Raw genomic sequence first — 112,667 nt, 5'->3', positions numbered from 1 at the left:
GATGTAGAGTTCCATCACCCCGCGCCGCACATCCTTCAGCCGGGGCGTCTGGGTGGAGACCTCGATGCCGGCCGCAACCGGCGTCGTGCAAGAGGCCGGCATGCCGTTGCGCCCCTTGATCTCGACGAGACAGAGCCGGCAGGAGCCGAAGGCATCCATCATGTCCGACGCGCAGAGCTTCGGCACCTCGATGCCAGCATCCATCGCCGCCCGCATGATCGAAGTACCCTCGGGCACCGTGACCTCGCGGCCGTCGATCGTCAGCGTCACCAGCTTTTCGGACTTGGAAGCAGGAGTGCCGTAGTCGATTTCATGAATGAGAGACATGGTCTTCCTCCTCACTCCGCCGCTTCAACGCGCGGTGCCGGCTGAAAATCATCCGGGAAATGGGTCATCGCGCTCATGACGGGATAGGGCGTGAAACCGCCCAGCGCACAGAGCGAACCGAACTTCATCGTGTTGCAGAGATCGGCGAGCAACTCGCGGTTCTTCTCCGGCTCGATGCCGGCGGCGATCTTGTCGGCGACCTCGACACCGCGGGTCGAACCGATGCGGCAGGGCGTGCACTTGCCGCAGCTTTCAACCGCACAGAACTCCATCGCGAAACGGGCCTGGTTGAGCATGTCGACCGTATCGTCGAAAACGACGATGCCGGCATGGCCAATGAGGCCGTCGCGCGCGGCAAAAGCCTCGTAGTCGAACGGCGTATCGAACAGCGCACGGGGAAAATAGGCGCCGAGCGGGCCGCCGACCTGGACCGCCTTCACCGGCCGGCCGCTCGCCGTGCCGCCGCCGATATGATCGATGATCTCGCCAAGCGCCAAGCCGAAGGCGGTCTCATAGAGGCCGGCATGCTTGACGTTGCCGGCGATCTGGATCGGGATCGTGCCGCGCGACCGGCCCATGCCGAAGTCGCGGTAATAGGCAGCGCCCTTGTCCATGATGACGGGGACGGAGGCGAGCGAGATCACGTTGTTGATCACGGTCGGACAGTCGAACAGCCCCTTGTGGGCCGGAAGCGGCGGCTTGGCGCGCACGATGCCGCGCTTGCCTTCGAGGCTGTTCAGAAGCGCCGTTTCCTCGCCGCAGACATAGGCGCCGGCGCCCTCGCGCACTTCCATATCGAAAGCCCTGCCGGAGCCGAGCACCGAAGGCCCGAGCACACCGGCCTTGCGGGCGATCTCGATCGCCGCGGCCATCGCCGCGATCGCATGCGGGTATTCCGAGCGGGTATAGATGAAGCCCTTGGTGGCGCCGGTCGCGATGCCGGCGATCGCCATGCCCTCGATCAAGACGAAGGGATCGCCTTCCATGATCATCCGGTCGGCGAAGGTGCCGCTGTCGCCCTCGTCGGCGTTGCAGACGATGTACTTGCGCGCACCCACCGCATCGAGAACGGTCTTCCACTTGATGCCGGTCGGAAAGCCCGCGCCGCCGCGACCGCGAAGGCCGCTTTCGGTCACCTGGGCGACGATGTCCTGCGGCGCCATGGCAATGGCGTTGCGCAGCCCAGCGAGCCCGTCATGGGCCTGGTAATCGTCGAGCGACAGCGGATCGATGATGCCGCAGCGAGCAAAGGTCAGACGCGTCTGCTGCTTGAGGAAGGGGATCTCCTCGGTCTTTCCGAGACAGAGTGCGTGATCGCCGCCCTCGAGTAGGCCGGCATCGAGCAGCGAGGTCACGTCACGCGCCTTGACCGGGCCATAGGCCACGCGGCCGCCGGCGGTTTCCACCTCGACCAGGGGTTCCAGCCAATGCATGCCACGCGAGCCGTTGCGCACGATCACGGCGTCGAGGCCGCGGGCTGCGACCGCCTCGCTCATCGCCTTTACGACCTTCTCGGCACCGAGCGCGATCGCTGCCGCATCGCGCGGGATGTAGATCTTCACCGTCATCGCCGCGCCTCCTGAACGAGTGCTTCGAGGTCAGTGGCGTCGACGCGGGCATGCACCTCTCCGTCCAGCATGGCGGAGGGTGCGCAGGAACAGAGCCCGAGACAGTAGACCGGCTCCAGCGTCACGGCTCCGTCAGGCGTCGTCTGGTGAAAATCGATACCGAGCAGTCGCTTGGCGCGTTCGGCAAGCGCGTCGCCGCCCATCGACTGGCAAGCTTCGGCGCGACAGAGCTTCAGCACGTGACGCCCGGCCGGGTGCTCGCGGAAATCATGGTAGAAGCTCATGACTCCGTAAACTTCGGCGCGCGAGAGGTTGAGTTCGCGGGCAATCACCGGAAGACATTCCTGCGGCACGTAGCCGAACTCTTCCTGCAGCTCGTGCAGGATCGGCAGCAAGGGCCCTTCGAGCCTCTTCAGCTCCTCGACGATGGCGAGCGTGGTCTCCGCGATATCGGCACGCGGCTGATGGATGTTCAACGGGAGCCCTCCCGGCTCGTGGGCGAGGCGGCAGCACCCGAAACGGGCGACCGGCACAGCCGACATTTCACTTCTGGCGAAGGCCGTTCCTCGGCGGTCTCCGGCCATGATCAAAAAAGCTTCGCGCTTATGGCCGCATGGGTCAATAAGGCTGTTCCGTCGGTCGATAGAAAAAATCTATTGAACTTGATTTCGCTCGCCGAGAATGCGTGCTTCGTGCAGCAAGGCCGAGACCAGCGGCGTAAACGGCTCACGATGCGTCGCAACCAGACCGACGGTGTGACGGGCGTCCGGATCGACGATCGGGATCATCCGGATATCTTCGTGAAAACCGAATGATTTCGCGACGTTAAATGGCATGATGCTGGCCCAGCGGCCGGTGCGCACATGGGAAAAAAGCACGATCATCGAGTTCGATTCGAGCGTCGGCTTGGCCACGGCGCCCGCTTCGGAGAAATGCTGGTTGATGATACGGCGATTCTGCATATCGGCAGTCAATAGACAAAGCCGAACGTCGCTAACCTCTTTCCACGTCACGCTTTCCCGCTCCGAAAGCGGCGTTCCGGCGGCGGTGACGAGGTGATAGCGCTCGACTTGGAGCGGAACGCTGGTCACCCGGCCGAGCGGTTCGTTCTCCAGATAGGTGAGCCCCGCATCGATCTCGAGATTTTCGAGCAAAGCCAGAATCTGCACCGATGTCGTCGACAGCACGGAAAAGGTGACGTCAGGGTGCTTCTCCTGGAACGGCGCGGTGATCATTGGCACCATGGCAAGTGTCGTCGGCACCGCGGCCAGTCGGATATGGCCGGAAAGACCCTTGCGCGCCGCGCGCATCTCCTCGCGCATGGTGCGGGTGTCGCCGACGATCCGGCGCGCCCATTCGAGCACGCGCTGCCCCTCGGGCGTCAGCCCCTGAAAACGCGAACCGCGGCTGACGAGCATGACACCGAGCTGATCCTCGAGCTGACGAATGGCCGCCGACAACGTCGGCTGCGTCACGCCGCACTCCTCCGCCGCCCTGCCAAAGTGCCGTTCGCGTGCAAGAACGAGGAACATTTCCAGCTTGTCGATCATGGCTACCCTTTGAGGACTGGTCTGGCCCGCACCCTGCGGTCAAGGTCGAATGAATACGGTGCGGCTTGTCCCTTCTGTCCGCCTGTAAGAGCCTGCAAGAGAAGGTGACGGCAGGTGGATGCGGGGCAAATGCTGATCCCCTGTTCACACGATCAATTGCCCGCCATTCACTTCCAGCACCTGGCCGGTGATGTAGCCCGACAAGGCATGCGAGGCGAGGAAGAGATAGGCCGGTGCGCAGTCTTCCGCCGTCCCGAGCCGCCCGAGCGGAATGGTCTTGCGCGTCGCCTCCAGCTTCTCCGGCGACGAGTAGCGCTCGTGGAAGTCGGTGGTGATCGTGCCGGGCGAAACGCAGTTGACCCGGATGCCCTCAGGCGCAAGTTCCCGCGCCAAGGCCTTGGAATAGGTGGAGACGAAGGCCTTCGTCGCCGAATAGATCGACGACCCGGCGCTGCCGCCGGTCAGCGCCGAGATCGAGACGGTGTTGACGATCGCCGGGTGCGTGCCCTTGCGCAACAGCGGCAGCATCGCCCGCGTCATCTCGACGACGGCCGTCTGGTTGAGCTGAACGACGGTCTGGTACTGCTCGTCGGTCAGTTCAGCCGCCGGAAAGCGGCCAACCATGGTTCCGGCATTGTTGATCAGGATATCGACACTCTCGAAGCGGCTGCGCACGACATCGGCCAGCCCCTCGACACCATCCGGCGCGAGAAAGTCCGCTGTCGCCACATAGGCCCGGCCTTCCGTCGCCGCCGTTTCGAGAAAATCGGGCAGGTCGCCGATCGACCGGCCGGCATGGACGAGCACATGCGCGCCGCAATCCAGGAACTGGCGGGCAACCTCCAGCCCGATGCCGCGCCCGGCACCGGTGATCACGACGGTCATGCCCTTGAACAAGGCCGGATGAAACATGTCTTTCCCCTCTTCACTCCTAAGGCAGGGTCGCCTATCGCCGTAGCGAATGCAACGCGCGCCGACACCCTGGCCTCGCTGCGAAAGCGATTTCGCCGCAAACGCCGATTCTGAAATTGCGCGGCTTTCGTTTTTGCATATTATGAAACAAAACGAAAATGGGGAGGACGGAATGTATTTGACCGGTCGGCAGGAGGAGATCCTGGAACTGGCAAAAAGCGAGGGGCGGGTGCTGGTCGAGGAGCTGGCGCAGCGCTTTTCCGTCACGCCGCAAACCATCCGAAAGGACCTGAACGACCTCTGCGACGCCAAGATCCTGAACCGCATTCATGGTGGTGCGATCTTCCCGAGCGGCAAGGAAAACGTCAAATACGACGCCCGCCGCCAGATCGCGGCACCGGAGAAGCAGGCGATCGGGAAGGCCGCCGCCGAACTCATCCCCGACAACGCGTCGCTTTTCATCAATATCGGCACGACGACCGAAGCCGTGGGCGAGGCTCTGCTCGACCACAAGGAACTGATGGTCATCACCAACAACATCAATGTCGCCAACCGCTTACGCGTCTTCCCCTCGATCGAGGTGGTGATCACCGGCGGCGTCGTGCGCGGATCGGACGGCGGCATCGTCGGCGAAGCCGCCGTCGACTTCATCAAGCAGTTCAAGGTCGACTTCGCCGTCATCGGCGCCTCGGCGATCGACCATGACGGTGCGCTTCTCGATTTCGATTTTCGCGAAGTGAAAGTCGCCCAGGCGATCATCGCCAATGCCCGCCATGTCATCCTGGTTTCCGACTCGACCAAGTTCGAAAGAACCGCGCCTGTTCGCATCGGCCATATCTCGCAGGTTCAGACCTTCATCACCGATCGCTGTACGCTCGAAAATGTCAGGAAAATCTGTGTCGAACAGGATGTTCGCCTGATCGAAACCGACGCCTGAAACGGGAGATTTAGCCACCCCTTAAGATTCGCAGTGCATTCGTTTGACATTCGATATGTTTTCGTTTTAACTGATTTCACTTTCGCTGATGCATCAATTTGTGCATCGCGAAATGTGGAGGGGAAACAGCAGTGTCAGAGCAGGCAATCTACGACGTCTTCGTCATCGGCGGCGGCATCAACGGATGCGGCATCGCGCGCGACGCGGTCGGCCGTGGGTACTCGGTCGCCTTGGCCGAAATGAACGATTTCGCCTCCGGCACGTCCTCCGGCTCCACCAAGCTCATTCACGGCGGCTTGCGCTACCTCGAACATTACGAATTCCGCCTCGTGCGCGAAGCGCTGATGGAGCGGGAAGTGCTCTGGGCGATGGCGCCGCACGTCATCTGGCCGATGCGCTTCGTGCTGCCCTATCACAAGGGCGGCCTGCGCCCGGCCTGGCTCATCCGCCTCGGCCTCTTCCTTTATGATCATATCGGCGGCCGCAAGCTGCTGCCGGCAACGGCGACGCTGGACATGAACCGCGATCCCGCCGGCAAGCCGCTGAAGCGCCTGTTCAACAAGGCGTTCGAATATTCCGACGGCTGGGTCAACGACGCCCGCCTGGTGGTGCTCAACGCCCGCGACGCTGCCGACCGCGGCGCCGTCATCATGGCGCGCACCCGCGTCGTCTCGGCACGGCGCGACGGCGCCCTCTGGACGATCGAAACCGAAAACCAGGCAACCGGCGAACGCAAGACGCTCAAGGCCCGCATGCTCATCAATGCCGCCGGCCCCTGGGTCGACGCGGTTCTCTCGGGCGCACTCGGCAAGAACGACGTGCACAATGTCCGCCTCGTGCAGGGCAGCCATATCGTCGTGAAGAAGAAGTTTGACGATCCGCGCGCCTACTTCTTCCAGAACCCGGATGGCCGCATCATGTTCGCCATCCCTTACGAAGAAGACTTCACGCTGATCGGCACCACCGACCGCGACTATACCGGCAACCCGGCCGATGTCCGCATCAGCGACACCGAGGTCGATTATCTCTGCCAGGCAGCGAGCGAATATTTCCTCGAGCCGGTGACGAAGGACGATATCGTCTGGACCTATTCGGCCGTTCGCCCGCTCTACGACGACGGCGCCAGCAAGGCGCAGGAAGCAACGCGCGACTACGTGCTGCGGGTCGAGGGCGACAAGGGAGCGGCACCGCTGCTCAACGTCTTCGGTGGCAAGCTCACGACCTACCGCCGTCTCGGCGAGTCCGCACTCGAAAAGATCGGCGAGGCGATCGGCGTCAAGGGTCCGAAATGGACGGCCGGCTCCAGGCTTCCGGGCGGCGATTTTCCTGCCCAGGGCTACGGCGACGAAGTTGCAAGACTGCAGAAGCAATATCCCTTCCTTGCGCGCCAGCATGCGCGTCGCCTCGTGCGCCTCTATGGCACGCGCGCCGCCGCGCTGCTCGGTTCGGCGTCGAACGAGGCCGCTCTTGGCCACCATTTCGGCGCCGATCTCTACGAGGCCGAGGTCAAGTGGCTGATGACGCAGGAATGGGCACGGCACGCCGAGGACGTGCTGTGGCGGCGCACGAAACTGGGATTGAAGCTGACGCCGGGCGAGGCGTTAGCGCTGGAGGAATACATGCGGGGCGCGGCCAACGCAGCCGCCTGAGAACGCTCGCATGCAATGCATTTCCAGAACGGGCGCGCGCGTCCGGGAATGCAGAAGACCGATGAGACAGAGCGTTTCCGCGCTGGGGTGGAAAACGCTCGGACTGCCTTAGGGCTGGGTGGAGAATTCAATGCTTGAAATGAAGAAGATATCCAAGGTCGTGGGCGGGGAGACGCACATCTACCCGACCGACCTGGTGCTGGAGAGGGGGTCGCTGAACGTTCTGCTCGGCCCGACCCTTTCCGGCAAGACGTCGCTGATGCGGCTGATGGCCGGCCTCGACAAGCCCGCCTCCGGTTCGCTCATTTTCGACGGCGCCGACGTCACCGGCCTGCCGGTGCAGAAGCGCTCGGTCGCCATGGTCTACCAGCAGTTCATCAACTATCCGGCGATGACGGTCTATGAGAACATCGCCTCGCCGATGCGCATCAGCGGCGCCGACGCCGCCACCATCGACCGCGAGGTGCGCAAGGCCGCCGATCTCTTGAAGCTGACACCCTATCTCGACCGCACGCCCCTGAACCTCTCGGGCGGCCAGCAGCAGCGCACCGCGCTTGCGCGCGCCATCGTCAAGAATGCCGATCTCGTGCTGCTCGACGAACCGCTCGCCAACCTCGATTACAAGCTGCGCGAGGAACTGCGTGAAGAACTGCCGAAGATCTTCGCCGCCTCCGGCGCGATCTTCGTCTACGCGACCACCGAGCCCTCGGAAGCGCTGTTGCTCGGCGGCAATACGGCTGCCATGAGCCAGGGCCGCATTACCCAGTTCGGCAGGACGATCGACGTCTATCGCCGCCCGGTCGACCTGATCACCGCCCGCACCTTTGCCGATCCGCCGCTGAACTGCATCGAGCTGGTCAAGTCGGGCGCGGCCTTCACGCTCGACGGCAAGCCGGTGCTGACGGTGCCCACGCATCTGGCTGGCATCGCCGACGGTCCCTGCACGGTCGCGTTCCAGCCGCACCACATTTCATTCGACCGCCCGCACGGCGGCGGCGATGCGCTCACCGTCAAGACGGCGATCTCCGAGATCGCCGGCTCGGAAAGCTTCATTCACGTCGGCTTTGCCAATGCGCGCTGGGTGATGCTGGCGCCGGGCATCCACGACATCGAACCCGACGCGACCCTGGATGTCTTCGTCGATACCCGCCACCTGATGGCCTTCGGGCCGGACGGACGCGCCATCGGCGGCGCGGCCTAAAAGGGGGCGCTGGGAGGAAAACATGGCACGCATCAATCTCAACCATATCCGCCACGCCTATGGCGCCAAGCCGAAGTCGGAAAACGACTACGCGCTGAAGGAAGTGCACCACGAGTGGAACGACGGCGGCGCCTATGCGCTGCTCGGGCCCTCCGGCTGCGGCAAGACCACGCTGCTCAACATCATCTCGGGCCTGATCAACCCGTCCGAAGGCGAGATCCTCTTCGACGGCAAGGACGTGACGCATCTGTCGACCCAGGAACGCAACATCGCCCAGGTGTTTCAGTTCCCGGTCATCTACGACACGATGACGGTCTACGACAATCTCGCCTTCCCCTTGCGCAACCGGCATGTGCCGGAGGCCGAGGTCGACCGCCGCGTCAAGGAAACGATCGAAATGATCGGCCTTGGCGGCTGGGCGAAGAAGACGGCCCGGGGGCTTACCGCCGACCAGAAGCAGAAGATCTCGCTCGGCCGCGGCCTCGTACGCAACGACGTCAGCGCCATCCTCTTCGACGAGCCACTGACGGTCATCGATCCGGAAATGAAGTGGGTGCTGCGCTCGCAGATCAAGCGCCTGCACAAGCAGTTCGGCTTCACCATGGTCTACGTCACCCACGACCAGACCGAGGCGCTGACTTTCGCCGACAAGGTCGTCGTCATGTATGACGGCCAGATCGTCCAGATCGGCACGCCGGCGGAACTCTTCGAGCGGCCGCGCCACACCTTCGTCGGCTACTTCATCGGCTCGCCGGGCATGAACGTGCTGCCGGTCAAGCTCGACGGCAGCACCGCGACGGTCGGCGGCGAGCAGTTGGGTCTCACCTTCCAGCCCACGGTCAAGGCCGGCGCCAAGACCGAGCTCGGCATCCGTCCGGAATTCGTCTCGCTCGGCCGCGAGGGCATGCCGGTCGCGATCACCAAGGTCGAGGATATCGGTCGCCACAAGATCGTGCGCGCCCGTTTCGCCGACCAGCCGATCTCGATCATCGTCGACGAGGACGGCGAGATCCCCGCCGAACCGCGCGTCACCTTCGATCCGAAAGCCATCAACATCTACGCCGATTCCTGGCGCGTCGGCGAGGAGGCCTGACCATGGAGAAAACCTGGAACAACAAGGCCTGGTTCATGGTGCTGCCGGTCCTCGTGCTGGTCGCCTTCTCGGCCGTCATCCCGCTGATGACCGTCGTCAACTATTCGGTCCAGGACACCTTCGGCAACAACCAGTTCTTCTGGGCCGGCACCGACTGGTACGTCCAGGTGCTGACGTCCGACCGCTTCTGGGACGCGCTCAGCCGCAACCTGATCTTCTCGGCGATCATTCTCGCCATCGAAATCCCGCTCGGCATCATCATCGCGCTCAACATGCCGAAGAAGGGCCTCGGCGTGCCGGTCTGCCTTGTCCTGATGGCTCTGCCGCTCTTGATCCCGTGGAACGTCGTCGGCACCATCTGGCAGGTCTTCGGCCGCGTCGATATCGGCCTTCTCGGCCGCACGCTCGAAGCGATCGGCATCAACTACAATTACGTCCAGAACCCCGTTGCCGCCTGGGTCACGCTGATCGTCATGGACGTCTGGCACTGGACGAGCCTCGTCGTGCTGCTCTGCTATGCCGGCCTCGTCTCGATCCCCGACGCCTATTACCAGGCGGCCAAGATCGACGGCGCCTCGCGCTGGTCGGTGTTCCGCTACATCCAGCTGCCGAAGATGAAGCGCGTTCTGCTGATCGCCTTCCTGCTGCGGTTCATGGATAGCTTCATGATCTACACCGAGCCCTTCGTCGTCACCGGCGGCGGCCCGGGCAACTCGACCACCTTCCTGTCGATTGACCTCGTCAAGACGGCCATCGGCCAGTTCGACCTCGGTCCGGCGGCAGCGCTATCGATCATCTACTTCCTCATCATCCTGCTGCTCTCGTGGATCTTCTACACCGTGATGACCACGAGCGACGCGCAGGGCTGACAAAGGCGGGAGGAGAAACAAAATGCAAAAACAACCGCTTACCGAACGCCTCTCCTGGCTGGTGCCGACGATCTACATCGTCTTCCTGCTCCTGCCGATCTACTGGCTCGTCAACATGAGCTTCAAGGAAACGAGCGAGATCCTCAGCACCTTCTCGCTCTGGCCGGTCAATCCGACGCTCCGGAACTATGAGGTAATCTTCACCGATCCCTCCTGGTACAACGGCTATATCAACTCGATCATTTACGTCGTCATGAACACGGTGATCTCGGTGACGGCGGCGCTGCCGGCGGCCTACGCCTTCTCGCGCTACCGCTTCCTCGGCGACAAGCACCTGTTCTTCTGGCTATTGACCAACCGCATGGCGCCGCCGGCGGTCTTCGCGCTGCCCTTCTTCCAGCTCTATTCGGCCTTCGGCCTGATCGACACGCACATCGCAGTGGCGCTTGCACACTGCCTGTTCAACGTGCCGCTCGCCGTCTGGATCCTGGAAGGCTTCATGTCGGGCGTGCCGAAGGAGATCGACGAAACCGCCTATATCGACGGTTACTCGTTCCCGCGCTTCTTCGTGAAGATCTTCATGCCGCTGATCGCGTCCGGCATCGGTGTCGCCGCCTTCTTCTGCTTCATGTTCTCGTGGGTCGAACTCTTGCTTGCCCGCACGCTGACGACCACGGACGCCAAGCCGATCGCCGCCACCATGACCCGCACGGTTTCCGCCTCCGGTCTCGACTGGGGCGTGCTCGCCGCTGCCGGCGTGCTCACCATCATTCCGGGCGCGCTGGTGATCTATTTCGTTCGCAACTACATCGCCAAGGGCTTTGCCCTGGGGAGGGTATGATGACCGCTCAACCCATTCGCAAGGCGCGTTGGCAACTGCCGTTTGCCGCCGTTCTCGTCGTCTACGCCGCCGTTGCGGGGCTGCTCTTCAGCATGCTGCCGATCAAGGACGGCGCGCGCGACTGGTTCGCGCCGCTCATCCCCGGTGGCTGGATGGCCTGGTCGTTTCCGTCGGCCATGTTCTTCCTCACCATCTTCGCGCTGCTGTCGATGATGGCGGTCTGGGAATATGCCTCGCCCGGTGGCAACCCGCGCGTCGGCATCCTGCGCTTCGAGACGACACGGGGCGATCGCCTCTTCGTGTCACTGCTCGGCAGCGCCTTCATTCACCTCGCATGGCTCGGCTTCGTCGGCGGGCAGAACCTGTGGTGGGCGCTCGCGCTCTCCCTGGTCTATGCCGTCGGCGTCTTCCGCTACGTCTGAGGCGAACCGATTTGAGGGGCCGCTAAACCAGCGACCCCTCGAAAGCCAAAGAACCGCATTCGCAAACCTAAGGGAGGGAATTATGCGACGGCATCTTTTGACTACGACGGCAGCTATGCTGCTGGCATTCACCGGCACCGCATTCGCCGGCATGGACGAAGCCAAGAAGTTCCTCGACAGCGAGATCGGCGACATGTCCTCGCTCGACCGCGCGGCCCAGGAAGCCGAAATGCAGTGGTTCGTCGATGCGGCGAAGCCCTTTGCCGGCATGGAAATCAAGGTCGTTTCCGAAACGATCACCACCCATGAATACGAATCGAAGACGCTGGCCAAGGCCTTCTCCGACATCACCGGCATCAAGATCACCCACGACCTGATCGGCGAAGGCGACGTCGTCGAAAAGCTGCAGACGCAGATGCAGTCGGGCGAAAACGTCTATGACGCCTACATCAACGACTCGGATCTGATCGGTACCCATTGGCGCTACCAGCAGGCCCGCAGCCTGACCGACTTCATGGCCAATGAAGGCAAGGACGTCACCAACCCGAACCTCGACATCGACGACTTCATCGGCAAGTCCTTCACGACAGCACCTGACGGCAAGCTCTACCAGCTGCCCGACCAGCAGTTCGCGAACCTCTACTGGTTCCGCTACGACTGGTTCAACGACGAGAAGAACAAGGCGGACTTCAAGGCGAAGTACGGCTACGACCTCGGCGTTCCGGTCAACTGGTCCGCTTACGAAGACATCGCCGAGTTCTTCACCGGCCGCGAAGTCGACGGCAAGAAAGTCTATGGCCACATGGACTACGGCAAGAAGGACCCGTCGCTCGGCTGGCGCTTCACCGACGCCTGGCTGTCGATGGCCGGCAACGGCGACAAGGGCATTCCGAACGGCAAGCCGGTCGACGAATGGGGCATCAAGGTCGACGAGAATTCGCGTCCGGTCGGCTCCTGCGTTGCCCGCGGCGGCGACACCAACGGCCCGGCTGCCGTCTACTCCATCCAGAAGTACCTCGACTGGATGAAGGCCTATGCACCGGCAGCTGCCCAGGGCATGACCTTCTCGGAATCCGGCCCGGTCCCGTCGCAGGGCGAAGTCGCCCAGCAGATGTTCACCTACACGGCGTTCACCGCCGACTTCGTGAAGCCCGGTCTGCCGGTTGTCAACGAGGACGGCACGCCGAAGTGGCGTTTTGCTCCGAGCCCGCATGGCGTCTACTGGAAGGACGGCATGAAGCTCGGTTACCAGGACGCCGGTTCCTGGACGCTTCTGAAGTCCACGCCTGACGATCGCGCCAAGGCCGCCTGGCTCTACGCGCAGTTCGTGACCTCGAAGACCGTCGACGTGAAGAAGAGCCATGTCGGCCTCACCTTCATTCGCCAGTCGACGCTGGACCACAAGAGCTTCACGGACCGCGCTCCGAAGCTCGGCGGTCTGATCGAGTTCTACCGTTCGCCGGCCCGCCTGCAGTGGTCGCCGACCGGTACGAACGTTCCTGACTATCCGAAGCTGGCTCAGCTGTGGTGGCAGGCGATCGGCGATGCATCCTCGGGTGCCAAGACCGCTCAGGAAGCCATGGACTCGCTCTGCGCCGAGCAGGAGAAGGTTCTCTCCCGTCTCGAACGCTCGGGCGTTCAGGGCGACATCGGCCCGAAGCTCGCCGAAGAGCACGATCTCGAGTACTGGAACAAGGACGCCGTATCCAAGGGCAACCTCGCTCCGCAGCTGAAGATCGAGAACGAGAAGGAAAAGCCGCAGACCGTCAACTACGACGATCTGGTCAAGAGCTGGCAGAAGTAACAGGAAGGCCGCCCCAAAGCGGGCGGCCTTTTCTTTTCAGGAGATGCGGCACCGGGGTCGGCAACGGCCCCGGTATTTCTTTGCCGGCTGCCGCGGGACGCCGACCACGCCTACATGTGGGCAAGCCGCAGGCGCCCGGACTTCTCTAACCGGCGCTTGTCGAAGATTGCTCTGATCGCCTGCGTCGAGCCGTCATCCATCCGCACGCTCATGTCCATGTAGAGATGCTCGTCGACGATCGTGATGCGGATGTCGAAAGGCTTGCCGCGATAACGGCTGGCGCCATCCTCGTTCCAGCGACCGATGCCTTCGGCACTCGAACCCTCGACCCGGCCGAGATGGGTCACCGCGAACCATCCGTCCCTGCCCGTCACCTTCAGCACGGGGCCGTTCCGCCGGATCTCGACCGAGCAGCTCTCGCAGTCACCGGCACCGGAGACGACCTGCTGCCATTGCCCCTGGAAGCTCACGCCGCTCGCCCCGGCAACCGCAGGCCAGAGAACGATCAGCAGCGCGAGAAGCACACGACCGGGAGACGAAAAGGCCAATCTGCAAGATTTCATCGACATGATCCCAAACGAACCGTGGCGGAACCGTCGCACCCGGCGCGACGAACCATCGTCGTTTCGCATTGCAGCAACGTTGCATCGTTGCTAGGATCACCTCGTTCTTTGCCATGCCTTGGGTCTTTCTTCGGCAAGACGTGCCCGGTCAGAGCCGTTCGACGGTCAAATCCGGACCTTTTCCGCCCCGATCACCCCTCGACAACTCCCCCCGGAATCCGGAAAGTGTTTTCGTTCCGGCAAGACTTGCGACATTCTGTCTCGACAACCGAAGATAGCGTTTCCCCTGTTGGAGGACGGGGGGGCCGGACTGGTCGATGCAATGGGAGGAGGAACCATGAGCGACGTTTCCAGCATACACCCGGTGGACGAAAGGCTGCCCGTGGGCAGGCTTGCGACCCTCGGGTTACAGCATGTCCTTGTCATGTACGGCGGTGCCGTCGCGGTGCCCTTGATCGTCGGCCGCGCCTTGCAGCTCAGCCCTGAGGACGTCGCTTTTCTGATTTCGGCCGATCTTTTCGTTTGCGGCCTCGTCACCATCATCCAGTCGCTGGGCGTCGGCCGCAGCATCGGCATCCGGCTTCCGGTCATGATGGGCGTTACCTTCGCCTCGGTCGGCCCGATGGTCTCGATGGCAGCCATGACGCCCGGACAGGAGGGTGCCCGGATGATCTTCGGCGCGATCATCGGCGCCGGCCTCGTCGCGCTGCTGCTTGCGCCGGTCATGGGCCGGCTCCTGAGGTTCTTCCCCCCCCTGTGGTCACCGGCACGATCATTCTCGTCATCGGCGTTTCGCTGATGCGCGTCGGCGTGAACTGGATCTTCGGCAACCCCTTCGGCCCGACCGCACCCAAGCTCGTCGATCCAACCCATGCAGAATGGCTGGCGGAGCTCAAGAAGGCCGCAGCCACCGGAGGCCCGGCGGTTCCGGATGGCCTGGTGCTTGGCGCCAGCGTACCAAACCCGCTCTACGCCGAGCCGAGCCACATTGCGCTTGCCGGCTTCGTGCTCCTCTCCATTCTCGTGATTGCCCGCTTCGGCCGCGGATTGATCAGCAACATCGCGGTACTGACCGGCGTCGTCGTCGGCTGCGTCGTCGCCGCAGCACTCGGCATGATGCATTTCGACCGGGTGGCGGATGCCGGCTGGTTTGCCGTCGTCACACCGCTGCGCTTCGGCATGCCGATCTTCGATCCGGTGCTGATCGCCACCATGTCGCTGGTCATGATCGTTGTGATGATCGAATCGACCGGCATGTTCCTGGCACTCGGCGAAATCACCAACCGCGAAGTCTCAAGGCAGCAGTTGACGGCCGGCCTTAGGGTCGATGGTCTCGGCACCATGATCGGCGGCCTGTTCAACACCTTCCCCTATACGAGCTTCTCGCAGAATGTCGGCCTTGTCGGCGTCACCGGCGTCAAGAGCCGCTACGTCTGCGTGATGGGGGGCGTCATCATGATCGCGCTCGGCCTGATCCCCAAGATGGGCGCTCTGGTCGAAGCGGTTCCGACCTTCGTGCTCGGCGGCGCCGGCCTTGTCATGTTCGGCATGGTTGCTGCGACCGGCGTACGCATCCTGTCGAGCGTCGATTTCAAGTCGTCGCGCAACAACCTGTTCGTGGTCGCCGTCTCGGTCGGCTTCGGCCTGATCCCGCTGATCGCGCCGAACTTCCTGATCTGGCTGCCACATGCGATCCACCCGATCATCGAGTCCGGCATCGTGCTTGCTTCGATCTCGGCGGTCGTGCTCAACGCCTTCTTCAACGGTCTCAGCTTCGAAAGCACAGCCAGCGTCAATGCTGCCAAACTTGCCGATAGCCATTGAGCCAACCGCAATCGCGAAACCCCGGCTTTCCCGCGAAAGCCGGGGTTTCGCTTTTCACACGGCAAGATCCCGATACTTCGACCACCAACGAAGCATCCGCCGCCAGCGTCGCGCTAGAACGATGGCAACAATGACGACGCAAGGATGCGACCCCGATGGCCAAGACCAACCTCTCCCTCGAACTCCTGTTGCTGCTGGCGCTCGCAACGCTCTGGGGCGCCTCCTACACCTTCATCAAAATCGGCATCGAGACCATTCCGCCGGTGACGCTGATTGCCGCCCGCACCTTGATCGCCGGCACGCTTCTTCTTGCCGTTCTGCGCTGGCGCGGCCTCAGCCTGCCACGTGACGCGGCAACCTGGCGGCGCTTCCTGTTCCAGGCCTGCCTCAACAGCGTCGTGCCCTTCACGATGATCGCCTGGGCCGAGCAGACGATCGATGCCGGCATCGCCTCGATCCTCAATGCGACGACGCCGATCTTTGCCTTCCTGATGACGGCGCTGATCACCCGCCACGAAGCCGTCACGGCCCGCAAGCTGGTCGGCATCGTTGCCGGCATGACCGGCATCAGCCTGATCATCGGCATGGAGGCCTTCGGCGGTCTCGGCGAACAGTTGCTGCCGCAGCTCGCCGTCGTGCTCGCCACCGTCTGCTACGCGGGCGCCGCCATCTTCGGTCGCGGCTTCAAGGGGCTCGACCCGATGATGCCCGCCGCCGGATCTTTGATTGCAGGCGCTGCGCTGTTGATCCCGGTAAGCCTTGTCGTCGACAGGCCCTGGACGCTGTCACCATCGGCGGAGTCGTTGCTGGCGCTCGTCGGCCTCGCCGTCTTCTCGACCGCCCTTGCCTTTGCCATCTACTTCCGGCTGATTCAGACGCTGGGCTCGGTCGGCGCCACGGCCCAGGCCTATCTGCGCGTGCCGATCGGCGTTGCCATCGGTGCGCTCTTTCTCGGCGAACGGCTGTCCGACACCGCCTGGATCGGCCTTGGCTGCGTCATCGTCGGGGTCGCGGCCATGACCATCCCGGCACGGCGAAGCGCCGCCGCGATCGCCGACCGCCGCTGAGCCCACTCACGGATAAAGAGAAGAGATCGCGCGCCGTCTGGCGCACCGTTGCCGACGCCTCAGTCCTTGCGCTTGCGGCAGTAGAGTTCCAGCCGGTGACGTACGAGGTCATAGCCGAGTTCCGCGGCGATTTCCGCCTGAAGCTGCTCGATCTTGTCGGAGCGGAACTCGATCACCGCGCCGGTGTCGATATCGATCAGGTGGTCATGATGCGGCGCATCGGCAGTCTCGAAGCGAGCAGTCGCACTCTCGAAGGCATGGCGCTGCACCACGCCCTGTTGCTCAAGCGCAGACAACGTCCGGTAGACCGTCGACAGCGAGACGGTGGCGTCGATTTCCTTCGCCCGGCGATGCAGTTCGTTTGCATCCGGATGGTCTTCTGCGGTGGCGAGGATCTTCAGGATTGCGGCACGCTGGCGCGTCACGCGCACGCCGCCATCCCGCAACACGCCTTCCAGTTCTTCGACACGATTCTTGTTCTGTTTCATGGCCGTACACTAGCCAAGGGCACGGCCTTTGAAAATAGCCAGTTGCGAATGCTTCTCATTTGCATTGACTTATGCAAATCATTCCCCTACTCCTGTGAGCATCAACATCTGGGAGTAGAGAATGATCGATCAGACGAGGCGCGCGATCCTGGCGGCAATGACGGCCGTCGCAGCCATTGCGCTCGTTCCAGGCGCCGCTTACGCGCAGGAGAAATTCAAGGCCGTGACGACCTTCACGGTCATTGCCGACATGGCAAAGAATGTCGCAGGCGACGCAGCCATCGTCGAATCAATCACCAAGCCGGGCGCCGAGATCCACAACTACCAGCCGACGCCGCGCGATATCCTGAAGGCGCATGACGCCAAGCTGATCCTCTGGAACGGCCTGAACCTGGAGCGCTGGTTCGAAAAGTTCTTCCAGAACTTCGACGATGTTCCCGGCGTCGTCGTCTCGACCGGCATCGACCCCATGGGCATTGCCGAGGGGCCCTATTCCGGCAAGCCCAATCCGCATGCCTGGATGTCGCCGTCGGCCGCGTTGATCTATGTCGACAATATCCGCGACGCCTTCGTGAAGTACGACCCTGATAATGCCGAAACCTACAAGGCCAACGCAGAGGCCTACAAGCAGAAGATCGAAGCGACCATCGCGCCGATCCGCGCCGAGATCGCCAAGATCCCCGAGGACAAGCGCTGGCTGGTCTCGAGCGAAGGCGCCTTCAGCTACCTGATCCGCGATTTCGGCATGAAGGAACTCTATCTGTGGCCGATCAACGCCGACCAGCAGGGCACCCCGCAGCAGGTCCGCAAGGTGATCGACGCCGTCCGCGCCAATCATATCCCGGTCGTCTTCTCCGAAAGCACGATTTCGCCTGATCCGGCAGAGCAAGTGGCACGCGAGACCGGTGCAAAATACGGCGGCGTGCTTTACGTTGATTCCCTGAGCGAAGCGGACGGCCCGGTTCCAACCTATGTCGACCTGCTGCGCGTCACATCGGAAACCATCGCCAAGGGTCTTGCACAATGAACCTTCAGGTGAAGACGCGCTCCGGCCCGGCACCTACTTCCGGCGAGCAAGGAAGCGGCATCCGCGTTGCCGGCGCCACCGTCACCTACCGCAACGGCCTGCGGGCGCTGCGCGACGCCAGCTTCGAGATCCCGACCGGCACGATCACCGCACTCGTCGGCGTCAACGGCAGCGGCAAGTCGACACTGTTCAAGGCGATCATGGGCTTTGCCCGCCTGTCGCGCGGCGAGATCGCGATCCTCGGTCTTTCCGTACCGGAGGCGCTGAAGAAAAACCTCGTCGCCTATGTGCCCCAGGCCGAAGAAGTCGACTGGAACTTCCCGGTGCTGGTCGAAGACGTGGTCATGATGGGCCGCTATGGCCACATGAACATGCTGCGCATCCCGAAGAAGATCGATCACGAGGCGGTCGAGGCAGCCCTTGCCCGCGTCGGCATGAGCGACTACCGCAAGCGCCAGATCGGCGAACTCTCCGGCGGCCAGAAGAAGCGCGTCTTTCTCGCGCGCGCCCTTGCCCAGGACGGCAAGGTCATCCTGCTCGACGAGCCCTTCACCGGTGTCGACGTCAAGACCGAGGACGCGATCATCCGTCTGCTCATCGGGCTTCGCGACGAGGGCCGGGTCATGCTGGTCTCGACCCACAATCTCGGCAGCGTGCCGGAGTTCTGCGACCGCACCGTGCTTCTGAAAAACACCGTGCTTGCCTACGGCCCGACCGAAACCACCTTCACCCGCGAAAACCTCGAGCTCGCCTTTGGCGGCGTGCTCCGGCACTTCGTGCTCGGCGGTGAAAACCTGCACGACGACGCCGATCCCCGCCAGCTTGCCGTCATCACCGACGACGAGCGTCCGCTCGTCATGTATGGCGACAAGGACCGCATGGTGGCACAGCCGGCAAAGCCCGAAGCGAACACGGAGCCGAACGGCAAATGACCGCCACGCTTCTCGAACCCTTCACCTACGGCTACATGCTCAACGCCATGTGGGTGAGCGCGCTGGTCGGCGGCGTCTGCGCCTTCCTGTCTTCCTATCTGATGCTTAAGGGCTGGTCGCTGATCGGGGACGCACTCTCGCATTCGATCGTGCCCGGCGTTGCCGGCGCCTACATGCTCGGCCTGCCCTTCTCGCTCGGCGCCTTCTTCTCCGGCGCGCTTGCCGCCGGCGCCATGCTCTTCCTCAACCAGCGCACAAGGCTCAAGGAAGACACGATCATCGGCCTCATCTTCACCTCCTTCTTCGGCCTCGGCCTCTTCATGGTGTCGCTGTCGCCGACATCAGTGAACATCCAGACGATCGTGCTCGGCAACATCCTGGCGATCACGCCGGCCGACACGCTGCAGCTGGCGATCATCGGCATCGTCTCGCTGATCATCCTGACGGCCAAGTGGAAGGACCTGATGGTTACCTTCTTCGACGAGAGCCATGCCCGCTCGATCGGCATCCCGACGACCTTCCTCAAGGTCCTGTTCTTCACACTGCTTTCGGCCTGCACGGTCGCGGCGCTGCAGACCGTCGGCGCCTTCCTCGTCATCGCCATGGTGGTGACGCCGGGGGCCACCGCCTATCTGCTGACCGATCGTTTTCCACGGCTGATCCTGATCAGCGTCGCCATCGGCACGCTGACGAGCTTCTTCGGCGCCTATTTCAGCTACTTCCTCGATGGCGCGACCGGCGGCATCATCATCGTGCTGCAGACGCTGATCTTCCTGACGGCCTTCGTCTTTGCCCCGAAACACGGGCTTCTCGCCGCGCGCCGGCGTGGCGCCGAACCGGCGGAGGCTGGCCGATGATCTCGCTCGACATGATGCTTGCCGTGTTCGAATTCGAGTTCATGCGTAACGCGCTTCTGATCTCGGTATTGGTGGCGATCCCAACCGCGATGCTCTCCTGCTTCCTGGTGCTGAAGGGCTGGTCGCTGATGGGCGATGCGATCTCGCACGCCGTCTTTCCCGGCGTGGTGATCTCCTACATCGTCGGCCTGCCGCTCGCCGTCGGCGCCTTTGCCGCCGGCATGTCCTGCGCGCTTCTGACCGGCTATCTCAAGGAGAACAGCCGCATCAAGCAGGATACGGTCATGGGCGTGGTCTTTTCCGGCATGTTCGGTTTCGGCCTGGTGCTCTACACCAAGATCCAGAGCGACGTGCACCTCGATCACATACTCTTCGGCGACATGCTCGGCATTGGTTGGCCCGACATTGTAGAGACCGGCCTGATTGGGCTGGTGGCCGCCGGCATCCTTGCGGTCAAGTGGCGGGATTTCCTGCTGCATGCCTTCGACCCGGCCCAGGCCAAGGCCGTCGGCCTGCCGGTCAACTGGCTGCACTATGGGCTGCTGGCGATCCTGTCGCTGACAATCGTCGGCGCGCTGAAGGCGGTGGGGCTGATCCTCGCCATCGCCATGCTGATCGCGCCGGGCGCCATCGCCTTCCTGATCACCCGGACAATGGGCATGATGCTTATCGTCGCCGTGCTGGTCGCGATGACGGCGTCGTTTACCGGCGTCTACCTGTCCTTCTTCATCGACAGCGCGCCGGCGCCAACCATCGTGCTCCTGATGACCGCGATGTTCCTGATGGCCTTCGGCTGGTCGTCCTGGCGGACCTACCGCAACGAAGCCCGGCGCGTCGCGGCCGAATGAAAAGGAGGCTCCCGTTGCGGGGGCCTCCTTGCCTTTTCCCACTGGCTCGTCTCAGTGGCTCGGATGCAGCGCGTCGTTGAGATACATGCAGGTCAGCATGGTGAAGATATAGGCCTGGATGAGGGCCATCAGCAGTTCCAGCCCGGTCAGCGCCACCGTCATCAGAAGCGGCATGATCGCCGCGAGAATGCCGAGCGCGCCGAAGCCGCTCAGGCCCACGACGAAGCCCGCGAAAACCTTGAGCGTGATGTGGCCGGCGAGCATGACCGCGAACAGACGCACCGAGTGGCTGACCGGGCGCGAGAGGTAGGAGACCACCTCGATCGGGATGATGATCGGCGCCAGGATCAGCGGCACGCCTGAGGGCATGAACAGCCTGAGAAAGCCGAGACCGTGCCGGTAGAGGCCGTAGAGCGTGACCGTCAGGAACACCAGCATCGCCAGTGCGAAGGTGACGGCGATATGGCTCGTCACCGTGAAGGCATAGGGGAACATGCCGATCAGGTTGGCGGTGAGGATGAACATGAACAGCGAGAATACCAGCGGAAAGAAGCGCATGCCCTTCTCGCCGGCATTGTCGCGCAATGTCTTTGCCGCAAACTCATAGAGGATTTCGGCCGCCGACTGCGCCCGATTCGGCACGAGGCCCCGTCTCCTGGTCGACAGGATCAGGAAGAGGCTGGCGATCGCGATCGTCAGCACCATATAGCCGGCCGAGTTGGTAAAGCTGATCTGGTGGCCGCCGACTTCGGCGATCGGGAAGAGCGACTTGATCTCAAATTGTTCGATGGGTCCGGCCATCATCAACCTCGTGCGTTGGTGACGAAACGTCGGCGGCGCGCGCGGGCGGCCACCCGCGCTTCAATATGTTGGGAAAGCGATCGGCGTCCGGGATCGTTCCACGAAACGATGGCTTCGGGCGGGGTGATCGGGCTGCTCGATGAAGGAAATGGTCACGCGGGCGTGCCGCGGGCTACGGGGCTGCATGGTACGATCGTCTCCAATATCTCGGTCGAGATAATGGGGCCGTCCCCAGGCGAAACACCGACGCGGGTCGTCCCGCGTGCGCCTGACCTAGAGGCAATTTGCGCCGGGGTCAAGTCGGCGCCTGGCCGGCGCGCAACCGGTCTCAGCCGTAGCGACGGTGATCCGCAAGCACCTCGTCGATCACCACGCGCTGCTTGGCCTTTTCGCTCGCCGGCGCGCCAGCCATGCCGGCAATTACGATCAGCGCCTTCCACAGCGTCCAGCCGCGGCCCCGCGCCCAGGCGCCGTGATCGTGAGCCATGCCGTCGCGGAAGACCTCGCGGCTTTCGCCATCGAAGAACGTCCAGGCGATCGCCAGATCGCAGGCGGGATCCCCGACGCCGGAGGTTCCGAAGTCGATGACGCCGCTGAGGCTGCCGTTCTCGACCAGCAGGTTGCCCCAGGCGATATCACCGTGAAACCAGACGGGCGCTCCCTCGAAGGGTGCGGCAAGTGCGGCCTCCCAGACCTCTGCTGCCGCCATCGTGTCGACATCGCCCGCAAGCAGCGTAAGCGCCTGGCGCGTCTGCGCGTCGTAGAAGGCGGATGGTCCGCCGCGATGAAAGTTGTGATCGCCGGGCATGGGCCCGCCAGCGGCATCTGCTTGCATCAGCGCGCGCAGGAACCGCGTCAGGTCCTTCGCCACCTGCCCGACATCATCGACCCGCTCCACAGCCAGTGTGTCCCCGGTAAGATATCGATAGACCGACCAGGGCCAGGGAAAACCCTCTCCCGGCACGCCCTTTCCGAGAGGCACCGGAATGGGCAGCGGCAGTTGCGGCGCCAGCAGCGGCAGCCAGCGATGTTCCTTCTCCACCTGCAGAACGTAGTGTTCGGCGCTCGGCAACCGGACGGTCATCCGGTCGCCGAGGCGAAACGTCCTGTTGTCCCAGCCGCCCGGTTCGATCGGCCTTATGTCGAGTTCCGACCATTGCGGAAACTGCGCCGCGAGTAGCCGGCGCACCAGTGCTGCGTCGATCGACGGCGTTGCGGATGTCGGCTCTGTCATGACGGACATGCGCTCCGGTTTGAATGTCTGCGGACGCTAGTTAGGCAGTCACTTCCGGATTTCAACTTTTTAGTTCACGCCGGCGATGCTTCACCGGCGCGTTGTGCCGGGATGCAACAGTCGCCACGCGGTTATCGGTGGTTGCATATTGCCGCCGCGACGGATTTCGAGGATGAAGAAGGCTTGGACATCTTGCTAGCCTGAGATCATGGAAACCCGGCAGACCGACCGCCCTTCGCTGGAGGCTCCGCAACTCATCGCCCATCATCGGGCGAGCGAGGCTGCATGAGCACGGCCAAAGGCAAGACGCCCGCCGGCAAGCCGACCCGAAGCACCGGTCTGCGCTTCTTCATCGTGGCCCTGCTGCTGATCGTCACCGCCATCGTCGCGACGGCCCTGCTCGCCAACGAGCAACGCAATCTGAAGAAGGTTCTGCTCGCACTCGGCCTGCCGACGACCTTTCTCGAAAGAGGGAGACCAGACGAGACGACGGGCACGAAGCGCGAGAGGCGCGTGCCGCCGCGCGTCGTCCTGCCCGCCTGGACCTTCCAGGACCTAGAGACACCGGAGCAGCAGTTCCTGCGCGTCATCCGCAGCGACCCAAAGGCGCTTTGCGACGAGTTGCGCGATGCCGGATTTCGGGAACTCGAATGGAGATCGAGCGCCGGCGAACGGGCCCAGTGGGAATGCTCCTCGCTGATTTCCTTGCCCCGGCCGGGCGAGGACAAACCCTCGTCGATCTTCATCTTCGTCAAGGGCAGCGGCGAGGAGGAGATCTCGTCGTTCCGCGTCAAGCTCAACATCGAGCGCCAGGAGGACAGCCAGGCGGTGACGACGGCAGCAGCGCGGGCGGCATCCGTCTTCCTCGATCACGTGCGCTGGGCGGATGCGGCCAGCGTCACCTTGCAGATCCAGGCGCTGAGGGAATTCGACCTCAAGCGCTTTGGCAGCCGCATCCAGCTCAAGCGTGAATCCGACGAGGAGACACAGCGCTACAATTTCCTCGCCAACCAGTCCGCCCGTGCCCGCCCGAAGAGCATTGCCGAGCAATATTTCGACCGCAGCAAGTGGCTCGCCTATGGCGATGGCAGCCTGCGCAGTTTCGTTCGGGGACCGAGTGCCTGGAACGCCCCGGCCAAGGTGCCGGACGGAACGGGCACGGGCAAAGAGGAATCCGAACCGGCCGCCAGCCCGCCCTGATGATCGCGCCGCCTGTCGCTCGAACCGAAGGACGGTCTAGCGATCGATCCGCGTCGAGAGAATGATCGACGACAGCGTCCGGTCGACGCCGTCGATCTCGCCGATGCGATCGATCAGCAGGTCGAGTTCGCTGATCGACGTCGCGGCAACGACGGCAATCAGGTCGAAGCTGCCGCTGACCGAATGCAGCGTCTGGATTTCCCGGATGGCGCTCAGCTCCGGGGTCACGCGCGAAAGCGCCCGCGGCGCAATGGTGATCAGCACATGCGCCTTGACAAGCCCCTTCTCGTAGCTTTCCGACAGGCGCACGCCATAGCCGGCGATGATGCCTTCGCGCTCCAGCCGCTCGATGCGAGCCTGCACCGTCGTGCGCGACAGGCCGAGCCTTCGGGCAATCGTCGCCGTCGGCATGCGGGCGTTTTCGCTCAAGATGGCGAGGAGCTCGCGATCCTTGTCCGTAATCTGCATTTCGTCGGTCCAGTTGGGCAATCTGCCGAATTTAGATAGGCGATTTAGTCACATCAGCGCTTCAAATCAACAGCCCCTCCCACAACAATAGAGACACAAACAGTTCTCATGCCCTGGGGGAAAGAATGAAGAATATCGTCGTCATCGGAGCAGGCAAGATCGGCTCCACCATCGCTCGCATGCTGGCACACACCGGCGACTACAGCGTCTGCGTCGCCGACCGCGCCGCCGAGCAGTTGGAGCAGGTCGAAAAGCATGCCGCGATCACGACGGCGACCGTCGACATCGGCGACAAGAACGCGCTCGTCGCGCTTCTCTCCGGCAAGTTCGCGGTTCTGAGCGCGGCTCCGTTCCACCTGACGGTCGCCATCGCCGAAGCCGCTGCCGAAGCCGGCATCCACTACCTGGATCTTACCGAAGACGTCGAATCCACCCGCCAGGTCAAGGCGATCGCCGCCAAGGCAAACACCGCCTTCATTCCGCAGTGCGGCCTCGCACCGGGCTTCATCTCGATCGTCGCCAACGACCTCGCCAGCCGCTTCCAGACGCTGGAAAGCGTGCGCATGCGCGTCGGCGCCCTGCCGCAGTACCCGTCGAACGCGCTCAACTACAACCTCACCTGGAGCACCGACGGCGTCATCAACGAATACATCGAGCCCTGCGAAGCGATCGTTGAGAGCAACCTGATCGAAGTGCCGGCCATGGAAGAGCGCGAAGAGTTCTCGCTCGACGGCGTTACCTACGAAGCCTTCAACACCTCGGGCGGCCTCGGCACGCTGTGCGAAACGCTGAAGGGCAAGGTCCGCACGCTGAACTACAAGACGATCCGCTACCCGGGTCACGCCGCCATCATGAAGGCGCTCCTCAACGACCTCGGCCTGCGTCACCGCCGCGAAGTCCTCAAGGACATCTTCGAAAATTCGCTGCCGACCACCACCCAGGACGTCGTCGTGATCTTCGTCACCGTTTCGGGCTTCCGCGACGGTCGCCTGATCCAGGAAACCTACGCCAACAAGGTCTATAGCGGCGTAGTTGCCGGTCGCATGCAGAGCGGCATCCAGATCACCACCGCCGGCAGCATCTGCGCCGTGCTCGATCTGCTTGCCGAAGGCAAGATCGCGCAGAAGGGTTTCGTTCGCCAGGAAGACATCGGCCTCGACACCTTCCTCGCAAACCGCTTCGGCCATTACTACGCCCAGAAGGGCGAGAGCGCGCGCGTCGCCGGCTGAGCCAATCAGTCCTGAAGCGCCGACTTCAATGCCCGGGTTTCGCCCGGGCATTTTTCGTTTCGCCGTAGGACAACGATGCGATGCGCCTATTCGCGGCCGAATTCGTCCTCGATGCGGACGGTGTCGTCGTCGCCGAGATAGGAACCGGTCTGCACCTCGATCAGTTCCAGCGGGATTTTGCCCGGATTGTGCAGCCGGTGCACCGTGCCCTGCGGAATGAACACCGACTCGTTCTCGTGGAGCAGCCGCGTCTCGCCACCCATGGTGATCTCCGCCGTGCCGCGCACGACGACCCAGTGCTCCGCACGGTGATGGTGCTTCTGCAGCGAGATCTTCTTGCCGGGCGTCACGTGTAGGCGTTTCACCGAGAAGCGCTCACCGTCGGACAGTGCGGCCACCGCGCCCCAGGGACGATAGGAGGTCGGATGCACTTCCGTCAGCGCCGCGGTTTTGGGAGAGCGGGCGAGCGCCTTGACGATATGGCCGACGCTCTGGCTGTCATCCAGCCGCCCGACGTAGACGGCGTCCTCGCCGGCAATGACAGCCACGTCTTCCAGCCCCTGGACCGCCAGGTGAATGTCGCGCGACAGAACCAGCGAGTTGCGGGTGTTCGAGACCGTCGCCCTCTCCGTCACGACATTGCCATCGGCGTCCTTGAGCCCGGTCTTCCACACCGCGTCCCAGCTTCCGAGATCCGACCAGGGGAAGGATGACGGCACGACGGTGGCATGCTCGGTCCTTTCGAACACCGCATAATCGACGGAAATATCCGGTGCTGCAGCAAAGCTCTCGCTATGCAGCCGGATGAAGTCGAGATCCCTGTAGGCGCCTTCGACCGCAGCCTTCGTTGCGTCGAAAACCTCCGGCGCAAACTGTTTCAACTCGTCGAGAAAGAGCGTCACCGGCAGCATGAACAGGCCGGAGTTCCAGAGATAGCGCCCGGTCGCGATCATCGCCTCGGCTTTCACCCGATCCGGCTTCTCGACGAAGCGCGCCACCCGGTTCGTGCCTTCGGCCAGTTCGTCGCCGCACTCGATATAGCCGTAGCCGGTTGCCGGTTCAGTCGGGGTGATGCCGAACGTCACCAGCTCTCCCCGCTTGGCGGCCGCCTGCGCTCTCAGGATACAGTCCTCGTAGAGGACGCCGGCGTCGATCTCGTGATCGGAGGCGAGCACCTGCATGATCGCGCCTTCGCCGTAACGGCCAAGCACTGCGAAGGCGGCAGCGGCAAGGGCCGGTGCGGTGTTGCGCGCCACCGGCTCCAGGAGAATGTCGCCGAGCTCGGCCTCGATCGTGCGCGCCTGCTCGGCGACGATGAAGCGAAAGTCGCTGTTGGTGACGACGATCGCCGGCTCGTATCGCGTCCGGTCGCCGACACGCGCGAGCGTCTGCTGGAACAGCGATCGCTCGGAAAGGATCTGCAGGAACTGCTTCGGCGCGGCGGAGCGCGAGAGCGGCCACAGTCGGGTGCCCTTTCCACCGGCCATGATGACAGGAACAATCTTAGACGTCATGCCAGCGGTCTTTCCTCGTGGGCTGCGTGGTCATCGATGAATACAGGATCGACGGTGAAGAATAGCTAAAGTCGCCGATGGGAGCCACCAGCCGCGTTGCAGCGGGAGCGGCCCGGATGAATGCATAAAAAAACCCCGCTCGAAGGCGGGGCTTTGTTTCTGCGCTTCACCCTTCCGGGTGTCCCTTTCAGGCCGGGATGACGGTCTCGCCGAGCTTCGTCAGTTCCGCGACGAACTGCTCCAGACGGGTCTTCTTCTCGTCACCGGCGCCTTCCAGCTCGGCGCGAACCGCGTCGATACGGCTTTCGAGAGCCGTGCGGTCGAGTTCATCGACATGAACGGCGGATTCGGCGAGCAGCGTGCAGCCGGTCGGCAGGATGTCGGCAAAGCCGCCAAACACCGCAAAGCGCTCCGTCTTGCCGTCGGCCAGCTTCACCGTGACCACGCCGGGCTTCACCGTCGTCATCGTCGGCGCGTGATTGGCCATCACGGTCATCTCGCCCTCGGTCGCCGGAATGACGACTTCCGTCACCTTTTCGGAGACGAGCAGGCGCTCGGGGGAAACAAGCTCAAAGTTGAAATCGGCCATGACCATTCACTTCTTGTGGGCGCGCCACCTGAGAGGCGGCTGTGCATGTCTTCCCTATCCTTGCGAAAGGACAGGATGAAAGCCTCGGCGCTTGTGCAGCGCCGAGGCTTAACAGTGCTATCAAGCGGCTTCAGCAGCCAGCTTCTTGGCCTTTTCAATCGCTTCTTCGATCGAGCCAACCATGTAGAAGGCAGCTTCCGGCAGATGGTCGTACTCGCCGTTGACCAAGCCCTTGAAGCCCTTGATCGTGTCTTCGAGCGCAACGAGCTTGCCCGGCGAACCGGTGAAGACTTCGGCGACGAAGAACGGCTGCGACAGGAAGCGTTCGATCTTACGAGCGCGGGCAACGGCCAGCTTGTCTTCTTCAGACAGTTCGTCCATGCCCAGGATGGCGATGATGTCCTGGAGAGCCTTGTAGCGCTGCAGGGTCGTCTGCACCTTACGCGACACTTCGTAGTGCTCTTCGCCGACGATCATCGGGTCGAGCATGCGCGAGGTCGAGTCGAGCGGGTCAACGGCCGGGTAGATACCCTTTTCGGCGATCGAGCGCGACAGAACGGTCGTTGCGTCCAGGTGGGCGAACGAGGTTGCCGGCGCCGGGTCGGTCAAGTCGTCGGCCGGAACGTAGATGGCCTGAACCGAGGTGATCGAGCCCTTGGTCGTGGTGGTGATGCGTTCCTGCATCTGACCCATGTCGGTCGCCAGCGTCGGCTGGTAACCCACGGCCGACGGGATACGGCCGAGCAGAGCCGACACTTCGGAGCCTGCCTGGGTGAAGCGGAAGATGTTGTCGACGAAGAACAGAACGTCCTGGCCCTTGTCGCGGAAGTCTTCAGCGATCGTCAGACCGGTCAGAGCGACGCGAGCGCGGGCGCCCGGCGGTTCGTTCATCTGGCCGTATACGAGGGCAGCCTTGGAGCCTGCACCGCCGCCGTGCTTGTTAACGCCGGACTCGATCATTTCGTGGTAGAGGTCGTTGCCTTCGCGGGTACGTTCACCCACGCCTGCGAACACCGAGTAACCACCGTGCGCCTTGGCGACGTTGTTGATCAGTTCCATGATGAGAACGGTCTTGCCGACGCCTGCACCGCCGAAGAGGCCGATCTTGCCGCCCTTTGCGTAAGGAGCGAGAAGGTCGACGACCTTGATGCCGGTGACGAGGATCTGCGCTTCCGTCGACTGCTCGACGTAGGACGGCGCTTCCTGGTGGATGGCGCGCTTGCCGGAGGTGACGAGCGGACCGGCTTCGTCAACCGGCTCGCCGATGACGTTCATGATACGGCCGAGCGTTTCGTCGCCAACCGGAACCGTGATCGGTGCGCCGGTGTCGGTAACCGACTGGCCGCGCACCAGACCTTCGGTCGAGTCCATGGCGATCGTGCGAACGGAGTTTTCACCGAGGTGCTGTGCGACTTCGAGAACGAGGCGGTTACCGTTGTTGTCGGTCTCCAGCGCGTTCAGGATCTGCGGAAGCTGGCCTTCATCGAACGCGACGTCGACGACGGCGCCGATGACCTGCGTTACGCGACCGACAGCGCCGGTTGCGGCTGCTGCTGCGGTCTTGGCGGAAGCTGCCTTCCTCGGTGCAGCAGGCTTCTTCTCCGCTGCGGTTTCTTTCGGGGTAGCTGCCTTAGCCATAATCCTTACCCTCTTCTCGTGACCTTAGAGCGCTTCCGCGCCCGAGATGATTTCAATGAGTTCCTTGGTGATCTGAGCCTGGCGCTGACGGTTGTAGTTCAGCGTCAGCTTGTTGATCATCTCACCAGCATTGCGCGTCGCGTTATCCATCGCGCTCATCTTGGCACCCATTTCGCCTGCGACGTTCTCGAGCAAGGCCCGGAAGATCTGCACCGAAATGTTGCGCGGAATGAGATCGCTGAGGATCGCGCCCGCGTCCGGCTCATATTCGTAGACAGCCGAAGCATCCGATGCTTCCGCTGCGACCGGGCCGGCCGAAGCGGGGATCAGCTGCTGAGCCGTCGGAATCTGGGCGATAACGGACTTGAACTCAGAATAGAACAGCGTGCAGACATCGAACTCGCCCTTTTCGAAGAGCGCGATGACCTTGTGGCCAATCTGGTCGGCGTTTTCAAAGCCGATCTTCTTGACCTCACGCAGGTCGACACGATCGATGATCAGCGACGCGTATTCGCGGCGCAGAATATCGAAGCCCTTCTTGCCGACGCAGATGATCTTGACCGTCTTGCCGGCTGCAAGCAGCTTGCGAACGTGGTCGCGGGCATGACGGGCGATCTGCGAGTTGAAGCCGCCGCAAAGGCCGCGTTCAGCCGTGCAGACGACCAGAAGGTGCGTATCGTCCTTGCCGGTTCCGGTCATCAGCGCAGGCGCGCTGTCGTCCGCGCCAACCGCCTGGGCGATGTTGGCGAGAACGGCAGCCATACGCTGCGAGTAAGGCCGGGCGGCCTCAGCCGCCTCCTGCGCACGCCGAAGCTTCGCCGCGGCGACCATTTTCATCGCCTTGGTGATCTTCTGCGTCGCCTTGACGGAGGCGATCCGGTTCTTCAGATCCTTAAGTGAAGGCATCCGTTATCCGTCCTAACTGAAATCCGCTCAGGCGAAAGACTTGGCGAAGCTGTCGATTGCAGCCTTCAGCTTGCCCTTGACGTCGTCGGAGATCGCCTTGTCCTTGCGGATGGTTTCCAGGATGTCCTTGCCTTCCGAACGCATGTACGAAAGCAGGCCCTGCTCGAACTTGCCGACCTGGTTGACCGGCAGCTTGTCGAGGTAACCGTTGACACCTGCGAAGATGACAGCGACCTGCTCTTCCGTCTTCAGCGGCGAGAACTGCGGCTGCTTCAGGAGTTCGGTCAAGCGGGCACCGCGGTTCAGCAGGCGCTGCGTAGCGGCATCGAGGTCCGAGCCGAACTGTGCGAAGGCGGCCATTTCGCGATACTGGGCGAGTTCGCCCTTGATCGAGCCGGCAACCTGCTTCATCGCCTTGATCTGCGCGGCCGAGCCAACGCGGGAAACCGACAGGCCGACGTTAACGGCCGGACGGATGCCCTGGTAGAACAGGTCGGTTTCAAGGAAGATCTGGCCGTCGGTGATCGAGATCACGTTGGTCGGGATGAACGCCGAAACGTCGTTGCCCTGCGTTTCGATGACCGGCAGAGCCGTCAGCGAGCCAGCGCCCATGTCGTCGTTCAGCTTTGCAGCGCGCTCGAGCAGGCGGGAGTGCAGGTAGAAAACGTCGCCCGGGTAAGCTTCGCGGCCCGGCGGGCGGCGCAGCAGCAGCGACATCTGACGGTAGGCAACGGCCTGCTTGGACAGGTCGTCGTAGCCGATGAGAGCGTGCTTGCCGTTGTCACGGAAGTATTCGCCCATCGCGCAGCCGGCGAACGGTGCGAGGTACTGCATCGGAGCCGGATCGGAAGCCGTTGCAGCAACGATGATCGAGTACTGCAGGGCGCCGCGCTCTTCCAGAACCTTCACGAACTGGGCAACCGTCGAACGCTTCTGGCCGATTGCGACGTAGACGCAATACAGCTTGTCACCATCCGGACCATTGTCGTGAATGGCCTTCTGGTTGAGGATCGTGTCGAGGATGATCGCGGTCTTGCCGGTCTGGCGGTCGCCGATGACGAGTTCGCGCTGGCCACGGCCAACCGGGATCAGAGCGTCGATGGCCTTGAGGCCGGTCGACATCGGCTCATGAACCGACTTGCGCGGAATGATGCCCGGAGCCTTGACGTCAACGCGTGCGCGCTGCTTGGCGTTGATCGGGCCCTTGCCGTCGATCGGGTTGCCGAGCGCGTCGACGACGCGGCCGAGCAGCTCCGGACCAACCGGAACGTCCACGATGGCGCCAGTCCGCTTGACGGTGTCGCCTTCCTTGATGTCACGGTCCGAACCGAAAATAACGACACCGACGTTGTCGGCTTCGAGGTTCAGCGCCATGCCGCGAATTCCACCCGGGAATTCGACCATTTCGCCTGCCTGGACATTGTCGAGGCCGTAGACGCGGGCAATACCGTCACCGACGGAAAGCACCTGACCGACTTCGGAGACTTCTGCTTCCTGGCCGAAATTTTTGATCTGATCTTTAAGAATTGCGGAAATTTCCGCGGCGCGGATATCCATCAGCCGACCTCTTTCAGTGCAAGCTTAAGGCTAGAGAGTTTGGTGCGAAGGGAAGTGTCAATCTGGCGGGACCCGACCTTGACGATCAGACCTCCAAGAATAGACGGGTCGACGGTGACGTTGACCGCCACGTCTTTGCCGGTGACGCTCTTCAGCGTCGCCTTCAATTCAGTTTCCTGCGCTGCGGAGAGCGCATGGGCCGACGTGACGTCGGCGGAAATTTCGCCACGATGGCGCGCGGCGATCAGGCGGAACGCCTTGATCATGCCCGGCAGCGCAAAGAGGCGGCGATTGCGGGCAACGACCTTGAGGAAGTTGCCGACGAGCCCGGAGATGCCAGCTTTCGCTGCAACAGCCGAAATGGCCTTGAACTGGTCGTCTGCAGAAAAGACCGGGCTGGCGATCAGCCGCTTCAGATCGTCGCTACCGTCGATCAGGGTCTGGACGCGGGTGAGATCCGCACCGACTGCCTCGACCGAACCGGCGCTGAGCGCGAGTTCAAAAAGCGAGGACGCATATCTTTCTGCAACACCGGAAATAAGCTGGGATGTGTCTGCCACGGGCACAAGCTTCTCTCAATTTCATCCAAGAACGGTGCTGGCGGTGGGCCGTCAACTTAAGCTCTTGAATTTGCTGCAATAATTTGCAGGATATCGAGGCCTGGCGACCCACTTCCCCCGCAATTCGCGGTTCGTCTAGCATAGGATGTTTGGACTCGCAACACGCGAACGGCAGGAATGCGGCATAAGTCGGCCACCTTTGGCCGAATTTTGCCGTAAATTCGGTCCTGCGCTGTGAATCGCGGGGATGCCCGCAATCGCGATCAGATCATGCCGAAGACATAGCCGAGCGGAAGGATGGCGAGCGCCGCCTGAACGATGAGCGCCGCCCAGTTGTAGAGCGTGCTGCCATTGTCGCTCATCATAGAGAGGATTCGGCCGAAGGCGGCGAGCGCAAAGGCAGCCCCGACAGCCAGATAAACCATCGGCTGGGCGAGCAGAATGGCAGCAAGTCCGAGTCCCAGATGCATGCCGCCCATGGTCGAGCGCGCCTCGGCAAGGCCGCCGCGCCGTCCCTCGGCAATGCCGATGCCGGCCAAGCGAAAGGTCAGCCGCGGAGCAAACAGCATGACGACGCCGATCAGCGCTGCCGCCGCCGCCGCACAGAAGGCGAGGAACTCGCCGGTTTCCGTCGGAATATAAAACTCCATGCCCGTTCCCGCAGATGAGCCCGTTGTCATGCCGCTCCGTCGTCGGCCGGAGCGATGCGTCCCTGACCTCTAGCGCATGTCGTCCCGGTTGTGAATCGCCCACGGCCTCTTCAATGCGGCGATCACAGGAAACTTGAACTACAGGAAGCTTTGGGGATCGATGTCGAGCTGGACGCTGATCGAGCCGCGCTCCTTGGGGCCGGCGGCGATCATCGCCTTGACGAAGGCCTGCATGTCGCTGTTGCGCCGGCCATGCACCAGCAGCCGGAAGCGATGCCGCCCGCGCACCAGCGCCAGCGGCGCCTCGGCTGGACCGAGGATGGAAATGCCATCCGTCCTTGGCGCTGCCATTCGCAAGCCCCGAGCATGGCCCTCGGCATCCTGCCGGGTGTCGGCCGAAACGATCAGCGAAGCGAGCCGGCCGAACGGCGGCAGCAGCGCCTTTTCGCGCTCGGCGATCTCACGATCGTAGAAGGCGTCGGCATCGCCCGACACGATCGCCTGCATCACCGGATGCTGCGGCTGATAGGTCTGCAGCAACCCAAGGCTCTTGAGACCCGTTCGGCCCGCACGGCCGGTCACCTGCGAGAGCAGCTGGAAGGTCCGCTCCGCCGCACGCGGATCGCCGTTCGCAAGTCCCAGATCCGCATCGACGATGCCGACCAGTGTCATCAGCGGAAAGTTATGGCCCTTGGCGACGAGTTGCGTGCCGATGACGATATCGGCCTCGCCACGCGTGATGGCTTCAAGCTCCAGCCTCAGCCGTTTGACGCCCATCAGGTCGGAAGAAAGCACGATCGTGCGCGCCTCGGGAAAATGCCGCTCCACCTCTTCGGCAATGCGTTCGACCCCCGGCCCGCAGGCGACCAGATGATCGAGCGTGCCGCATTCCGGGCAGGCTTCCGGCGTGCGCTCTGAATAGCCGCACTGGTGGCACTGGATCTGCCCGCGGAAGCGATGCTCGACCAGCCAGCTCGAACAATCCGGGCACTGGAAGCGATGGCCGCAGACGCGGCACAGCGTCAGCGGCGCATAGCCGCGACGATTGAGGAACAGCAGCGCCTGTTCGCCACGCTCGATCGCCTTGCCGACCTGGTTCAAGAGCACCGGCGAGAGAAACCCGCCGCGTGCCGGCGGATGCTGGCGCATGTCGACAACGCCGAGCCGCGGCAGCGCCGCATCACCGAAACGGGTCGGCAGGTGGATCGGTTTGTAACGGCCGACGTCACCGTTGACCCGGCTTTCGAGCGACGGCGTCGCCGAGACGAGCACGACGGGAAAACCGGTGATGCGACCACGAACGACCGCCATGTCGCGCGCATTGTAGAAGACGCGGTCTTCCTGCTTGTAGGCAGGGTCGTGCTCTTCGTCGACGATGATGAGACCCAGTTCCTCGAAGGGCAGGAACAGCGCCGAACGGGCGCCGGCAACGACACGGACCGTGCCGGTCGTCACCTGGCGCCAGACCTTTTCACGGGTGCGGGGGGCCAAGTCCGAATGCCACTCGGCGGGCTTGGCGCCGAAACGATCCTGGAAGCGTTCGAGGAAGCTCGACGTCAGCGCGATTTCGGGAAGCAGGATCAGCACCTGCTTGCCCGCCCGAAGCGTCGCGGCGATCGCCTCGAAATAGACCTCGGTCTTGCCGGATCCGGTGATGCCGTCGATCAGCGACACCGAGAAACCGCCCTCCTCGACCGCTGCCAGCAGATCGGCAGCTGCATCCTTCTGCGGGCCTTCGAGCCGGGGGGCGATAAAATCGGGATCCGGCAGGGCGACGACCGGCGGCGGCGCCATGAAGACGGTCTCGAAGACGCCTTGCTGGGTCAGCCCTTCGATGACGCTCGAAGATGTGCCGGCGGCATGCGCCAGCCCCGAGCGTGTCCATGAAAAGCCGTCGCTGGCGGCAGCGATCACCCGTTCGCGCGCCGCCGTCATGCGCTCCGGTCGCATCTCGGTGAGACGCAGCGCCTCCACCATCGGTTCCGGATCGAACGCGGCGGGTGCGCGAAGCGCCATGCGCGCGACCAGCCCCGGCGGCGTGACGGTATAGGCGGCCACCCAATCGAGAAAGGTCCGCATGTCGCGCGTTAGCGGCGGGCAGTCGAAAGCCTTCTCGATCGTCTTGAGTTTCTTGGCGTCGACGCTCCCGTCATCGTCGCCATCCCAGACCACGCCGACGACGAGGCGGGGGCCGAGCGGCACCTGCACGATCGAGCCCGGCTCGACCGACATGCCGTCGGGAACCGCATAGGAATAGGCTTTCGGCGCCGGCATGGGCACCAGGACCGGCACGACGCGACGGGCCGAAACGGGCCCGAGCAAATCGCCGAATAAATCGGTTGAATCGCGAGTCATTTTGCCGTGACCTTGCCACGTGTTTCGGTTAAAGAAAACTGCGCTGCGAACCGCAGCCTTGCAGGCCGCAGGGTTTGTCACGGTTCCACCAGAGTTTCAACGCGCGCGATCTCTGCCAACGGAATTCCTCCCCGGTAGATATGCGCCGAACGGCAATCGTGCCCCAAGGGAGTGACCCCATGAAATTTTTCGTTGATACCGCCGACGTCAAGGAAATCCGCGAGCTGAACGATCTCGGCCTTCTCGATGGCGTCACCACCAACCCGTCGCTGATCCTGAAGTCGGGCCGTGACATCACGGAAGTCACGAAGGAAATTTGCTCGATCGTCGAAGGTCCGGTTTCGGCTGAAGTGACCGCGACCGAATATGCCGAGATGATGAAGGAAGCGGCCGTTCTCGCGAAGATCGCCGACAACATCTGCATCAAGCTGCCGCTGACGCTCGACGGCCTGAAGGCCTGCAAGGCGCTGACCTCGGACGGCCACGAGACCAACGTGACCCTGTGCTTCTCGGCCAACCAGGCACTGCTTGCCGCAAAGGCCGGCGCCACCTTCATCTCGCCATTCGTCGGCCGCCTCGACGACATCGCCTTCGACGGCATGGACCTGATCCGCGAGATCCGCCACATCTACGACAACTACGGCTACGAGACCGAAATCCTCGCGGCCTCGATCCGCACGGTCAACCACGTCAAGGAAGCCGCCCTCATCGGCGCCGACGTCGTCACCGCGCCGCCGGCAACGCTGAAGGCGCTGGTCAAGCACCCGCTGACCGACAAGGGCCTCGAAACCTTCCTGGCCGACTGGGCCAAGACCGGCCAGAAGATCGCCTGATTGTTTCGGGAATGAACAAGAAAACCCCGCAGCGATGCGGGGTTTTTTGTTGCCTACTCGTCGTCCATCAGCCCTGTCAGCCGCATGCCGTCGATCCAGGTGGCGCTGTCCTTGCGGATCACCCGGCGCGGACGGATACCTGAGCGCTGGCGCACTTCTTCCGCCAGTCTTTCCGAATGGGTGACGATCCAAATCTGGCTCTCCCTGGAAGCGCTGGCGATCATGTCGGCAAGCGCCGGCAGCATGTCCGGGTGCAGGCTCGTCTCCGGCTCGTTGAGCGCGATGAAGCGCGGACGCCGGTAGGAGAGCAGAGCGGCGGCGAGCGCCAGGAAGCGCATCTGGCCGTCGGAAAGCTCACGCGGCGAAAACGGCCGGCTGGGAAAATCCGGAAAGACCAGCGAGAATTCGGCGAACTGGCCGGGTTCGGGAACATCGAGGTAAGCGCCGCCGAACGCATCGGCGATCGCCCGGTCGAGGTCGACCGTGTCTTCGCGCGTGTGGCGGAGCGTCGCAAAGACCGCCGCCATATTGACGCCGGTCTCGTCGAGCAGCGGCGCGGTCACCGCAAGGCAGGGCAACCGCAGCGGCGAATCGCGGTCGGTGCGGAAGCCGTGAAAGAAGCGCCACTGTTCGACTGCACGGCGGAAAGTGCCGACCTCCGGGTAGTGGCCGGCGTCGCCGAGCAGCGAGATCGCGGTCTCGGACGTCAACGCCTGCTCCGGATAATCCTCCATCCGCCCGCGTTCGCCGCGCACGAAGATACCGGGCCCGGATCGTTTCATCATCGTCACCGGACGGCGGCCGGTTTCGACCGTCAGTTCCTCTTCCTTGACTTGCGGCTCATAGGCGAACCCGGCCGCAGCCTTCGGCGGACGCAGCCCGGCCTCGATGCGGTAGCGGAAGGTGATCGCCCGTTCCTCGTCCAGAAGCTCGGTTTCGAGCCTTATGCGCGCCGGCTTGTCGGCACGCCGACGGCCGCTCCAGAGCGCCGAGGACATGCCGCCCTCCTCGGCAATCTCACGCGCCAGCGTGCCGCGCGTGGCGGCTTGCACGAGTTGAAGCGCGCGATAGAGATTGGACTTTCCGACGCCGTTTTCGCCGATGAACAGGTTGACCCCGGTCAGATCCATGCGGATCGACTTCAGCGAACGGTAGTTTTCGGCGAACATGGATTGAAGCTGCATGGCTCAAGACCTAGCCGATCCGCCGCGCGGGGTGAAGCCCGATGGCGTTTGCGTGGACCACGACGGTCGCTAGAGCGCGGCCGCCGTTTGCAGCCTGGGCCTGAACGCCGCGTCGGCATCCATCGCCAGATCGAAGACAGTGTGCCGTTCGAGCGCCTTCGTCACCTCGCCCGCTTCGCCCTCCAGCGCCTCCGGCGGAATGAGGTTGCCGATGCGAAAGTCGAAGAGATCGCCCTTCTTGTTCAGCAGCTCGTGGAACACGGTCATGTCGCGCAGCTCGGTCGACCATTTGGCGAACCAGTAGAACAGGCCGGAATTGCGGGCGCTCATATGCACCGGCAGGATCGGCAGCCCGTATTTACGCGCAAAGCCCACGGCCGACGTCTTCCATGGCCGTTCGTTGAGGCAACCATCGGCCCAATAGGCGATGCGCCCGGAAGGAAAGAGCACGGTCGCCTTGCCCTCGCCGATCGCCCGGTTTGTGACCTGCAGCGTCTCGCGCGCCTTCAGCTTGCTCTTGTGTTCCTCACGCCATTCGACTGGTATGACCATCTCGACGAAACGCGGATTGACGCGGATCGCATCGCGATTGGCGAAGAACATCATGTCCGGCCGCCGGCTCTTCAAGAGGTCGAAGACTGCGATCCCATCGGCAATGCCGGTCGGGTGGTTGCTGACGAGCAGGAAGCCACCTTTCTGCGGAATGCGCTCGGCGCGATCGACCCGCACCTCCAGCGACAACAGCGAGCTCAGATGCTCGAAGGCCTGGAATCCCGGCATGTTGGCGACCGCATCGGCAAACTCGTGCGCCTTGCGATAATTCAGCAGCGTATAGAGAAAAGGCCGCATCAGCGGCCAGAGCGGGCTCTTGACGATCCGCTGACCGCGTTCGGCAATCAGGGTGTCGACGATGTGGCCAGGCTGCCCCTGGGAGACCAGGGCGATCACTTCAGCAAAATGCGCGATTCCGTTCACTGAATCCCGTCCCGCCATAGTCCGATCCGTTTGTTTGCGGCTGACCATCGCAATTCTATATGATCGAAGAATGACAAATTCCAAGGGTGCATTAGCAAAAACCTAAGACGCGTCAGGGCATTGTCGCGGGCGGACCATCAATGGAAAGCGACAATGAACGAGCTCCTCGTCATCGGCCATCCGGAGCTTCTTGCCGAGCGTCAGCGCTGGCTTGACGGGCTCATGCGGGAGCGCCGCCTCTCCGACAACACCGTCGAGGCCTATGAGCGCGACACCCGGCAATTCCTGACGTTTCTCACCGGCCATCTCGCCGGGCCGCCGCGGCTTTCCGACATCCGTACACTGAGGCCGGCCGACCTGCGCGGCTTCCTCGCCCAGCGTCGCAAGGGCGGCGCCGGCGCCCGCACGCTCGGCCGCGGGCTGGCCGGGCTTCGCTCCTTCCTGCGCTATCTCGAACGCAACGGCCTTGCCAATGCGGCCGGTGCGGCCGCGGTGCGCTCGCCCAAACAGCCTAAATCCCTGCCGAAGCCGCTCACCGATCGCGACGCGCTGACTGTCGTAACGTCGCAGGCGCAGCTTGCCGAGGAGCCTTGGATCGCCGCACGCAACGCAGCGGTGCTGACCTTGCTTTATGGCTGCGGCCTGCGCATTTCCGAGGCGCTCGGCCTCACGCCGTCGGAATTTTCCAGCGCACCCACGTCGCTGCGCATCGTCGGCAAGGGCGACAAGACCCGGATCGTGCCGCTGATCGAAGCGGCGCGTGCGGCGGTCGCCACCTACTTGAAGCTCTGCCCCTACCCGATCGCCGCGGATGAGCCGTTGTTCCTCGGCGCGCGCGGTGCCAAGCTGCAGCCGGCGATCATCCAGCGCGAAATGCAGAAGCTGCGCGGCGCGCTCGGGCTGCCCGAGACCGCAACGCCACATGCGCTGCGCCACTCCTTCGCCACGCATCTGCTGGCCGGCGGCGGCGATCTCAGGACCATTCAGGAACTGCTCGGCCATGCCAGCCTGTCGACCACCCAGGTCTATACCGGCGTCGATTCGGCGCGGCTTCTGGAGATCTACGACCGCGCCCACCCGCGCGCCTGATTTTCGGCGAAAGGGCGGATTAACCATGCCCGTTAAGGAAGCCGTGACCGGCCCGGGCCTAGGGTCGGTTATCGACCATGCGACTGTCAGGGAAGAACGATGACCGCCTTTGCGAGACCTCAGCAAAACCTGCCGCGGCACCTGCTTGCGCGGCTCGCCGACGGGGCACTTTGGCTGGTCGCCCTGCTGCATGTCCTGCTCGCCGCCTGCCTCATCGTCGCTCTCGTCTTTGTCGCTGAGGCCGATGCCGCGGAGGTGGAATGCGGCGGCACGAATGTTCTGACCGCGCTTGCAAAATCCGACCCGACGAAACTGGCTGCGCTCGAAGCGGAAGCCGCCGCGATCCCGAACAGCAAGGGCATCTTCTGGAAGATCGAGAAGGACGGTGTCGCGCCGTCCTGGCTGCTCGGCACGATGCATGTCACCGATCCGCGCGTGCTGGCCCTGCCGACCGAGGCGCCCGCCGCCTTCGAGGCAGCCTCGACCGTCATCGTCGAATCGGACGAGATCATCGACGAGAAGAAGTCGGCCGCCGCGATCCTGATGCGGCCCGATCTCACCATGCTTCCGGACAACAAGACGATCGCCGACTTCCTGAAGCCCGGCGACCGCGAACAGCTCGAAACGGGCCTCAAGGCACGCGGCATTCCGTTGCCCCTGGTTTCGCGCATGAAGCCCTGGATGATCGCGAGCTTCGTCGCGCTGCCCGCCTGCGAAATGAGCCGCAAGGCCGCGGGCGCCTCCTTCCTCGACAAGAAGATCGCCGAGGATGCGGTCAGTCAGGGCAAGACGCTGAAGGGCCTGGAAACGCTGGTCGAACAGCTCGCCGCCATGGACTCGCTGCCGACCGAACTGCACCTGCGCGCCCTCATCGAGACGCTCGCGCTCGGCAAGACCATCGACGACGTCTTCGCGACGATGACCGATCTCTATCTCTCCGGCGACACCGGCATGATCATGCCGATGATGAAAGCCGTGTCGGACAAGAGCGCCGAGGATTTCGGCTATGCCGACTTCGAGCAGCGCATCATCGTCGACCGCAACAAAACCATGGCGACGCGCGCCCAACCGATCCTGAAGGACGGTGGCGCCTTCATGGCCGTCGGCGCACTGCACCTGCCGGGCAAGGAAGGCCTGGTTGAGCTGCTGCGCGGCCAGGGCTTTACGGTCACGCGTGCCAACTGACGGGTAGGCCGGCAACGGACGCCGCCGGCACATTGCCCCCGCCTCAGCCCTGCGCACCGGCGCGCGAAACGACCTCGGCTGCGCCTGCGGTTGCACCATCGCCCTCGATCCGCGACAGGCCGCGATAGCCCCAGAACGCAGCGCCAAGGATCAGGACACCAGCGGCGAGCGCAATGGTGAAGCCGGCCTGAACGCCGAAGCGTGCGACCACGCCCCCTGACACCGCGGCACCCGCCGCAACCCCGATCCCGAGGCCAGTGGTCAACCAGGTCAGCCCTTCCGTCAGCTTCGACGGCGGCACGGCGGTTTCGCCGATGCTCAAGGCGACGATCATCGTCGGCGCAAAGAACACGCCCGAAATGAACATCATCGTCGCAAGGCTGCCGATCCCGCCGGCAAGGAGTAGCGGCAATGTGGTAGCGGCCGTCATGCCCGCCCCGATCAGGAACAGCTTCGCCAAAGACAGGCCGATCCTGGTTGCGCCGAACGCCAGGCCGGCGATGCAGGAACCGAGCGCATAGAGGGAGAGCACGAGGCTCGCTGCCGCCGGCCGCCCTTCGGCCTCGGCAAAGGCGACGCTGACCACGTCGATCGTGCCGACGATCACGCCCATGCCGGCAAGCGCGACGATCAGGACGCGCAGCGCGGGGTAGCGAAGGACCGAACCCGGCGCCATCGTCTCCGCAGGCTTGACCGGTGGCTCGGTGCCCTTCTGCAGCACGAAAGCGGTGACCCCGATAGCGAGGCACGCAGCGGCGGCCAGCGGCCCGGCCTCGGGAAACAGGCCGACGCCTAAGCCCACTGCGATAGGCGGGCCGACGATGAAGCAGATCTCGTCGAAGACCGATTCGAGCGAAAAGGCGGTCTTGAGCTCCGGGCGACCGCGATAGAGCTCGGTCCATCGCGCCCGGGTCATCGCCGACATGCTCGGCGTGCACCCGGCAATTACTGCAAAGACGAAGAGCGTCCAGTCCGGCGCCCGCCAATGGGTCGAGGCGAGGAGGGCCGACGTGCCGAGAAGGCTGAGCGCTGCGGCAACCGGCAGCACCCGGCTCTGGCCGAAGCGGTCGACGAGCCGGGAAACCTGCGGCGCCAGCAGTGCCGAGGCCAGCGTGAAGGCGGCGGCCACACCGCCGGCCAGGCCATAGCTGCCGCGGGACTGGGCCAGCATGGTGATGATGCCGATGCCCATCATCGACAGCGGCAGGCGTGACACCAATCCCGCCAGGGTGAAGCCCACCGTGCCTTTGGCGGCAAAGATCTGTGCGTAGGGATTGGCCATGGAAGCTCCTGCAATGGGTGTTTTAGCGCCGTCGCATTAACATACGCAGCGTATGCAAGTGATATTGACATACGTCACGCATGTCAATTAGCATACGCACCGTATGCAAAAGGAGTTGCCGATGACGAGGCGCGCGCGCAGCGACATGATCGCGGAAACGAGAGCAAAGCTGATCGCCGCTGCCCGGGAAGCGTTCACCCGAAGCGGCTACGCGGAGACGTCGATGGACGATTTCACCGCCGCCGCCGGGCTCACGCGCGGCGCGCTCTATCATCACTTCGGCGACAAGAAGGGCCTGCTGCGTGCGGTCGTGGAGACCCTGGACGGCGAAATGGATACACGGCTCGACGCAGCCTCCGCGACCCCGGACCGGTGGGACGGGTTCGTGCGCCGCTGCAGGCTCTATCTGGAGATGGCGCTCGACCCGGAAATCCGACAGATCGTCTTGAAGGATGCCCCGGCCGTACTCGGCGCAAGCATGCTGGAACCGAGCCGGCGCCAATGCCTCGCATCGCTTGCCGCCAGGCTTTCGGCGATGATGGCCGCGGGCGTCGTGCGGAAAGGAGACGCCGAGACATTGGCGCGGCTGATCAATGGCGCGCTCACCGACGCGGCGCTCTGGATTGCCGAGGCGGACGACCCGGCCCTGCGCCTCACCAGCGCACGCAACAATCTCGACCTGCTCTTGTCCGGGCTGAGAACCGAAGGCCGGGCTTAGGGGCCCGCCACCCGCGAAAGAAGTGTCGGAACGATCGCCTTGTGAAACGGCGTGACGGCCAAGAGGTAAACCCGTCCGAGCGTGTTGTGCCTGCGCACGAGCGTGGTGACGCCGACGATCTGGTTGACAGCAGATCCCGCCCTGACATCGACGACGATGCGGAAATCGAGATGCTTGTCGTCGAAGCCGAGCACCACTTCGTCATCGCTCTTCGATACGACAGGAAACGCACCGATCAGCCCCAGGCGGCTGGAGGGCGCCGCCGACTTCAGGCCGACGACCGAGACGATGCGGTTGCGCAGGCCCAGCAGCACGCGGACCCACCGCGGCGACCGGCCAAGCGAACGTTCGGCGGCTTCCGCCGCGGTCACGCCCTTGCCGTCGAGCGCAAGCTCGAAGCGGTCGGCCCAATCGGCATCCGGTAGGTGCCGGCTCGGCAGCGATATGGCCACGGCTCTCGGTTTCATTTTTCCTCCTGACGCGCGCGTCGTCTGTCCTTGCGGACATGATTGCGCCCTCCCCCGTGCTTGGACAGAAGACCGCTTGTCGCAACCCTCGGACCGATCGTCACATCCCCTCGTCCAGAGCCCCTTCCCTTCGCTCCGGCAAGCTGCATAACTCCGGCGGAACGCTGCAAATCTGGAGATGGACAATGGAAACCAGCTACGACACACGCGAACTCGAAATGGTCGTGCTGATGACGCCGGATATGGCGAACTTCAGCGGCAAGGTCCATGGCGGCGCGCTGCTCAATCTCCTCGATCGCGTCGCCTTCTCCTGTGCCTCGCGCTTTTCGCAGCAATATGCCGTGACGCTCTCGGTCGACCAGGTCACCTTCCGCCAGCCGATCCATGTAGGCGAGCTCGTCACCTTCCGTGCAGCCGTCAACAATGCCGGCCGCACTTCGATGGAAATCGGCATCCGGGTCGAGGCCGAAAACATCCGCAGCGGCGAGCGCCGCCACACCAATTCCTGCTATTTTACCATGGTCGCCGTCGATGCCGACGGCAGCCCGACGCCTGTCCCTGCCCTTGTCACCGACACAGCCGACCGCAAACGCCGGCAGCGCGCTGCCGAGGCACGGCGCAGCCTGAGGCGCGAGTTCGAGGAGCGTTTCCACGCCCTCAGGTCCGCTTCGGAAGAATGATACGGTCGCTTGCGAACAGGACTGCCGATGGCGACAATGTCAGCGGGCGTTGACGCCACTGAGTGAGCAATGGCCACAAGGGGCAGCCGGCACGCACGAAACGCGGCCGGGAACAAGGGGCCGCGTGATCACAGCCCCCTGCATGTTCCTTACATGTGGATCGGCTTGAAGAAGGTCGACAGCGCCGCTTCCTTGACCGCTTCCGACATGGTCGGGTGTGCGTGGCAGGTGCGGCCGAGGTCTTCCGACGAACCGCCGAACTCCATCAGCACGGCGATCTCGTGGATCATCTCGCCGGCGCCGAAGCCGACGATATGGCCGCCGAGCACCCGGTCGGTTTCCTTGTCGGCGAGGATCTTGACGAAACCGTCGGTCACCTGCATCGCCCGCGCGCGGCCGTTGGCCGTGAACGGGAACTTGCCGACCTTGTAGGCAACGCCCGCAGCCTTCAGCTCTTCCTCGGTCTTGCCGACGGAGGCGACTTCCGGCTGGGTGTAGACGACCCCGGGGATCACGTCATAGTTCACGTGACCCGCCTGACCGGCGAGGATTTCAGCAACGGCGACACCTTCGTCCTCGGCCTTGTGGGCGAGCATCGGGCCGCGCACGACGTCGCCGATCGCGTAAATGCCTGCAACGCTCGTCTGGAAGTGATTGTCGATCTCGACGCGACCGCGCTGGTCCATGACGACGCCGGCCGTATCAAGGCCGAGACCGTCGGTGTAGGGGCGGCGGCCGGTGGCGATCAGCACCACGTCGGCATCGAGCGTCACGGCGTCACCGCCCTTGACCGGCTCGAAGGTCACCTTGGCGCCCTTGCCGTCCTTGACGACGCCGGTCACCTTGGCGCCGAGCTTGAAGTCCATGCCCTGCTTGGCCAGCATGCGCTGGAACTGCTTGGAGACTTCGCCGTCCATGCCGCCGAGGATCGAATCGAGATACTCGACAACAGTGACCTTGGCGCCGAGACGGGCCCAGACCGAGCCGAGTTCGAGACCGATGACACCGCCGCCGACGACGATCATGTTGGCCGGAACCTTTTCGAGCGCGATGCCGCCGGTGGACGAGATGATGACCTTCTCGTCGATGTCGACCTTGACGCCCGGGATACCGGCAACGTCGGAGCCGGTGGCGATCACGATGTTCTTGGTTTCGAGGATCTGCTCCTCGCCCTTGTCGTTGGTGACGGAGACCTTGCCCTGGCCGAGCACCTTGCCGGTGCCCTGGATGCCGTCGATCTTGTTCTTCTTGAACAGGAACGAGACGCCGTCGACATTGGCCTTAACGGTCGCATCCTTGTGCGCCATCATCTTTTCGAGGTTCAGCTTCGGCGCCGCGACTTCGACGCCGAGCGTATCGACGCCGTGGGCGACCTGATGGAACACCTCGGAAGCATGCAGCAGCGCCTTCGACGGGATGCAGCCGATGTTGAGGCAGGTGCCGCCGTAGGTGGCGCGCTTCTCGACGACGCCAACCTTCAGGCCGAGCTGAGCCGCCTTGATGGCGCAGACATAGCCGCCGGGGCCACTGCCGATAACGATGAGATCATAAGCCATTAGAATATCCTTCCTTCAGGACGGTTACCGTCCGCCGCTGACATTGAGAATTGCCCCCGTCACATAAGTCGCCTTATCCGACAGGAGGTAGAGAACCGCGTCAGCGACTTCCTCGGCCGTGCCGGGTCGCTGAACGGGAATGGTGGAGGCAAGATCACGCGCCCGGTCCGGCAGACCGCCGGAAGCGTGGATCTCGGTATCGATGATGCCGGGGCGGATCGCGTTGACGCGGATGCCCTCGGTCGCGACCTCGCGTGCGAGGCCGATGGTAAGCGTGTCGATCGCGCCCTTTGAGGCGGCGTAGTCGACATATTGTCCTGGCGAGCCGAGCGTGGCGGCAACCGAGGAGATGTTGACGATGACGCCGCCGTGGTGCCCGTAACGTGTCGACATGCGCCGGACGGCCTCCGCCGCACAGCGGATGGAACCGGTGACGTTGATGCGGAACATGCGTTCGAGCCGCTCGGGCGACATTTCGTCGACCCGTTCGGTCGGGCCGACGATGCCGGCATTGTTGACGAGACCGTCCAGCCGGCCGAAGGCGGCATCGACAGCCGCAAAGATCGCCTGGATATCCGCCTCGGTGCCGACATCGCCCTGAACCGCGATCGCCGTGCCGCCGGCCCGCTCTATCGCGCCGACGACCGCATCGGCCGCATCGCGGTTCGACGCATAGTTGACGGCGACCCGCCAGCCGGCTTTCGCCGCACCAAGGCAGATTGCCGCGCCGATGCCGCGGCTGCCGCCGGTCACGAGAAGAACAGGGCTCGCACTCATGCGGCGCATCCCTTGAAGGTGAAGGCATCCCAACTGTCGGCCTCGGCCTTGCCCTTGCCCCAGGCGGTCGAAGCGCGAAGCGACGGCCCGAAATCGGGAAGCAGCAGTTGCTCGGCCGCCGTCTCGGTCTCTTGCGGGATCTCGCTGATCGCCCCGGCCTTGTCGAGCGCGTAGACCACACCCTGCCACACAGTACAGGCGCGCAGTTCCTCGCCGGTCGCATCCCCCTCGGGGCAATTGTGCATGATCAGCCCGGTCGCCCGTTCCGGCTCGCCCGCCGGCATGACGACGCCATCGAGCAGCAGGCCGGGCTTCAGCACCGCCACCTTGAAGTGGTTGCTGGTCGCCGCACTCGACGAGCCGACCGGTTCGAAACGCAGCTCGTAGGCCCCGTCGCGGTCGCCGTAGATCGCGTGCGACTGCTTGCAGTCGGCGGCGATCGCCGGCGCAGTAAAGACAAGGCCGAACAGGGCTGAAAGGAGACGACCGGAGAGCATGATCAGACAGCCTTCTCCGTCGCAAGCTTGAGGCCGAGCGCGATGAACACCACGCCGCTGGCGCGGTCGATCCACTTGCTGGCGCGAGTGAAGGCGGCGCGCATGCGCGGCGTCGTCATGAACATGCTGACGCCGACGAACCACGCGATCAGGCAGGTCGCCATGACAAGGCCGTAGCCGAACTTGATCATCATCGGCGTATGGGCGTGAACGACCGTCGAGAAGATCGACAGGAAGAAGAACACCGGCTTGGGGTTGAGCGCGTTGGCGGCAAAGCCGAGGCCGAAGGCCTTGGCCGCCGACTGGCCCTTGATCGACCCGTTGCCTTCCGTGTGGTCGACCTTGATCTCCGTCTGGCCGGCGCGCAGCGCCTTGATGCCGATATAGATCAGGTAAGCGACACCGCACCATTTGACGATGTTGAACAGATAGATCGACTGCGAAATGATCAGCCCGAGGCCGAGGATCGTGTAGGTCACATGGAACATCAGCGACGTGCCGATGCCGAAGGACGTAATGATCGCCGGGCGGCGGCCATGCACGATCGATTGGCGCATGACCATGGCGAGATCGGCGCCGGGGGAGACGATGGCGAAGGCGAAGATCGCCATCAGCGATGCGAGTTCGAAGAAATACTGGCTCATGGGTTTGCGACCGGTGCGTTGAAGGCCCAGACGTGGCCGAAGGGATCCTTTATGCGCGCGTAGCGTGCGTGCCAGAAGGTATCCTGCGGCTCCAGAACTGTCGATGCCCCGGCGGCCATCGCCCGGTCGTAGGCAGCGTCGACATCAGCCGGCTTCGCCAGGTTGATGCTGATCGCAACGCCGGTGCCGCCGATCGTGTTGGGCGACAGCACGCTGCCGCCGAATTCGGGGAACTCGTCGTGCAGCATCACTTCGCCGCCGTGGATCGCCAGATTGGCGTGCATGACGCGCTTGCCGTCTTCGGCCATCGCGTGGAAGGTGTTCACCGCACCGAGCGCCTTCTCGTAAAAAGCGATGGCGGCAAGCCCGTCCTTGACGCAGATATGCGCCTGGATCGGCGGAACGTCGGGTCCGAATGCCATGCCGGTCTCCTCTTGCCTTGTCGCCGGGATGCTATGCCATGAGCCGGACGACCATCAGCACAAGCGCGATGATCGACACGAACCAGACGAGGGTACGCAGGACCGGAACGCCGGCCACGTAGAGAACGGTGTAAACCACCCGCGCCAGAAGCCATGTCGCCGCGCCGATGGCGCCAAGACCACCGGTCTTGCCGGTCACCGCCAGCGCAAGGGCGAGAGCGACGAAGGCCGGATAGGTCTCCAGCATGTTGTGAAGCGAGCGCAGCAGACGACCGCACACCACGCTCTTGGGCGCCCGTTGCTCGTCGCGCGGGCCGAGCAGGTATCTGATCGTGAAATCGCCGGACAGATCGAGCGACAGTGCCTGCACCAGGATGTGCGCGATCAGGAATACCACGCTCCAGCCAAGCACCCAGATTTCAGTCGACGCTGCAGCGGCTTCCATCATCCCTCGCAATCGCAGGAGCGGTTCGGATCGGCATCATCGGCCCTGAGGGCCAGTCTCTCCGGCCAGGCCGCAGGGACGGTTCTCGCCGTGCGTGATCGCGGACGGCGAAGGGCGGGGGCATGAAGGACGCCCCCGCCGCTTGCGGATATTAGAGATCGAGAACCAGGCGTTCCGGATCTTCCAGGCTTTCCTTGACGCGCACGAGGAAGGTCACGGCTTCCTTGCCGTCGACGATGCGGTGATCGTAGGAGAGCGCGAGGTACATCATCGGACGGATGACGACCTGGCCGCCGATGGCGACCGGACGCTCCTGGATCTTGTGCATGCCGAGGATGCCCGACTGCGGTGCGTTGAGGATCGGCGAGGACATCAGCGAACCGTAGACACCACCGTTGGAGATGGTGAAGGTGCCGCCCTGCATGTCGGCCATCGACAGTGCGCCGTCACGGGCAGCCTTGCCGAGACGGCCGATATCCTTTTCGACCTCCGCGATCGACATCTGGTCGGCATCGCGAACGATCGGAACCACAAGACCCTTGTCCGTGCCGACGGCGACGCCGATGTGGCAGTAGTTCTTGTAGATGATGTCGGTGCCGTCGATCTCGGCGTTGACGGCCGGGATTTCCTTCAGCGCGTGGGTGACGGCCTTGGTGAAGAAGCCCATGAAGCCGAGCTTCACGCCGTGCTTCTTTTCAAAGATGTCCTTGTACTTGTTGCGCAGCGACATGACGGCGCTCATGTCCACCTCGTTGTAGGTGGTAAGCATGGCGGCAGTGTTCTGCGCGTCCTTGAGGCGACGGGCGATCGTCTGGCGCAGGCGGGTCATCTTGACGCGCTCTTCGCGAACGACGTCTTCCGCCGTCGACGGTGCACGGGCCTGGACCTTGGCCGGCTCGGACGCGGCCGGGGTCGAGATGCCCTTGGCAACGGCAGCAAGCACGTCGCCCTTCAGCACCTGGCCACGCTTGCCGGAGCCGTCGACCTGGTCGGCCGAGAGGTTGTTTTCGGCAAGCAGCTTGCCGGCCGACGGTGCCGGCGGCATCGACGAGGCGGCAGGTGCTGCAACAGCAGCCGAGGCAGCCGGAGCGGCAGCAGCCGGCTCGGCCTTCTTTTCAGCGGCAGCGGCCGGAGCCGCAGCGGCGCCGGCGGCACCTGCAGCGATCTGGCCGAGCAGCGCGCCGAGACCGACGGTCTCGCCGGCCTGCGCGACGATTTCCGACAGCGTGCCTGCGGCCGGCGCCGGAACTTCGATCGTCACCTTGTCGGTTTCGAGTTCGAGCAGGGGTTCATCGGCCTTGATGGCGTCGCCGACCTTCTTGAACCAGGTGCCGACGGTCGCTTCGCTGACGGATTCGCCAAGGGTGGGAACGCGGATTTCTGTTGCCATGATTTTTGTTCCGTTGATCAGATATCTGTTTCTATTGGCTCAGAGCGAGGGGAGCATCAGCCCCCCAGCGCGTCCTCGAGGAAGGCGGCAAGCTGCGCCTGGTGCTTCGACATCAGGCCCGTCGCCGGCGATGCGGCGGCCGGACGGCCGGTGTAGCGAACGCGCTGATACTTGGCGTCGATATGGGCGAGAACCCATTCCAGGTACGGGTCGATGAACGACCAGCCGCCCATGTTCTTCGGCTCTTCCTGGCACCAGACCATCTCCGCGTTGCGGAAGCGGCTGAGCTCGTTGATGAGCGCCTTGGCCGGGAACGGATAGAGCTGTTCGACGCGCAGCAGGTAGATGTCGTCGATGCCGCGCTTTTCGCGTTCTTCGAGAAGGTCGTAGTAGACCTTGCCCGAGCAGAGCACGACGCGACGGATCTTGGAATCCTTCTGCAGCTTGATCGGGCCATCCTTGATCACCTCGGCGTCGTCCCACAGCAGGCGGTGGAACGAACTCTCGCCGGCCATTTCCGACAGGCTGGAGACCGCACGCTTGTGACGCAGCAACGACTTCGGCGTCATCAGGATCAGCGGCTTGCGGAAGTCGCGCTTCACCTGGCGGCGCAGGATGTGGAAGTAGTTCGCCGGCGTCGTGACGTTGGCGACCTGCATGTTGTCTTCGGCGCAAAGCTGCAGGAAGCGCTCGAGGCGGGCCGACGAGTGCTCCGGACCCTGGCCCTCATAGCCGTGCGGCAGGAGGCAGACGAGACCCGACATGCGCAGCCACTTGCGTTCACCCGACGAGATGAACTGGTCGAAGACGACCTGCGCACCGTTGGCGAAGTCGCCGAACTGGGCTTCCCAGAGGGTCAACGCGTTCGGACGAGCGAGCGAGTAGCCGTATTCGAAGCCGAGAACCGCCTCTTCCGAAAGCATCGAGTTGATGACTTCGTAACGCGCCTGGGTCGGCGACAGGTTGGCGAGCGGGATATAGCGCTCTTCGGACTGCTGATCGTAGAGAACCGAGTGGCGCTGCGAGAAGGTGCCGCGTTCGCAGTCCTGGCCCGACAGGCGGATCTTGGTGCCCTCGACGCAGAGCGTGCCGAAAGCGAGCGCTTCAGCCATGGCCCAGTCGACGCCTTCGCCGGTCTGGATCATGTTGGCGCGGTTTTCCATGAAGCGCTGGATCGTGCGGTGCGCGTTGAAGCCTGCCGGGATCTCGGAGATCTTGCGACCGACTTCCTTCAGCTGCTTCATCGGTACCGAGGTCTTGCCGCGGCGCTGTTCGTCCTGGTTGTCGGCCGAGCGCAGACCAGACCAGGCACCATCGAGCCAGTCGGCCTTGTTCGGCTTGTAGGACTGGCCGGCCTCGAACTCCTGCTCGAGGTGGGCGCGCCAGTCGGCCTTCATCTTCTCGACTTCGCCTTCGGAGATCAGGCCTTCGGCGATCAGTCGGTCCGAATAGAGCTGGACGACCGTCTTGTGGCCGCGGATGACCTTGTACATCTTCGGCTGCGTGAACGCCGGCTCGTCGCCTTCGTTGTGGCCGAAGCGGCGGTAGCAGAACATGTCGATGACGACAGGCTTGTGGAACTTCATCCGGAATTCGGTGGCGATCTTGGCCGCGTAGACGACCGCTTCCGGATCGTCGCCGTTGACGTGGAAGATCGGCGCTTCGATCATCTTGGCGACGTCGGACGGATAGGGCGACGAGCGCGAGAAGGCCGGATTGGTGGTGAAGCCGATCTGGTTGTTGATGATGAAGTGAACCGTACCGGCAACGCGGTGGCCGCGCAGACCGGAAAGGCCGAGGATTTCGGCAATCACGCCCTGGCCGGCAAACGCCGCATCGCCATGCAGCAGCAGCGGCATGACCTTGGAGCGTTCGCGCAGCGGAATGATGTCGCCTTCAAAGACGGTCGCCATCTGGTCCTGCTTGGCGCGGGCCTTGCCCATGACCACAGGGTTGACGATTTCCAGGTGCGACGGGTTCGCCGTCAGCGACAGGTGAACCTTGTTGCCGTCGAACTCGCGGTCAGAGGACGCACCGAGGTGGTACTTCACGTCGCCCGAACCTTCGACGTCGTCAGGCGCGTAGGAGCCGCCCTTGAACTCGTGGAAGATGGCGCGGTGCGGCTTTGCCATGACCTGGGAAAGCACGTTCAGACGGCCACGGTGGGCCATGCCGAGAACGATTTCCTTGAGGCCTTCCTGGCCGCCACGCTTGATGATCTGCTCGAGCGCCGGGATGAGCGATTCGCCGCCGTCGAGACCAAAGCGCTTGGTGCCCTTGTACTTGACGTCGATGAACTGCTCGAAGCCTTCCGACTCGATCAGCTTCTGCAGGATCGCCTTCTTGCCTTCGGGGGTGAAGTCGACGCCCTTGTCCGGACCTTCGATGCGCTCCTGGATCCAGCCCTTCTCTTCCGGGTTGGACATGTGCATGAACTCGACGCCGATCGTCGAGCAGTAGGTGCGCTCGAGGATTTCGACCATCTCGCGAACGGTCGCGTATTCGAGGCCGAGCACGTTGTCGATGAAGATCTTGCGGTCGAGATCCTTGTCCTCGAAACCGTAGTTCGACGGCGACAGCTCGTTGTAGTCCTCAACCGCGGCAGCAAGGCCGAGCGGGTCAAGCTTGGCATGCAGGTGCCCGCGGGCGCGGTAGGCGCGGATCATCATGATGGCGCGGACGGAATCGCGCGTCGCCTGGTGGATGTCGGCGGCGCTGGCAACGGTACCGGTGGCGGCGGCCGTTTCCTCAACCTTCGCCTTGGCCTTTTTCTCGATGACCTTTTCGACCGTGCCCCAATCGCCGTCGAGCGCCGAGACCAGTTCGCCATTGGCCGGGATCGGCCAGTTGTTCTTTTTCCAGGAGGCGCCCTTGGCTGCCTTCACCACATCTTCCGGCCGGTCGGCGAGCGCCTTGAAGAAGGCCTGCCATTCGGCCGACACGGACGCCGGGTCCGCCTCGTAGCGTGCATGGAGCTGCTCGATATAGGCGGCGTTGGCGCCGTCCAGAAACGAAGTGAGCTGGAATTGCTCGTTGGCCTCTTGCCTTGTCATGGTCTCACGCGGACTGATCTGTCCGCCTCCTGACTGAAGTTGGGTTGCCGGGTATCCCGGTCGTTCATGTTCGTTCGGCGCGTCCGGGCGCCGGGCCTTTTTCCTACGATGCCGCGCATCCTCGAGGACGCGCCGGGTCACCGTGGCACTTCATTGCCGCGTATCCTGATCTTGCATCAGCCAAGGAAACACGCGGACTGCAGATTGACCGGGCCGGATCGCTCCGCCCCGGTCAGAAGTCTTGCGATCAGCCCTTGAGGACTTCGACGAGCGTCTTGCCGAGACGAGCCGGCGAAGGCGACACGCGGATGCCTGCCTGCTCCATCGCTGCAATCTTGGATTCCGCATCGCCCTTGCCGCCGGAAACGACAGCGCCGGCGTGACCCATGGTGCGGCCCTTCGGCGCGGTACGGCCAGCGATGAAGCCGGCCATCGGCTTCTTGCGGCCCTTCTTCGCTTCGTCGATGAGGAACTGTGCAGCATCCTCTTCGGCCGAGCCGCCGATTTCGCCGATCATGATGATCGAGGTCGTGGCTTCGTCGGCCAGGAACATCTCGAGCACGTCGATGAACTCGGTGCCCTTGACCGGGTCGCCACCGATGCCGACAGCCGTCGTCTGGCCGAGGCCTTCGTTGGAGGTCTGGAACACGGCTTCATAGGTGAGCGTGCCGGAGCGCGAGACGATACCGACCGAACCCTTGCGGAAGATCGAGCCCGGCATGATGCCGATCTTGCATTCTTCCGGCGTCAGGATACCGGGGCAGTTCGGGCCGAGCAGGCGCGACTTGGAGCGGTCGAGGCGAGCCTTGACGCGCACCATGTCGGCAACCGGGATGCCTTCGGTGATGCAGGTGATGAACGGGATTTCGGCATCGATCGCCTCGATGATCGCGTCCGCGGCGCCTGCCGGCGGAACGTAGATCACGGATGCGTCCGCACCGGTCTTTTCACGGCCTTCGGCAACCGAGGCGAAGATCGGCAGGGTTTCGCCCTTGGAACCGGTCCAGGTTTCGCCGCCCTTCTTCGGGTGAATGCCGCCGACCATCTGCGTGCCGTAATAGGCAAGCGCCTGTTCGGTATGGAAGGTGCCGGTCTTGCCGGTCAGGCCCTGAACGAGGACCTTGGTGTTCTTGTTAACGAGAATCGACATGAGGTGGTCCTTCAGTTAGCCGTTGATCGCGGCGACGATCTTCTTGGCAGCATCGTCCAGATCATCGGCGGCGGTGATCGCCAGGCCGGATTCGTTCAGGATCTTCTTGCCAAGCTCGACATTCGTGCCTTCGAGACGAACAACCAGCGGAACCTTGAGGCCGACTTCCTGCACGGCCGCAACGACGCCTTCAGCGATGACATCGCACTTCATGATGCCGCCGAAGATGTTGACGAGGATGCCCTCGACCTTCGGGTCGGCCGTAATGATCTTGAAGGCAGCCGCAACCTTCTCCTTGCCGGCGCCGCCGCCGACGTCGCAGAAGTTCGCCGGCTCCTTGCCGTAGAGCTTGATGATGTCCATCGTCGCCATGGCGAGGCCGGCGCCGTTGACCATGCAGCCGATGTTGCCGTCGAGCGCGACATAGGCGAGATCCCACTTCGAGGCTTCGATTTCCTTGGCGTCTTCTTCGGTTTCGTCGCGCAGCGCCTTGATGTCGTCGTGGCGGAACAGCGCGTTGCCGTCGAACGAGACCTTGGCGTCGAGAACGCGCATGCGGCCGTTCTTCATGACGATCAGCGGGTTGATCTCGAGCAGGCTCATGTCCTTCTCGACAAAGGCCTTGTAAAGGATCGGGAAGAGCTTTTCGGCGTCAGCCTTGGCTTCGCCTTCGAGCTTCAGGGCAGCCGTGAGCTTGGCGAGATCAGCGGCGGTAACGCCGGCTTCCGGGTTGATCGCGACGTTGACGATCTTTTCCGGCGTGTCGTGCGCAACAGCCTCGATGTCCATGCCGCCTTCCGTCGAAACGACGAAGGCAACCTGGCCGACCGAGCGGTCGACGAGCAGCGACAGATAGAGTTCGCGTTCGATGTCGGCGCCGTCCTCGATGTAGAGGCGGTTCACCTGCTTGCCGGCGGGGCCGGTCTGGGCGGTGACGAGCGTGTTGCCGAGCATTTCCTTGGCATGAGCCTTGGCTTCGTCGATCGAGAAGGCAAGACGAACGCCGCCCTTGGCGTCGGCGGACAGTTCCTTGAACTTGCCCTTGCCGCGGCCGCCGGCATGGATCTGGCTCTTGACCACGTAGAGCGGGCCCGGGAGCGACTTTGCAGCGGCTTCAGCTTCGTCAGCCGAGAAGATCGCGACACCTTCCGCGACCGGTGCGCCGTAGCTCTTCAGGAGAGCCTTGGCCTGGTATTCATGAATGTTCATGGTGTTTTTCCTGTCTGGAGCATTGTGCGGGCAGGTGGGGCACCTACCCGCACCAATGCGGCAAAAACAAAGAGGCCGAGCGGCGACGGAGCGTCCGCTCAGCGGGACGCGATTACTGCTTCAGGCTCGGCGCAATGCCAATGCAGGCTTCGCAAAGACCGGCGACCGAAGCGACGGACTTGTCGAACGCTTCCTTCTCGGCCTTGTTGAGATCGATCTCGATGATGCGCTCGACGCCGCCGGCGCCGATGACGGTCGGTACGCCGACATACATGTCCTTGACGCCGTACTGGCCGGTCAGGTGCGCAGCGCAAGGCAGAACGCGCTTCTTGTCCTTGAGGTAGGCCTCAGCCATTTCGATCGCCGAAGCGGCCGGTGCGTAGTAGGCCGAACCGGTCTTGAGCAGACCGACGATTTCGGCGCCGCCGTCACGGGTGCGCTGGATGATTTCTTCCAGGCGCTCCTTGGTGACCCAGCCCATCTGCACGAGGTCGGTCAGCGGAATGCCGGCAACCGTCGAGTAACGGGCGAGCGGCACCATGGTGTCGCCGTGGCCGCCGAGAACGAAGGCGGTGACGTCCTGGACCGAAACGTTGAATTCCTGGGAGAGGAACAGGCGGAAGCGCGAGCTATCGAGAACGCCGGCCATGCCGACGACCTTGTTCTTCGGCAGGCCCGAGAACTTCTGCAGCGCCCACACCATGGCGTCGAGCGGGTTGGTGATGCAGATGACGAAGGCGTTCGGGGCATACTTCTTGATGCCGGCGCCGACCTGTTCCATGACCTTGAGGTTGATGCCGAGCAGGTCGTCGCGGCTCATGCCCGGCTTGCGGGCAACGCCGGCGGTGACGATGCAGACGTCGGCGCCTTCGATGGCGGAGTAGTCGCTGGCACCCGTCAGGTTCACGTCGAAGCCTTCGACCGGGGAGGACTGACCGATGTCGAGACCCTTGCCCTGCGGAATGCCGTCGGCGATGTCGAAGAGGACGATGTCGCCCAGTTCCTTCAGGCCGGCGAGATGTGCCAGCGTACCACCAATCATCCCTGAACCGATAAGTGCGATCTTGTTGCGCGCCATGAAAGTGCTTCCTTTGTGATCCCAAATCTGATCGAGGCCTGGAACGCGGCAAACGCCAAACCTTCGCCGCAAGCCATTAAACGGCAAACGTTAAAATATCAATCGATACTTTTTGGTGAAGTAATTTCAATCGGTTAGATCATAAAATTCTTACGTAAACGTAAGAATTTTCGCCACGATCACGTCACGAAATAGCAATATTGGCGGGGTGCGAGGCGGCATATTCCTCGCTTTGCATTTCGATCAGCCGCGAAACCGTGCGATCGAACTCGAAGCCCTCCGTGCCCTTCTTCTGGGTCAGCAGATCCTGCGGCTGCGCCGCGGCCGAGGCAAAGAGCCGGGCACCGTTGTCGTAGAGCGTGTCGACCAGGAGGATGAACCGCTTGGTCTCGTTGCGCATGTGCGGACCGAGATGCGGCACATGGTCGACGAAGATCGTCGAATAGCGCTCGAGGATCGCCAGATAGTCCGCAGCCCCAAGCGGTTGCTGGCAGAGGTCGGCAAATTTGAAGCGGGCACTATTGCCGGACGCAGCCGGCACGGGGATCTTGCGCCCCTTGCGCGGCACTTCCGTCGGGACAGCGGCCTCGTTACGGGTTTCCTGGGCCCAAGCGCGCGCCATCGCCGCATCTGCCTCGGGCCCGAGCGGCGAGAGCCACACCGGACTGCCATCGGTCTTCGTCAGCCGGTAATCGGTGTCCGTATCCAGCGAGATGACCTCGGCATTCGCCTTCAGGAGATCGATGAAGGGCAGGAACAAGCCGCGGTTGAGGCCGTCGCGATAGAGATCGTCGGGCGCGACGTTCGAGGTCGCGACCAGCACGCAGCCCTTGGCGAAGAGTTCGCCGAACAGGCGGCCGAGGATCATCGCATCGGCGATATCGGTCACGGTGAATTCGTCGAAGCAGAGCAGCCGCGCTTCACCGAATAGCTCGGAGGCGACGGGCGGGATCGGGTCGGCCTGCTTGGTCTCGCCGTTCTTCAGCTTCTGCCGGTGCTTGTAGATGCGCTCGTGCACATCGGCCATGAACTCGTGGAAATGCGCCCGGCGCTTGCGCTGGATCGGGACCGCGTCGAAGAACATGTCCATCAGCATGGTCTTGCCGCGCCCGACGCCGCCGTGGATGTAGAGACCCTTGACCGGCGGATGGTCCTTCTTGCGCGAGGCAAACAGCCAGCCGAGCGCATTGGTCTTGCGCGACGGGCGGCTGGCGAGCAGCTCGGCCGAGAGATGATCGAACCGCCGGGCGATCGTAAACTGCGCGGGGTCACGCTTGCGCTCGCCGCTCGCGACGAGCGCTTCGAGCTTGCGGTAAATGCTGTCGTCAGGATTGAGCACGTCTCACCCGAGATGGGACGGAAAACAAAAGCCCGGCACGAGACCGGGCTGGAGAGGCATCAGCGGCTGAGGCTGACCGGCTGGCCGCCATTGGTCGAGCCGTCGAAACGGGCGTCGGCCGTCTTGTAGAGGCGAGCGATGGCATTGCCGTTGCGGTCTTTGAGGACCACCTGCTTGCCGGCCACTTCCCAGGAGCCCATGGTCGTCAGTTCGCCGGCGCAGCCGCGGGTGCCGCCGCGCGAGCCGGAGCCGAGATTGGTGAGCGTCAGGAACATGTCGCAGGAGCTGCCGGCACTCGAAACACGCCAGTTGCCGACCATCGATTCCTTGGTGACGTCAAGTCCGCCGCCCGCCGCCGCAGCGACCTGCGTGCCGGGCTGCTGAACCGTACCGGGCATCGCCGTGCCGCTCGTCGGTGCAGCCGGGAATTGTGAGGTGTTTCCGGTCGGCGCCGGAAGCTGGTTCGACGAAACCGACGGAACCGGTGCTGCCTGGATGGGAGCGGGCGAGGCGTCCTGGGAGCTGAAACCGCCCATCGACGTCCGTTGGCATCCGGTCAGCGCAAGCACAACCGCCAGCCCCGCCGCCGCATGAATTACCCGCATATCCCTACTCCTGTTCGTGTCCGCGAACCATGATGCAACGCGATAATATAGGCCGAAATACAGCAAATCCACCTGACAAATCAAGGGACGACGATTCCTGGCGACCTGTTGCAGGATTGAAACGTCCTAACGGCCGGATCGCGCGGCCACGGCCTCGCCAGGTATCCTCGCCTCCGACCGGCAACCCGCCTCTCCCGCACCGGCACAATCACGAATTGTCCGCCGTCCTGGAGAGGGGCAAAACAGAAAACGGCGAGCCATGGCCCGCCGTTTCCAAAAGCTCATCTCCGGTCCGACCGGTCAGACGCGGCGCTCGACCAGCATCTTCTTGATCTCGCCGATCGCCTTGGCCGGGTTTAGGCCCTTCGGACAGGCCTGGGCGCAGTTCATGATCGTGTGGCAACGATAGAGGCGGAAGGGATCCTCGAGGTTGTCGAGACGTTCGCCGGTCGCTTCGTCGCGGCTATCGATCAGCCAGCGATAGGCCTGCAGCAGAACCGCCGGACCGAGGTAACGGTCGCCGTTCCACCAATAGCTCGGACAGGAGGTCGAGCAGCAGGCGCACAGAATGCACTCGTAGAGGCCGTCGAGCTTGAGGCGGTCCTCGTGGCTCTGCTTCCATTCCTTGGCCGGAGTCGGCGATACCGTCTTCAGCCAGGGCTCGATCGAGCGGTGCTGGGCGTAGAAGTTGGTGAGGTCGGGAACCAGGTCCTTCACAACCGGCATGTGCGGCAGCGGATAGACCTTCACCGCGCCCTTCACCTCGTCCATGCCCTTGGTGCAGGCGAGCGTGTTGGTGCCGTCGATGTTCATGGCGCAGGAGCCGCAGATGCCTTCGCGGCAGGAGCGGCGCAAGGTCAGCGTCGGGTCGATCTTGTTCTTGATGTAGAGCAGACCGTCGAGCACCATCGGGCCGCAATCGTCGACATCGATATAGAAGGTATCGATTCGCGGATTGGCGCCGTCATCCGGGTTCCAGCGGTAGATGCGGTATTCGCGGAGATTGGTCGCGCCGGCAGGCTTCGGCCAGACCTTGCCTTCCGTCATCTGCGAGTTCTTGGGGAGAGCGAGTTCAACCATGTGGCTTGTTCCTCAAGATCAATAGACGCGGGCCTTCGGCTCGATCTTCTTGGGATCGATGCCGTCGGCGATCAGGTCGGTATGGACGGGGCGGTAGTCGAGCTTGACGTCGCCGGCCTCGTTGACCCAGGCGAGCGTGTGCTTGCGCCAGTTGACGTCGTCGCGGCCGCCGAGCGGACCCTCCGTGAAGTCCTCGCGGGCGTGCGAACCACGGCTCTCCTTGCGCGCTTCGGCGCCGTAGATCGTCGTGATGGCGTTGGCCATGAGGTTTTCGAGTTCAAGCGTCTCGACGAGGTCGGAGTTCCAGATCATCGAGCGGTCGGTGACCTTGATGTCGGGCAGTTCCTTCCAGATCGCCGAGATGCGCTTGCAGCCCGATTCCAGCGATTCCTGGGTGCGGAACACGGCCGCGTCTTCCTGCATGGCGCGCTGCATCTTCTCGCGCAGCACCGCCGTCGGCGTCGAGCCATTGGCATTCCGCAGGCGGTCGAAGCGGTCCATGATCCGGTCGCAGGCGGCCTTGTTGAGTTCCGGCACGGTCTCGTTGCGGTCGATGACCTGGCCGGCGCGGATGGCGGCGGCGCGACCGAAGACCACGAGGTCGATCAGCGAGTTGGAGCCGAGGCGGTTGGCACCGTGCACCGAGGCGCAGCCGGCTTCGCCGACGGCCATCAGGCCGGGCGCGATGCGCTCCGGGTTCTGGGCGTCGGCGTTGAGCACTTCGCCCCAGTAGTTGGTCGGCACGCCGCCCATGTTGTAGTGCACGGTCGGCAGAACCGGGATCGGTTCGCGCGTCACGTCGACGCCGGCAAAGATCTTCGCCGATTCCGAAATACCAGGCAGGCGCTCGTGCAGGACGGCCGGATCGAGGTGATCCAGGTGCAGGAAGATGTGGTCCTTGTTCTTGCCGACGCCGCGGCCTTCACGGATTTCCATCGTCATGCAGCGCGAGACGACGTCGCGCGAGGCAAGATCCTTGGCGGACGGCGCATAGCGCTCCATGAAGCGCTCGCCTTCAGAGTTGACGAGATAGCCGCCTTCGCCGCGTGCGCCTTCGGTGATCAGGCAGCCCGCGCCGTAGATACCGGTCGGGTGGAACTGGACGAACTCCATGTCCTGCAGCGGCAGGCCGGCACGTGCGATCATGCCGCCGCCGTCGCCGGTGCAGGTGTGCGCCGAAGTGGCCGAGAAGTAGGCGCGGCCGTAACCGCCGGTCGCCAGCACCACCATCTTGGCGGAGAAGCGATGGATCGTGCCGTCGTCGAGGTTCCAGGCGACGACACCCGTGCAGCGGCCGTCATCCGACATGATCAGGTCGAGCGCGAAATACTCGATGAAGAACTCGGCGTTGTTGCGCAGGGACTGACCATAGAGCGTGTGCAGGATGGCGTGGCCGGTACGGTCCGCGGCAGCGCAGGTGCGCTGTACCGGCGGGCCTTCGCCGTAGTTCTGCATGTGGCCGCCGAACGGCCGCTGGTAGATCTTGCCTTCGGCGTTGCGCGAGAACGGCACGCCATAGTGCTCGAGCTCATAGACCGCCTTCGGCGCTTCCATGGCGAGATACTGCATGGCGTCGACGTCGCCGAGCCAGTCGGAACCCTTGACGGTGTCGTAGAGGTGCCACTGCCAGCTGTCCGGCGTCATGTTCTGCAGCGAGGCGGCAATACCGCCTTGGGCGGCAACCGTGTGCGAGCGGGTCGGGAAGACCTTGGTGATGCAGGCGGTCTTCAGACCCTGCTCGGCCATGCCGAGGGTCGCGCGCAAGCCCGCGCCGCCGGCGCCGACGACGACGACGTCGAAGGCGTGATCGACATATTGATAGGCCTTGCCGTTTGCAGCGGGTGAACTGTTCGATGCCATGGCGAAATTACCCTGCAAAAGCGATCTTCAGGATGGCGAAGAGACAGAGCCCGCCAACCGCGATCGTGAAAAATGTATTGAGCATGAGAAGCACGATCTTCATGCCTTCGCCATGCACGTAGTCTTCGATGATCACCTGCATGCCGAGCCGCATGTGAACGAGACCCGAGAGCACGACGAGCGCCATGACGACGGCGACGAAGGGGTTCGCCAGCGCGGCAAGGACATCCGCGTAAGGGGCGCCTGCGTAGCGAACGAGGAAGATGACGAAGAAGATCAACAGCGGAACGTTGGCGACGGCTGTCAGGCGCTGGCGCCAGAAATGATCCGTGCCTTCCTTGGCCGAGCCAAGACCGCGAACCTTGCCGAGAGGAGTGCGCATATCCATGAGTATTCTCCCCTCAGTCAGCGAACGAGATAGCCGACCACCCAGATCAGCAGCGTCAGCGCCACCGAACCGATGATCGTTGCCTTGGCCATCTTGGTGGCGAAGTGCTTCTCGTAGCCGTAGCCGAGATCCCAGGCGAAGTGGCGCAAGCCACCGAGCATGTGGTGCACCAATGCCCAGGTATAGCCGAACAGCACCAGCTTGCCGATCAGCGTACCGAACAGCCAGCTGACCCAGTCGTAATAGGCAGCGCCCGACGCGGCGGCGATCAGCCACCAGGCAACGAGGATAGTCCCGAAGTAGAGCGCGCCACCTGTGATGCGGTGCACAATGGACATCACCATTGTCGGGATAGGTTTATAGATTTGAAGATGCGGCGAGAGTGGCCGGCTTCTTGTGACATTCGTCATCGGAACCTCACGGAATGCCCGGATTTCCGCCCAAAAAACTGGACGATTTTAGTCCGGTATCGCACCTGATTGTGCGCAATTCAGTCATTCGGACCTTTAATCACCATAAAGCTTAACGACAAGTGTGTTTGCGGTGCAAAATCAATTTAATCGATTAGACGAATTGCGCCATTTTCCTGCCAGCCGGAGACATGAGCGCGCGTTAACGATAGCGACAAAAAGCCAAGCAATTCCGTGACTTTCCCGCCGATGTGGCCCAGAGTGCCCTTAACGATTTGTTAAGCGCCACCCGGAGGGCGGGCAGAATGATTCTGTTCAGGGCAATCCATGCGACCAAAGTTCTAGCGCTTGCCGGCCTGGTCATCGCCACCAGCTGCATTCCGATGGAAGCCCGAGACCGGGGCGGACTGCCGGAGGTGCAGACGCGAACGCGCCATGTCAGGCTGAACGCCGATCGTCCCTATCCTCGTCACGATTTCGATCGCACCGGTTATCGCAACGACCGGGACCGCCATCGCGGACCGCGCCGCGACTGGGCGTCCAACGGTGGGCCGCCGGAAGTGAACACGCGCACCCGGCACGTTCGCCTGCCGCGCTACCGCCCCTACCTCGGACGGTCGGAGCAGCGTGGCGGTTGGGTGCGCGACGGAGCCGGCCGCGACTACTGGACGTCCGACGCCCGCAGGCACGACGGTCGCCCTGGCATCTATGACGTGCCGCCGCAGGTCTCGACCCGCACCCGCCATGTCCCCTTGCCGCAATATCGGGCCTATCCGGAGCGTTGGGGCAATGGCGGCGGATGGATGCGCGATCAGGCCGGACGGGAGATCTGGACATCGAACAACCAGGGCCGCGATTATCGCCCGAACTATTATGGCGGAGACGAATATCCGGACGTCATTCCTGGTATCGGCACCTATGTCGGCGGCATTTCGGCCTATGTCGACGTCGGCAACGGCATCTATTTCAGCCAGGAAGGCGACTACGGCTATGCGGATGAGGCAGACTTTGCGCCTCAGCCCGAGGCGAGACGCGGCAAGATCATCGACGTCACGCCACAGACCATGAACAGCTCCTGCACCTACGAACACGGCGTCTGCGTCATCCGCCGGTAATCGCGGCGACGGGCCTTGTCAGGCTGTCAGGTCAGCGGCTTCGATGATCGGGTGTATCGTCGGAGATGCGGGCACGATTAATCGTGTACGCCTGTGCCGAAGCGCCAGACGGTGGTGCGCTTCACCTCGCTGTCCTCCAGCGCCCGGGTGACGGGAACCTCGTAGGTGGCAAGCGACGTCATCATTTCGCGCGGACAGTAGGAACGTCCGGGATCGCCGACGATCACGGAGGCGCCGCCTGCGGCAAGTCCCGAGAACCACGGTTTCAACCGGTCGGCAAACGCATTGTCGTAGAAGACGTCTCCGGCGAGATAGACCTCGGCTTCAAGGTCGCGGCCGGTGATATCGTCGCCGGTATAGGAAAGCGTGACGTCGTTGAGTGCGGCATTGAGCCGGACGGCCGTTTCCGCCCAGGGGTCGATATCGGCGGCGAGCACCGATGCTGCGCCCGCCTTCATCGCCGCGATCGCCACCAGCCCCGAACCGGAGGCAAAGTCGACCACACGGCGGCCGCGCACGACCTCGGGATGATCGAGGATGTAGCGGGCGAGCCCCTGCCCGCCGGCCCAGGCAAAGGCCCAGAACGGCGGCGGCAGGCCGATCTCCTGCAACTCTTCCTCGGTCTTCAGCCAGAGTTCATGCGCTTCCGTCGCCAGGTGCAGGCGGATCTCCGGCACATGCGGCGGCGTGAGCACATCGGTGTTTTCGAGGATGAAGCTTTCCGGATCGGTCTTCACAAAACTCTCCGCGCCTGCCCGAGCGTCCCGGACAGGCGGAAAACAGGACTAGCGCGGCGGATTGTCCAGCCCGCCCATGCGGCAGACCTCGATCCACTCGTCCTCGGTCACCGGCTGCACAGACAGGCGCATGGAGGTGACGAGCGACATCTTGGCGAGCTTCGGATTGTCCTTGATCTCCTTCAGCGTCACCGGCCGCGGCATGTCCATCACGGCGCGGATATCGACGCAGTCCCAGCGGGCGTCGCCCTCGGCGGTCGAATCCGGATGCGACAGCGCGCAGACCTCGGAGATGCCGACGATCTCCAGCCCCTCATTCGAGTGGTAGAAGAAGCCTTTGTCGCCGATCTGCATCGCCCGCATGTTGTTGCGCGCCTGATAGTTGCGCACGCCGGTCCATTCGGTGCCCTTGGCGCCCGCGTCCTTCTGCATCTGCCAGGACCACTTGAACGGTTCGGATTTGTAGAGCCAATGCGCCATCTTGGTCTCACGCCTCCGGATTGTTGAAGACCCAGTTGAAGGCCTTGATCTCGACATTGGAAAAGAGCCCGGCCTTGGCATAGGGATCGGCTTCAGCGATCGCCCGCGCCTCGTCGATGGTCTCGGCCTTGACAAGCACCAGGCTGCCGGTTGGCTTGCCGTCGTCGCCGAGGAAGGGGCCGGCCATCTTCAGGATACCCTTGGCATTCAGATCGTTGAGATAGGCGACGTGATCGGGACGGGTGTCGAGCCGAAGCTGCAGCGCGCCCGGCTTGTCGGTGCAATGAAGTGCGAAGAGCATGCTTCCTCCTAGAGTTTTCGTTGGCGCGGGTGCGGGCGGAAGACCGCCGCTCCCTTCATTCCTGGGTGATCGGGCGGGTCATCAACTGTTCGAGCGCGGTGCGGACATCGAGCTTGCCGTCGATGATCGCCGCCACCGCTTCGGTGATCGGCATTTCGACGCCAAGATCATGGGCGACGCGGGCGGCGACCGATGCGGCGAATGCGCCTTCGACCAGTTCGCCCTTGCGTCCGCTGGCCCGGCCATCCTTGCCGAGCGCAATGCCGAAACGCAGGTTGCGCGACTGATGGCTGGTCGCCGTCAACACGAGATCGCCAAGGCCGGAGAGACCGCGCACCGTATCGGCCTCGCCGCCCTCCGCAGCAATGAAGCGCGACATCTCGGCAAGACCGCGCGAAATCAGCGCCGCACGAGCGCTATCGCCAAGGCCCGCGCCCTCGACGATGCCACAGGCGATCGCCAGCACGTTTTTGAGCGCGCCGCCGAGCTGCACGCCGATGCGATCCTCCGAGGGGTAGAGTCGGAAGGTCGGGCCCGAGAGCACCTCGGCCAGCATCGTCGCCGTTGCGGCATCGGCCGCTGCGATGACCATCGCGGTCGGCAGGCCCTTGGCGATATCAGCGGCAAAACCGGGACCGGAGAGCACGCCGATCGAACGGCCGGGCAGTTCCTCCGCCAGAACGTCTGTCAGCAAACGGCCAGTCGCCTGCTCCATGCCCTTGGCACAGGTGACGATCGTGGCTGCAGCGTTGATCTGAGGGCCATACTGCCGTGCCGCATCCCGGTGTGCCTGCGACGGCATGACGAAGAGCACGACTTCGGCGTCCGCGAGCACGGAGACATCGGCCGTATGCTTCAGCGCCGCCGGCAGATCGATACCCGGCAGGGCATCCTCATTGCGGCCGGTGTCGCGGCAGGCTTCGGCAATCTCCGGACGACGGGCCAGCAGCGTCACGTTGCTGCCTTCAGCCGAGGCGGCAACCGCGGCGAGCGCGGTGCCGAAGGCGCCAGCGCCGACCACGACGATCTTCGGCCCGTTCTTGGAAATGTCGTTCATGCTCTATCCGTATGCTCTAAATCTTGTCACGCCTTGGCGCCGCGCTTGCCGGAACCGAGCAGCGCCTGCGCCTGGGCGTCGAGCGGCCAGCGCGAGCGCGGCGCGACATCAAGGCCGTCGGCTGCCATGCCTGCCGCCAGCCGTTCGGCACCGGCCCAGGCGATCATCGCAGCGTTGTCAGTGCAGAGAGAAAGCGGCGGCGCGATGAACTCGAAGCCGTTCTTGCCACAGAGTTCCTGCAGTGTCGCCCGCAGCACCTGGTTGGCGGCAACGCCGCCGGCCACCACCAGTGCCGGGTGCGCAACACCGCCATGTTCCGCCTTGAAGCGCTTCAGGCCGCGACCGACGCGATCCTTGAGCGTGCGCGAGATCGCCCGCTGGAAGGAGGCGCAGATATCGGCGATGTCCTGCTCCGTGACCGGCTCCAGCGATTGCGCCGCCTGGCGCACTGCCGTCTTCAATCCCGAGAAGGAGAAGTCGAGCCTGGCATCGCCAACGAGCGGGCGCGGAAAATCGAAACGCTGCGGATCGCCCGCAAGCGCTGCCCGCTCCACCGCCGGACCACCCGGGTAGGGAAGGCCGAGCAGCTTGGCCGTCTTGTCGAAGGCCTCGCCGAGTGCATCGTCGATCGTCGTGCCCCAGCGTTCGTAGTCGCCGACACCTTTGACGAGGATCAGCTGCGTATGGCCGCCGGAGACGAGCAGCATCAGATAGGGGAAGGAGAGCCCATCGGTCAGCCGCGCCGTCAGCGCATGGCCCTCGAGATGGTTGACAGCATAGAGCGGCTTGCCGGTTGCCCGCGCGATTGCCTTGCCGGTCATCAGCCCGACGATCAGGCCGCCGATCAGACCGGGACCACTTGTCGCAGCAATGGCGTCGATATCGGAAAGGGTAACGCCGGCCCTGAGCAGCGCTTCCTCGATCAGCGTATCGAGCGCCTCCACATGAGCGCGCGCCGCGATCTCCGGAACCACGCCGCCATAGGCGCTGTGCTCTTCCAGCTGGCTTAAGACCACGTCGCCGAGGATATGGCCCTTGCCGTCGGAATCGCGCAAAATGACGGAAGCGGCGGTTTCGTCGCAGCTTGTTTCTATGCCGAGGATGCGCAGGGGCGGAGACATCAGGGTTTACTCAAAGATTGCGGTCGCACCGAAAGGTGGGTACACGGAACTCCGGTAACAATGGATAGCCTTTGATGCAAACAAAACCTTTCCGGATCGGCACGCGCGGCAGCCCGCTGGCGCTCGCTCAAGCCCATGAAACGCGCGATCGCCTCGCTGCGGCGCATGGTCTTTCGCCGGAAATGTTCGAGGTCGTCATCCTCTCGACCAAGGGCGACCGGATCATCGACCGCTCGCTCGCCGAGATCGGCGGCAAGGGTCTGTTCACCGAGGAGATCGAGCAGCAATTGCTTTCGGGCGAACTCGATTTCGCCGTGCATTCGTCCAAGGACATGCCGACGAAACTGCCTGACGGGCTCTGTCTTTCCGCCTTCCTGCCGCGTGAGGACATTCGCGATGCCTTCATCGGCCGGACGGCAAAAAAACTGATGGAGTTGCCGCAGGGCGTGACCGTCGGCTCCTCGTCGCTGCGACGCCAGGCGCTGATCCGCCGGCTGCGTCCGGATATCAATGTCATCACCTATCGCGGCCAGGTGGAGACGCGGCTGCGGAAACTCGCAGAGGGCCAGGTCGATGCGACGCTGCTTGCCTATGCAGGCCTCAAGCGGCTCGGCATGACCGACGTTCCGACCGAACTGCTCGACCCCCAGCAATTCCCGCCGGCTCCGGCGCAAGGCGCGATCTGCATCGAGAGCCGCATCGGCGACAGCCGCATCAACGACCTGCTCGCAGCCATCGACGATGCCCGCACCCATGAGGCCGTCGCTTGCGAGCGTGGCTTCCTGGCAACGCTCGACGGCTCCTGCCGCACGCCGATCGCCGGTCTCGCCACCTCGGACGGCAGCCATCTGAGCTTCTCCGGCATGATCCTCACGCCCGACGGCCAGACACATCACCGGGTCACGATCGAGGGCAAGGCCACCGACGCCGAAGCGCTTGGGCAAAAGGCCGGCGAAGAGATCCGCACCAAGGCCGGCCCCGGCTTCTTTGCAAGCTGGACCTGAAGCCATGCGCGTGCTCGTCACCCGGCCGCTTCCGGCCGCCGAGGCGACGGTACGCCGGCTGGAGGCCGCCGGCCACCAGCCGATCCTGCTGCCCTTGATGCAGGCGACCCATCTTGCTGCAGCTGCCGTCACCGCGCTTGAAGTGCCGCATGCGGCGATCGTGCTCACCAGCGCCGAAGCGATCCGGGTACTCGTCTCGTCCGGCGCAGACCTGTCACAACATCTGGCGACCCCGTGCTTCTGCGTCGGCGCTGCGACGGCGCAGGCGGCAGCCGGGCTCGGTTTCACCGATCTGCGCATAGCGGAGGGAACCGGCCAGTCCCTGGCGGAACTGATCGGCGCGACCATCGACACGCTGCCACCGCTTCCCCTGCTCTATCTCGCAGGAACGCCGCGCTCCGAAGGGCTGGAAATGGGCCTGAGGCAAGACGGCATCGAGCACCGGACGGTCGAGTGCTACCGCATGGAGCCGATCGCCCATCCGCGCGCCGCGATCGAAGATCTGCGGCGAAGCAACCGTCCCGACACCGTGCTTTTATACTCGCGGGAGACCGCGCGACAGTTCGTTCGCCTGCTTTCCGAAGCCGGCGTCGATGCCGCTTCCTTTGCGCCGCGCTACCTCTGCCTCAGCCCCGTGGTGGCCGAGGCGCTGCCGGGTAACGTCGTGGCGGAGACTGCCGCAAAGCCCGATGAAGACAGCCTTTTCAGTCTTCTCTAACATCGAATTCATCCAAAAACGGAACGGAGGGGCTTTCCCTCACCGTTCCGGCTGACTAGGTTTGAAGGAAGAGCCGACAGGCACCAACGGTAAGAGGTCACCATGGTATCGGAAAACCCGCCGCGCCGCTCGAAGTCCGAGAAGGAACCGCTGACGATCGACCTCGAAGCGGAGAAAACCGTTGCGGAACCGGCCGGCCCGGAAGCAACCGGCGAGACGCTGGCAGACACTGCGACCGAAAGCGCATCGAACAAGACCGAGACGGATGAACCGGTAACGGACAGCAGCGACAACAGCGCCGCCGGATCCCGCCTGGACGAAGAAATCGAGGAGCAGCGCGCCGATGCTGCCGCCGACGCGGCTGCGGCCGCCTTTGCCGAAGAGCCGCCGCACGTCGTGACGCGTGACCCGGAACCGACGCCACGGCCTAAACCGGTCTCCAATTCTGGAGCGCTCGCCGCCGGCATCGTCGGCGGTCTCGTGACGCTGCTTGGCTTCGGCGGCCTGCAATATGCCGGCATCGTCCCCGGGCTCGGGCCGACCCGCGGCGTCGAGCAGAACATTTCCGGCGAGCTGCAGGCCCTGCGCGACCAGATCGCGGCGCTGCCCACGCCCGCAGCCGTCGTCGACAACACCGCGCTCGAAGGTCGTATCGCCGCGCTCGAGCAGTCCGCCTCCCAGCCGGCCACAAACGGCGCACCCAGCGCCGCGGTCGAGACGCTGAAGGCGGAGGTCGATAATCTCACCAAGGAGCTCGCCGGCCTGAAGACGGCGCTCGCCGACGCGCAGCAGGCAGCAACCGCCGAGAAGGCGGAACTGACGAGCCGCATCGAGACCGCCGAGCAGAAGCTCAACGAGCCGGTCAACGATATCCAGATGGCGAAGGCCGTTGCGGTCACCGCACTGAAGTCGGCGATCGATCGCGGCGGGCCCTTCCTCGCCGAACTCGACGCGCTGCGCAGCATCGCGCCGGACGAACAGGCCGTCGCGGCGCTCGCCCAGGATGCCCAGGTCGGCGTGCCGACCCGCACGGATCTGCGCCGCGAATTCCCGAAAACCGCCGACTCCATGCTCGACGCTCTCAACCAGCCCGATCCCAACGAGGGCATCTTCGACCGGCTGGTGTCCAGCGCCATGTCCGGCATCCGCGTGCGTCCCGTCGGCAGCGTCGAGGGCGAAACGCCCGAAGCCGTCATCGCCCGGATCGAGGACAAGCTGAACAATGGCGATCTCAAGGGCGCCGCTTTGGAATGGGATGGGCTGCCGGACGCGGCCAAGCCTGTGGGCGAGGCCTACAAGGCCAAGCTCGACCAGCGTCTGCGGGTCGAAGCCGCGATCGATGCCGCCGTCGCTGCGACGATGGCTAAACCAGGCACGGAAGGCTGAGGGAACCAGATATGATCCGCATTCTGATTTTCATCCTGATCGTGCTTGGTCTCGGCCTCGGCTTCGCCTGGCTCGCCGACCGGCCGGGTGAACTCTCGGTCGTCTGGCAGGGCCAGCTGATCGAGATGAGCCTGATGCGCGCCGCATCGCTGCTGATCTCGCTGATTGCCGCGGTGCTGATCGTCGTCTGGCTGGTGCGCACCATCTGGCTCTCGCCGCACACGGTCACCCGCTATTTCCGAGCCCGCAAGCGCGACCGCGGCTACCAGGCACTGTCGACCGGCCTGATCGCCGCCGGCGCCGGTGACGCCAATCTTGCCCGCAAGATGACTGCCCGCACCCGTGGCCTGATCAGCGCCGACCAGGAACCGCTGATCCACCTGCTCGAAGCACAGACCGCGCTGATCGAAGGCAAGTACGACGATGCCCGCCGCAAGTTCGAGCTGATGGCCGACGATCCGGAGACGCGCGAACTCGGGCTCCGCGGCCTCTATCTAGAAGCCAAGCGCCTCGGCGCCCATGAGGCCGCCCGGCAATATGCCGAGCGCGCTGCCGAAAAGTCGCCGCACCTGCCCTGGGCAGCACTTGCGACCCTCGACAGCCAGAGCCAGGCCGGACAGTGGGACGATGCGCTGCGCCTGCTCGACCAGAGCCGTGTCGCCCATGTGCTCGACCGCAAGGAAGCCGACCGCAAGAAGGCAGTGCTCTTGACCGCCCGGGCCATCAGCAAGCTCGACGGCGACATGAAGGCGGCGCGCGACGACGCGCTTGCCGCGCTGAAGCTCGACGAACATCTGGTGCCGGCGGCGCTGACGGCCGCCAAGGCGCTGTTTCGCGAGGACAACCTGCGCAAGGGCACCGCGATCCTCGAAAAGAACTGGAAGCACGAGCCGCATCCGGACGTGGCACGGCTCTACGTGCGCGCCCGCGGCGGCGACACTGCCGTCGACCGGTTGAAACGGGCACGCAAGCTCGAAGCCTTGAAGCCCAACAATGCCGTGGCGATGGCCGCCGTCGCCGAGGCAGCACTCGAAGCGCGCGAGCTGCTTCTGGCCCGCACCAAGGCGGAAGCCGCCGCCCGGCTCGACCCGACCGAGAGCATCTTCCTGTTGCTTGCCGACATCGAAGAGGCCGACACCGGCGACGAGGGGCGCATCCGTCACTGGATGGCGCAGGCGCTGAAGAGCCCGCGCGATCCCGCCTGGACCGCCGATGGCGTGACCTCGCCGACCTGGCTGCCCGTCTCGCCGGTCAGTGGCCGTCTCGACGCCTTCGAATGGAAGGCGCCACCGCATACGCTTTCGGCCACGGTCGACCACGACCAGTCGAACGCCGACGAGGCGATCCGCAGCCTGCCCGCCGTGGTGGAGGCGCATGTGCACGAGCCCGCACCCGCAGCCCGGCGCAGCGAGGCACCCGTGATCCTGGAGGCCGAGCGCGAGGAGCCGCGTCCGATCAAGGTCGCCGAGCGCAAGGCGCCGGAGCCGATCGCCGACAAGCCTCCGGTCAAGGCGGAAAAGGAAGAGGCTGCGAATGGCGAGCACAGGCCCGATCCCTTCTTCGGCCGCCCGCCGGATGACCCCGGCGTGCGCGATCCGGCCGCTGGCGAGAAGGCTCCGGAAAAGACGACTTTCCGATTGTTCTGAGTTCTCAAGGGGCTGTGGCAAAATACATGTTTGAACGCTTACGGACGTTTCTCGATGGCCTGACCGGCCCGGCGAAGCGCATAGAGCATGGCGATCCGCGCGTGGCGGTCATCGCTCTCTGTTTCCAGGTGATGGAGGCCGACGGCCGGATCCTCGCGTCCGAACGGCGCAAGATGCGCAAGGTCATCAAGGAGCACTACAAGCTCGACGATGCCTCGCTCTCCGCCTTGATCGAAGCCGGCGAGACTGCCGAGAGCGAGGCGATCGACTTCTATCAATTTACCGCCGAGCTCAAGCGCCACCTCTCCGAGGAGCAGCGCGTCGAACTCGTCGGCATGCTCTGGGACGTCGTCTATGCCGATGGCGAGCGCAGCGAGATGGAAGATCACGTGATCTGGCGTATTGCCGATCTGCTCGGGGTCTCCGGTCGCGACCGGGTGCTGCAGCGCCAGGAGGCGGCAGCCAGAAGCGACACGGTCGAGAAAGCCGAGTCACAACAGGATAACTGAAATGCCGATGCCCGACGACAGCGCGCGAAAACCCGTCCTGATCATCCTGCATCAGGAGCGATCGAGCGCCGGCCGCGTCGGCCAGATACTCGAACAAAAGGGTTTCGGGCTCGACATCCGTCGCCCGGCGCTTGGTGACGACCTGCCGGAAACGCTGGAACGGCACAGCGGCACGATCGTGTTCGGCGGTCCGATGAGCGCCAACGACGAGGAAGAGTTCGTCCGCCGCGAGATCGACTGGCTTTCCGTGCCGCTCAAGGAAAACAAGCCTTATCTCGGCATCTGCCTCGGCGCGCAGATGCTGGCGCGCAACCTCGGCGGCTCGGTGGCGCCGCATCACGAGGGCATGACCGAAATCGGCTGGTATCCGCTGGTTGCGACCGAAGCCGGCAAGGCGCTGATGGACTGGCCGGCCATGGTCTACCATTTCCATCGCGAGGGCTTCGACCTGCCCTCCGGCGCCGAACTGCTCGCAACCGGCGACACCTATCCCAACCAGGCCTTCCGCTATGGCGACAATGCCTGGGGCATCCAGTTCCACGGCGAGCTTACCCGCGCCATGATGCACCGCTGGGTCGTGCACGGCGCGCACCGCTTCGAGATGCCCGGCGCCCAGGTGGGCAAGGCCCATCTCGACGGCCGCATGCAGCACGACGGGCCGCTGCGCACCTGGATGGAAAACTTCCTGGAACTGATTTTCATGCGCAATGAACGAAAGGCGGAAAGCGCGTAACGCGCCCTCTGTCCCCACCGTCTACTTGTGGTGATCAGGCACGTCGAGCGTGTCGATCTTGCGCAACTGCGGAAAGCCGAGCGCCCAGAGCCCTGAGACGAGCAGCGTGCCCATGCCGCCGAAGACGACGGCAAAGACCCCGCCGAAACCCGACGCCATCATGCCGGCGCGGAATTCTCCAAGCTCGTTCGACGCGCCGATGAAGACCATGTTGACGGCGTTGACCCGGCCGCGCAGCTCGTCCGGCGTCCAGAGCGTGATCAGCGTCTCGCGCACATAGACCGAGACCATGTCGGCAGCGCCCATCACGACAAGCGCTCCGATCGAGATCCAGGGCGTTGCCGAAAGACCGAAGACGACCGTGCCGAGACCGAACAGCGCTACCCCTAAGAACATGTAAAAGCCGGCGCGGTGTCGGATCGGATGGGCGGCAAGCCAGACGGCCATGGCGACGGCGCCGATACCAGGGGCAGCACGCAGGAGACCGAGCCCCCAGGGGCCGAGGTCGAGGATATCGCGGGCAAAGACCGGCATCAGCGCCACAGCGCCGCCGAGCAGCACCGCAAAGAGGTCGAGCGATATGGCGCCGAGCACCACCTTCTCCGCCTTGATGTAGCGAAAGCCTGCCGTGATCGTCTGCCAGCTTTGCGCCGAGGGCGCGGTGCGCGTTGCCGGCTTCGGAATGGCAAAGACCATGAATGCGGAGGCGAGGAAGAAGCAGAAGCCGATGGCATAGGGAAAGACCGCGCCGAGCGCATAGATCAGGCCGCCCGCGACCGGACCGACGATCATCGCGGTCTGCCAGGAGGTGGAGTTCCAGGCGATCGCATTGGGTAGGTCCTCGGGCGGCACGAGATTGGGCGCCAGCGATTGCGACGCCGGCGCGAGGAACGCGCGCTCGATGCCGAAGACCACGAGAACCGCATAGACCGGCCAGGGCGAAAACAGCCCGGTGACCGTGAGCGCGAGCAGCGCCGCCGCGCAAAGCGTGCTGACGACCATGCAGACACCCATGATCATGCGCCGGTTGTAGCGGTCCGCCACGGATCCGGTGACGAGGATCAACACCAGCGACGGCAAAAACTGGAAGAGACCGATCAGGCCGAGATCGAAAGGATCGCGCGTCAGATCATAGATCTGCCAGCCGACGGCGACCGAGATGATCTGGATCGCGAAGTAAGCGAGGAAGCGGGAAAAGAAATAGCGGCGATAGCCGACATGCCGAAAGGCGGCAAAACGATGCGAGGCATGAACGGCGGACATGGGGAGGCGCTCCTAAAGCACGTCGCGCGAGAGTGTGTAGCGGCTTTGCGAGAACGACATGCGACAACTCAGAACCTAAAGCGCAAGCGGCGGGTCCGAAAGATCACACCGCGCTTTACTGACACCGACTGTCGAACGGCCTCATGTTAAACATGATCGCGCCCGATAAACCGGCGTACTTGCTCGTTTAGGTCTCAATGTCTACATGTCTGTCAATAACGATTTGGAGACCGGCATGCTTGCTGTCATCGGCACTTTGAACTTCATCATCAACATCGCGTGGTTTCTGGTCATCGCGTCGGCCATCTTTTCCTGGCTCTACGCGTTCAACGTCATCAACGTGAACAACCAGGCGATCAACATGATCGGCCGCTCGCTCTACCAGCTGACCGAGCCGCTCTATCGCCCGATCCGCCGCGTGCTTCCCGACATGGGCGGCGTCGACCTGTCGCCGCTGGTCGTGCTGGTGATCCTCTATTTCATCCAGCTCTTCCTCAACACCACGATCGCGCCGGCCCTGCTTGGCTAACCATGGCCAGCAAGGCCTTCACCGCGCACGGCGATCACATTCGCCTGACGGTGCGCCTGACGCCGAATGGCGGCCGCGATGCCATTGATGGCGTGGAAGCGGCTGCCGACGGAGACGAACACCTGAAGGTTCGCGTCAGCGCGGTTCCGGAGAAGGGCAAGGCCAACCAGGCCCTGCTTGCCTTTCTCGCCAAGAAGCTCGGGCTCGCCAAGAGCAAGCTCTCCCTCATCTCAGGCGAAACACAGCGCAAAAAAATCCTCCGGATCGAGGGCGACCCGGAGGATTTGATAAGGCGTCTTGCCGAACTGGCCGGCAGATAAGGCTTACTTGGCGCCCTTGGCGCGCTCAACCGCTTCCGCGATCAGCTGCTTGGCGACGGAAGCGTCCTTCCAGCCGAAGATCTTCACCCACTTGCCGGGCTCCAGATCCTTGTAGTGCTCGAAGAAGTGCTCGATCTGCTTCAGCGTGATTTCGGGCAGGTCGGTGTATTCGTGAACCTTGTCGTAGCGCTGGGTCAGATGAGCCGACGGAACGGCGATGATCTTTTCGTCCTTGCCGGAGTTGTCTTCCATCATCATCACGCCGATCGGGCGGACGTTGATGACGCAGCCGGGAACCAGCGGACGGGTGTTGCAGATCAGAACGTCGATCGGGTCGCCATCGTCCGAGAGCGTGTGCGGCACGAAGCCGTAGTTGCCCGGATAGGTCATCGGCGTGTAGAGGAAGCGGTCGACAACCAGCGTGCCGGCTTCCTTGTCCATCTCGTACTTGATCGGATGGCCGCCGACGGGAACTTCAACGATCACGTTGACATCTTCTGGTGGATTCTTTCCGATGGAAATCGCGTCGATGCGCATGGATCTACTCCAGGGTCGGTTTGAGAAGTTTGCCCGTCGGATAAAGGGAAACATGCCGCGATGCAACATAACTTTCGTCCGTAGCGCAGATTCAACCGGTCGTTTCGTGCCTGTCGATCGACCGCCAAGGGTCTGCCAGTCGCGTTTGAGGGAGTTTCGCATGAACGGAAGGGTTGCATGCCTGGCGCTGATGCTTTTGTCCGCCGGCCCCGTCTTGGCCAATGAGAGCGTCTATACCGACTTAGGCCGCGACACGTGCAAGACGATCGCCGAAGAAGAGGGCATGTACGCGCTGATGACCTGCCCCGGTCATGCGGACTACCCCGTTCGCTTCAAGGAGGCCGACATCCGCCAGAGCGTCTCGTTCGGTCACCTGAACCAACGCTATGCCGACGATGCTTTCGAGAGTTTCATTCCGTTCAACCACGCCGGCACGACCGTGGAGTGGCGGATTGCCAAGGATGGCAAGGCCGTCGCGACGATCCTGCGCTGGTTCATCGAGAACACCGACGCGTCCGGCGCTTCGGTTCCCGCACTTCAAGGGCAGGTGCTCGTCATCTCCAAGGTGGCCGAGAAGGATGACGGCAAAGGCTGCGTCGCCGGCTATGTCGATGCGCTTGCCAATCCCGATCCGAATGCGCTCGCCCGCAAGATCGCCGACGAGGTGGCACCGACCTTCCGCTGCGGCATCGACAAGCCCGCCTATCACGGCACGCGGGGCGACAAGGCGGCCGCCCCCAACAACCAACTGCCTGAATAAGTCTTTGATTTCAGTGTTGCGAAGGCATCGCGCCTAGTTCCAGGCGAAGCCGACCTTCTTCAGGTGCTTGTCGCCGAAATCTTCCATGCCTTCGGCGATGTCGATACCGCCGGCACCCTGGAAGAACTGGTAGGCATGCTCGCTGTCCTCGAGGCACCAGACGACGAGGCCACGGCAGCCGAGCGAACGCAGCAGGCTCTTGGCCTCGCCGAAGAGGATACGCCCGAGGCCGATGCCCTGGTATTCCGGCCGAAGGTAGATCTCGTAGATCTCGCCTTCCTGCGGCAGGGCCTTGGCCCGGCTGAGGCCGAGCGTTGCATAGCCGGCGATGGTTCCGGCCACGTCAACGACGAGCAGCGTGGCAGGCCCGCGGGTCGCCTTGCGCCACCAGGTCTCGTCGCGGCGATTGACCATCTGAACGAGCGGACGATGGGGGATGAGACCGCCATAGGTCTGCAGCCACGAAACGCGGTGCACATCGGCAATTGCCGACGCTTCCTGCGGCTCCCCGGGCCGAATCTCTATCGAAACAGTCTTCATGACTCGCGACTCTAAACACACACAAGGCGAACAGGAATCCCGCCCGGTTGCCGGCCTGCGTTAACCCACAGGCAACTTTAACGGCACCCAATGGAAGGTTAACGCCTTTTTAACTTTATCCGCAAGTCGCCCATCGGTGGCACACACAGCAAAAAACCCCGGATCGCTCCGGGGTTTTTCTGAAAGTCATGGGATCGATCAGGATCGATCAGGCAGCGCCGGCCGTGCGGGCCTTTTCGAAGCGCTTGCGATCGTTCGGGTCGAGGTGCAGCTTGCGCAGACGGATCGACTTCGGCGTCACTTCGACGAGCTCGTCGTCCTGGATCCAGGAGAGCGCGCGCTCAAGCGTCATGCGGATCGGCGGCGTCAGGCGAACAGCTTCGTCCTTGCCGGCGGCGCGCATGTTGGTGAGCTTCTTGCCCTTGAGAACGTTCACTTCGAGGTCGTTGTCGCGGGTGTGGATGCCGATGATCATGCCGGCATAGACCTTCTCGCCGGCGTCGATGATCATCGGGCCGCGGTCTTCCAGGTTGAACATCGCGTAGGCAACCGATTCACCGGCGTCGTTCGACAGGAGAACGCCGTTGACGCGACCACCGATCTCACCCTTGTAGGGCTGGTAGGCGTGGAACAGGCGGTTCATGATCGCCGTGCCGCGGGTGTCGGTCAGAAGTTCCGACTGGTAGCCGATGAGGCCGCGGGTCGGAGCGAAGAACACCAGACGGACGCGGTTGCCGCCGGACGGACGCAGCTCGACCATTTCGGCCTTGCGCTCGGACATCTTCTGCACGACGACGCCCGAATGCTCTTCGTCAACGTCGATGACGACTTCTTCGATCGGCTCGAGCAGCTGGCCGTTGTCATCCTTGTGCATGACGACGCGCGGACGCGAAACGGCAAGTTCGAAGCCTTCGCGGCGCATGGTTTCGATCAGAACCGCAAGCTGCAGTTCGCCGCGGCCCGACACGAAGAAGGAGTCCTTTTCCGAGGATTCTTCGATCTTCAGCGCAACGTTGCCTTCGGCTTCCTTGAACAGGCGATCGCGGATGACGCGGCTCGTGACCTTGTCGCCTTCGGTGCCGGCGAGCGGCGAGTCGTTGACGATGAAGGACATGGTAACGGTCGGCGGGTCGATCGGCTGGGCGGTCAGCGCTTCGGCAACGCTCGGGTCGCAGAAGGTGTCGGCGACGGTGCCCTTGGTAAGGCCGGCGATCGCGACGATGTCGCCCGCGTGCGCTTCTTCGATCGGCTGACGCTCGATGCCGCGGAAGGCGAGGATCTTCGAGATACGACCGCTTTCGAGCAGCTTGCCATCCTGGCCGAGCACCTTGACGGCCTGGTTCGGCTTGACCGAGCCCGAGTGAACGCGGCCGGTGATGATACGGCCAAGGAAGGGGTTGGCTTCAAGGATCGTGCCGATCATGCGGAACGGGCCTTCGGCAACCGTCGGCTCCGGCACGTGCTTAAGCACCAGGTCGAGCAACGGCGCCATGCCCTGGTCCTTCGGACCTTCCGGGTTGACGTTCATCCAGCCATCGCGGCCCGAACCGTAGAGGATCGGGAAGTCGAGCTGCTCGTCGGAAGCGTCGAGGTTGGCGAAGAGGTCGAAGACTTCGTTGATGACTTCTTCGTGGCGACCATCCGGGCGGTCGATCTTGTTGATGGCGACGATCGGCTTCAGACCGACCTTCAAGGCCTTACCGACGACGAACTTCGTCTGCGGCATCGGGCCTTCGGAAGCGTCGACGAGAACGATGGCGCCATCCACCATCGACAGGATGCGCTCGACTTCACCGCCGAAGTCGGCGTGGCCGGGGGTATCGACGATGTTGATGCGCGTTCCCTTCCACTCGACCGAGGTCGCCTTGGCGAGAATGGTGATGCCGCGTTCTTTTTCGATGTCGTTGGAGTCCATGACGCGTTCGGCAACGCGCTGGTTTTCGCGGAACGAGCCCGACTGCTTCAGGAGCTCGTCAACAAGGGTCGTTTTCCCATGGTCGACGTGCGCGATAATCGCGATGTTACGAATGCTCATTTTTCGTCTCGGAAGGTTCAGGGCAAGCCCCGATGGGCCACGCCGCTTTTTCAATGGTCGCGCTCATACAGGTTTTTTTGCGATTGCGAAAGGGGGGCGCACGCATGAGCGTCGTGGTCAAATGCCGGTAGGCCATGGGTTTGCACTCGCCAGGGGTCTCGCGAACGCCGTTTGGAAAGCTGTTGGCCGCAACCGAATTCCTCATGCAATTGCGGCCGGATCGAGCGTCACGCGCCAGAGTTCCTGGTCCTGCCGGTCCATCAGCCGCACCGTCATTTGCTGCGTCTGGCCGTTGATATCGACGATGCCGAAGAACTGCAGGCCGGCCGATGGCGGCAGGTTGCTGTCGATGCCGCCGCCGGACGCCTTGATGAAGCGGACCTCCGGCCCGAAGGTCATGTCGAGCTCCTTCGGCCCATAGGTGCCGGAATGCAGCGGCCCGGACACGAACTCCCAGAACGGCGTGAAATCCTTGAAGGCGGCGCGACCCGGATCGTAGTGATGCGCGGCGGTGTAGTGCACGTCCGCCGTCAGCCAGACGAGATTGTCGATGCCGTTGTCGCGGATGAAGCGCAGAAGATCGGCAAACTCGCGCTCGCGCCCTTGAGGCGCGCCATTATCGCCATTGGCGATCGCGTCCGAACCGCGCCGGTTGGTGTAATCGTCCCAGACGATGAGACCGATCGGCATGTCGCAGGCGATCACTTTCCAGGTGGCTCGCGAGGCAGCCAACTCGCGCTTTAGCCAGTCGACCTGTCGCCAGCCGAACAGCGCGCCGCCGCCGTCTTCCTGGTTGGCGCCACGATAGGATCTGAGGTCGACGAAAAACACGTCGAGCATGGGACCATAGGCGATCTTGCGGAAGATGCGGCCGGGCTGCGTCGCGACGTTGCGGATCGGCGTCATCTCGTTGAACGCCCGTGCCGCCCGCTCGGCATAGACGGCGATATCCTTGTCGGGATAACGCGCATCGTCGCTAAGGTCGGTCGAGGCCGACCAGTTGTTCAGCACCTCGTGGTCGTCCCATTGATAGAAGGTCGGGCAGACGGCGTTCAGCTGCCGCACGTGCTCATCGAGCAGATTGTATTTCCATTGCCCACGATATTCTTCCAGCGTGCGCGCCACGTCACGTTTCTCATGCGTCACCACCCGGTTCTTCCAGATGCCGCCATCGCGAAGCTTGATCTCGTCGGGGATCGGGTTGTCCGCATAGATCGTGTCGCCGGAATGAATGAAGAAGTCCGGCTCGTGCTGGCGCATCGTCGAATAGGTCTTCATGCCGACATCGTCGATGCCCCAGCCCTGCCCGGCGGTATCGCCTGACCAGACGAAGCGGATCGAGCGCTTGCGCAAGGGGGCCGTGCGGAACCGGCCGGTGACCGGCTCGGAGACGCGGTTCACGTCGTAGAGATCCGTGGCGGTGAAGCGATAGAAGATGTCCTGGTCCGGCAGCAACCCATCGAGCGAGCACTTGACCGCACAGTCCGTCTGCGGCGTCGCGGTCAGATCGGCAAGGCGAAAGGAATTGGAGAAGCTCTCGGTGGTCGAATATTCGACCGACACCTTCGACGGACGATCCACTCGCGTCCAGATCATGCCGGAGGATGTGTCGACATCGCCCGATTGCACGCCATGAATGAATTCCGGCCGCCCGTAGCCGCGCGCATAAAAGGGTGTCGCGAGACCGGATGAGGCCACGAAGCCCGCGGCACCGGCGGAAAGCAGGAAAGAACGCCTTGAAAGCGTCTTGAGGATATCGGCCAAACAGACCTCCGATTCGGCAGCGCCATCGTGCGTGCCGGACCTTTGGTCATCTGGGTGTCAGCGACGTAACAGGGCCATGAAACTATTTGAACGGTTTGGCGACAGTTCGGTGAAGGTCGGCGCCGGCCGCGGCGACAATGGCACGATGGCAATCGCCAACAATGCTGCTATCAAGGTGACCGTCGTTGACCTCGGTGAACCCAGGCAACGACCCCGCCCCTGCCGCCGATGGCGGCCCCCTATTCGACAGGTGATCATCGTGCCCCACGCCGCCAACGTCTCCGTCCGCGACCGCCTGGAACAGATCCTGAGCCGGCTCAACGATCGCCGGCACGCGGAAAAGGCTTTCGTCCGTCTCTATGAGGAAAGCGCGCGCCGCGAGGCCGACGCAGCCGACCGTCGCCGGCAGGCGGGGGATAGCCTTGGGCCGCTCGACGGCAAGATCGTTTCGATCAAGGATCTGCTGGATGTCGCCGGCGAACCGACGCTTGCCGGCTCCATCATTCGCCGCGATGCGCCGCCGGCCCAAGAAGACGCGCTCGTTGTCCAGCGGCTGCGCGCTGCCGGCGCCGTGATTATCGGCAAGACGCATATGACCGAATTCGCCTTCACGGCGGTCGGGCTCAATCCGCACTACCCCGTGCCCGGCAACGCCACCGACGAAAGCCTGATCCCCGGTGGCTCATCCTCTGGCGCCGGCGTCTCGGCGGCCGAAGGCACCTGCGACATCGCCATCGGCTCCGACACCGGCGGCTCCATCCGCATCCCTGCGGCGCTGAACGGCATCGTCGGCTTCAAGCCGACGGCGAACCGCATTCCGCTCGATGGCGCCTTTCCGCTCTCGCCGGTTCTGGATTCGCTCGGACCGCTCGCCCGGACCGTTGCCGACTGCGTTGCAGCTGACGCCGTGATGGCCGGCGAGCAACCAAAACCGCCCGTCGGCCGTGCGATCGCAGGCTTACGGATCGGCATCCCCCGCGGCCGGTTGTTTGAAGACGCCTCCCCCGAAGTCGCCGATGCCTTCGCCGCAAGCCTCGACCGGTTGGAGAAAGCGGGCGCTGAGATCGTCGACTGCACGATCGACGACTTGATCGAGAAACTCGGCGAAGCGACACGCATCGGCTCGATTGCGGGCCTAGAGGCAAGCCGCGTCCACGCGGACTGGCTGGGCGACGAGACCGCCCGCGTCGACGACAGGGTCAAGGTCTCGCTTCGCCGCCGCATCTTGGTGGCCGACGCGGCGATCTCGGCCCTGCTGCAAACCCGGCATGCGCTCACCCTCGCCATGGACGAGCGGCTTTCGCCCTATGACCTCATCGCACTGCCGACGACGCCGATTGCCGCCGTGTCGATTGCCAGCGTCGACAACGACGCCAAAGAGTACGACCGCGTGGAAAGTCTGCTGCTGCGCAACTGCCAGGTCGCCAACCAGTTCGATCTCACCGCCATTACCGTGCCGATGCCGGGCCTCGTGCGTCCGGCTGGACTGATGCTGGTGGGGAGAAACGGAACCGATGCGACCGTCCTATCCGTCGCTCTTTCGGCCGAAGCGTTGCTGCAGGAAAACTGAGCGGCAGCCGCTGGTCATGCCACGGCCGGTCGGCCTGCAAGCAGGCCGGGGCGGCAGTCGTTACGGACAAGGGTGCCGGAGCGACGATCGGGCCGTCCAAACAGGATCCGCAAAGCCTTGTCCTCTGCCGCCGCGCGCCCGCCTGCGGGCGCATAGCGTCAACGCTTCAGGGCGCGAAGGATCAGCCAGACGGGCACACCGATGACCAGCAAAATCACCACCCAATGCCAGATAGAAATTGTCATCATGCGCCTCCACCCCTTGCGCTAGCGACGCGCATTCCGAGCTCTCTCGAAAAGGTCGACACGTCGCCGGTTAGAACCGGGCGAAGATAGGGTGTTTCCTCGCCGATTCGCAACCGACGGTGGATCAGCCCGGAGGGGTAGCTCGCCGGGGAGACGCGCCCTGCTTCAATGCATCGTTTCGCCGGAGATCTCGTCGCTCAGGATGCGGAAGGCATCTTCAAGGGCGGCGACCAGCACGTCGGTCAGTTCGTCGCCGTCATTGTTCGCGAGATAGAGGGCAACCATCGAATCGGATGGATCGCGGTAATGCTCGATATCGTTTGACATATCATTGTCCTTTATTCGCCGTGTCACATCCCGGCCATTGAGGTGACGATAGGCGAAGGGACTTGCGTAAAGCTGGATGCATGATGTCCGACAAAGGGCATTCTGCACGCAACGTCGCGTTACTCTCCCTGCGTTCCCTAACGAGGTCGGCCGACAAAGGATAGAGGATAGCGACCTATTTCGCTCGCGCCGGGCGGCCGAGCACGCTAGAGCATGTCGCGGACGAACGGCGCGGGAATGAGCATGTCGAAGAAAACCAAGAGCGACGAAACCGCGGACGTGCAGCGCCTGAAGCTCGATTTCCCTGATATCCATGCGGATCTCATCGCCGGGCGCATCCCGTCGCTGCGCAAGGCGCTTATCGCGGCAGGGCTCAAGGACGAGCGCACGCGCCTCGACAAGCTCAAGAATTCCTGGACCAAGGCAAGCCCGGCCGAGCGTGAAACGTTCCTCAATTGGCTGAGCAGCAACGGCGCCGCGGACGGGTTTGCTCCGCGCGCTCAAATCGATCCACCGCTTGCAGCGCCCCCCGCGATTGCGAGCGGTCGTTACCTGCTGCCCGAAACGATCGCCGAAATCCGCACGATCATGAACCGCCGCCGGATGCGGGCGAACGACATCATGGCCGAGATGGGATTTGCCGGCGACGACCTGTCCCTCACCCGCGCCCTGTCGAAGGGCGCGAGCCTGCGGCTCTCGGTGATTGCCGCGCTGGAAACCTGGCTGCGCAACAACGCGGCGGAATGAACCTACAGGTCAATCGTCCGCTTTCGACGCCCCATTTCTCCGCCGCTGCAACCCGCATTGCCGGCGCCGCGACCGTTGCGCGCGTTCAGCAAAAGAAAATTGCAACTTAAACCTGAGCAGATCCTTGAAAGCACGAAAGCGGTGCTTTATGTTATTGCTCATGGCTCAGAGCAACCACACGTCGATCTTGTGCTACGACCTCGCGCCGGACGCGGACGCCAGACACGCGCTGGAAGAAACCTTCGTGGCCTACGCCGACATGCTGGCGATGCTCGATGAACTCGCCGGCGAAAAGGCGGGCGCCAACCTCGTAACGTTGCATGAACTTGCCTACGAAACGGTCCGGGAGCGCACCGGGCTTCCGGCACGGATGGTCACGCTCGGATTGCGTGACTTCGCGGCAAATCGCGGACAGCAGGCCAATGTCGGCCGGCTGCCGCTGGACGACAAGCTTTTTGCAATCAAGGGACCGTCGGACCTGACCGTCGCCACCGTGCGCGGTCGCGTCGCGATCCCATACGACGTCGCCGGTTATACATCCGGCACCCTGAATATCTTCGCCGCCCAGCTCGTTGCGCAGGACGGCGGCTATCAGATCCACATCGGCGTCACCCCGCATTCCGACCGAACGGAGAAGAAAATGATGACGAATGAAGGCATCCTGTCCCGCATGGGCCGCTTGATCGCCGGTCTCGCCAATGCCGCCGTCGACAAGGCGGAAGGCAGCAACAAGATCGTGATCGTCGAGCAGGCACTCCGCGAAATCGACGCGGCCGCCGAAGAGGCCCGGGTCGATATCGGCCAGGCGCGCGCCGAGGAATATCGCATCCTCAGCCGCCGCGACGAAATCCGCGCCGATCTCGAAAAGCTGGACGAGAAGATCCGCACCGCGATCTCCGCCGCGCGAGAGGATCTCGCCAAGGCCGGCGTCGCCCGCCAGATCGACCTGGAATCGCAGCTGGCCGCGCTGGACAAGGCGCTCGCCGGCGCCCGCACCGATCTCGAAGAGGGCCAGCAGGCGCTGCAGGCGGTGCTGGCCACCCGCCGCGAGGCCGAGGCGCGGCTTGCCGATCTCAAGCGCAGCATCGCCCAATTCCCCGACAGCAAGGTTTCGAGCCTGGCGAAGCCCAGCCCGGTGGACGGCGCCGCCCGTGCCGCTGCCGCCGTCTCCCGCGCCACGGGGGTACCGGGCGGAGAACACAGCAACAGCGCCGAGCTGGACGAACTCGACCGCCTGCATCGCGACCAGGCGATCGAGGCAAGGCTGGCCGCGCTCAAGGCAAAGCAGCACTGACGCCCATGCTGTTCTTCCTCGCCCCGGAATCCCTACCCTTCGCGGTTGCGGCGGTGATGTTGGCCGCCTTCACCGGCATCGAGCTCCTTTGCCTGCTGCTCGGCTTCTCGCTGGGCGAGGCGATCGACAAGGCCTGGCTGGACGACCACAACGCATTGGGCGGACTGATGTCCTGGTTCAATGTCGGCGGTGTGCCGCTGCTGGTCCTCCTGATGCTTTTCCTCGGCCTCTTCGCGATGACCGGCTTTGTCATCCAGGCGGTGGCCGGGGCCCTGTGGGCACCGTTGCCGGCCCTTGTCGCGGCGCTGCCGGCCCTCGCCGTCTCGCTGCCTGCGGTTCGGATGTCGAGCCGATGGGTGGCAAAGATCGTGCCGCGTGACGAAAGCTATGCCGTCGATCTCGGCGACTTCGTCGGCCGCAGCGGCGAAGTCACCGTCGGCCCGCTGGACCAGGGCCTGCCGGGACGCATCCGCCTCAAGGACCGCCACGGCAACTGGCATGTGCTGCGCGCACGCGCTGCCCGCAACGAGCAACCGATCGCCATTGGCGCACAGGTGCTCGTCGTCGATCGTGTTTCCAACATTTTCATTGCGATATCGGCGCCGGCAGACCTGCTGACGCCGCCCACTCCTTAATATTCCCTCGTCTTAAAGTCTCACGGAGCAATCATGTTTTATGAACTCTTGGTGCCGGCCGGCATCGGCATCGTCCTGATCCTCGGCATCGGCTTTGTTCTTGCATCGCTCTATACCCGCTCGAGCCGCGACGAAGCCTATGTGCGCACCGGCCTCGGCGGCCAGAAGGTGGTCCTCGACGGCGGCTCCATCGTGCTGCCGATCTTCCACTCGATCGCCCGCGTCAACCTCAAGACGCTGCGCCTCGAAGTCCGGCGCGGCGAAGGCGATGCACTGATTACCAAGGACCGCATGCGCGTCGATATCGGTGCGGAATTCTATGTCCGCGTGAAGCCCGATGCTTCCTCGATCGCGCTGGCAGCCCAGACGCTCGGCGACCGCACCAACGACGCCGAACAACTGCGCGTGCTGATCGAGGCCAAGTTCGTCGACGGCCTGCGCTCGGTTGCCGCCACCATGAGCCTCGACGCGCTCCAGGAACAGCGCATGGATTTCGTCAAGGCGGTGCAGGAAGCCGTCGGCGCGGATCTGCAGTCGAACGGTCTCGAACTCGAGTCCGTTTCGCTGACGAGGCTGGACCAGACGGATATCAAGCACTTCAACGCCAACAACTTCTTCGACGCCCATGGTCTTGCGGCGCTGACCCGCATCACCGAAGGCCGCAAGAAGGAGCGCAACGAGATCGTGCGCGATACCGAAGTGGCGATCGCCCAGAAGGACCTGGAAGCCCGCCAGCAATCGCTGACGATCGAACGCACCAAGCGCGAGGCGGAACTGAACCAGGAACGCGACATCGCCAACAAGTCGGCCGCCACCCGCGCCGAAACCGCGCAGCAGGAACAGGCGGCCAAACGCGCCGAGGAGGAGGCCCGCATCGCCGCCGAACAGGCGATCGCCGAGCGCGAGGCACTCGCCAAGCAGGCGCGCGAAAGCGCCAACATCGACGCCACCCGCGCCGTGCAGCAGCGCGACACGGAAGCCCGCCGCGACCTGCAGATCGTTTCGCAGGAAAGCGCCATTGCCGTTGCCAACAAGAGCCGGGAAGAATCGGAAGCCAAGGCCCAGGCTGAAACTGCCCGCGCGCTCGCCATCGCCGCGGAAGAAAAGGTGGAGACGGCAAAGGCCGTTGAAATCGCCGAACGCGAACGCCAGATCGCCGTCATCGACGCCCGCAAGAACGCCGAAACCGAGGCAACGGCCGTGACCGTTGGCGCCGAAGCCGAAAAGCAGGCGGCCCTCGACCAGGCCGATGCGATCAAGACGCTTGCCACCGCTGAGGCCGACGCCGCCATCATCAAGGCCAAGGGCGTGCTTGAAACCGGCAAGGCTGCGGCCGAAAGCGAGGCGCTGCTCAACGACGCCCGCAACAAGCTGAGCTCCGCCATCATCGAGTTCGAGATCCTGCGCGAACGCATCCGCATCATTCCCGAAGCACTGGCCGAAGCGGTCAAGCCGATCGAGAAGATCTCCGACATCCGCATCTTCGACACCGGCGGCATGCTCGGCCGCAACGGCGGCGGCGACGGTGCTGCGAACGGCATCGGCCTTGGCGACGGCCTGGCGGGCCAGCTCCTGTCCTATCAGGCCAACAAGCCGATCGTCGACCAACTGCTGAAGGAGGCAGGGTTCAACGGCGAAAACGCGATCTCGTCGCTTCTCGGCAACCTGCAGGCCCCGGCAGTACCGGCGGAGAAGACACCGAAGAAATGATGTGATCCGGCCTTCCCTGATCGATCTTACGGTCGGGGGACAAAGCCGAACGGCCCGATCCTTCGGCAAAATTGAAGGAAGGCGGCAATCGCCGCCTTCCTCCTCGACATCTGATGCTAGCGGCGCTTCTTGCGCCAGGGCGCATCCTTCTGCCAGTCGCCCGCCATGATGCATCCGTAAGGGATCACCTCGTCGACGATGTTGGCAAGGCCGTACTCGGCGATCTGCTCCCGAACGGCCGCCGCGTTCTTGTAGGCGCTCGGCAACTCGGAAACGTCGGGGTGGCCGGAAAAGAAGCGTGCGTCGAGGCCGACGGTCTCGCGCTCCATGACGGCAGCGATGTTGTTCGGGCTGAGCCCGCGACCGTCTGCACCGAAATCGTCGCCGAGCCGGCGCATATGTGCCGTACGCGAAAAATTCCGGCCGGCCCCGTGCGGCGAAAACCCGAGCCCGTGAGCCGCATTGGACCCACGCACGATCAGGATCGGCTCCGCCATGTTGAGCGGAATGATCGTCAGATCGGTCGCATCGCCAGCCCACCCGTCAAAGGCGGGTGTCGCCCCCTTGCCGTGATAGAACAGGCCGTCGGACTTTCTGAAAACGAAGTTATGCTCGTTCCAGAAGCGATCGCCGACACGCGTAGCCAAGCTTTCCGCCGTCATGTCATGGATCGCGTAGTGGTTCTCCTTCGTCCACTGACGGATCGTCTGCAATGCCGACCAGTACATTTCCCCCTCGTCGCTGTCGGCCGGAATCCACGCATTGTCCCGGAGCGTTTCGGGCGACAGCTCCTCGCGGAACCGGTTGGCGATCTTCATGCCGCGATCGTAAAGCCGCGCACCGGGCGCACGCGATCCGTGATGCGTGACGAGCGCCGTCTCGCCGGTCGACTTCATCTGTCCGACATAGGCAAAGTGGTTGCCGTCACCCTGGGTGGCGAAGTGGTCGATGCCGATGCTGATGAAATCCTTCAACAACGGGTTTTCCTCAAACGCCGACAGGGTCGCTTCCGAAGGCTTGAGCTGGGAGCCGCGCGGACGACCACCCGGACCGAAATGCGTCACGGCATGCACGGCATCGAGCAACGCCTTCGGGGCCACGCCCGGAAAGATGGAGATCGCCATCGAGCAGCAGATATCGGCCGAATGCATGCCCGGATGGATCGCTTCGGACGCGACCACGCCGCCAACCGGGATCGTTCCGACGGGTCCGGACGGGCAGGCGTCAGGCATGATCGCCGCCGACCGTACGACTGGCGTGCGGGCGAGCTCGCGCATGGTCGCGCGCACCTTTTCGATATTCTCCTGTTCGTGGGCGTTCTCGGCGCGGATGTTCATGTGGATCGGCACGTCGTTGGCGGCCTTCAGCGGCAGGGTCGGCCCCGGCTGATAGCCGCGAGCGATTTCCAGCGCATCGGTCATGGAGCTGCCGGCGCCGAGCGCCCTGTTGGCGGCGTCCAGCGCATCGCGAAACCACTTGCCCTGGCTCATGCCGGCATCGATCAAATCCTGTCCGCTCATTATCTCGGTCATCTTCTTTTCTGCGTTCGCAGCCCTTCTGTGCTCTGTGTTCATCTAGTCCCCAAGCGACAAGCGTAGGCCGGAGACATTGCCGCACGCATTCCACGGTCGTGGCGCGATGCGACTCAATGGTGTCTCCAGCGGCATTCGCCGTGGGCCGTCTCCCGGCGACGAGTTTTGGCAGGACGGTTTGCTGAGCTACGCTCCGCCTTTCGGGGAAGCGGGATGACTTGAACATCCGACCTGCCCGCCGAAACCGGCGAGCCGCTCTACCTGTAGTCCTGCCGGCATTCGCCGGGCATTTCACGCCCGCCAGGCGGGTGTCATTGAAAGCCATGCAGCGGCGACGAGGGTGGACGAAACCGGATGGCCCCGCTCGTGCCAGAGAGCGTATGCCGAGGAGGAGTCGAACCTGCCAGGCCATCCAGTTGTGGTGGCGATGTAGTTCCGTCCGGCATTCGCCGCTGCGTTCGGCTATGGCGACAAGTGATTGAGAAACGCCCCGCTACCGAAGGGATGCGTGATCCCTTGCAGGATTCGAACCTGCCGCGGCCATGTAGTTCCTCTTGCATTCGCCATATCTCTGGTCCGTGACGACGAGGTGTGGTGAAACGTCCTGCTCTATCCGCTGAGCTACGGATCCACAAAGTGGGGGATCCGACGGGATTTGAACCCGCGACCTGGAGATTAACGATCTGTAGTTTCAACCGGCATTCGTCACGGTCCCCCGCGCCGTTCACGGCGGCGCGAGGGTATTGCCTTGTTTTTAAAGTTCGGTCGCCTCGATGGTTTTCACCCAGCCGTCCGCTCCGTTGGTGCCGGCGGCAAAGGACGCGATGACCCCATAGACGGCATCCGAGAAGCCGCCGATGTTGAGAACGTCGTCCCGCGTCGGCGCCTGCGTCGTCGCATAGGGCTGGATGTCGAGGCAGACCAGCTTTGCAGCCGGGTTGACCCGCTTGATCCTTGCCCATTCCGCCATGACGGCCGTTGCCTGACCGCCCCGGGTCGCATCCACCCAGGATTCGTTGTCCGAGATGAAAACGGCGAGATCGACCTTGACCTTCTCATTTGCGAGCGCCCTCAACGGTGCGGAGCAGTTCGTTCCGCCACCGCCGACGGCAACCAGTTTCTCGGCATTGGTCATGACCGTGTCTCGCCGGTTGAGGCTGACGTTCACCACGTTGTTCCCGAACGGCAACACGCGTGCTTGCGGGTTGCGCTGCAGGAATGCGGCCGTCATCAGCGCGGCAACGTCGATGCAACGAACCGCGGATGTGGCGCCCTGGCGGTAGCCGGTCACGGACGAACCCATCGAGCCGGAAACATCCGGGCACAACACCACATGGCCGGCGAGCGACGGCACATTGCCGATGGCGATGTCCATCGCATCCTGCAATGCGTCTCGCACGACTTCCGGCACCTGACCGTCGACCATCTTCCACGCCATCATCAACTGATAGGGGAAGACCTTCGACCTATGGATCTCGTCCGGATCCGCCAGGCGCCGAGCGATCGCCTCGGCGACCCCTTCCACCTCGAACACGCCGTTGCGCGCGAAGGTGTTGAGGTTCTGCCGCAGCATCTGCCAGCCGCCCTTGGCTGCGATCTCGACCCAATGCTCCCGCGTCAGGGCAAGAGACGTCAGCAACTGGAACGGAACGTCCGGCAGCGGCTGGGTCTGGTCGCGCCTGAAGGCCTGCAGAGCTTTCACCACGTCCGGCAGCGCCACGTAATCGTACGGCTTGCCGAGCGCCCAGGCATAGAACGCCTGTCGCTCCGGCGTGGCCGGCCGCGGGTGAACCATACGGATCACATCGGCCAAGGATGGATCGTTGCCCACCATTGCCCCGAGGACCTGCATCGTGCTGGCGTGCTCCAGCCAGGCCTGCACCGCCTTCTTCGGCCGAGTGCCGAGCGACTTGCGCCCTGCCGCGCCCGAACGCATCACCTGTACGAAGCCGCGCAGCATCTTGCCGCTCTTGACCACACGCGGGAATGCGCGGGCAAAGACGTCGCTTTGCAGGCTCGAAAGCAGGGCCAGCAGCATCACCGGCATATCCTTCATGTGACCACGCTCGGCGGCATAGACTGCCACCTTGGCCACGAAATCCGGCTCGACCTCGACTGCCAGCGCCCTGACCGCCTCGAGCTGTTCTGCGCCGTCGGCGTAAAACGTGCCGTTGAAGGTTCCCGTCACCGCATACTGCGCCAGCGCTTCGCGCGGGGTCAGCCTATAGGCCGGCGCGGCTGCGTGGTTTTTCGTGTCCGTGCCCGGAAGCAATTTTCCGAGATAGGTCTTGAAGATCGCCTTGTTGACCATGACGGCACCTCTTGGTTGTTTCATGCCAGATACAATTCAAGAGGCGTGCCAGTTTCGAAAACTCCGCAGAAAAATTGGCAAATACTCACTCATGATGTTGTTTTAAAACAATAAAATTTTCGCCGGCGAATTTCGACGAAAATTTGCGAAACGGCGCAACGCAAGATATATTATCCAAAAATATACGTTCTTATAAACTTGGATAAACATGAAACGTCGTGTCGTCATCAGCATCCTGGGAACCACGCTCGACATGGGCAAATGGGAGGACCGCTGGAACCGGTGGCGGCCGAATGTCGGGCTATGCCAACAGCCCGGGCTTTTCGTCGACCGACTGGAACTGATCCACGACAATCACGCCTCGCCGCTGGCCCGGCGGATCATCGGCGACATCGAAACCGTATCGCCGGCCACGCAAGTGCGCAGCAACACCATCAATTTCCGAGATCCCTGGGATTTCTCGGAGGTCTATACCAGCCTCAGGGACTTTGCCCGCAGCTATGCCTTCGACCCGGATGCCGAAGACTATCTCATCAACATCACCACCGGCACGCACGTGGCGCAGATCTGCTGGTTCCTGCTGACCGAGGCCCGCATCATTCCCGCCCGACTGCTTCAACTGTCGCCACCGCGCGACCGCGAGCCGGGCCAGGATTTCGCCGGCACGCACCGGATCATCGACCTGGACCTGTCGCGCTACGACGAGATCGCCAAACGCTTTGCCTCGGAACGTGAGGACGCCGCCTCTTTCCTGAAATCGGGCATCTCGACCCGCAATGTCGCCTTCAACCGGATGATCGACGAAATCGAACGCGTGGCGATCCGCTCGACCGCGCCCGTCTTGCTGACCGGACCGACCGGCGCCGGAAAATCGCAGCTCGCGCGCCGTATCTATGAACTCAAGAAATCGCAGCGGAAGGCCAGCGGCGCCTTCGTCGAAGTCAATTGTGCAACACTCAGGGGCGACCAGGCGATGTCGACCCTATTCGGGCACGTGAAAGGCGCCTTCACGGGGGCAGCCACCGAACGGGCCGGCCTGCTCAAATCGGCGGACCAGGGCGTGCTCTTCCTCGACGAGATCGGCGAACTCGGCCTCGACGAACAGGCAATGTGCCTGCGGGCGATCGAGGAGAAACGCTTTCTGCCGGTCGGCGCGGACCGCGAAGTTTCCGCGGACTTCCAGCTTCTCGCCGGCACCAACCGCGACCTCGGCGCGGAGGTCGCCAAGGGGAGATTCCGCGAAGACCTCTATGCGCGCCTCAATCTCTGGACATTTCGACTGCCGGCCCTGCGCGAACGCCGGGAGGACATAGAGCCCAATCTGGAGTTCGAACTGAAACGCTTTCTCGAACGCGAGGGCGAGAACATCACCTTCAACAAGGAAGCCCGCGAACGCTATCTGGCCTTTGCAACCGGGCCTCAGGGCGTCTGGAGTGCCAATTTCCGCGACCTCTCGGCCTCCGTCACCCGGATGGCGACGCTGGCGCCACACGGACGCATCACGACTGATGTCGTCGATGACGAAGTCCAACGCCTGAACGCGTTCTGGCACACGTCGTCGGTCAAGGACGCAGACGATGCGACCCTTCAGGACCTGCTCGGCACGGAAGCCGCCGCCCGCCTCGACCGCTTCGACGCCGTCCAACTCTCGGCCGTGATCCGCGCCTGCCGCGAACACCCGACGCTCAGCGCCGCCGGCCGCGCCCTGTTCGCTCAGTCACGGCTGGAAAAGAAAAGCAGCAACGACGCCGACCGCCTGAGCAAATACCTGGCGCGCTTCGACATCAGGTTCGACGATATAAGAAGGCGGAACTAGGTGGTTGCGGAGGAAACGTCACGGCGCCCGCAGGCAAGCGCGCGACAGACCAGTGAGAACGACATATTCAAGAACAAAGGAGATCGCCGCAGAGGCATAAAAAAACTCCGAAACCGGAGTTCAGCATGGCGGAGAGGGTGGGATTCGAACCCACGGTGCGGTTGCCCGCACGCCGCATTTCGAGTGCGGTGCTTTCGACCACTCAGCCACCTCTCCGCTTTGCTGGTCGGCGCTTGTTCGGCGCGGTCGGGTTCATAGCGGCAGATTCGGGTGCTGGCAAGGGCCTTGTTTGAAGAATATGTAACGGCCCCGTTGCTTTCGCCTTGACACACCTGTGCAAATCCTTGTAATCCGCGCAATGAAGTGGTGTGGCCTAGCTCACCGCATCGGGTGTGATTTGCGCCCATTCACCGGTGGATATCCGAAAAGGAGATCCACTCAACTGTCGACTGAGAAAAAGACGGCCTTGTCTTCGGGCAGAGAGCCGGATCGAACATGAAAGGATAAAAAATGTTCGCAGTCATCAAGACCGGCGGTAAGCAGTACCGCGTGGCCGCCAACGACGTCCTCACCATCGAAAAGCTGGAAGGCGTTGCAGGCGACAAGATCGAATTCACCGAGATCCTGATGGTCGGCGTCGGCGCCGATGCAACCATCGGTGCTCCGTTCGTTGAAGGCGCCGTAGTCAGCGCTGAAGTTGTTGAGCAGGGTCGCGCCAAGAAGGTCATCGCCTTCAAGAAGCGTCGCCGCCAGAACTCCAAGCGCTCGCGCGGTCACCGCCAGCACCAGACGACCGTCCGCATCCTGGACATCGCTGCTGCCGGTGGCAAGGCAAAGAAGGCTTCGAAGAAGTCTGAAGCTGCCGCCGAAGCCGCTGCAAACTGAGTTCCTGGATCTAAGGTTTAAAGGAGAACACCAATGGCACACAAAAAAGCTGGCGGTTCGTCGCGTAACGGTCGCGATTCTGAGTCCAAGCGCCTTGGCGTGAAGAAGTTCGGCGGCGAGCAGGTCATCGCCGGCAACATTATTCTGCGTCAGCGCGGTACCAAGTGGCATCCGGGCGCCAATGTCGGCCTCGGTAAGGACCACACGATTTTTGCACTTACGGCCGGCAACGTGAACTTCCGTACGAAGGCCAATGGCCGCGTGTACGTGTCTGTAATGCCGAAAGCCGAAGCAGCGGAATAAGCCGGTAGCGCTCTAAAACAGCCGGCGTCTCATCGACCCGGCTGACGCACCTGATGGTTCCAAGCCAGACTTCAAAGGGGAGATGGGGCAATACCCAACTCCCCTTTTTCGTTTCTGGAGGAAACCATGCAAACCGAGTTGTTGAGGGAAGACCAATCCCGGTCTCCCGAGCAGAGGCTGCGGCCCCAACGGTCAAGGACCGATTGCCCGATATTGTTGTCACCCCGGCTCGTTCTGCGCGCGCCCCATGAAGACGATATCGACGCCCTTGCCCATCTTGCCAACAATGCCAATGTCGCGACCATGGTCTCGCGCATGCCGCACCCGTATACGACGGCCGACGCCGCCGACTTCGTGCGACGCGCGAAAGCCGGCACGATTGGCAAGTGCGTCTACGCGATTACCAAAGCGGACAATGGCGCATTTCTCGGTTGCTGCGGTATCGAGCCGCATCCCGACGGCAAGACGGCGGAACTCGGCTACTGGCTGGGCGAGCCTTACTGGAACCAGGGTTATGCCACCGAGGCGGCCCAGGTCCTGACCGACATGGCCTTCCGCACCCGTGATATCGACCAGATCGATGCGCGCTGCCGCGTCATGAACCTCGCGTCGCGCCGGGTCATCCAGAAGTGCGGCTTCCAGTTCCAGGGAAGCGGCATGGTCGGCAGCCTGGCGCTCGGCGGCTCGATATCAGTCGAATGGTACCGGCTCGACCGCAAGACCTGGGTCTCCTTGAGAAGCTGGGGAGGCATGCGATGAACGCGCTCGCCTCCGAACGCCAGCGGGTCGTTGCCCGCCCCGGTCCCGGCCCCTGCCCGGTCATCGAGACCAAGCGCCTGGTCCTGCGCCCGCACCGACGGAACGACGCCGAGGCGATCGCCCAGTCGCTCGGCGATTTCCAGGTGGCGCGCATGCTGGCGCGCGTGCCGGCACCCTACGATCAGCAGGACGCGCTCGACTGGTTGACGGCGCAGACCTCGGGGCTGACGCCGGACTGGACCTTCGCCGTCACCACCGGTGACGACGTGCATATCGGCTGCGTCGGCATCGAACTCCGCCACGGCCAATGGCATGTCGGCTACTGGCTGAACCGCTTCTACTGGGGCAAGGGCTTTGCCTCGGAGGCAGCCTATGCGGCGGTCGAGCGCTTCTTCCGCCGCATGCCCGAAACGACCCTGTATTCCGGCGTCTTTGCCGACAATCCAGGATCGCTGAAGGTGCAGGAGAAGATCGGCTTCCAGATCACCGGCTGCACCCAGGTCTATGCACTCGCCCGCAACGCCATGGTTGCGCATATCGAGACGCGGCTGACCGCTGCCGATCTGCACCGACCGCACTAAAGGACACCCCCGCGAAGCGCAGCTTCGCGGGGGTGTTTTCGTCATGCAAGCGTGAAGCCGATGGGCAGATGATCGGAACCTTTGGCGTCGTAGTTTGTCCAGGCATCCGTCAGGCGCGATGCGAGGCCGGCGCTCAGGAAACAATAGTCGAGATGCATGCGTTTTTCGGGGTTTTCGGGATGGACCCAGCTATAGCTTTCCAGTGTCAGCCGTCCGAGATGGGCAAGCGCGTCGACCGGATTTTCGAGCCGCAGCGAGCGGCCATAATAGGCGTCGCGCGAGCCAACCATGGCGCAGTATTCGGGGGTCTCGGGCTCCATGTTGAAATCGCCCATGACGACGAAGTCTTCCGGATACGGCGGCTCGGCAAGACCAAAGTCAGCGGCGCCGGTGATCGCGCCGCCTTCGAGCGGATAGCCGAGCAGCCGGTCCTTCAGATAGCGGATCTGGGCGATGCGCTCGGCCGGCAGCACGTGATCGAGATGCACGGAATAGACCCGCAGCGGACCGGCAGGCGTCACGATCAGCGCTTCGGTCGCCCCGCGCTGCAGGTTCATTGGGCTGATCGTGCGGGTGCGCGGCAAGGGGATGAGCCTCGTCGCAAGGATTGGCCAGCGCGACAGGATCATGTTGCCGAACTGGAAACGGCGGCTGACGGCGCGTCCATCCTCGATCGCCGAACCGACGTCGATGTCGCAGGGGGCATGGAAGGCGGAGAAATGGCCGGGAAACAGCTTTTCGAAGCGGGTGACGAGATCGACATGGCCGTTGCGGTGAAAGCCGCGTGTCACTTCCTGCAGCGCAATGATATCGGCATCGCCGATCTCGGCGGCAATGCGCTCGGGGTCGAACCGGCCGTCGAGACCGATGCCGTATTGGATGTTGTAGCTTACGAACCGCACGATATTCTTTGACCTCCGAATAAACCGCCTATATCGATGGCGGCAAATTACAGCGCCGCGCGCCCTTTTGGACACGCAAAGGTCGCCGTAGCACTTTCTAAGACCGCGCACTTACACCGAACAGATGGCAGCCCAATGAAATTTCTCGACGAAACGAAAGTCTATATCCGCTCCGGCGACGGCGGCGCAGGCGCCGTCTCGTTCCGGCGCGAGAAGTTCATCGAGTTCGGCGGACCGGACGGCGGCGACGGCGGCCGTGGCGGCGATGTCTGGGTGGAGGCTGTCAACGGTCTCAACACCCTCATCGACTTCCGCTACCAGCAGCACTTCAAGGCCAAGACCGGCCAGCACGGCATGGGCCGCAACCGCACCGGCGCCGGCGGCGACGACGTGACGCTGAAGGTACCGGTCGGCACCCAGATCTTCGAAGAAGACAACGAGACCCTGATCGTCGACATGGTCGCTGAAGGCCAGCGCTACCGGTTGGCCGCCGGCGGCAACGGCGGCTTCGGCAACGCTCATTTCAGGTCTTCGACCAACCAGGCGCCGAACTGGGCCAACCCCGGCCTCGAAGGTGACGAGAAGACGCTGTGGCTGCGGCTGAAGCTGATCGCCGATGCCGGTCTCGTCGGGCTGCCGAACGCCGGCAAGTCGACCTTCCTTGCCGCCTGCACCCGCGCGCGGCCGAAGATCGCCAACTATCCGTTCACGACGCTGCATCCCAATCTCGGCGTCGCCACCATCGACGGCAACGAGTTCATCATCGCCGACATTCCGGGCCTCATCGAAGGCGCGCATGAGGGTGTGGGCATCGGCGACCGTTTCCTCGGTCATGTCGAGCGCACCCGCGTGCTGCTCCATCTCGTCTCCGCCCAGGAAGAAGATGTCGCCAAGGCCTATAAGACCGTCAGGCACGAGCTCGAAGCCTATGGCGGCGGCCTCGAAGACAAGCCGCAGATCGTGGCGCTGTCGCAGATCGACGTGCTCGACGAGGACGAACTGAAGGTGAAGGCCAAGGCGCTGGCGAAGGCCTGTGGAGAGCAGCCCCTGCTGCTGTCCGCCGCGGTCGGCAAGGGCATGACCGAAGCGCTGCGGGCATTGCGCAGCGTCATCGTCGCCGCCAAGGCCGGTGAAGGCTTCGGCGAGGAGAACCTCTGAGATGACCAAGACCCGCAAGCCGCTTTTGAAGTATCGCCGGGTCGTCATCAAGATCGGGTCGGCATTGCTGGTCGACCGCGCCACCGGGCTGAAGAAAGCCTGGCTCGACGCCATGTGCGCCGACATCGCCGGCCTCAAGGCCAAGGGCGTCGAAGTGCTGGTCGTCTCCTCGGGCGCAATCGCGCTCGGCCGCACCGTGCTCAATGTCCCCTCGGGCGCGCTGAAGCTGGAGGAGAGCCAGGCCGCCGCCGCCGTCGGCCAGATCGCGCTGGCGCGTGCCTGGTCGGAGAGCCTTTCGACCGACGCCATCGTCGCTGGCCAGGTGCTTTTGACGCTGGGTGACACGGAAGAACGCCGCCGGTATTTGAACGCCCGCGCCACCATCAACCAGTTACTGAAGCTCGGCGCCGTGCCGATCATCAACGAGAACGATACGGTCGCCACCACGGAAATCCGCTATGGCGACAACGATCGCCTCGCCGCCCGCGTCGCCACCATGGTCGGCGCCGATTTGCTGGTGCTGCTCTCCGATATCGATGGGCTCTACACGGCCCCGCCGCATCTCGACCCCAACGCCCGTTTCCTCGAAACGATCGCCGAGATCACGCCCGAAATCGAGGCGATGGCCGGCGGTGCGGCATCCGAGCTTTCGCGTGGCGGCATGCGCACCAAGATCGACGCCGGCAAGATCGCCACGACCGCCGGCTGCGCCATGATCATCGCGTCGGGCAAGCCCGATCATCCGCTGGCGGCGATCGAAGACGGTGCCCGCTCGTCCTGGTTCGCCCCATCAGGGTCGCCGGTGACCGCGCGCAAGACCTGGATTGCCGGGCAATTGCTGCCGGCCGGAACGCTCCGCGTCGATGCCGGCGCCGAAGAGGCGCTGCGCTCGGGCAAGAGCCTGCTACCGGCCGGTGTTCGTGACGTGACGGGTAGCTTCAGCCGCGGCGACACGATCGCCATTCTCGGCACCTCCGGCCGCGAGATCGCCCGTGGTCTTGCCGGCTACGATGCCGACGAGGCCCGCCAGATCGCCGGCAAGAAATCGGCCGAGATCGCCGCGATCCTTGGCTATGCCGGCCGCGCCGCCATGGTGCACCGCGACGATATGGTGATGACCGGAAAACGCGCTGAGGCCGAGGGCAGCCGGAAGGATGAAGTCCATGCTTGACGAGGTGAAGAACAGGCAAGACGTCGAAAGCGTCATGCTGGAGATCGGCCGCAACGCCAAGGCCGCCAGCCGACCGCTCGCCATCGCCAGCGCCGAACGCAAGCACGCCGCCCTGATCGCCATGGCCGACGCGGTCGTCGCCCGCACGCACGATATCCTGGCCGCCAATGCGATCGACCTTGAAAACGCCCGCGAAAGCGGCGTCGCCGCCTCTTTCATCGACCGCCTGACACTGAGCGAAAGCCGCATCCGCGACATGGCGAACGGCATTCGTGCAATTGCCGAATTCAAGGATCCGGTCGGCGACGTCATTGCCGAATGGGATCGCCCGAACGGATTGCATATCGAGCGCGTGCGCACGCCGCTCGGCGTCATCGGCGTCATCTATGAAAGCCGGCCCAATGTGACGGCTGACGCCGGCGCGCTCTGCCTCAAGGCCGGCAATGCCGTGATCTTGCGCGGCGGCTCCGACAGCTTTCATTCCTCGGGCGCGATCCACGCCTGCCTGGTCGAGGGGCTGAAGGCTGCCGGTCTGCCCGAACATGCGATCCAGATGGTGCCGGTCGCCGACCGCGCCGCCGTCGGAGCCATGCTTTCGGGTCTTGGCGGCACGATCGACGTCATCGTTCCCCGCGGCGGCAAGAGCCTGGTGGCTCGCGTCCAGAACGAAGCGCGCGTGCCGGTCTTTGCCCATCTCGAAGGGCTCTGCCACATCTATGTCGACGCCTCGGCCGATCTCGCCATGGCGGAAAAAATCGTCGTCAACGCCAAGATGCGCCGCACCGGCATCTGCGGTGCTGCCGAAACGCTGCTGATCGACCGCAACGACGCCGAGCGGCTGGTCAAGCCGTTGCTGAACGCGCTGCTGGCAGCGGGCTGCGAAGTGCGCGTCTCCGACGAACTCGCAGGCATCGTCGACGGGTTGAAGGCGGCCAAGGACGAGGACTGGGCGACGGAATATCTCGACGCCATCATCTCGGTGAAGCTGGTGGACGGCATTTCGGGTGCCATCGAGCACATCTCCACCTGGTCGTCGGCGCATACGGAAGCGGTGATTGCCGAAGACCCGGAGGTCGTCGAGCGCTTCTTCTCGGAAATCGATTCCGCGATCCTCTTGCACAACGCCTCGACCCAGTTTGCCGATGGCGGCGAATTCGGCATGGGCGGCGAGATCGGCATCGCCACAGGCAAGATGCATGCGCGCGGCCCGGTCGGCGTCGAACAGTTGACCTCCTTCAAGTATCGGGTGCGTGGTGCTGGACAGGTCAGGCCCTGAGGTGACGGCGGGCAAGGTCAACGCCCGCTACCTGCGCATGCCCCATGTCGAAGCCGGCATGGTGGTCGGCCTTTTCGGCGGATCCTTCAATCCGCCGCACGAAGGCCATGTGCTTGTTGCCGACACCGCGATCCAGCGGCTCGGGCTCGACCAGCTCTGGTGGATGGTCACACCCGGCAATCCGCTGAAAGACCACAACAATCTCGCGCCGCTTTCCGACCGCATCGCCATGAGCGAGGAGATCGCGCGTAACCCGCGCATCAAGGTGACCGCTTTCGAAAAGGCGCTTGGGCAGAGCTATACCGCCCGCACGCTCGAGATCGTCCAGGCGCGAAACCGCGACATTCGCTTCGTCTGGATCATGGGCGCCGACAACCTGAAAAGTTTCCACCGCTGGCAGAACTGGCAGAAGATCGCCCGCACCTTCCCGATCGCCGTCATCGATCGGCCGGGCTCGACGCTCGCCTATCTCTCCTCGCGCATGGCGAAAACTTTCGACTATGCCCGCATCGACGAGGACGATGCGCGGCGCCTCCCCTTCCACCGCGCGCCCGCCTGGACCTTCATCCATGGACCGCGCTCATCGATGAGCTCGACGGCGCTGCGCGCCGCCGGTGGAGTATGATTTCCTGGGATTCAGTTCTGCTGTCTTGAAACAGCTACGGTTTGATGCCTACATTCATGGACGGTTCGATCTTTGTTCGAATCGAAAGTGCCTGTTCTGTTCATGTGGAAAGGAAAGACCCTGACAACAGCACACGCCAAGGGATATGCGGTTACCGCATTCCCGCGCAGCACGGGATCTAGCGACGAAGCCGCTGTCCGTGCGCTTCAACTGGTCCTCGAGAGCCTAGAGGACTCGAAGGCAGAAGACATCGTCAGCATCAACATTGCCGGTAAGTCGGCGCTGGGAGACTTCATGGTCGTTGTCTCCGGGCGATCGAGCAGGCATGTGATGGCCATAGCCGATCACCTGACGACCGACCTGAAAGACGGGGGCTTTGGCAATGCCCGTGTCGAAGGTCTGGAAGGTGGTGACTGGGTGCTGATCGACACCGGTGATGTGATCGTTCACATCTTCCGGCCGGAAATCCGGGAGTTCTACAACATCGAGAAGATGTGGGCGGCTCCCGAGATCGAGGACGGCACCTTGCATTGAGACCGACCGGGTCGCCGCGCAGCTAAATGCCGGACGAGCCGAGTTGCGGTCATGCATGAATGTGAAGGGCTGGCGCCGCCTTGGGCGGCGTTGTCAGCCGGATGTTTGTTGCGACTGATCGTAACTTTCAGGCCCGTCAACCGGACGAGGCGCGCAGCGGCGCTGCAAGGCTCCAGGAACGCGGCATAAGATTCTCCTTGAATCGACCCGATTTCAGGAACTATGCAGTGCGCGTTGCAGCACTACAGCGCCGCGCGTCTTATCGGACGCGCAAAGGACGCTGTAGCACTTTGAATCGCTGCATGTTTCCTTTAATCGGCTGCGATTAAAGGAAACATGCAGTTGCGAGGACGGACAAGGTCATGCGTATCGGACTTTTCGCAGTCGGCCGCCTCAAGGCGGGGCCGGAAAAGGATCTTGCGGCCCGTTATCTCGATCGCTTCTCCAAGGCCGGTCCGGCGATCGGGCTTGAGCTTTCCCGCGTCGTCGAAGTCAACGAAAGCCGCGCTTCGAACGCCGAAACGCGCAAACGCGAGGAAGCCGCGCAGCTCGAAAAGGCACTGGCCGAAGGCAGCCTGCTCGTGCTTCTGGACGAACGCGGCAAGGCGCTGGATTCGGAAGGCTTCGCATCGCTTCTCGGAACCTTCCGCGACAGCGGCAAGCGCGACCTGATGGTCGCGATCGGTGGCGCCGATGGTCTCGATCCGAGCCTCCACGCCCGCGCCGATACGGTGCTCAACCTTGGAAAGATGACCTGGCCGCACCAACTCGTGCGCATCCTGATCGCCGAACAGCTCTACCGCGCCGTCACCATTCTCTCCGGTCACCCCTATCATCGGGTCTGAAGCGACGGGACTGCCGTGCAGGATTCCCCACCCGCTACACGCGGCGATAACGAGAATATGCTTGGTCGTGCGCGCCAAATCAGATTAGGTTTTTTCCTCATATTTTCGGATGGACGCACGCAACGGATGACGCCCCGAGGCAGGACCAGCGTTTTCGGCATGGGAAGAGACGACGCAGGACGGCTTGCCCGTAAAGCGGCGGCCTTTGCGCTTGCGCTCGCAATCGGCCTGCCGGCGAGCGCCCAGGAGGCCACGCCGCCCGCCGCCGCCACGACCGGTCAGGAACAGGGGCCACCCGACCCCGCCGCCGACCTTACGCTTCGCCGCAACAGCACGCGCAGCGAACTGGATGCGCTGTCGAAGACGATTACGCTTTCCCAGGAGCGCGCCAATGCGCTGACGGAGACTATTGCCGAGATCGACAAGACCAACGAGGCGCTGCGCGCCGCGATCGTCGAGTCCGCGAAGAAGCGCCAGGATCTCGAGCAGCAGATCGTCGACGGCGAGAAAAAGCTGAGCGACCTGAGAACCAAGGAAGATACGGTCCGCCGCTCGCTGCGCTCCCGCCGCGGTGTGCTTGCCGAGGTGCTCGCCGCCCTGCAGCGGATGGGGCGCAACCCGCCACCGGCGATCCTGGTGACGCCCGAGGATGCGCTCGGCTCCGTGCGCAGCGCCATCCTGCTTGGCGCCGTCGTGCCCGGCCTGCGCAAGGAAACCGAGAACCTGGTGGCCGACCTCAAGGCGCTCGCCGATATCCGCGCCGGCATCGACCGGCAGCGCGAAGACCTGACGGCGGCAATGACCGCCAATGTCGAGGAAGAGCGTCGCATGTCTATGCTGGTCGCCGAGAAGGAGAAGCTGCGTCAGTCGAGCGCCACCGAGCTTGCCGCCGAGCAGCGCAAGGCGCAGGAACTGGCCTCGCAGGCGACCAATCTCCAGGGCCTGATCGGTTCGCTCGAGGATCAGATCTCCTCCGTTCGCGAGGCCGCCGAAGCGGCGCGCGCCCAGGAGGAAGAACGCCGGCGCATGAGCGAGGCTGAGCGCGAAGCGGCGCGGGAATTGGCCCGCAACGCGGTGCCTGACAAAAACCGCATTGCGCCCGCATATGTGTTTTCGGAGCTGAGGAACAAGCTTGCCTATCCGGCTGCGGGATCGCTGTTGCGCAAATTCGGTGATGCAGACGGCACGGGGCATTCCCTGCAAGGGATCATGTTGGAAACCAATCCCGGCGCGCTGGTGACCGCGCCGTCAGATGGCTGGATCGTCTATGCAGGCAATTTCCGCAGTTATGGACAGATGATCATTCTCAACCCGGGCGACGGCTATCACGTCGTGCTTTCGGGGATGGAGAAGGTGAGCGTGCAGACTGGGCAGTTCGTCGTGGCCGGAGAACCGCTGGCGACGATGGGTGCAAAAAGAGTGGCGAGCGCTGCGGCCTTGGCGCTGGAAACGGACCGGCCGACGCTTTACATTGAATTCCGAAAAGACGGAAAACCGGTTGATTCCCGACCATGGTGGACCGCAGCAGAGGTTGGAAAGGCGCGAAATGATACGTAGGGCTTCACTTGTTCTGGTCGGGGCGCTGATGGGCGCGACCGCGATGGGCGTGGTTTATTCGGCTGTCGTTCCGGCCGTCGCTGCCAACACCTCGACCTACCGCGAACTGGCAATCTTCGGCGACGTGTTCGAACGCGTGCGGGCGCAATACGTGACGCCGCCGCAGGACGACAAGCTGATCGAGAACGCCATCAACGGCATGCTTTCCTCGCTCGACCCGCATTCGAGCTACATGAACTCGGCCGACGCCGAGGACATGCGCACCCAGACCCGCGGTGAATTCGGTGGCCTCGGCATCGAAGTGACGATGGAAGACGACCTCGTCAAGGTCACGAGCCCGATCGACGACACGCCCGCAGCGCGCGCCGGCGTGCTTGCCGGCGACTTCATTTCCAAGATCGACGGGGCGGACGTTCGCGGCCTGAAGCTCGAGGACGCGGTCGAAAAGATGCGCGGCGCCATCGGCACCCCGATCAAGCTGACGATCCTGCGCAAGGGTGCGGACAAGCCGATCGAACTGACGATCGTCCGCGACGTCATCGCCGTTCGCGCGGTCAAGTTCCGCACCGAAGGCGATGTCGGCTACCTGCGCGTCATATCCTTCACTGAAAAGACCTATGACGACCTGAAGAAGGGCATCGAGAAGATCAAGGCGGAAGTGCCGGCCGACAAGCTGAAGGGCTACGTGCTCGACCTGCGCCTCAACCCGGGCGGTCTGCTCGACCAGGCGATCAACGTCTCCGACGCCTTCCTGGAGCGCGGCGAAGTCGTTTCGACCCGCGGCCGTAACCCGGACGAGACCCGCCGCTTCAACGCCACGCCGGGCGACCTGACCGATGGCAAGCCGGTGATCGTGCTGGTCAACGGCGGCTCTGCTTCCGCTTCGGAAATCGTCGCCGGCGCCCTGCAGGACCTGAAGCGCGCAACCGTGCTCGGCACCCGCTCTTTCGGCAAGGGTTCGGTCCAGACGATCATCCCGCTCGGCGAAGCTGGTGCGTTGCGTCTGACGACCGCGCTCTACTACACGCCGTCGGGCAAATCGATCCAGGGCACGGGCATCACGCCCGACGTCAAGGTCGAACAGCCGCTTCCGCCGGAACTGCTCGGCAAGGTCGAGGCTCAGGGCGAGTCCGATCTGCGTGGCCACATCCAGGGCCAGAGCGAGACCGACGAAGGCTCCGGCTCGGTCGCCTATGTCCCGCCGGAAACCAAGGACGACCTGCAGCTGAACTACGCGCTCGACCTTCTGCGCGGCAAGAAGACGGACCCGTCCTTCCCGGCGAGCCCCGAACAGGCGCAGCTGAAGAAGTAAACCTGACAGACACGAAACAAAGCGCCGCATGTTCACCCGAACATGCGGCGCTTTGCGTTTGGCTTCATGGCCGGGCCGGCCGATGCACTGGTCAAGCCTTCGCCACTAAATTATAGGGTTAGCAAGCGCTGCCGCGGCCACTGATTCTTCGAAGGCATACGGCGTGCGACGGGAGAGGATCGGCACGCGTCCTGGCGCCGGCCTCGCTCCAGCGGCAACATCCCACAGCTCGACCGAGGCTCCGTTTTGGGAACTGATCTCAATGCACCGCTCGGCCAGAACCGGCGGGCCAAGCCAGCGTCGAAGCGCAATCCCCGACGGCTGCTCGGGTTTTCTCTTGCCGGCCTTTGCATCGCCGCGGTGATTGGCCTTTCCGCCTGGAACACGCTTTCGCCGGACGGTTTGCGGCGTGATCCCGCGTCGCCGGTCGCAACCGCCGAGAAGGCGAAGAGCCCGGGCGACAAGGCATCCAATCCGGAAAGCGGCCGGACGGGCGTCGGTTCCGGAACGATGACGCCGGGGACGGCCTATTCCGGCGCCGATGTCGAGCGCACGCTCACCGACGACGGCTCCACCGTCACGACGTTCTCGCCACGCGGCCGCGACGGCAAGGGTCCGGCGCTGATCAATGTCGGTCCGATCCGCGGCCAGGATCCGCGCATGGCGGCGATGCCCAATGACGACCTGCTGGAAGAAAGCCCCGCCGGGCGCCTGCCGACCATCGGCCCCGACGGACTGCGTCCACTCGATCAATATGCACGCCCCTGGTCGGGTGCGCGCGGCACGCGCATCGCACTTGTCGTCGGCGGGCTCGGCCTCAGCCAGACGGGAACCCAGAAGGCGATCCGCGACCTGCCGGGCGAGGTGACACTCGGCTTTGCCACGGCCGGAAACAGCCTGCAGCGCTGGATGCAGGAAGCGCGCCGGAGCGGCCACGAGATCCTGCTGCAATTGCCGATGGAGCCGTTCGACTATCCGGCCAACGATCCCGGCCCCAATGCGCTGCGCGTCGGCCTCAGCGAAAAGAAGAACCTCGCGGAACTGCACCGCAACCTCGCCGAGATCACCAACTATACCGGCGTCATGAATTATCTTGGCGGCCGCTTCCTGTCCGATGCCGATGCGTTGGAGCCGGTCATGCGCGATCTCGGCAAGCGCGGCCTGCTGTTCCTCGACGACGGGACCTCGGCGCAATCGCTCTCCGGCAAGCTTGCCGGCGCCTTCGACGTGCCGCACGGCTTTGCCGACCTGACGCTCGACAGTGAACTCAGCCGCGGCGCGATCCTGCGCAAGCTCGACGAACTCGAGCGCATCGCGCGCCGCAACGGTACTGCCATCGGCGTCGCTTCCGCCTTCGACGAAAGCGTCGGCGCGATTGCCTCCTGGGTCAGCGAGGCACAGGCCCGCGGCATCGAGATCGTCGGCGTTTCCGCGCTCGTCAAGGATCCGCAACAGAACTAGCTTAAAGCCGTCCCGATGGGACCAATCGACGTTTGCAAAGAAGAGGCAGCCGATGAGCAAGGACAAGAAACTGAAGGCGGACGACCTTCCCTATCGCCCCTGTGTCGGCGTAATGGTGCTGAACCGGTCGGGCCTCGTCTGGGCCGGCCATCGCATCGCCGTCGGCAATTCCGAATATGACGGCTCGCCGCAGCAATGGCAGATGCCGCAGGGTGGCATCGACAAGAACGAAGACCCGCTGAAGGCGGCCTATCGCGAGCTCTACGAAGAGACCGGCATGAGCACCGTCTCGCTGCTTGCGGAAGCGCCCGGTTGGATCAACTACGATCTGCCCGAACACCTGATCGGCATCGGCCTCAAGGGCAAGTATCGCGGCCAGACGCAGCGCTGGTATGCCTTCCGCTTCGAAGGCGAGGAAAACGAGATCGCCATCAACCCGCCGCCGGGCGGGCACGAACCGGAATTCGACGCCTGGGAATGGAAGCCGATGCGCGACCTGCCGGAGCTGATCGTGCCGTTCAAGCGCAAGGTCTACGAGGAAGTGGTCGCGGCTTTCACGCATCTGGCGCCGTGAACCGGCGCTGCGCGCTCCTGAAACGACAAAGGCCGGCTAGATCGCCGGCCTTTGTATTTCTAGGCTTTCACCAGGCTCAGTCGGATTCGGCCTCGTTGGCAGGCGAAGCATTGAGCTGGCCGTATTTCTCTTCGCCGATCTTGTCGAGCAGCTCGAGCTGGGTTTCGAGGAAGTCGATATGGCCTTCCTCGTCAGCGAGCAGCTCTTCGAAGAGCTTCATGGAGACATAGTCTCCGGCGGCATGACAGATGTCGCGGGATTTCTTGTAGGCGGTGCGGGCGTCGTATTCGCCGGCGAGGTCCGCCTTCAGCACTTCCTTGACGTTCTGGCCGATGCGCAGCGGCGCAACCGTCTGCAGGTTGGGATGGCCTTCAAGGAAGATGATGCGCGCGACGAGCTTGTCGGCATGCTGCATCTCCTCGATGGATTCGGCCCGCTCCTTCTTGGCGAGAAGCGTATAGCCCCAGTCTTCGAGGAGGCGGTAATGCAGCCAATACTGGTTGACGGCACCGAGTTCGAGATAGAGCGCTTCGTTAAGCTGCTCGATGACTTTTTTGTCGCCTTTCAAGATCCGCCCTCCGGTTGTCGTCGTGGAATTGTCTGAGGCGGGTCATGAAATCAAATATCTCTGCGTCCGTCGAGTCGCGGTGCGCGTGATATTGCTCGGTGGTGCGGATGATGATGTCGACGACATTGGGGAAACAGCCGCAGCAACGGCCACGTTTTTCCATCGCGTGGTAGACTTTCGCCGGCACGATCAGCTGCCAACAGTCCTCGTCGAGGAGACCAATGATCGTGTCCTCGATCTCCTTTTCCGTGATGAAATTGCAGCTGCAAACCAGCATGTCGTCTCGCCTGTCGTACGCAACGCCCTTTATCAGCGCATAAAGCAAAACAGGACATTTAGTGTCAACTAAAAACTCCGCGAGCGGAAGTTGCGGGTGGATTAGAACGACTCTAAACTTGACAAAAAACTTCGCCTTTTCAGAATTTTAGAGATTCCTGGGCGACTGATCCTGCAAACCCTGAATGGGTCGCGAGGCGCGCAGCCTGCGACATTTTTACACACCTCCGATCGCGACCGCGGGAAACCCTGCCCGTGACCTGCGCCGGAAGCATTCCGTAGAATCCTTCCGGCGACCCGGCAGCGCTTCCCCAGACAGCCCACTCACTTGAGAGGCGATAAAGCCTAAGCCGGAGGCTTTCAATGGAAGTTGCGCCCCTTCGGCATCACCTCAGCCATCTCGGCTGTCGCCCGATCCGGATTGCTGGAATTACTGCCGGAGTGGCGGGCCATCGGTAGGCGCTGGTCGCCTTGCGCCCGTTTCATGCGCGCGTCACCGGTCGGTCTCAGCGCTTCGTCGGCACGCTCGCTTGCGCCGAACCGCCGCGCCTCCTTGCGCAACAGCCCGAGCATCGGCGTGATGTCCTCGATATGTTCGGCGACCACATGAATGACGCTGCTTTCGCGCTGCAGCCGGCCGCGGATCTTCACGAGACGCGCGCCCATGACCACCGGCCGATAGGTCGCAAACACCTTCGGCCAGACGATCGCATTGGCAACACCGGTCTCGTCCTCGATCGTCATGAAGATGACGCCCTTGGCCGAACCCGGGCGCTGGCGGACGAGCACCAGCCCGGCAACGGTCACCCGCCGCCCGACCGGGGCGGTCGCAAGCATGCGGCTCTGCACGATCCCCTGTGCGGCAAGTGTATCTCTGAGGAAGGAAACCGGATGCGCCTTCAGTGAGAAGGAGAGATAGCGGTAGTCGTTGATCACCTGCTCACCCGCCAGCATCTCCGGCAGGAGCATCGCCGGCTCGGGCCGCAACTCCTCTCTCGCAGCCCCCTCGAAAAGCGGCAGCCGCTCGGCAGCGCTTTTTTCGTCGAGCGCCTTCACCGCCCAGAGCGCCTTGCGACGATCAAGCCCGATCGAGCGGAAGGCATCCGCGTCGGCAAGCCTTTCGAGCGCGGAACGGGAGAGGCCGGAGCGCAGCCAGAGATCGCGCACCGTTGCGTAACCGGCGCCCCGGTTGGCGACGAGCTTATCCTCGATCTCCTCCTGCTTCAGCCCCTTGATCGAGCCGAAGCCGAGACGCATCGCTTTCGTCGTCCTGATCACATCCTGCATCTCGCGATGCCGCGGTTCGATGGCGTTGCGATCCAGGCCCCCATCTTCGAGATCGGCATCCCAGACCGAATGGTTGATATCGACAGGCCGCGCCCGCACCCCATGCTCTCTGGCATCGCGTATCAATTGCGCCGGCGCGTAAAAGCCCATCGGCTGCGAGTTCAGAAGCGCCGCGCAGAAGACATCCGGATAATAGGTCTTCAGCCACGACGAGACATAGACGAGCAGCGCGAAGGACGCGGCGTGGCTTTCGGGAAAACCGTATTCGCCAAAACCTTCGATCTGCTTGAAGCAACGCTCGGCGAAGTCCCTGTCATAACCGTTCGTGACCATGCCCTCGATCATCTTCTCGTGGAAGGTATGGATGGTCCCGGTGCGCTTGAAGGTCGCCATCGCACGCCGTAACCGGTCGGCCTCGCTGGGTGAGAAGCCAGCGGCAGTGATGGCGATCTGCATTGCCTGCTCCTGAAAGAGCGGCACGCCAAGCGTTCGCTCCAGAACGAGCTCCAGTTCCTTGCTCGGGTATTCGATGGGAATGCCGAGTGCGTGCTGCTCCCGCCGTTTCAGATAGGGATGCACCATGTTGCCCTGGATCGGTCCGGGTCGGACGATCGCCACCTCGATGACGAGGTCATAGAATTTCTTCGGCTTCAGCCGCGGCAACATGCTCATCTGTGCCCGGCTCTCGATCTGGAAGACGCCGATCGTATCGGCCCGGCAGATCATGTCGTAGACGGCGTCCTGATGATCCTTGAAGAGCTGATGCAGGTTCTTCTGCTCATTGTAATGCCGGTCGAGCAGGTCAAAGGCCCGGGCGATGCAGGTCAGCATGCCGAGCGCCAGAACGTCGATCTTCAGGATCTTCAGCGTGTCGAGGTCGTCCTTGTCCCACTCGATCATGAAGCGGTCGGGCATCGCCGTGTTCATGATCGGCACCACCTCGTCGAGCCGATCGCGGGTCATGACAAAGCCGCCGACATGCTGGGAGAGATGGCGCGGGAAGCTCATCAGCTCGGTGGCGTAATCGAGAACCTTCACGGTCGTCGGGTCCTTCGTATCGAGACCGGCGGCCTGCGCCTCGCGCTCCGAGAGATCGGCGACCGACCAGCCCCAGACCGACCCGGCAAGCGCCGACTGCACGTCTTCCGAGAACCCGAACGCCTTGGCGGTCTCGCGGCCGGCGGAACGCGCCCGGTAGCTGATGACGGCGGCCGTCAGCCCCGCATGTTCTTTGCCGTAAGTGCGGTAGATGTGCTGGATCACCTCTTCCCGCTTCTCGTGCTCGAAATCGACGTCGATATCCGGCGGCTCGTCCCGTTCGGTCGAGAGGAAACGATCGAAGAGCAGGGTGGTCGAAAGCGGATCGACTTCGGTGATCCTCAGACAGTAGCAGACGGTGGAATTGGCCGCCGAGCCGCGACCCTGGCACAGGATCTCGGCACCGCGCGCAAACTGCATGATATTTCGCACCGTCAGGAAGTAGGGCTCGTAACGCTTGCTGGCGATCAATTCGAGCTCGTACTCGATCTGCGTCGAAATCTTCTTGGGGATCTCACCGGGATACCGCTCGCGCGCGCCTTCCATGGTCAGCCGCCGCAAGGTCTGCGTCGGTGTTTCACCCGGAATACTCTCATCCGGATATTGATATTCGAGATCCGACAGCGAGAACTTCAGGCGTCCAAAGAAATGCCCGGTATTGGCGATCGCTTCCGGATAGTCGCGAAAAATGCGCGCCATTTCGGCGGGCGTCTTCAGATGCCGCTCGGCATTGGCATGCAGCCGATAGCCGGCCGAGGCGATCGTCACATGCTCGCGGATGGCGGTGACGACATCGGCAAGCGGCCGTCGATCGGCGGCATGGAACAGAGGACTGTTGGTGGCGACGAGCTTGACGGACGCATGGCGGGCAATGGTCGCGAGCCCGGCAAAGGCAAGCTGGTCGAAGCCGTCATAACGCGGCACCAGCGCCAGATAGAGCCGGTCGCCAAAATGCGGTTTCAGCCGCTTGAGGAAATCGGCAAGCAGGGTTGCCTCCGGCGCACCGATGACGGGACCCGGCAGCACCGCGAGAAGCAAATCCTCGCCCCATTCGATGAGATCGGTCTCGTAGAGCGTGCAGGTACCCTTCTTGGCGCGCAGGTTTCCGGCACTCAGCATCCGGCAGAGATTGCCCCAGCCGCGGCGGTTTAGGGGGTAGGCGAGCACGTCGGGCAGGTCTTCGGCAAAGGAGAGCCGCGCACCCGGCTGGAAGGCCGACTTCTCCACCTTGGCCTGCGCATGGGCGCGCACCACGCCGGCGACCGTGTTGCGATCGGCAATGCCAAGGCCGCCAATACCGAGGCGGCTCGCCGCAACCACCATCTCACCCGGATGGGAGGCACCTTCGAGGAAGGAGAAATTCGACCAGGCGCCGATCTCGAAATAGGAGGCAACGTCGCTCATGCGAAGACTCCATGCATGAACCAGCGTGGCGGGGCGCTGGCGCCATAATGACCCTCGCGAAACAGCCAGAACCGCCGGCCGCTATCGTCCTCCACCCGGAAATAGTCGCGCTCCAGCGCCGGCTCGCCGTCGAGCCACCATTCGCCGGCGATCCGCTCCGGCCCCTCGGCCCGCGCGATGCGGTGCAGCGTGCGCCGCCAGCGAAAGCTTCTCGGCGGCCCCTCTGGCACCTCGGCAACCGCCTCAACCGGCTCGGGACTTGGGAAGAGCCGCTGCGGCCGGGCGGCGGCGGCAAGCAGGGGCGCCGGAATGTTTTGCGCCGGTTCCTCAGCCTTGCCGATCAGCGCCAAGTCCGTGAGCGGCCGGAAGCTTGCCGCCCGCTCCGGCACATGGCTTTCCGAGAGCGCCGGCACCATGAGGCTTTCTGCGCCGAACCGCGCCATGACCCGGTCGGCGAAGGCGGCAAGCGGACGCGCGCGATCCGGCGTGCCGGAGAAATCCTCCTGCATCACCTCGTATTTTTCGCTCTTCGGCACCGAAAGCCGGAGGATTTCAAAGCCGAAGCCGGCATCGAGATCGTCGTGCACCGCCTGCAGGCGCTCGCGGAAAAGACCGGCGACACGCCGCGGATCGTTGAGCGGCGAGGAGGTACCGGCGGCGATGCGGAAGACCGCACCGTCGACGCGGAAAAGCAGCAGTTCGAACAGGCGTCCGCCCTCGCCGCGCTTCTCCAGTTCCGGTTTCAGCCGCAGTGCCAGTTCTTCCGTCAGGCCCAATATATCGTCTTCACCCTGGACCGGCTCGCCGAGACGCCGCTCCGCCGAAAGCGCAGCGACCGGCAGCCGTGGCGACAGCGGCTCGTCCTCGCGCCCGAGCGCCTGGTCGAGACGCAGAAGCAGGGTTGCGCCGAACCGGCGGGCAAGCGGCGCCCGCGGCGCCTCGATGAGGTCGCCGATCTGCTTGAGCCCGACCCGGCCAAGTGTTTCGATCGTTTCCCGCGGCAGCCGGAGTGCTGCCATCGGCAACGGCGCCAGCGCCCGCGCCGCCTCGTCCTCGGCAAGGATAGCGTCGGAGCCGAAACGCGCCACCGCCCAAGAGAGCCCAGCGGACGAGGAGATCGCCGCCCGGGCCTCGACCCCCAGATGGAAAAGGCGAGCGAGCAGATCGTCAAGCAGCGCCTTTTCCCCGCCGAGAAGATGGGCGCAGCCGGTGATGTCGAGAAAGAGGCCGCTGTCGCCATCAAGCGCGACGAGCGGGGTGTAACGGCTGCACCAGTCCGCCAGCCCTGCAAGCAGCGCCCGATCGGCGGCGGAATCGGCCGGCAGCACGTCGATCTCGGGACACATGGCCCGCGCTTCGGCGACACCCTGGCCGATGTGAAACCCACGCCTTTCAGCAAAACCATCGAGCGCGACAAGACGCATCGCGCTCTTCACCTTGTCGGCGAAGACGACGGGCGGATGCTCAGGACGCCCGCGGGAAAGCCACGAGTTCCCCCAGCGCTTGCGCGCGACCCGATCGGCCGGAAGATGCGGAAAGGCGAGCGACAGAATGCGCTGGTTGTGGATCTGCCGCAGCAGCGGCTGATAGGGGCTCGACGGGGTAAAGGCGGC

General features: G+C 63.5%; 109 protein-coding genes, 1 tRNA gene and 1 pseudogene (2 of these 111 running past the window's edge). 51 read left to right on the top strand and 60 right to left on the bottom strand.

All coding sequences use genetic code 11. The annotated features are described in order from the left end of the window. From fdhF to JVX98_RS23985, 5 genes are all read right to left on the bottom strand, one after another. Positions 1-327, bottom strand: partial view of a formate dehydrogenase subunit alpha gene (gene fdhF / locus JVX98_RS24005; protein WP_205237608.1) — the 5' end (the start) only. It extends 2,553 nt beyond the left edge of the window; the window shows 327 of its 2,880 coding nt (coding positions 1-327); it begins with the start codon at positions 325-327; the stop codon falls past the left edge of the window. 11 nt (positions 328-338) lie between these two features. Further along, positions 339-1,895, bottom strand: coding sequence for an NADH-quinone oxidoreductase subunit NuoF (locus tag JVX98_RS24000; RefSeq protein WP_205237607.1), 1,557 nt, complete (start codon positions 1,893-1,895; stop codon positions 339-341). After that, a complete protein-coding gene (locus tag JVX98_RS23995) occupies positions 1,892-2,371 on the bottom strand; it encodes a formate dehydrogenase subunit gamma (protein WP_205237606.1) in 480 nt (159 codons plus the stop codon). The genes JVX98_RS24000 and JVX98_RS23995 overlap by 4 nt, the downstream gene beginning before the upstream one ends. 177 nt (positions 2,372-2,548) lie before the next feature. Further along, positions 2,549-3,445, bottom strand: coding sequence for a LysR family transcriptional regulator (locus JVX98_RS23990; protein ID WP_077967967.1), 897 nt, complete (start codon positions 3,443-3,445; stop codon positions 2,549-2,551). A gap of 144 nt (positions 3,446-3,589) precedes the next feature. After that, complete coding sequence (locus JVX98_RS23985; RefSeq protein WP_205237605.1) at positions 3,590-4,357, bottom strand: SDR family NAD(P)-dependent oxidoreductase; 768 nt, start codon at positions 4,355-4,357, stop codon at positions 3,590-3,592. A 172-nt stretch (positions 4,358-4,529) separates the two neighbouring features. Here JVX98_RS23985 and JVX98_RS23980 point away from each other — a divergent pair, with 172 nt between their 5' ends. From JVX98_RS23980 to JVX98_RS23945, 8 genes are all read left to right on the top strand, one after another. Beyond that, positions 4,530-5,294 (top strand): DeoR/GlpR family DNA-binding transcription regulator, encoded by a 765-nt coding sequence (locus JVX98_RS23980; protein ID WP_034802440.1) that lies wholly within the window; start codon positions 4,530-4,532, stop codon positions 5,292-5,294. A gap of 131 nt (positions 5,295-5,425) precedes the next feature. Beyond that, the gene (gene glpD, locus JVX98_RS23975; RefSeq protein ID WP_205237604.1) at positions 5,426-6,943 is read left to right on the top strand and encodes a glycerol-3-phosphate dehydrogenase; all 1,518 of its coding nucleotides are present in this window, start codon (positions 5,426-5,428) and stop codon (positions 6,941-6,943) included. A 130-nt stretch (positions 6,944-7,073) separates the two neighbouring features. Then, positions 7,074-8,144 carry an ABC transporter ATP-binding protein gene (locus JVX98_RS23970; protein ID WP_205237603.1) on the top strand — a complete coding sequence of 357 codons (1,071 nt, stop codon included), beginning with the start codon at positions 7,074-7,076 and terminating at the stop codon, positions 8,142-8,144. A gap of 22 nt (positions 8,145-8,166) precedes the next feature. Continuing rightward, positions 8,167-9,237, top strand: coding sequence for an ABC transporter ATP-binding protein (locus JVX98_RS23965; RefSeq protein WP_205237602.1), 1,071 nt, complete (start codon positions 8,167-8,169; stop codon positions 9,235-9,237). 2 nt (positions 9,238-9,239) lie between these two features. Further along, positions 9,240-10,106: a carbohydrate ABC transporter permease gene (locus JVX98_RS23960; RefSeq protein ID WP_034802451.1), complete on the top strand. Its 867-nt coding sequence runs from the start codon at positions 9,240-9,242 to the stop codon at positions 10,104-10,106. Positions 10,107-10,128: 22 nt separating this feature from the next. Next, entirely contained in the window at positions 10,129-10,947 is an 819-nt protein-coding gene (locus JVX98_RS23955) for a carbohydrate ABC transporter permease (protein ID WP_043619107.1), read from the top strand. Next, the gene (locus JVX98_RS23950; RefSeq protein WP_192450946.1) at positions 10,947-11,369 is read left to right on the top strand and encodes a DUF2160 domain-containing protein; all 423 of its coding nucleotides are present in this window, start codon (positions 10,947-10,949) and stop codon (positions 11,367-11,369) included. The genes JVX98_RS23955 and JVX98_RS23950 overlap by 1 nt, the downstream gene beginning before the upstream one ends. 82 nt (positions 11,370-11,451) lie before the next feature. Beyond that, positions 11,452-13,173, top strand: a complete 1,722-nt coding sequence (locus JVX98_RS23945) for an ABC transporter substrate-binding protein (protein ID WP_192450947.1) — start codon at positions 11,452-11,454, stop codon at positions 13,171-13,173. 110 nt (positions 13,174-13,283) lie between these two features. Here JVX98_RS23945 and JVX98_RS23940 read toward each other — a convergent pair whose 3' ends face one another. Beyond that, the gene (locus JVX98_RS23940) at positions 13,284-13,736 is read right to left on the bottom strand and encodes a hypothetical protein (protein WP_205237601.1); all 453 of its coding nucleotides are present in this window, start codon (positions 13,734-13,736) and stop codon (positions 13,284-13,286) included. Between the two features lie 337 nt (positions 13,737-14,073). On the opposite strand from JVX98_RS23940, the pseudogene JVX98_RS23935 reads away from it, so the two are divergent. After that, positions 14,074-15,560: pseudogene (locus JVX98_RS23935) on the top strand (nucleobase:cation symporter-2 family protein). Positions 15,561-15,715: 155 nt separating this feature from the next. Further along, positions 15,716-16,627 carry a DMT family transporter gene (locus JVX98_RS23930; protein WP_205237600.1) on the top strand — a complete coding sequence of 304 codons (912 nt, stop codon included), beginning with the start codon at positions 15,716-15,718 and terminating at the stop codon, positions 16,625-16,627. A 59-nt stretch (positions 16,628-16,686) separates the two neighbouring features. Here the strand turns inward: JVX98_RS23930 and JVX98_RS23925 are convergent, their stop codons facing one another. Beyond that, positions 16,687-17,115 (bottom strand): Fur family transcriptional regulator, encoded by a 429-nt coding sequence (locus tag JVX98_RS23925; protein WP_034802472.1) that lies wholly within the window; start codon positions 17,113-17,115, stop codon positions 16,687-16,689. A 121-nt stretch (positions 17,116-17,236) separates the two neighbouring features. Between JVX98_RS23925 and JVX98_RS23920 the strand changes: the two genes are divergently transcribed. Genes JVX98_RS23920 through JVX98_RS23905 form a run of 4 tightly spaced genes read left to right on the top strand, consistent with a single transcriptional unit; the run spans position 17,237 to position 20,779 of the window. Further along, positions 17,237-18,142 carry a metal ABC transporter substrate-binding protein gene (locus JVX98_RS23920; protein WP_192450951.1) on the top strand — a complete coding sequence of 302 codons (906 nt, stop codon included), beginning with the start codon at positions 17,237-17,239 and terminating at the stop codon, positions 18,140-18,142. Then, on the top strand, positions 18,139-19,074 hold the full coding sequence (locus tag JVX98_RS23915) for a manganese/iron ABC transporter ATP-binding protein (protein WP_205237599.1): 936 nt from the start codon (positions 18,139-18,141) through the stop codon (positions 19,072-19,074). Before JVX98_RS23920 ends, JVX98_RS23915 begins: the two co-directional genes overlap by 4 nt. Beyond that, the gene (locus JVX98_RS23910; RefSeq protein WP_192450952.1) at positions 19,071-19,931 is read left to right on the top strand and encodes a metal ABC transporter permease; all 861 of its coding nucleotides are present in this window, start codon (positions 19,071-19,073) and stop codon (positions 19,929-19,931) included. Before JVX98_RS23915 ends, JVX98_RS23910 begins: the two co-directional genes overlap by 4 nt. Then, the gene (locus JVX98_RS23905) at positions 19,928-20,779 is read left to right on the top strand and encodes a metal ABC transporter permease (protein WP_205237598.1); all 852 of its coding nucleotides are present in this window, start codon (positions 19,928-19,930) and stop codon (positions 20,777-20,779) included. The genes JVX98_RS23910 and JVX98_RS23905 overlap by 4 nt, the downstream gene beginning before the upstream one ends. 51 nt (positions 20,780-20,830) lie before the next feature. Here JVX98_RS23905 and JVX98_RS23900 read toward each other — a convergent pair whose 3' ends face one another. Both JVX98_RS23900 and JVX98_RS23895 read right to left on the bottom strand, forming a co-directional pair. Further along, positions 20,831-21,580, bottom strand: a complete 750-nt coding sequence (locus tag JVX98_RS23900; protein ID WP_192451106.1) for a F0F1 ATP synthase subunit A — start codon at positions 21,578-21,580, stop codon at positions 20,831-20,833. A 328-nt stretch (positions 21,581-21,908) separates the two neighbouring features. Next, entirely contained in the window at positions 21,909-22,814 is a 906-nt protein-coding gene (locus JVX98_RS23895; protein ID WP_205237597.1) for an aminoglycoside phosphotransferase family protein, read from the bottom strand. Positions 22,815-23,099: 285 nt separating this feature from the next. On the opposite strand from JVX98_RS23895, the gene JVX98_RS23890 reads away from it, so the two are divergent. Then, positions 23,100-24,014 (top strand): DUF6030 family protein, encoded by a 915-nt coding sequence (locus JVX98_RS23890; protein WP_246764941.1) that lies wholly within the window; start codon positions 23,100-23,102, stop codon positions 24,012-24,014. Between the two features lie 36 nt (positions 24,015-24,050). Here the strand turns inward: JVX98_RS23890 and JVX98_RS23885 are convergent, their stop codons facing one another. Further along, entirely contained in the window at positions 24,051-24,482 is a 432-nt protein-coding gene (locus tag JVX98_RS23885; protein WP_043619168.1) for an Lrp/AsnC family transcriptional regulator, read from the bottom strand. A 125-nt stretch (positions 24,483-24,607) separates the two neighbouring features. On the opposite strand from JVX98_RS23885, the gene JVX98_RS23880 reads away from it, so the two are divergent. After that, positions 24,608-25,711 carry a saccharopine dehydrogenase family protein gene (locus JVX98_RS23880; protein WP_192450955.1) on the top strand — a complete coding sequence of 368 codons (1,104 nt, stop codon included), beginning with the start codon at positions 24,608-24,610 and terminating at the stop codon, positions 25,709-25,711. Positions 25,712-25,797: 86 nt separating this feature from the next. Here JVX98_RS23880 and JVX98_RS23875 read toward each other — a convergent pair whose 3' ends face one another. The 8 genes from JVX98_RS23875 to JVX98_RS23840 form a co-directional block, all read right to left on the bottom strand. Then, entirely contained in the window at positions 25,798-27,225 is a 1,428-nt protein-coding gene (locus tag JVX98_RS23875; protein WP_205237596.1) for a mannose-1-phosphate guanylyltransferase/mannose-6-phosphate isomerase, read from the bottom strand. 187 nt (positions 27,226-27,412) lie between these two features. Next, the gene (locus JVX98_RS23870; RefSeq protein WP_192450957.1) at positions 27,413-27,814 is read right to left on the bottom strand and encodes a F0F1 ATP synthase subunit epsilon; all 402 of its coding nucleotides are present in this window, start codon (positions 27,812-27,814) and stop codon (positions 27,413-27,415) included. Between the two features lie 120 nt (positions 27,815-27,934). Then, positions 27,935-29,452 carry a F0F1 ATP synthase subunit beta gene (gene atpD, locus JVX98_RS23865; RefSeq protein WP_043619145.1) on the bottom strand — a complete coding sequence of 506 codons (1,518 nt, stop codon included), beginning with the start codon at positions 29,450-29,452 and terminating at the stop codon, positions 27,935-27,937. A 24-nt stretch (positions 29,453-29,476) separates the two neighbouring features. After that, complete coding sequence (locus JVX98_RS23860; protein ID WP_043619147.1) at positions 29,477-30,358, bottom strand: F0F1 ATP synthase subunit gamma; 882 nt, start codon at positions 30,356-30,358, stop codon at positions 29,477-29,479. A 27-nt stretch (positions 30,359-30,385) separates the two neighbouring features. Continuing rightward, entirely contained in the window at positions 30,386-31,915 is a 1,530-nt protein-coding gene (gene atpA, locus JVX98_RS23855; RefSeq protein ID WP_043619148.1) for a F0F1 ATP synthase subunit alpha, read from the bottom strand. Further along, positions 31,915-32,475, bottom strand: a complete 561-nt coding sequence (locus tag JVX98_RS23850; RefSeq protein ID WP_305728137.1) for a F0F1 ATP synthase subunit delta — start codon at positions 32,473-32,475, stop codon at positions 31,915-31,917. Before JVX98_RS23850 ends, atpA begins: the two co-directional genes overlap by 1 nt. A 263-nt stretch (positions 32,476-32,738) precedes the next feature. After that, entirely contained in the window at positions 32,739-33,125 is a 387-nt protein-coding gene (locus JVX98_RS23845; RefSeq protein ID WP_043619162.1) for a hypothetical protein, read from the bottom strand. Positions 33,126-33,263: 138 nt separating this feature from the next. Continuing rightward, positions 33,264-35,480, bottom strand: coding sequence for a primosomal protein N' (locus JVX98_RS23840; RefSeq protein ID WP_205237595.1), 2,217 nt, complete (start codon positions 35,478-35,480; stop codon positions 33,264-33,266). Positions 35,481-35,659: 179 nt separating this feature from the next. Between JVX98_RS23840 and fsa the strand changes: the two genes are divergently transcribed. Next, on the top strand, positions 35,660-36,313 hold the full coding sequence (gene fsa, locus JVX98_RS23835; RefSeq protein ID WP_192450959.1) for a fructose-6-phosphate aldolase: 654 nt from the start codon (positions 35,660-35,662) through the stop codon (positions 36,311-36,313). 53 nt (positions 36,314-36,366) lie between these two features. On the opposite strand, the gene JVX98_RS23830 is transcribed toward fsa, so the two are convergent. Together JVX98_RS23830 and JVX98_RS23825 are read right to left on the bottom strand one after the other, a co-directional pair. After that, positions 36,367-37,497, bottom strand: coding sequence for an AAA family ATPase (locus JVX98_RS23830; RefSeq protein ID WP_205237594.1), 1,131 nt, complete (start codon positions 37,495-37,497; stop codon positions 36,367-36,369). 69 nt (positions 37,498-37,566) lie between these two features. Beyond that, positions 37,567-38,490 carry a GNAT family N-acetyltransferase gene (locus JVX98_RS23825; RefSeq protein ID WP_192450961.1) on the bottom strand — a complete coding sequence of 308 codons (924 nt, stop codon included), beginning with the start codon at positions 38,488-38,490 and terminating at the stop codon, positions 37,567-37,569. 135 nt (positions 38,491-38,625) lie between these two features. Here JVX98_RS23825 and JVX98_RS23820 point away from each other — a divergent pair, with 135 nt between their 5' ends. Both JVX98_RS23820 and JVX98_RS23815 read left to right on the top strand, forming a co-directional pair. Then, a complete protein-coding gene (locus JVX98_RS23820) occupies positions 38,626-39,561 on the top strand; it encodes a tyrosine recombinase XerC (RefSeq protein WP_205237593.1) in 936 nt (311 codons plus the stop codon). Positions 39,562-39,660: 99 nt separating this feature from the next. Next, on the top strand, positions 39,661-40,746 hold the full coding sequence (locus JVX98_RS23815) for a TraB/GumN family protein (RefSeq protein WP_205237592.1): 1,086 nt from the start codon (positions 39,661-39,663) through the stop codon (positions 40,744-40,746). A 43-nt stretch (positions 40,747-40,789) separates the two neighbouring features. Here JVX98_RS23815 and JVX98_RS23810 read toward each other — a convergent pair whose 3' ends face one another. Further along, entirely contained in the window at positions 40,790-42,028 is a 1,239-nt protein-coding gene (locus tag JVX98_RS23810; protein ID WP_205237591.1) for an MFS transporter, read from the bottom strand. 121 nt (positions 42,029-42,149) lie between these two features. Between JVX98_RS23810 and JVX98_RS23805 the strand changes: the two genes are divergently transcribed. Next, the gene (locus JVX98_RS23805) at positions 42,150-42,746 is read left to right on the top strand and encodes a TetR/AcrR family transcriptional regulator (RefSeq protein WP_205237590.1); all 597 of its coding nucleotides are present in this window, start codon (positions 42,150-42,152) and stop codon (positions 42,744-42,746) included. Here JVX98_RS23805 and JVX98_RS23800 read toward each other — a convergent pair. Beyond that, complete coding sequence (locus JVX98_RS23800) at positions 42,743-43,213, bottom strand: DUF2867 domain-containing protein (RefSeq protein ID WP_192450966.1); 471 nt, start codon at positions 43,211-43,213, stop codon at positions 42,743-42,745. The two genes, JVX98_RS23805 and JVX98_RS23800, sit on opposite strands and share 4 nt — an antisense overlap. Positions 43,214-43,398: 185 nt before the next feature. On the opposite strand from JVX98_RS23800, the gene JVX98_RS23795 reads away from it, so the two are divergent. Continuing rightward, positions 43,399-43,893 (top strand): acyl-CoA thioesterase, encoded by a 495-nt coding sequence (locus JVX98_RS23795; RefSeq protein WP_192450967.1) that lies wholly within the window; start codon positions 43,399-43,401, stop codon positions 43,891-43,893. A gap of 149 nt (positions 43,894-44,042) precedes the next feature. Here the strand turns inward: JVX98_RS23795 and lpdA are convergent, their stop codons facing one another. The 17 genes from lpdA to sdhC form a co-directional block, all read right to left on the bottom strand. After that, positions 44,043-45,449 carry a dihydrolipoyl dehydrogenase gene (gene lpdA / locus JVX98_RS23790; protein ID WP_192450968.1) on the bottom strand — a complete coding sequence of 469 codons (1,407 nt, stop codon included), beginning with the start codon at positions 45,447-45,449 and terminating at the stop codon, positions 44,043-44,045. A 24-nt stretch (positions 45,450-45,473) separates the two neighbouring features. Beyond that, positions 45,474-46,226 carry an SDR family oxidoreductase gene (locus tag JVX98_RS23785; RefSeq protein ID WP_205237589.1) on the bottom strand — a complete coding sequence of 251 codons (753 nt, stop codon included), beginning with the start codon at positions 46,224-46,226 and terminating at the stop codon, positions 45,474-45,476. Beyond that, positions 46,223-46,723: a hypothetical protein gene (locus JVX98_RS23780; protein WP_205237588.1), complete on the bottom strand. Its 501-nt coding sequence runs from the start codon at positions 46,721-46,723 to the stop codon at positions 46,223-46,225. Before JVX98_RS23780 ends, JVX98_RS23785 begins: the two co-directional genes overlap by 4 nt. A 2-nt stretch (positions 46,724-46,725) precedes the next feature. Beyond that, entirely contained in the window at positions 46,726-47,367 is a 642-nt protein-coding gene (locus JVX98_RS23775; protein ID WP_192450971.1) for a LysE family translocator, read from the bottom strand. Beyond that, positions 47,364-47,789: a VOC family protein gene (locus tag JVX98_RS23770; RefSeq protein WP_043613949.1), complete on the bottom strand. Its 426-nt coding sequence runs from the start codon at positions 47,787-47,789 to the stop codon at positions 47,364-47,366. The genes JVX98_RS23775 and JVX98_RS23770 overlap by 4 nt, the downstream gene beginning before the upstream one ends. A gap of 31 nt (positions 47,790-47,820) precedes the next feature. Further along, the gene (locus JVX98_RS23765; RefSeq protein ID WP_205237587.1) at positions 47,821-48,234 is read right to left on the bottom strand and encodes an MAPEG family protein; all 414 of its coding nucleotides are present in this window, start codon (positions 48,232-48,234) and stop codon (positions 47,821-47,823) included. Positions 48,235-48,385: 151 nt separating this feature from the next. Further along, a complete protein-coding gene (odhB, locus tag JVX98_RS23760) occupies positions 48,386-49,624 on the bottom strand; it encodes a 2-oxoglutarate dehydrogenase complex dihydrolipoyllysine-residue succinyltransferase (protein WP_192450973.1) in 1,239 nt (412 codons plus the stop codon). 56 nt (positions 49,625-49,680) lie between these two features. Next, the gene (locus JVX98_RS23755) at positions 49,681-52,677 is read right to left on the bottom strand and encodes a 2-oxoglutarate dehydrogenase E1 component (RefSeq protein WP_205237586.1); all 2,997 of its coding nucleotides are present in this window, start codon (positions 52,675-52,677) and stop codon (positions 49,681-49,683) included. 247 nt (positions 52,678-52,924) lie between these two features. Then, on the bottom strand, positions 52,925-53,827 hold the full coding sequence (gene sucD, locus JVX98_RS23750; protein ID WP_058321727.1) for a succinate--CoA ligase subunit alpha: 903 nt from the start codon (positions 53,825-53,827) through the stop codon (positions 52,925-52,927). Positions 53,828-53,842: 15 nt separating this feature from the next. After that, entirely contained in the window at positions 53,843-55,036 is a 1,194-nt protein-coding gene (gene sucC, locus JVX98_RS23745; protein ID WP_060521401.1) for an ADP-forming succinate--CoA ligase subunit beta, read from the bottom strand. Between the two features lie 112 nt (positions 55,037-55,148). Next, positions 55,149-56,114 (bottom strand): malate dehydrogenase, encoded by a 966-nt coding sequence (gene mdh / locus JVX98_RS23740; protein WP_034802565.1) that lies wholly within the window; start codon positions 56,112-56,114, stop codon positions 55,149-55,151. Between the two features lie 184 nt (positions 56,115-56,298). After that, complete coding sequence (zapE, locus tag JVX98_RS23735) at positions 56,299-57,453, bottom strand: cell division protein ZapE (RefSeq protein WP_205237585.1); 1,155 nt, start codon at positions 57,451-57,453, stop codon at positions 56,299-56,301. Between the two features lie 59 nt (positions 57,454-57,512). Beyond that, on the bottom strand, positions 57,513-58,058 hold the full coding sequence (locus JVX98_RS23730; protein WP_043613967.1) for a protease inhibitor Inh/omp19 family protein: 546 nt from the start codon (positions 58,056-58,058) through the stop codon (positions 57,513-57,515). A 300-nt stretch (positions 58,059-58,358) separates the two neighbouring features. Continuing rightward, positions 58,359-59,138 carry a succinate dehydrogenase iron-sulfur subunit gene (locus JVX98_RS23725; protein WP_205237584.1) on the bottom strand — a complete coding sequence of 260 codons (780 nt, stop codon included), beginning with the start codon at positions 59,136-59,138 and terminating at the stop codon, positions 58,359-58,361. A gap of 18 nt (positions 59,139-59,156) precedes the next feature. Further along, entirely contained in the window at positions 59,157-60,998 is a 1,842-nt protein-coding gene (sdhA, locus tag JVX98_RS23720) for a succinate dehydrogenase flavoprotein subunit (RefSeq protein ID WP_205237583.1), read from the bottom strand. Between the two features lie 7 nt (positions 60,999-61,005). Continuing rightward, positions 61,006-61,386 carry a succinate dehydrogenase, hydrophobic membrane anchor protein gene (sdhD, locus tag JVX98_RS23715; protein WP_043613972.1) on the bottom strand — a complete coding sequence of 127 codons (381 nt, stop codon included), beginning with the start codon at positions 61,384-61,386 and terminating at the stop codon, positions 61,006-61,008. A 17-nt stretch (positions 61,387-61,403) separates the two neighbouring features. Beyond that, complete coding sequence (gene sdhC, locus JVX98_RS23710; RefSeq protein ID WP_034802580.1) at positions 61,404-61,796, bottom strand: succinate dehydrogenase, cytochrome b556 subunit; 393 nt, start codon at positions 61,794-61,796, stop codon at positions 61,404-61,406. Between the two features lie 305 nt (positions 61,797-62,101). On the opposite strand from sdhC, the gene JVX98_RS23705 reads away from it, so the two are divergent. Further along, positions 62,102-62,911: a hypothetical protein gene (locus JVX98_RS23705; protein ID WP_205237582.1), complete on the top strand. Its 810-nt coding sequence runs from the start codon at positions 62,102-62,104 to the stop codon at positions 62,909-62,911. A gap of 77 nt (positions 62,912-62,988) precedes the next feature. On the opposite strand, the gene JVX98_RS23700 is transcribed toward JVX98_RS23705, so the two are convergent. The 5 genes from JVX98_RS23700 to tsaD are packed head-to-tail and all read right to left on the bottom strand — an operon-like array spanning position 62,989 to position 66,607. Beyond that, positions 62,989-63,648, bottom strand: a complete 660-nt coding sequence (locus JVX98_RS23700; RefSeq protein ID WP_205237581.1) for a methyltransferase — start codon at positions 63,646-63,648, stop codon at positions 62,989-62,991. Between the two features lie 48 nt (positions 63,649-63,696). Then, a complete protein-coding gene (locus JVX98_RS23695; protein ID WP_192450978.1) occupies positions 63,697-64,128 on the bottom strand; it encodes an EVE domain-containing protein in 432 nt (143 codons plus the stop codon). A 7-nt stretch (positions 64,129-64,135) separates the two neighbouring features. Further along, positions 64,136-64,429: a YciI-like protein gene (locus tag JVX98_RS23690; RefSeq protein ID WP_034802587.1), complete on the bottom strand. Its 294-nt coding sequence runs from the start codon at positions 64,427-64,429 to the stop codon at positions 64,136-64,138. 55 nt (positions 64,430-64,484) lie between these two features. Next, on the bottom strand, positions 64,485-65,486 hold the full coding sequence (locus JVX98_RS23685; protein WP_192450979.1) for an NAD(P)H-dependent glycerol-3-phosphate dehydrogenase: 1,002 nt from the start codon (positions 65,484-65,486) through the stop codon (positions 64,485-64,487). Positions 65,487-65,512: 26 nt separating this feature from the next. Next, positions 65,513-66,607, bottom strand: coding sequence for a tRNA (adenosine(37)-N6)-threonylcarbamoyltransferase complex transferase subunit TsaD (gene tsaD, locus JVX98_RS23680; RefSeq protein ID WP_192450980.1), 1,095 nt, complete (start codon positions 66,605-66,607; stop codon positions 65,513-65,515). Positions 66,608-66,681: 74 nt separating this feature from the next. On the opposite strand from tsaD, the gene hemC reads away from it, so the two are divergent. The 6 genes from hemC to JVX98_RS23650 all read left to right on the top strand — a co-directional run bounded on the left by hemC (position 66,682) and on the right by JVX98_RS23650 (position 72,603). Next, positions 66,682-67,611 carry a hydroxymethylbilane synthase gene (gene hemC, locus JVX98_RS23675; protein ID WP_205237580.1) on the top strand — a complete coding sequence of 310 codons (930 nt, stop codon included), beginning with the start codon at positions 66,682-66,684 and terminating at the stop codon, positions 67,609-67,611. A gap of 4 nt (positions 67,612-67,615) precedes the next feature. Beyond that, positions 67,616-68,329, top strand: coding sequence for a uroporphyrinogen-III synthase (locus tag JVX98_RS23670; protein WP_205237579.1), 714 nt, complete (start codon positions 67,616-67,618; stop codon positions 68,327-68,329). A gap of 102 nt (positions 68,330-68,431) precedes the next feature. Beyond that, positions 68,432-69,715 (top strand): mitofilin family membrane protein, encoded by a 1,284-nt coding sequence (locus JVX98_RS23665; protein WP_205237578.1) that lies wholly within the window; start codon positions 68,432-68,434, stop codon positions 69,713-69,715. 11 nt (positions 69,716-69,726) lie between these two features. Then, on the top strand, positions 69,727-71,361 hold the full coding sequence (locus JVX98_RS23660) for a heme biosynthesis protein HemY (protein WP_205237577.1): 1,635 nt from the start codon (positions 69,727-69,729) through the stop codon (positions 71,359-71,361). Between the two features lie 26 nt (positions 71,362-71,387). Then, positions 71,388-71,870 (top strand): TerB family tellurite resistance protein, encoded by a 483-nt coding sequence (locus JVX98_RS23655; protein WP_034802604.1) that lies wholly within the window; start codon positions 71,388-71,390, stop codon positions 71,868-71,870. Between the two features lies 1 nt (position 71,871). Next, positions 71,872-72,603 (top strand): glutamine amidotransferase, encoded by a 732-nt coding sequence (locus JVX98_RS23650; protein WP_371826530.1) that lies wholly within the window; start codon positions 71,872-71,874, stop codon positions 72,601-72,603. 21 nt (positions 72,604-72,624) lie between these two features. On the opposite strand, the gene JVX98_RS23645 is transcribed toward JVX98_RS23650, so the two are convergent. Then, a complete protein-coding gene (locus JVX98_RS23645) occupies positions 72,625-73,866 on the bottom strand; it encodes an MFS transporter (protein ID WP_205237576.1) in 1,242 nt (413 codons plus the stop codon). 235 nt (positions 73,867-74,101) lie between these two features. Here JVX98_RS23645 and JVX98_RS23640 point away from each other — a divergent pair, with 235 nt between their 5' ends. Both JVX98_RS23640 and JVX98_RS23635 read left to right on the top strand, forming a co-directional pair. Next, positions 74,102-74,395: a YggT family protein gene (locus tag JVX98_RS23640; RefSeq protein WP_139108271.1), complete on the top strand. Its 294-nt coding sequence runs from the start codon at positions 74,102-74,104 to the stop codon at positions 74,393-74,395. A gap of 2 nt (positions 74,396-74,397) precedes the next feature. After that, complete coding sequence (locus JVX98_RS23635) at positions 74,398-74,715, top strand: DUF167 domain-containing protein (protein ID WP_205237575.1); 318 nt, start codon at positions 74,398-74,400, stop codon at positions 74,713-74,715. Positions 74,716-74,718: 3 nt separating this feature from the next. On the opposite strand, the gene ppa is transcribed toward JVX98_RS23635, so the two are convergent. After that, positions 74,719-75,252 carry an inorganic diphosphatase gene (ppa, locus tag JVX98_RS23630; RefSeq protein WP_043619957.1) on the bottom strand — a complete coding sequence of 178 codons (534 nt, stop codon included), beginning with the start codon at positions 75,250-75,252 and terminating at the stop codon, positions 74,719-74,721. A gap of 160 nt (positions 75,253-75,412) precedes the next feature. Here ppa and JVX98_RS23625 point away from each other — a divergent pair, with 160 nt between their 5' ends. Further along, on the top strand, positions 75,413-76,012 hold the full coding sequence (locus tag JVX98_RS23625; RefSeq protein WP_205237574.1) for a hypothetical protein: 600 nt from the start codon (positions 75,413-75,415) through the stop codon (positions 76,010-76,012). A gap of 33 nt (positions 76,013-76,045) precedes the next feature. On the opposite strand, the gene JVX98_RS23620 is transcribed toward JVX98_RS23625, so the two are convergent. The 3 genes from JVX98_RS23620 to JVX98_RS23610 form a co-directional block, all read right to left on the bottom strand. Then, positions 76,046-76,552, bottom strand: a complete 507-nt coding sequence (locus JVX98_RS23620; RefSeq protein WP_205237573.1) for a GNAT family N-acetyltransferase — start codon at positions 76,550-76,552, stop codon at positions 76,046-76,048. Positions 76,553-76,760: 208 nt separating this feature from the next. Beyond that, positions 76,761-78,587: a translational GTPase TypA gene (gene typA, locus JVX98_RS23615; protein WP_205237572.1), complete on the bottom strand. Its 1,827-nt coding sequence runs from the start codon at positions 78,585-78,587 to the stop codon at positions 76,761-76,763. Between the two features lie 201 nt (positions 78,588-78,788). Beyond that, positions 78,789-80,351, bottom strand: coding sequence for an alkaline phosphatase (locus JVX98_RS23610; RefSeq protein ID WP_205237571.1), 1,563 nt, complete (start codon positions 80,349-80,351; stop codon positions 78,789-78,791). Positions 80,352-80,427: 76 nt separating this feature from the next. On the opposite strand from JVX98_RS23610, the gene JVX98_RS23605 reads away from it, so the two are divergent. Continuing rightward, positions 80,428-81,921 (top strand): amidase, encoded by a 1,494-nt coding sequence (locus tag JVX98_RS23605; RefSeq protein ID WP_246764940.1) that lies wholly within the window; start codon positions 80,428-80,430, stop codon positions 81,919-81,921. 158 nt (positions 81,922-82,079) lie between these two features. Here the strand turns inward: JVX98_RS23605 and JVX98_RS32615 are convergent, their stop codons facing one another. Both JVX98_RS32615 and JVX98_RS23595 read right to left on the bottom strand, forming a co-directional pair. Then, positions 82,080-82,169 carry a twin-arginine translocase TatA/TatE family subunit gene (locus JVX98_RS32615; protein ID WP_192450990.1) on the bottom strand — a complete coding sequence of 30 codons (90 nt, stop codon included), beginning with the start codon at positions 82,167-82,169 and terminating at the stop codon, positions 82,080-82,082. Positions 82,170-82,331: 162 nt separating this feature from the next. Continuing rightward, positions 82,332-82,493: a hypothetical protein gene (locus tag JVX98_RS23595; protein WP_192450991.1), complete on the bottom strand. Its 162-nt coding sequence runs from the start codon at positions 82,491-82,493 to the stop codon at positions 82,332-82,334. A gap of 243 nt (positions 82,494-82,736) precedes the next feature. Here JVX98_RS23595 and JVX98_RS23590 point away from each other — a divergent pair, with 243 nt between their 5' ends. From JVX98_RS23590 to JVX98_RS23575, 4 genes are all read left to right on the top strand, one after another. Then, complete coding sequence (locus tag JVX98_RS23590; protein ID WP_192450992.1) at positions 82,737-83,240, top strand: hypothetical protein; 504 nt, start codon at positions 82,737-82,739, stop codon at positions 83,238-83,240. 148 nt (positions 83,241-83,388) lie between these two features. After that, positions 83,389-84,534 carry a PspA/IM30 family protein gene (locus JVX98_RS23585; RefSeq protein ID WP_246765064.1) on the top strand — a complete coding sequence of 382 codons (1,146 nt, stop codon included), beginning with the start codon at positions 83,389-83,391 and terminating at the stop codon, positions 84,532-84,534. 5 nt (positions 84,535-84,539) lie between these two features. After that, positions 84,540-85,169: an OB-fold-containig protein gene (locus tag JVX98_RS23580; protein ID WP_205237570.1), complete on the top strand. Its 630-nt coding sequence runs from the start codon at positions 84,540-84,542 to the stop codon at positions 85,167-85,169. A gap of 33 nt (positions 85,170-85,202) precedes the next feature. Beyond that, entirely contained in the window at positions 85,203-86,879 is a 1,677-nt protein-coding gene (locus tag JVX98_RS23575) for a flotillin family protein (protein WP_205237569.1), read from the top strand. 116 nt (positions 86,880-86,995) lie between these two features. Here JVX98_RS23575 and JVX98_RS23570 read toward each other — a convergent pair whose 3' ends face one another. Both JVX98_RS23570 and JVX98_RS23565 read right to left on the bottom strand, forming a co-directional pair. Then, positions 86,996-88,399 carry an RtcB family protein gene (locus JVX98_RS23570; RefSeq protein WP_205239511.1) on the bottom strand — a complete coding sequence of 468 codons (1,404 nt, stop codon included), beginning with the start codon at positions 88,397-88,399 and terminating at the stop codon, positions 86,996-86,998. Positions 88,400-89,165: 766 nt separating this feature from the next. Continuing rightward, positions 89,166-90,722 (bottom strand): TROVE domain-containing protein, encoded by a 1,557-nt coding sequence (locus JVX98_RS23565; protein ID WP_205239510.1) that lies wholly within the window; start codon positions 90,720-90,722, stop codon positions 89,166-89,168. A 208-nt stretch (positions 90,723-90,930) separates the two neighbouring features. On the opposite strand from JVX98_RS23565, the gene rtcR reads away from it, so the two are divergent. Beyond that, a complete protein-coding gene (rtcR, locus tag JVX98_RS23560) occupies positions 90,931-92,538 on the top strand; it encodes an RNA repair transcriptional activator RtcR (protein ID WP_205237568.1) in 1,608 nt (535 codons plus the stop codon). Positions 92,539-92,664: 126 nt separating this feature from the next. On the opposite strand, the gene JVX98_RS23555 is transcribed toward rtcR, so the two are convergent. Next, positions 92,665-92,754, bottom strand: a tRNA-Ser gene (locus JVX98_RS23555). A 294-nt stretch (positions 92,755-93,048) separates the two neighbouring features. Here JVX98_RS23555 and rplU point away from each other — a divergent pair. The 4 genes from rplU to JVX98_RS23535 all read left to right on the top strand — a co-directional run bounded on the left by rplU (position 93,049) and on the right by JVX98_RS23535 (position 95,066). Then, entirely contained in the window at positions 93,049-93,423 is a 375-nt protein-coding gene (rplU, locus tag JVX98_RS23550; RefSeq protein WP_034802644.1) for a 50S ribosomal protein L21, read from the top strand. Positions 93,424-93,456: 33 nt separating this feature from the next. Continuing rightward, positions 93,457-93,726, top strand: a complete 270-nt coding sequence (gene rpmA, locus JVX98_RS23545) for a 50S ribosomal protein L27 (protein WP_043619976.1) — start codon at positions 93,457-93,459, stop codon at positions 93,724-93,726. A 126-nt stretch (positions 93,727-93,852) separates the two neighbouring features. Further along, a complete protein-coding gene (locus JVX98_RS23540; protein WP_043619979.1) occupies positions 93,853-94,485 on the top strand; it encodes a GNAT family N-acetyltransferase in 633 nt (210 codons plus the stop codon). Further along, positions 94,482-95,066, top strand: coding sequence for a GNAT family N-acetyltransferase (locus JVX98_RS23535; RefSeq protein WP_205237567.1), 585 nt, complete (start codon positions 94,482-94,484; stop codon positions 95,064-95,066). Before JVX98_RS23540 ends, JVX98_RS23535 begins: the two co-directional genes overlap by 4 nt. A gap of 41 nt (positions 95,067-95,107) precedes the next feature. On the opposite strand, the gene JVX98_RS23530 is transcribed toward JVX98_RS23535, so the two are convergent. Beyond that, entirely contained in the window at positions 95,108-95,968 is an 861-nt protein-coding gene (locus JVX98_RS23530) for an endonuclease/exonuclease/phosphatase family protein (protein ID WP_205237566.1), read from the bottom strand. A gap of 135 nt (positions 95,969-96,103) precedes the next feature. Here JVX98_RS23530 and obgE point away from each other — a divergent pair, with 135 nt between their 5' ends. The 10 genes from obgE to JVX98_RS23480 all read left to right on the top strand — a co-directional run bounded on the left by obgE (position 96,104) and on the right by JVX98_RS23480 (position 106,481). Next, positions 96,104-97,126 (top strand): GTPase ObgE, encoded by a 1,023-nt coding sequence (gene obgE / locus JVX98_RS23525; protein WP_043619985.1) that lies wholly within the window; start codon positions 96,104-96,106, stop codon positions 97,124-97,126. Between the two features lies 1 nt (position 97,127). Next, entirely contained in the window at positions 97,128-98,297 is a 1,170-nt protein-coding gene (proB, locus tag JVX98_RS23520) for a glutamate 5-kinase (protein WP_192450997.1), read from the top strand. After that, entirely contained in the window at positions 98,290-99,573 is a 1,284-nt protein-coding gene (locus JVX98_RS23515; protein WP_192450998.1) for a glutamate-5-semialdehyde dehydrogenase, read from the top strand. The genes proB and JVX98_RS23515 overlap by 8 nt, the downstream gene beginning before the upstream one ends. A 37-nt stretch (positions 99,574-99,610) precedes the next feature. Further along, a complete protein-coding gene (locus JVX98_RS23510) occupies positions 99,611-100,198 on the top strand; it encodes a nicotinate-nucleotide adenylyltransferase (RefSeq protein ID WP_205239509.1) in 588 nt (195 codons plus the stop codon). Positions 100,199-100,300: 102 nt separating this feature from the next. Further along, positions 100,301-100,732: a ribosome silencing factor gene (rsfS, locus tag JVX98_RS23505; RefSeq protein WP_192451114.1), complete on the top strand. Its 432-nt coding sequence runs from the start codon at positions 100,301-100,303 to the stop codon at positions 100,730-100,732. Between the two features lie 362 nt (positions 100,733-101,094). Beyond that, complete coding sequence (rlmH, locus tag JVX98_RS23500) at positions 101,095-101,577, top strand: 23S rRNA (pseudouridine(1915)-N(3))-methyltransferase RlmH (protein ID WP_205237565.1); 483 nt, start codon at positions 101,095-101,097, stop codon at positions 101,575-101,577. A gap of 159 nt (positions 101,578-101,736) precedes the next feature. Then, on the top strand, positions 101,737-103,134 hold the full coding sequence (locus JVX98_RS23495) for a murein hydrolase activator EnvC (protein WP_205237564.1): 1,398 nt from the start codon (positions 101,737-101,739) through the stop codon (positions 103,132-103,134). Then, entirely contained in the window at positions 103,124-104,446 is a 1,323-nt protein-coding gene (locus tag JVX98_RS23490) for a S41 family peptidase (protein WP_192451001.1), read from the top strand. Before JVX98_RS23495 ends, JVX98_RS23490 begins: the two co-directional genes overlap by 11 nt. A 246-nt stretch (positions 104,447-104,692) precedes the next feature. Then, a complete protein-coding gene (locus JVX98_RS23485) occupies positions 104,693-105,907 on the top strand; it encodes a divergent polysaccharide deacetylase family protein (protein WP_205237563.1) in 1,215 nt (404 codons plus the stop codon). A 52-nt stretch (positions 105,908-105,959) separates the two neighbouring features. Further along, positions 105,960-106,481: an RNA pyrophosphohydrolase gene (locus tag JVX98_RS23480; RefSeq protein WP_043620001.1), complete on the top strand. Its 522-nt coding sequence runs from the start codon at positions 105,960-105,962 to the stop codon at positions 106,479-106,481. A gap of 76 nt (positions 106,482-106,557) precedes the next feature. Here JVX98_RS23480 and bfr read toward each other — a convergent pair whose 3' ends face one another. The 5 genes from bfr to JVX98_RS32375 all read right to left on the bottom strand — a co-directional run. After that, positions 106,558-107,049 carry a bacterioferritin gene (bfr, locus tag JVX98_RS23475; RefSeq protein ID WP_192451003.1) on the bottom strand — a complete coding sequence of 164 codons (492 nt, stop codon included), beginning with the start codon at positions 107,047-107,049 and terminating at the stop codon, positions 106,558-106,560. Next, positions 107,015-107,326, bottom strand: coding sequence for a (2Fe-2S)-binding protein (locus JVX98_RS23470; RefSeq protein WP_034803108.1), 312 nt, complete (start codon positions 107,324-107,326; stop codon positions 107,015-107,017). The genes bfr and JVX98_RS23470 overlap by 35 nt, the downstream gene beginning before the upstream one ends. A gap of 359 nt (positions 107,327-107,685) precedes the next feature. Then, a complete protein-coding gene (locus JVX98_RS23465; protein WP_205237562.1) occupies positions 107,686-111,054 on the bottom strand; it encodes an error-prone DNA polymerase in 3,369 nt (1,122 codons plus the stop codon). Then, entirely contained in the window at positions 111,051-112,604 is a 1,554-nt protein-coding gene (locus JVX98_RS23460; protein WP_246765063.1) for a DNA polymerase Y family protein, read from the bottom strand. The genes JVX98_RS23465 and JVX98_RS23460 overlap by 4 nt, the downstream gene beginning before the upstream one ends. Continuing rightward, a protein-coding gene (locus tag JVX98_RS32375; RefSeq protein WP_246764938.1) for an ImuA family protein crosses the window boundary here: on the bottom strand, positions 112,519-112,667 show its final stretch. It continues 805 nt past the right edge of the window; the window shows 149 of its 954 coding nt (coding positions 806-954); its start codon lies beyond the right edge, outside the window; the stop codon is at positions 112,519-112,521. The genes JVX98_RS23460 and JVX98_RS32375 overlap by 86 nt, the downstream gene beginning before the upstream one ends.

The organism is Ensifer sp. PDNC004 (genome assembly GCF_016919405.1).
Taxonomy (GTDB): Bacteria; Pseudomonadota; Alphaproteobacteria; order Rhizobiales; family Rhizobiaceae; genus Ensifer.
This window is presented reverse-complemented; position numbering and strand designations above follow the sequence as displayed.

Bases quoted from the DNA above. Each gene is read 5' to 3' on its own strand.
- JVX98_RS24000 (WP_205237607.1), bottom strand. From the start codon at position 1,895: ATGACGGTGAAGATCTACATCCCGCGCGATGCGGCAGCGATCGCGCTC.
- JVX98_RS23990 (WP_077967967.1), bottom strand. From the start codon at position 3,445: ATGATCGACAAGCTGGAAATGTTCCTCGTTCTTGCACGCGAACGGCAC.
- JVX98_RS23985 (WP_205237605.1), bottom strand. From the start codon at position 4,357: ATGTTTCATCCGGCCTTGTTCAAGGGCATGACCGTCGTGATCACCGGT.
- JVX98_RS23980 (WP_034802440.1), top strand. From the start codon at position 4,530: ATGTATTTGACCGGTCGGCAGGAGGAGATCCTGGAACTGGCAAAAAGC.
- JVX98_RS23970 (WP_205237603.1), top strand. From the start codon at position 7,074: ATGCTTGAAATGAAGAAGATATCCAAGGTCGTGGGCGGGGAGACGCAC.
- JVX98_RS23965 (WP_205237602.1), top strand. From the start codon at position 8,167: ATGGCACGCATCAATCTCAACCATATCCGCCACGCCTATGGCGCCAAG.
- JVX98_RS23960 (WP_034802451.1), top strand. From the start codon at position 9,240: ATGGAGAAAACCTGGAACAACAAGGCCTGGTTCATGGTGCTGCCGGTC.
- JVX98_RS23955 (WP_043619107.1), top strand. From the start codon at position 10,129: ATGCAAAAACAACCGCTTACCGAACGCCTCTCCTGGCTGGTGCCGACG.
- JVX98_RS23950 (WP_192450946.1), top strand. From the start codon at position 10,947: ATGACCGCTCAACCCATTCGCAAGGCGCGTTGGCAACTGCCGTTTGCC.
- JVX98_RS23945 (WP_192450947.1), top strand. From the start codon at position 11,452: ATGCGACGGCATCTTTTGACTACGACGGCAGCTATGCTGCTGGCATTC.
- JVX98_RS23940 (WP_205237601.1), bottom strand. From the start codon at position 13,736: ATGAAATCTTGCAGATTGGCCTTTTCGTCTCCCGGTCGTGTGCTTCTC.
- JVX98_RS23930 (WP_205237600.1), top strand. From the start codon at position 15,716: ATGGCCAAGACCAACCTCTCCCTCGAACTCCTGTTGCTGCTGGCGCTC.
- JVX98_RS23925 (WP_034802472.1), bottom strand. From the start codon at position 17,115: ATGAAACAGAACAAGAATCGTGTCGAAGAACTGGAAGGCGTGTTGCGG.
- JVX98_RS23920 (WP_192450951.1), top strand. From the start codon at position 17,237: ATGATCGATCAGACGAGGCGCGCGATCCTGGCGGCAATGACGGCCGTC.
- JVX98_RS23915 (WP_205237599.1), top strand. From the start codon at position 18,139: ATGAACCTTCAGGTGAAGACGCGCTCCGGCCCGGCACCTACTTCCGGC.
- JVX98_RS23910 (WP_192450952.1), top strand. From the start codon at position 19,071: ATGACCGCCACGCTTCTCGAACCCTTCACCTACGGCTACATGCTCAAC.
- JVX98_RS23905 (WP_205237598.1), top strand. From the start codon at position 19,928: ATGATCTCGCTCGACATGATGCTTGCCGTGTTCGAATTCGAGTTCATG.
- JVX98_RS23900 (WP_192451106.1), bottom strand. From the start codon at position 21,580: ATGGCCGGACCCATCGAACAATTTGAGATCAAGTCGCTCTTCCCGATC.
- JVX98_RS23895 (WP_205237597.1), bottom strand. From the start codon at position 22,814: ATGACAGAGCCGACATCCGCAACGCCGTCGATCGACGCAGCACTGGTG.
- JVX98_RS23890 (WP_246764941.1), top strand. From the start codon at position 23,100: ATGAGCACGGCCAAAGGCAAGACGCCCGCCGGCAAGCCGACCCGAAGC.
- JVX98_RS23885 (WP_043619168.1), bottom strand. From the start codon at position 24,482: ATGCAGATTACGGACAAGGATCGCGAGCTCCTCGCCATCTTGAGCGAA.
- JVX98_RS23880 (WP_192450955.1), top strand. From the start codon at position 24,608: ATGAAGAATATCGTCGTCATCGGAGCAGGCAAGATCGGCTCCACCATC.
- JVX98_RS23875 (WP_205237596.1), bottom strand. From the start codon at position 27,225: ATGACGTCTAAGATTGTTCCTGTCATCATGGCCGGTGGAAAGGGCACC.
- JVX98_RS23870 (WP_192450957.1), bottom strand. From the start codon at position 27,814: ATGGCCGATTTCAACTTTGAGCTTGTTTCCCCCGAGCGCCTGCTCGTC.
- atpD (WP_043619145.1), bottom strand. From the start codon at position 29,452: ATGGCTAAGGCAGCTACCCCGAAAGAAACCGCAGCGGAGAAGAAGCCT.
- JVX98_RS23860 (WP_043619147.1), bottom strand. From the start codon at position 30,358: ATGCCTTCACTTAAGGATCTGAAGAACCGGATCGCCTCCGTCAAGGCG.
- atpA (WP_043619148.1), bottom strand. From the start codon at position 31,915: ATGGATATCCGCGCCGCGGAAATTTCCGCAATTCTTAAAGATCAGATC.
- JVX98_RS23845 (WP_043619162.1), bottom strand. From the start codon at position 33,125: ATGGAGTTTTATATTCCGACGGAAACCGGCGAGTTCCTCGCCTTCTGT.
- JVX98_RS23840 (WP_205237595.1), bottom strand. From the start codon at position 35,480: ATGACTCGCGATTCAACCGATTTATTCGGCGATTTGCTCGGGCCCGTT.
- fsa (WP_192450959.1), top strand. From the start codon at position 35,660: ATGAAATTTTTCGTTGATACCGCCGACGTCAAGGAAATCCGCGAGCTG.
- JVX98_RS23830 (WP_205237594.1), bottom strand. From the start codon at position 37,497: ATGCAGCTTCAATCCATGTTCGCCGAAAACTACCGTTCGCTGAAGTCG.
- JVX98_RS23825 (WP_192450961.1), bottom strand. From the start codon at position 38,490: ATGGCGGGACGGGATTCAGTGAACGGAATCGCGCATTTTGCTGAAGTG.
- JVX98_RS23820 (WP_205237593.1), top strand. From the start codon at position 38,626: ATGAACGAGCTCCTCGTCATCGGCCATCCGGAGCTTCTTGCCGAGCGT.
- JVX98_RS23815 (WP_205237592.1), top strand. From the start codon at position 39,661: ATGACCGCCTTTGCGAGACCTCAGCAAAACCTGCCGCGGCACCTGCTT.
- JVX98_RS23810 (WP_205237591.1), bottom strand. From the start codon at position 42,028: ATGGCCAATCCCTACGCACAGATCTTTGCCGCCAAAGGCACGGTGGGC.
- JVX98_RS23805 (WP_205237590.1), top strand. From the start codon at position 42,150: ATGACGAGGCGCGCGCGCAGCGACATGATCGCGGAAACGAGAGCAAAG.
- JVX98_RS23800 (WP_192450966.1), bottom strand. From the start codon at position 43,213: ATGAAACCGAGAGCCGTGGCCATATCGCTGCCGAGCCGGCACCTACCG.
- JVX98_RS23795 (WP_192450967.1), top strand. From the start codon at position 43,399: ATGGAAACCAGCTACGACACACGCGAACTCGAAATGGTCGTGCTGATG.
- lpdA (WP_192450968.1), bottom strand. From the start codon at position 45,449: ATGGCTTATGATCTCATCGTTATCGGCAGTGGCCCCGGCGGCTATGTC.
- JVX98_RS23785 (WP_205237589.1), bottom strand. From the start codon at position 46,226: ATGAGTGCGAGCCCTGTTCTTCTCGTGACCGGCGGCAGCCGCGGCATC.
- JVX98_RS23780 (WP_205237588.1), bottom strand. From the start codon at position 46,723: ATGCTCTCCGGTCGTCTCCTTTCAGCCCTGTTCGGCCTTGTCTTTACT.
- JVX98_RS23775 (WP_192450971.1), bottom strand. From the start codon at position 47,367: ATGAGCCAGTATTTCTTCGAACTCGCATCGCTGATGGCGATCTTCGCC.
- JVX98_RS23770 (WP_043613949.1), bottom strand. From the start codon at position 47,789: ATGGCATTCGGACCCGACGTTCCGCCGATCCAGGCGCATATCTGCGTC.
- JVX98_RS23765 (WP_205237587.1), bottom strand. From the start codon at position 48,234: ATGGAAGCCGCTGCAGCGTCGACTGAAATCTGGGTGCTTGGCTGGAGC.
- odhB (WP_192450973.1), bottom strand. From the start codon at position 49,624: ATGGCAACAGAAATCCGCGTTCCCACCCTTGGCGAATCCGTCAGCGAA.
- JVX98_RS23755 (WP_205237586.1), bottom strand. From the start codon at position 52,677: ATGACAAGGCAAGAGGCCAACGAGCAATTCCAGCTCACTTCGTTTCTG.
- sucD (WP_058321727.1), bottom strand. From the start codon at position 53,827: ATGTCGATTCTCGTTAACAAGAACACCAAGGTCCTCGTTCAGGGCCTG.
- sucC (WP_060521401.1), bottom strand. From the start codon at position 55,036: ATGAACATTCATGAATACCAGGCCAAGGCTCTCCTGAAGAGCTACGGC.
- mdh (WP_034802565.1), bottom strand. From the start codon at position 56,114: ATGGCGCGCAACAAGATCGCACTTATCGGTTCAGGGATGATTGGTGGT.
- JVX98_RS23730 (WP_043613967.1), bottom strand. From the start codon at position 58,058: ATGCGGGTAATTCATGCGGCGGCGGGGCTGGCGGTTGTGCTTGCGCTG.
- JVX98_RS23725 (WP_205237584.1), bottom strand. From the start codon at position 59,138: ATGGTTGAACTCGCTCTCCCCAAGAACTCGCAGATGACGGAAGGCAAG.
- sdhA (WP_205237583.1), bottom strand. From the start codon at position 60,998: ATGGCATCGAACAGTTCACCCGCTGCAAACGGCAAGGCCTATCAATAT.
- sdhD (WP_043613972.1), bottom strand. From the start codon at position 61,386: ATGGATATGCGCACTCCTCTCGGCAAGGTTCGCGGTCTTGGCTCGGCC.
- sdhC (WP_034802580.1), bottom strand. From the start codon at position 61,796: ATGACGAATGTCACAAGAAGCCGGCCACTCTCGCCGCATCTTCAAATC.
- JVX98_RS23705 (WP_205237582.1), top strand. From the start codon at position 62,102: ATGATTCTGTTCAGGGCAATCCATGCGACCAAAGTTCTAGCGCTTGCC.
- JVX98_RS23695 (WP_192450978.1), bottom strand. From the start codon at position 64,128: ATGGCGCATTGGCTCTACAAATCCGAACCGTTCAAGTGGTCCTGGCAG.
- JVX98_RS23690 (WP_034802587.1), bottom strand. From the start codon at position 64,429: ATGCTCTTCGCACTTCATTGCACCGACAAGCCGGGCGCGCTGCAGCTT.
- JVX98_RS23685 (WP_192450979.1), bottom strand. From the start codon at position 65,486: ATGAACGACATTTCCAAGAACGGGCCGAAGATCGTCGTGGTCGGCGCT.
- tsaD (WP_192450980.1), bottom strand. From the start codon at position 66,607: ATGTCTCCGCCCCTGCGCATCCTCGGCATAGAAACAAGCTGCGACGAA.
- hemC (WP_205237580.1), top strand. From the start codon at position 66,682: ATGCAAACAAAACCTTTCCGGATCGGCACGCGCGGCAGCCCGCTGGCG.
- JVX98_RS23670 (WP_205237579.1), top strand. From the start codon at position 67,616: ATGCGCGTGCTCGTCACCCGGCCGCTTCCGGCCGCCGAGGCGACGGTA.
- JVX98_RS23665 (WP_205237578.1), top strand. From the start codon at position 68,432: ATGGTATCGGAAAACCCGCCGCGCCGCTCGAAGTCCGAGAAGGAACCG.
- JVX98_RS23660 (WP_205237577.1), top strand. From the start codon at position 69,727: ATGATCCGCATTCTGATTTTCATCCTGATCGTGCTTGGTCTCGGCCTC.
- JVX98_RS23655 (WP_034802604.1), top strand. From the start codon at position 71,388: ATGTTTGAACGCTTACGGACGTTTCTCGATGGCCTGACCGGCCCGGCG.
- JVX98_RS23650 (WP_371826530.1), top strand. From the start codon at position 71,872: ATGCCGATGCCCGACGACAGCGCGCGAAAACCCGTCCTGATCATCCTG.
- JVX98_RS23645 (WP_205237576.1), bottom strand. From the start codon at position 73,866: ATGTCCGCCGTTCATGCCTCGCATCGTTTTGCCGCCTTTCGGCATGTC.
- JVX98_RS23640 (WP_139108271.1), top strand. From the start codon at position 74,102: ATGCTTGCTGTCATCGGCACTTTGAACTTCATCATCAACATCGCGTGG.
- JVX98_RS23635 (WP_205237575.1), top strand. From the start codon at position 74,398: ATGGCCAGCAAGGCCTTCACCGCGCACGGCGATCACATTCGCCTGACG.
- ppa (WP_043619957.1), bottom strand. From the start codon at position 75,252: ATGCGCATCGACGCGATTTCCATCGGAAAGAATCCACCAGAAGATGTC.
- JVX98_RS23625 (WP_205237574.1), top strand. From the start codon at position 75,413: ATGAACGGAAGGGTTGCATGCCTGGCGCTGATGCTTTTGTCCGCCGGC.
- JVX98_RS23620 (WP_205237573.1), bottom strand. From the start codon at position 76,552: ATGAAGACTGTTTCGATAGAGATTCGGCCCGGGGAGCCGCAGGAAGCG.
- typA (WP_205237572.1), bottom strand. From the start codon at position 78,587: ATGAGCATTCGTAACATCGCGATTATCGCGCACGTCGACCATGGGAAA.
- JVX98_RS23605 (WP_246764940.1), top strand. From the start codon at position 80,428: ATGAAACTATTTGAACGGTTTGGCGACAGTTCGGTGAAGGTCGGCGCC.
- JVX98_RS32615 (WP_192450990.1), bottom strand. From the start codon at position 82,169: ATGATGACAATTTCTATCTGGCATTGGGTGGTGATTTTGCTGGTCATC.
- JVX98_RS23595 (WP_192450991.1), bottom strand. From the start codon at position 82,493: ATGTCAAACGATATCGAGCATTACCGCGATCCATCCGATTCGATGGTT.
- JVX98_RS23590 (WP_192450992.1), top strand. From the start codon at position 82,737: ATGTCGAAGAAAACCAAGAGCGACGAAACCGCGGACGTGCAGCGCCTG.
- JVX98_RS23585 (WP_246765064.1), top strand. From the start codon at position 83,389: ATGTTATTGCTCATGGCTCAGAGCAACCACACGTCGATCTTGTGCTAC.
- JVX98_RS23580 (WP_205237570.1), top strand. From the start codon at position 84,540: ATGCTGTTCTTCCTCGCCCCGGAATCCCTACCCTTCGCGGTTGCGGCG.
- JVX98_RS23575 (WP_205237569.1), top strand. From the start codon at position 85,203: ATGTTTTATGAACTCTTGGTGCCGGCCGGCATCGGCATCGTCCTGATC.
- JVX98_RS23570 (WP_205239511.1), bottom strand. From the start codon at position 88,399: ATGAGCGGACAGGATTTGATCGATGCCGGCATGAGCCAGGGCAAGTGG.
- JVX98_RS23565 (WP_205239510.1), bottom strand. From the start codon at position 90,722: ATGGTCAACAAGGCGATCTTCAAGACCTATCTCGGAAAATTGCTTCCG.
- rtcR (WP_205237568.1), top strand. From the start codon at position 90,931: ATGAAACGTCGTGTCGTCATCAGCATCCTGGGAACCACGCTCGACATG.
- rplU (WP_034802644.1), top strand. From the start codon at position 93,049: ATGTTCGCAGTCATCAAGACCGGCGGTAAGCAGTACCGCGTGGCCGCC.
- rpmA (WP_043619976.1), top strand. From the start codon at position 93,457: ATGGCACACAAAAAAGCTGGCGGTTCGTCGCGTAACGGTCGCGATTCT.
- JVX98_RS23540 (WP_043619979.1), top strand. From the start codon at position 93,853: ATGCAAACCGAGTTGTTGAGGGAAGACCAATCCCGGTCTCCCGAGCAG.
- JVX98_RS23535 (WP_205237567.1), top strand. From the start codon at position 94,482: ATGAACGCGCTCGCCTCCGAACGCCAGCGGGTCGTTGCCCGCCCCGGT.
- obgE (WP_043619985.1), top strand. From the start codon at position 96,104: ATGAAATTTCTCGACGAAACGAAAGTCTATATCCGCTCCGGCGACGGC.
- proB (WP_192450997.1), top strand. From the start codon at position 97,128: ATGACCAAGACCCGCAAGCCGCTTTTGAAGTATCGCCGGGTCGTCATC.
- JVX98_RS23515 (WP_192450998.1), top strand. From the start codon at position 98,290: ATGCTTGACGAGGTGAAGAACAGGCAAGACGTCGAAAGCGTCATGCTG.
- JVX98_RS23510 (WP_205239509.1), top strand. From the start codon at position 99,611: ATGCCCCATGTCGAAGCCGGCATGGTGGTCGGCCTTTTCGGCGGATCC.
- rsfS (WP_192451114.1), top strand. From the start codon at position 100,301: ATGTGGAAAGGAAAGACCCTGACAACAGCACACGCCAAGGGATATGCG.
- rlmH (WP_205237565.1), top strand. From the start codon at position 101,095: ATGCGTATCGGACTTTTCGCAGTCGGCCGCCTCAAGGCGGGGCCGGAA.
- JVX98_RS23495 (WP_205237564.1), top strand. From the start codon at position 101,737: ATGGGAAGAGACGACGCAGGACGGCTTGCCCGTAAAGCGGCGGCCTTT.
- JVX98_RS23490 (WP_192451001.1), top strand. From the start codon at position 103,124: ATGATACGTAGGGCTTCACTTGTTCTGGTCGGGGCGCTGATGGGCGCG.
- JVX98_RS23480 (WP_043620001.1), top strand. From the start codon at position 105,960: ATGAGCAAGGACAAGAAACTGAAGGCGGACGACCTTCCCTATCGCCCC.
- JVX98_RS23470 (WP_034803108.1), bottom strand. From the start codon at position 107,326: ATGCTGGTTTGCAGCTGCAATTTCATCACGGAAAAGGAGATCGAGGAC.
- JVX98_RS23465 (WP_205237562.1), bottom strand. From the start codon at position 111,054: ATGAGCGACGTTGCCTCCTATTTCGAGATCGGCGCCTGGTCGAATTTC.